Origin of the sequence: Bacillus sp. FJAT-22090, assembly GCF_007676755.1 — a bacterium.
GTDB lineage: Bacteria > Bacillota > Bacilli > Bacillales_A > Planococcaceae > Psychrobacillus.
In genome coordinates, this window is the sequence record NZ_VEBK01000004.1 from 1 (window position 1) to 115,343 (window position 115,343).

The 115,343-nt window shown below is 37.4% G+C and carries 111 protein-coding genes and 1 other annotated feature (1 of these 112 running past the window's edge); of the genes, 38 read left to right on the forward strand and 73 right to left on the reverse strand.

Features of this window, described 5'->3' with window-relative positions; genetic code table 11:
- Nucleotides 1-87: 87 nt before the first annotated feature.
- The 6 genes from FS486_RS07045 to FS486_RS07070 all read right to left on the reverse strand — a co-directional run bounded on the left by FS486_RS07045 (nt 88) and on the right by FS486_RS07070 (nt 7,611).
- Nucleotides 88-1,197 (reverse strand): GNAT family N-acetyltransferase, encoded by a 1,110-nt coding sequence (locus FS486_RS07045; RefSeq protein WP_144510628.1) that lies wholly within the window; start codon nt 1,195-1,197, stop codon nt 88-90.
- 19 nt (nt 1,198-1,216) lie between these two features.
- On the reverse strand, nt 1,217-3,328 hold the full coding sequence (locus FS486_RS07050; RefSeq protein ID WP_144510629.1) for a heavy metal translocating P-type ATPase: 2,112 nt from the start codon (nt 3,326-3,328) through the stop codon (nt 1,217-1,219).
- Entirely contained in the window at nt 3,312-3,686 is a 375-nt protein-coding gene (locus FS486_RS07055) for an ArsR/SmtB family transcription factor (protein WP_144510630.1), read from the reverse strand. Before FS486_RS07055 ends, FS486_RS07050 begins: the two co-directional genes overlap by 17 nt.
- 157 nt (nt 3,687-3,843) lie before the next feature.
- Nucleotides 3,844-6,201, reverse strand: coding sequence for a penicillin acylase family protein (locus tag FS486_RS07060; RefSeq protein ID WP_144510631.1), 2,358 nt, complete (start codon nt 6,199-6,201; stop codon nt 3,844-3,846).
- A 110-nt stretch (nt 6,202-6,311) separates the two neighbouring features.
- Nucleotides 6,312-7,226 carry a UDP-N-acetylmuramate dehydrogenase gene (gene murB, locus FS486_RS07065; RefSeq protein WP_144510632.1) on the reverse strand — a complete coding sequence of 305 codons (915 nt, stop codon included), beginning with the start codon at nt 7,224-7,226 and terminating at the stop codon, nt 6,312-6,314.
- Between the two features lie 79 nt (nt 7,227-7,305).
- A complete protein-coding gene (locus FS486_RS07070; RefSeq protein WP_144510633.1) occupies nt 7,306-7,611 on the reverse strand; it encodes a winged helix-turn-helix transcriptional regulator in 306 nt (101 codons plus the stop codon).
- A gap of 256 nt (nt 7,612-7,867) precedes the next feature.
- Here FS486_RS07070 and FS486_RS07075 point away from each other — a divergent pair, with 256 nt between their 5' ends.
- The 5 genes from FS486_RS07075 (at nt 7,868) to FS486_RS07095 (ending at nt 12,687) form a co-directional block, all read left to right on the forward strand.
- Nucleotides 7,868-8,395 (forward strand): YceI family protein, encoded by a 528-nt coding sequence (locus tag FS486_RS07075; RefSeq protein WP_144510634.1) that lies wholly within the window; start codon nt 7,868-7,870, stop codon nt 8,393-8,395.
- Between the two features lie 201 nt (nt 8,396-8,596).
- Nucleotides 8,597-9,784 carry a hypothetical protein gene (locus FS486_RS07080; protein WP_144510635.1) on the forward strand — a complete coding sequence of 396 codons (1,188 nt, stop codon included), beginning with the start codon at nt 8,597-8,599 and terminating at the stop codon, nt 9,782-9,784.
- A 16-nt stretch (nt 9,785-9,800) separates the two neighbouring features.
- Complete coding sequence (locus FS486_RS07085; protein ID WP_144510636.1) at nt 9,801-11,030, forward strand: Zn-dependent hydrolase; 1,230 nt, start codon at nt 9,801-9,803, stop codon at nt 11,028-11,030.
- A gap of 1 nt (nt 11,031) precedes the next feature.
- Nucleotides 11,032-12,207, forward strand: coding sequence for an amidohydrolase (locus FS486_RS07090; RefSeq protein ID WP_144510637.1), 1,176 nt, complete (start codon nt 11,032-11,034; stop codon nt 12,205-12,207).
- A 183-nt stretch (nt 12,208-12,390) separates the two neighbouring features.
- Complete coding sequence (locus FS486_RS07095; protein WP_144510638.1) at nt 12,391-12,687, forward strand: hypothetical protein; 297 nt, start codon at nt 12,391-12,393, stop codon at nt 12,685-12,687.
- A gap of 475 nt (nt 12,688-13,162) precedes the next feature.
- Here FS486_RS07095 and FS486_RS07100 read toward each other — a convergent pair whose 3' ends face one another.
- From FS486_RS07100 to FS486_RS07115, 4 genes are all read right to left on the reverse strand, one after another.
- On the reverse strand, nt 13,163-14,971 hold the full coding sequence (locus tag FS486_RS07100; protein WP_144510639.1) for an ABC transporter ATP-binding protein: 1,809 nt from the start codon (nt 14,969-14,971) through the stop codon (nt 13,163-13,165).
- Nucleotides 14,968-16,704, reverse strand: coding sequence for an ABC transporter ATP-binding protein (locus FS486_RS07105; protein WP_144510640.1), 1,737 nt, complete (start codon nt 16,702-16,704; stop codon nt 14,968-14,970). Before FS486_RS07105 ends, FS486_RS07100 begins: the two co-directional genes overlap by 4 nt.
- A 13-nt stretch (nt 16,705-16,717) precedes the next feature.
- A complete protein-coding gene (locus tag FS486_RS07110; protein WP_144510641.1) occupies nt 16,718-17,179 on the reverse strand; it encodes a PadR family transcriptional regulator in 462 nt (153 codons plus the stop codon).
- Nucleotides 17,180-17,320: 141 nt separating this feature from the next.
- Nucleotides 17,321-18,856: an FAD-dependent oxidoreductase gene (locus tag FS486_RS07115; RefSeq protein WP_144510642.1), complete on the reverse strand. Its 1,536-nt coding sequence runs from the start codon at nt 18,854-18,856 to the stop codon at nt 17,321-17,323.
- A 99-nt stretch (nt 18,857-18,955) separates the two neighbouring features.
- On the opposite strand from FS486_RS07115, the gene FS486_RS07120 reads away from it, so the two are divergent.
- Complete coding sequence (locus FS486_RS07120; protein WP_144510643.1) at nt 18,956-19,333, forward strand: DUF2500 domain-containing protein; 378 nt, start codon at nt 18,956-18,958, stop codon at nt 19,331-19,333.
- A 41-nt stretch (nt 19,334-19,374) separates the two neighbouring features.
- On the opposite strand, the gene FS486_RS07125 is transcribed toward FS486_RS07120, so the two are convergent.
- The 3 genes from FS486_RS07125 to FS486_RS07135 form a co-directional block, all read right to left on the reverse strand.
- Nucleotides 19,375-20,079 carry a DsbA family oxidoreductase gene (locus FS486_RS07125; RefSeq protein WP_144510644.1) on the reverse strand — a complete coding sequence of 235 codons (705 nt, stop codon included), beginning with the start codon at nt 20,077-20,079 and terminating at the stop codon, nt 19,375-19,377.
- A gap of 106 nt (nt 20,080-20,185) precedes the next feature.
- Complete coding sequence (locus tag FS486_RS07130; RefSeq protein WP_144510645.1) at nt 20,186-21,115, reverse strand: manganese-dependent inorganic pyrophosphatase; 930 nt, start codon at nt 21,113-21,115, stop codon at nt 20,186-20,188.
- A gap of 47 nt (nt 21,116-21,162) precedes the next feature.
- Nucleotides 21,163-21,603, reverse strand: a complete 441-nt coding sequence (locus FS486_RS07135; RefSeq protein WP_144510646.1) for an Rrf2 family transcriptional regulator — start codon at nt 21,601-21,603, stop codon at nt 21,163-21,165.
- A 173-nt stretch (nt 21,604-21,776) separates the two neighbouring features.
- Between FS486_RS07135 and hmpA the strand changes: the two genes are divergently transcribed.
- Nucleotides 21,777-22,964 (forward strand): NO-inducible flavohemoprotein, encoded by a 1,188-nt coding sequence (hmpA, locus tag FS486_RS07140; protein ID WP_144510647.1) that lies wholly within the window; start codon nt 21,777-21,779, stop codon nt 22,962-22,964.
- Between the two features lie 171 nt (nt 22,965-23,135).
- Nucleotides 23,136-23,936, forward strand: a complete 801-nt coding sequence (locus tag FS486_RS07145; RefSeq protein ID WP_144510648.1) for a GNAT family N-acetyltransferase — start codon at nt 23,136-23,138, stop codon at nt 23,934-23,936.
- A 95-nt stretch (nt 23,937-24,031) separates the two neighbouring features.
- Here FS486_RS07145 and FS486_RS07150 read toward each other — a convergent pair whose 3' ends face one another.
- From FS486_RS07150 to FS486_RS07165, 4 genes are all read right to left on the reverse strand, one after another.
- Nucleotides 24,032-24,616, reverse strand: coding sequence for a DNA-3-methyladenine glycosylase (locus FS486_RS07150; protein ID WP_144510649.1), 585 nt, complete (start codon nt 24,614-24,616; stop codon nt 24,032-24,034).
- Nucleotide 24,617: 1 nt separating this feature from the next.
- A complete protein-coding gene (locus FS486_RS07155; protein WP_144510650.1) occupies nt 24,618-25,889 on the reverse strand; it encodes an acetyl-CoA hydrolase/transferase family protein in 1,272 nt (423 codons plus the stop codon).
- 15 nt (nt 25,890-25,904) lie between these two features.
- The gene (locus tag FS486_RS07160) at nt 25,905-26,423 is read right to left on the reverse strand and encodes a P-loop NTPase family protein (protein ID WP_144510651.1); all 519 of its coding nucleotides are present in this window, start codon (nt 26,421-26,423) and stop codon (nt 25,905-25,907) included.
- A 98-nt stretch (nt 26,424-26,521) separates the two neighbouring features.
- On the reverse strand, nt 26,522-27,733 hold the full coding sequence (locus tag FS486_RS07165; RefSeq protein WP_144510652.1) for an MFS transporter: 1,212 nt from the start codon (nt 27,731-27,733) through the stop codon (nt 26,522-26,524).
- Between the two features lie 174 nt (nt 27,734-27,907).
- Here FS486_RS07165 and thrC point away from each other — a divergent pair, with 174 nt between their 5' ends.
- Nucleotides 27,908-28,963 (forward strand): threonine synthase, encoded by a 1,056-nt coding sequence (gene thrC / locus FS486_RS07170; RefSeq protein ID WP_144510653.1) that lies wholly within the window; start codon nt 27,908-27,910, stop codon nt 28,961-28,963.
- The gene (thrB, locus tag FS486_RS07175) at nt 28,960-29,883 is read left to right on the forward strand and encodes a homoserine kinase (protein WP_144510654.1); all 924 of its coding nucleotides are present in this window, start codon (nt 28,960-28,962) and stop codon (nt 29,881-29,883) included. The genes thrC and thrB overlap by 4 nt, the downstream gene beginning before the upstream one ends.
- A 19-nt stretch (nt 29,884-29,902) precedes the next feature.
- Here thrB and zupT read toward each other — a convergent pair whose 3' ends face one another.
- The 9 genes from zupT to FS486_RS07220 all read right to left on the reverse strand — a co-directional run bounded on the left by zupT (nt 29,903) and on the right by FS486_RS07220 (nt 39,522).
- A complete protein-coding gene (gene zupT, locus FS486_RS07180; RefSeq protein ID WP_144510655.1) occupies nt 29,903-30,712 on the reverse strand; it encodes a zinc transporter ZupT in 810 nt (269 codons plus the stop codon).
- A gap of 85 nt (nt 30,713-30,797) precedes the next feature.
- A complete protein-coding gene (locus tag FS486_RS07185) occupies nt 30,798-31,448 on the reverse strand; it encodes a uracil-DNA glycosylase (RefSeq protein ID WP_144510656.1) in 651 nt (216 codons plus the stop codon).
- A 53-nt stretch (nt 31,449-31,501) separates the two neighbouring features.
- On the reverse strand, nt 31,502-32,110 hold the full coding sequence (locus tag FS486_RS07190) for a phosphatase PAP2 family protein (protein WP_144510657.1): 609 nt from the start codon (nt 32,108-32,110) through the stop codon (nt 31,502-31,504).
- A gap of 1,095 nt (nt 32,111-33,205) precedes the next feature.
- On the reverse strand, nt 33,206-34,204 hold the full coding sequence (locus FS486_RS07195; RefSeq protein WP_144510658.1) for a siderophore ABC transporter substrate-binding protein: 999 nt from the start codon (nt 34,202-34,204) through the stop codon (nt 33,206-33,208).
- Between the two features lie 20 nt (nt 34,205-34,224).
- Entirely contained in the window at nt 34,225-34,986 is a 762-nt protein-coding gene (locus FS486_RS07200; RefSeq protein WP_144510659.1) for an iron ABC transporter ATP-binding protein, read from the reverse strand.
- Entirely contained in the window at nt 34,983-35,936 is a 954-nt protein-coding gene (locus FS486_RS07205) for an iron chelate uptake ABC transporter family permease subunit (RefSeq protein ID WP_144510660.1), read from the reverse strand. The genes FS486_RS07200 and FS486_RS07205 overlap by 4 nt, the downstream gene beginning before the upstream one ends.
- Nucleotides 35,926-36,879, reverse strand: a complete 954-nt coding sequence (locus FS486_RS07210) for an ABC transporter permease (RefSeq protein WP_144510661.1) — start codon at nt 36,877-36,879, stop codon at nt 35,926-35,928. Before FS486_RS07210 ends, FS486_RS07205 begins: the two co-directional genes overlap by 11 nt.
- A 241-nt stretch (nt 36,880-37,120) precedes the next feature.
- Nucleotides 37,121-37,966, reverse strand: coding sequence for a DUF6612 family protein (locus FS486_RS07215; RefSeq protein ID WP_144510662.1), 846 nt, complete (start codon nt 37,964-37,966; stop codon nt 37,121-37,123).
- Nucleotides 37,967-38,034: 68 nt separating this feature from the next.
- On the reverse strand, nt 38,035-39,522 hold the full coding sequence (locus FS486_RS07220) for a peptide MFS transporter (protein WP_144510663.1): 1,488 nt from the start codon (nt 39,520-39,522) through the stop codon (nt 38,035-38,037).
- Nucleotides 39,523-39,661: 139 nt separating this feature from the next.
- Between FS486_RS07220 and FS486_RS07225 the strand changes: the two genes are divergently transcribed.
- Nucleotides 39,662-41,380: an ABC transporter ATP-binding protein gene (locus tag FS486_RS07225; RefSeq protein WP_144510664.1), complete on the forward strand. Its 1,719-nt coding sequence runs from the start codon at nt 39,662-39,664 to the stop codon at nt 41,378-41,380.
- Nucleotides 41,381-42,031: 651 nt separating this feature from the next.
- Here the strand turns inward: FS486_RS07225 and hflX are convergent.
- The 3 genes from hflX to FS486_RS07240 form a co-directional block, all read right to left on the reverse strand.
- Nucleotides 42,032-43,300, reverse strand: coding sequence for a GTPase HflX (hflX, locus tag FS486_RS07230; protein ID WP_144510665.1), 1,269 nt, complete (start codon nt 43,298-43,300; stop codon nt 42,032-42,034).
- 15 nt (nt 43,301-43,315) lie between these two features.
- Entirely contained in the window at nt 43,316-44,059 is a 744-nt protein-coding gene (locus FS486_RS07235; RefSeq protein ID WP_144510666.1) for a VOC family protein, read from the reverse strand.
- A 100-nt stretch (nt 44,060-44,159) separates the two neighbouring features.
- Nucleotides 44,160-45,791: an AMP-binding protein gene (locus tag FS486_RS07240; RefSeq protein ID WP_144510667.1), complete on the reverse strand. Its 1,632-nt coding sequence runs from the start codon at nt 45,789-45,791 to the stop codon at nt 44,160-44,162.
- Nucleotides 45,792-46,189: 398 nt separating this feature from the next.
- Between FS486_RS07240 and nhaC the strand changes: the two genes are divergently transcribed.
- From nhaC to FS486_RS07255, 3 genes are all read left to right on the forward strand, one after another.
- Entirely contained in the window at nt 46,190-47,569 is a 1,380-nt protein-coding gene (nhaC, locus tag FS486_RS07245) for a Na+/H+ antiporter NhaC (protein WP_144510668.1), read from the forward strand.
- A 154-nt stretch (nt 47,570-47,723) separates the two neighbouring features.
- Nucleotides 47,724-48,893 carry a class I SAM-dependent methyltransferase gene (locus FS486_RS07250; RefSeq protein WP_144510669.1) on the forward strand — a complete coding sequence of 390 codons (1,170 nt, stop codon included), beginning with the start codon at nt 47,724-47,726 and terminating at the stop codon, nt 48,891-48,893.
- A gap of 1 nt (nt 48,894) precedes the next feature.
- Nucleotides 48,895-49,158: a hypothetical protein gene (locus FS486_RS07255; RefSeq protein ID WP_144510670.1), complete on the forward strand. Its 264-nt coding sequence runs from the start codon at nt 48,895-48,897 to the stop codon at nt 49,156-49,158.
- A 33-nt stretch (nt 49,159-49,191) separates the two neighbouring features.
- Here FS486_RS07255 and FS486_RS07260 read toward each other — a convergent pair whose 3' ends face one another.
- Together FS486_RS07260 and FS486_RS07265 are read right to left on the reverse strand one after the other, a co-directional pair.
- Nucleotides 49,192-50,487 (reverse strand): ABC transporter permease, encoded by a 1,296-nt coding sequence (locus tag FS486_RS07260; RefSeq protein ID WP_144510671.1) that lies wholly within the window; start codon nt 50,485-50,487, stop codon nt 49,192-49,194.
- Entirely contained in the window at nt 50,477-51,175 is a 699-nt protein-coding gene (locus FS486_RS07265; RefSeq protein ID WP_144510672.1) for an ABC transporter ATP-binding protein, read from the reverse strand. Before FS486_RS07265 ends, FS486_RS07260 begins: the two co-directional genes overlap by 11 nt.
- Nucleotides 51,176-51,358: 183 nt before the next feature.
- On the opposite strand from FS486_RS07265, the gene FS486_RS07270 reads away from it, so the two are divergent.
- Complete coding sequence (locus FS486_RS07270) at nt 51,359-51,850, forward strand: RNA polymerase sigma factor SigV (RefSeq protein WP_144510673.1); 492 nt, start codon at nt 51,359-51,361, stop codon at nt 51,848-51,850.
- A 2-nt stretch (nt 51,851-51,852) separates the two neighbouring features.
- Entirely contained in the window at nt 51,853-52,728 is an 876-nt protein-coding gene (rsiV, locus tag FS486_RS07275) for an anti-sigma-V factor RsiV (RefSeq protein ID WP_144510674.1), read from the forward strand.
- Between the two features lie 73 nt (nt 52,729-52,801).
- Here rsiV and FS486_RS07280 read toward each other — a convergent pair whose 3' ends face one another.
- The 5 genes from FS486_RS07280 to FS486_RS07300 form a co-directional block, all read right to left on the reverse strand.
- The gene (locus FS486_RS07280; RefSeq protein WP_144510675.1) at nt 52,802-53,293 is read right to left on the reverse strand and encodes a PCYCGC motif-containing (lipo)protein; all 492 of its coding nucleotides are present in this window, start codon (nt 53,291-53,293) and stop codon (nt 52,802-52,804) included.
- Nucleotides 53,294-53,314: 21 nt separating this feature from the next.
- Nucleotides 53,315-54,691 carry a class II fumarate hydratase gene (gene fumC / locus FS486_RS07285; RefSeq protein WP_144510676.1) on the reverse strand — a complete coding sequence of 459 codons (1,377 nt, stop codon included), beginning with the start codon at nt 54,689-54,691 and terminating at the stop codon, nt 53,315-53,317.
- Between the two features lie 22 nt (nt 54,692-54,713).
- Complete coding sequence (locus tag FS486_RS07290; RefSeq protein ID WP_144510677.1) at nt 54,714-55,646, reverse strand: HD-GYP domain-containing protein; 933 nt, start codon at nt 55,644-55,646, stop codon at nt 54,714-54,716.
- A gap of 192 nt (nt 55,647-55,838) precedes the next feature.
- Nucleotides 55,839-57,377, reverse strand: a complete 1,539-nt coding sequence (locus tag FS486_RS07295) for a flotillin lipid rafts scaffold protein FloT (RefSeq protein ID WP_144510678.1) — start codon at nt 57,375-57,377, stop codon at nt 55,839-55,841.
- 21 nt (nt 57,378-57,398) lie between these two features.
- Nucleotides 57,399-57,908, reverse strand: a complete 510-nt coding sequence (locus tag FS486_RS07300; protein WP_144510679.1) for an NfeD family membrane protein — start codon at nt 57,906-57,908, stop codon at nt 57,399-57,401.
- A 266-nt stretch (nt 57,909-58,174) separates the two neighbouring features.
- On the opposite strand from FS486_RS07300, the gene FS486_RS07305 reads away from it, so the two are divergent.
- Nucleotides 58,175-58,795, forward strand: a complete 621-nt coding sequence (locus FS486_RS07305) for a DUF47 domain-containing protein (protein ID WP_144510680.1) — start codon at nt 58,175-58,177, stop codon at nt 58,793-58,795.
- 12 nt (nt 58,796-58,807) lie between these two features.
- The gene (locus tag FS486_RS07310) at nt 58,808-59,806 is read left to right on the forward strand and encodes an inorganic phosphate transporter (RefSeq protein ID WP_144510681.1); all 999 of its coding nucleotides are present in this window, start codon (nt 58,808-58,810) and stop codon (nt 59,804-59,806) included.
- Between the two features lie 39 nt (nt 59,807-59,845).
- Here the strand turns inward: FS486_RS07310 and FS486_RS07315 are convergent, their stop codons facing one another.
- Complete coding sequence (locus FS486_RS07315) at nt 59,846-60,478, reverse strand: pentapeptide repeat-containing protein (RefSeq protein ID WP_144510682.1); 633 nt, start codon at nt 60,476-60,478, stop codon at nt 59,846-59,848.
- 95 nt (nt 60,479-60,573) lie between these two features.
- Here FS486_RS07315 and FS486_RS07320 point away from each other — a divergent pair, with 95 nt between their 5' ends.
- The gene (locus FS486_RS07320; protein WP_144510683.1) at nt 60,574-62,706 is read left to right on the forward strand and encodes an MMPL family transporter; all 2,133 of its coding nucleotides are present in this window, start codon (nt 60,574-60,576) and stop codon (nt 62,704-62,706) included.
- Nucleotides 62,707-62,853: 147 nt separating this feature from the next.
- On the opposite strand, the gene FS486_RS07325 is transcribed toward FS486_RS07320, so the two are convergent.
- The 8 genes from FS486_RS07325 to FS486_RS07360 form a co-directional block, all read right to left on the reverse strand.
- Nucleotides 62,854-63,459 carry an alpha/beta hydrolase gene (locus FS486_RS07325; protein ID WP_144510684.1) on the reverse strand — a complete coding sequence of 202 codons (606 nt, stop codon included), beginning with the start codon at nt 63,457-63,459 and terminating at the stop codon, nt 62,854-62,856.
- An 81-nt stretch (nt 63,460-63,540) separates the two neighbouring features.
- The gene (locus tag FS486_RS07330; RefSeq protein WP_144510685.1) at nt 63,541-64,557 is read right to left on the reverse strand and encodes a beta-carotene 15,15'-monooxygenase; all 1,017 of its coding nucleotides are present in this window, start codon (nt 64,555-64,557) and stop codon (nt 63,541-63,543) included.
- Between the two features lie 211 nt (nt 64,558-64,768).
- Nucleotides 64,769-65,944, reverse strand: a complete 1,176-nt coding sequence (locus FS486_RS07335; protein ID WP_144510686.1) for an MFS transporter — start codon at nt 65,942-65,944, stop codon at nt 64,769-64,771.
- Between the two features lie 170 nt (nt 65,945-66,114).
- Nucleotides 66,115-66,492, reverse strand: a complete 378-nt coding sequence (locus tag FS486_RS07340) for a DUF3221 domain-containing protein (protein WP_144510687.1) — start codon at nt 66,490-66,492, stop codon at nt 66,115-66,117.
- A 16-nt stretch (nt 66,493-66,508) separates the two neighbouring features.
- The gene (locus FS486_RS07345) at nt 66,509-66,979 is read right to left on the reverse strand and encodes a hypothetical protein (RefSeq protein WP_144510688.1); all 471 of its coding nucleotides are present in this window, start codon (nt 66,977-66,979) and stop codon (nt 66,509-66,511) included.
- Nucleotides 66,980-67,127: 148 nt separating this feature from the next.
- Entirely contained in the window at nt 67,128-68,072 is a 945-nt protein-coding gene (locus FS486_RS07350; RefSeq protein ID WP_144510689.1) for a dipeptidase, read from the reverse strand.
- A 53-nt stretch (nt 68,073-68,125) separates the two neighbouring features.
- Entirely contained in the window at nt 68,126-69,109 is a 984-nt protein-coding gene (locus FS486_RS07355; RefSeq protein WP_144510690.1) for a diaminopimelate dehydrogenase, read from the reverse strand.
- Nucleotides 69,110-69,183: 74 nt separating this feature from the next.
- Nucleotides 69,184-69,684, reverse strand: coding sequence for a DinB family protein (locus FS486_RS07360; protein WP_144510691.1), 501 nt, complete (start codon nt 69,682-69,684; stop codon nt 69,184-69,186).
- Between the two features lie 141 nt (nt 69,685-69,825).
- Between FS486_RS07360 and FS486_RS07365 the strand changes: the two genes are divergently transcribed.
- Nucleotides 69,826-70,200, forward strand: coding sequence for a nucleotide excision repair endonuclease (locus tag FS486_RS07365; protein WP_144510692.1), 375 nt, complete (start codon nt 69,826-69,828; stop codon nt 70,198-70,200).
- Nucleotides 70,201-70,302: 102 nt separating this feature from the next.
- Here the strand turns inward: FS486_RS07365 and FS486_RS07370 are convergent, their stop codons facing one another.
- The 4 genes from FS486_RS07370 to FS486_RS07385 all read right to left on the reverse strand — a co-directional run bounded on the left by FS486_RS07370 (nt 70,303) and on the right by FS486_RS07385 (nt 72,811).
- Nucleotides 70,303-71,295 carry an NAD(P)/FAD-dependent oxidoreductase gene (locus FS486_RS07370; protein WP_144510693.1) on the reverse strand — a complete coding sequence of 331 codons (993 nt, stop codon included), beginning with the start codon at nt 71,293-71,295 and terminating at the stop codon, nt 70,303-70,305.
- A 74-nt stretch (nt 71,296-71,369) separates the two neighbouring features.
- Nucleotides 71,370-71,759, reverse strand: coding sequence for a thiol-disulfide oxidoreductase DCC family protein (locus FS486_RS07375; RefSeq protein ID WP_144510694.1), 390 nt, complete (start codon nt 71,757-71,759; stop codon nt 71,370-71,372).
- A 75-nt stretch (nt 71,760-71,834) separates the two neighbouring features.
- The gene (locus FS486_RS07380) at nt 71,835-72,317 is read right to left on the reverse strand and encodes a TraR/DksA C4-type zinc finger protein (RefSeq protein WP_144510695.1); all 483 of its coding nucleotides are present in this window, start codon (nt 72,315-72,317) and stop codon (nt 71,835-71,837) included.
- A gap of 38 nt (nt 72,318-72,355) precedes the next feature.
- Complete coding sequence (locus FS486_RS07385) at nt 72,356-72,811, reverse strand: DinB family protein (RefSeq protein WP_144510696.1); 456 nt, start codon at nt 72,809-72,811, stop codon at nt 72,356-72,358.
- A 106-nt stretch (nt 72,812-72,917) separates the two neighbouring features.
- On the opposite strand from FS486_RS07385, the gene FS486_RS07390 reads away from it, so the two are divergent.
- Entirely contained in the window at nt 72,918-73,544 is a 627-nt protein-coding gene (locus FS486_RS07390; RefSeq protein ID WP_144510697.1) for a YfbR-like 5'-deoxynucleotidase, read from the forward strand.
- A 112-nt stretch (nt 73,545-73,656) separates the two neighbouring features.
- Nucleotides 73,657-74,301, forward strand: a complete 645-nt coding sequence (locus FS486_RS07395) for a GntR family transcriptional regulator (protein WP_144510698.1) — start codon at nt 73,657-73,659, stop codon at nt 74,299-74,301.
- Between the two features lie 53 nt (nt 74,302-74,354).
- Here FS486_RS07395 and brnQ read toward each other — a convergent pair whose 3' ends face one another.
- A complete protein-coding gene (brnQ, locus tag FS486_RS07400) occupies nt 74,355-75,689 on the reverse strand; it encodes a branched-chain amino acid transport system II carrier protein (protein ID WP_144510699.1) in 1,335 nt (444 codons plus the stop codon).
- Nucleotides 75,690-75,936: 247 nt separating this feature from the next.
- Nucleotides 75,937-76,203, forward strand: a binding site (T-box leader).
- A 60-nt stretch (nt 76,204-76,263) separates the two neighbouring features.
- On the opposite strand from brnQ, the gene FS486_RS07405 reads away from it, so the two are divergent.
- Nucleotides 76,264-77,502 carry an MFS transporter gene (locus FS486_RS07405; protein ID WP_144510700.1) on the forward strand — a complete coding sequence of 413 codons (1,239 nt, stop codon included), beginning with the start codon at nt 76,264-76,266 and terminating at the stop codon, nt 77,500-77,502.
- Nucleotides 77,503-77,541: 39 nt separating this feature from the next.
- On the opposite strand, the gene FS486_RS07410 is transcribed toward FS486_RS07405, so the two are convergent.
- The 7 genes from FS486_RS07410 to FS486_RS07440 are packed head-to-tail and all read right to left on the reverse strand — an operon-like array spanning nt 77,542 to nt 83,304.
- On the reverse strand, nt 77,542-77,901 hold the full coding sequence (locus FS486_RS07410) for a Na+/H+ antiporter subunit G (protein WP_144510701.1): 360 nt from the start codon (nt 77,899-77,901) through the stop codon (nt 77,542-77,544).
- The gene (locus FS486_RS07415) at nt 77,879-78,163 is read right to left on the reverse strand and encodes a Na(+)/H(+) antiporter subunit F1 (RefSeq protein WP_144510702.1); all 285 of its coding nucleotides are present in this window, start codon (nt 78,161-78,163) and stop codon (nt 77,879-77,881) included. Before FS486_RS07415 ends, FS486_RS07410 begins: the two co-directional genes overlap by 23 nt.
- Nucleotides 78,163-78,645, reverse strand: coding sequence for a Na+/H+ antiporter subunit E (locus FS486_RS07420; protein ID WP_144510703.1), 483 nt, complete (start codon nt 78,643-78,645; stop codon nt 78,163-78,165). Before FS486_RS07420 ends, FS486_RS07415 begins: the two co-directional genes overlap by 1 nt.
- Before the next feature lie 18 nt (nt 78,646-78,663).
- Nucleotides 78,664-80,148 (reverse strand): Na+/H+ antiporter subunit D, encoded by a 1,485-nt coding sequence (locus FS486_RS07425; RefSeq protein WP_144510856.1) that lies wholly within the window; start codon nt 80,146-80,148, stop codon nt 78,664-78,666.
- A complete protein-coding gene (locus FS486_RS07430) occupies nt 80,141-80,479 on the reverse strand; it encodes a Na(+)/H(+) antiporter subunit C (RefSeq protein WP_144510704.1) in 339 nt (112 codons plus the stop codon). The genes FS486_RS07425 and FS486_RS07430 overlap by 8 nt, the downstream gene beginning before the upstream one ends.
- A 4-nt stretch (nt 80,480-80,483) precedes the next feature.
- Nucleotides 80,484-80,906: a Na(+)/H(+) antiporter subunit B gene (locus FS486_RS07435; RefSeq protein WP_144510705.1), complete on the reverse strand. Its 423-nt coding sequence runs from the start codon at nt 80,904-80,906 to the stop codon at nt 80,484-80,486.
- Nucleotides 80,893-83,304, reverse strand: coding sequence for a Na+/H+ antiporter subunit A (locus FS486_RS07440; RefSeq protein WP_144510706.1), 2,412 nt, complete (start codon nt 83,302-83,304; stop codon nt 80,893-80,895). Before FS486_RS07440 ends, FS486_RS07435 begins: the two co-directional genes overlap by 14 nt.
- Before the next feature lie 352 nt (nt 83,305-83,656).
- Here FS486_RS07440 and FS486_RS07445 point away from each other — a divergent pair, with 352 nt between their 5' ends.
- Nucleotides 83,657-84,337 carry a universal stress protein gene (locus FS486_RS07445; protein WP_144510707.1) on the forward strand — a complete coding sequence of 227 codons (681 nt, stop codon included), beginning with the start codon at nt 83,657-83,659 and terminating at the stop codon, nt 84,335-84,337.
- A 758-nt stretch (nt 84,338-85,095) separates the two neighbouring features.
- Here FS486_RS07445 and FS486_RS07450 read toward each other — a convergent pair.
- Nucleotides 85,096-86,301, reverse strand: coding sequence for an MFS transporter (locus FS486_RS07450; RefSeq protein WP_144510708.1), 1,206 nt, complete (start codon nt 86,299-86,301; stop codon nt 85,096-85,098).
- A gap of 155 nt (nt 86,302-86,456) precedes the next feature.
- Between FS486_RS07450 and FS486_RS07455 the strand changes: the two genes are divergently transcribed.
- Complete coding sequence (locus FS486_RS07455) at nt 86,457-87,164, forward strand: YetF domain-containing protein (protein WP_144510709.1); 708 nt, start codon at nt 86,457-86,459, stop codon at nt 87,162-87,164.
- 35 nt (nt 87,165-87,199) lie between these two features.
- Here the strand turns inward: FS486_RS07455 and nagZ are convergent, their stop codons facing one another.
- The 3 genes from nagZ to FS486_RS07470 form a co-directional block, all read right to left on the reverse strand.
- A complete protein-coding gene (nagZ, locus tag FS486_RS07460) occupies nt 87,200-88,858 on the reverse strand; it encodes a beta-N-acetylhexosaminidase (RefSeq protein WP_144510710.1) in 1,659 nt (552 codons plus the stop codon).
- A gap of 255 nt (nt 88,859-89,113) precedes the next feature.
- The gene (locus tag FS486_RS07465) at nt 89,114-89,596 is read right to left on the reverse strand and encodes a cupin domain-containing protein (protein WP_144510711.1); all 483 of its coding nucleotides are present in this window, start codon (nt 89,594-89,596) and stop codon (nt 89,114-89,116) included.
- Nucleotides 89,596-90,183 (reverse strand): histidine phosphatase family protein, encoded by a 588-nt coding sequence (locus FS486_RS07470; RefSeq protein WP_144510712.1) that lies wholly within the window; start codon nt 90,181-90,183, stop codon nt 89,596-89,598. The genes FS486_RS07465 and FS486_RS07470 overlap by 1 nt, the downstream gene beginning before the upstream one ends.
- 365 nt (nt 90,184-90,548) lie before the next feature.
- Between FS486_RS07470 and FS486_RS07475 the strand changes: the two genes are divergently transcribed.
- The gene (locus tag FS486_RS07475; RefSeq protein WP_144510713.1) at nt 90,549-91,307 is read left to right on the forward strand and encodes a MerR family transcriptional regulator; all 759 of its coding nucleotides are present in this window, start codon (nt 90,549-90,551) and stop codon (nt 91,305-91,307) included.
- A 502-nt stretch (nt 91,308-91,809) separates the two neighbouring features.
- Here the strand turns inward: FS486_RS07475 and FS486_RS07480 are convergent.
- Genes FS486_RS07480 through FS486_RS07490 form a run of 3 tightly spaced genes read right to left on the reverse strand, consistent with a single transcriptional unit; the run spans nt 91,810 to nt 94,284 of the window.
- On the reverse strand, nt 91,810-93,480 hold the full coding sequence (locus tag FS486_RS07480) for a MutS-related protein (RefSeq protein WP_144510714.1): 1,671 nt from the start codon (nt 93,478-93,480) through the stop codon (nt 91,810-91,812).
- 38 nt (nt 93,481-93,518) lie between these two features.
- Nucleotides 93,519-93,932: an NUDIX hydrolase gene (locus tag FS486_RS07485; protein WP_144510715.1), complete on the reverse strand. Its 414-nt coding sequence runs from the start codon at nt 93,930-93,932 to the stop codon at nt 93,519-93,521.
- Nucleotides 93,933-93,954: 22 nt separating this feature from the next.
- The gene (locus FS486_RS07490; protein WP_144510716.1) at nt 93,955-94,284 is read right to left on the reverse strand and encodes an MGMT family protein; all 330 of its coding nucleotides are present in this window, start codon (nt 94,282-94,284) and stop codon (nt 93,955-93,957) included.
- A 137-nt stretch (nt 94,285-94,421) separates the two neighbouring features.
- Between FS486_RS07490 and FS486_RS07495 the strand changes: the two genes are divergently transcribed.
- Both FS486_RS07495 and FS486_RS07500 read left to right on the forward strand, forming a co-directional pair.
- A complete protein-coding gene (locus tag FS486_RS07495) occupies nt 94,422-94,745 on the forward strand; it encodes a PadR family transcriptional regulator (protein ID WP_144510717.1) in 324 nt (107 codons plus the stop codon).
- Nucleotides 94,738-95,769 carry a DUF4097 family beta strand repeat-containing protein gene (locus tag FS486_RS07500; protein WP_144510718.1) on the forward strand — a complete coding sequence of 344 codons (1,032 nt, stop codon included), beginning with the start codon at nt 94,738-94,740 and terminating at the stop codon, nt 95,767-95,769. Before FS486_RS07495 ends, FS486_RS07500 begins: the two co-directional genes overlap by 8 nt.
- A 108-nt stretch (nt 95,770-95,877) precedes the next feature.
- On the opposite strand, the gene dnaN is transcribed toward FS486_RS07500, so the two are convergent.
- From dnaN to FS486_RS07515, 3 genes are all read right to left on the reverse strand, one after another.
- Nucleotides 95,878-97,014 carry a DNA polymerase III subunit beta gene (gene dnaN / locus FS486_RS07505; RefSeq protein WP_144510719.1) on the reverse strand — a complete coding sequence of 379 codons (1,137 nt, stop codon included), beginning with the start codon at nt 97,012-97,014 and terminating at the stop codon, nt 95,878-95,880.
- A 175-nt stretch (nt 97,015-97,189) separates the two neighbouring features.
- Entirely contained in the window at nt 97,190-97,666 is a 477-nt protein-coding gene (locus tag FS486_RS07510) for a DinB family protein (RefSeq protein ID WP_144510720.1), read from the reverse strand.
- Between the two features lie 57 nt (nt 97,667-97,723).
- Nucleotides 97,724-98,572: a GNAT family N-acetyltransferase gene (locus tag FS486_RS07515; RefSeq protein ID WP_144510721.1), complete on the reverse strand. Its 849-nt coding sequence runs from the start codon at nt 98,570-98,572 to the stop codon at nt 97,724-97,726.
- Between the two features lie 69 nt (nt 98,573-98,641).
- Between FS486_RS07515 and aroD the strand changes: the two genes are divergently transcribed.
- Complete coding sequence (gene aroD, locus FS486_RS07520; protein WP_144510722.1) at nt 98,642-99,394, forward strand: type I 3-dehydroquinate dehydratase; 753 nt, start codon at nt 98,642-98,644, stop codon at nt 99,392-99,394.
- Between the two features lie 37 nt (nt 99,395-99,431).
- Here aroD and FS486_RS07525 read toward each other — a convergent pair whose 3' ends face one another.
- Genes FS486_RS07525 through FS486_RS07535 form a run of 3 tightly spaced genes read right to left on the reverse strand, consistent with a single transcriptional unit; the run spans nt 99,432 to nt 100,945 of the window.
- Nucleotides 99,432-99,893, reverse strand: coding sequence for a GNAT family N-acetyltransferase (locus tag FS486_RS07525; protein WP_144510723.1), 462 nt, complete (start codon nt 99,891-99,893; stop codon nt 99,432-99,434).
- On the reverse strand, nt 99,880-100,386 hold the full coding sequence (locus tag FS486_RS07530; protein ID WP_144510724.1) for a methylated-DNA--[protein]-cysteine S-methyltransferase: 507 nt from the start codon (nt 100,384-100,386) through the stop codon (nt 99,880-99,882). Before FS486_RS07530 ends, FS486_RS07525 begins: the two co-directional genes overlap by 14 nt.
- Nucleotides 100,379-100,945: a bifunctional transcriptional activator/DNA repair enzyme AdaA gene (locus tag FS486_RS07535; protein WP_144510725.1), complete on the reverse strand. Its 567-nt coding sequence runs from the start codon at nt 100,943-100,945 to the stop codon at nt 100,379-100,381. The genes FS486_RS07530 and FS486_RS07535 overlap by 8 nt, the downstream gene beginning before the upstream one ends.
- Nucleotides 100,946-101,063: 118 nt before the next feature.
- Here FS486_RS07535 and FS486_RS07540 point away from each other — a divergent pair, with 118 nt between their 5' ends.
- Entirely contained in the window at nt 101,064-101,966 is a 903-nt protein-coding gene (locus FS486_RS07540; protein WP_144510726.1) for a DNA-3-methyladenine glycosylase family protein, read from the forward strand.
- An 83-nt stretch (nt 101,967-102,049) separates the two neighbouring features.
- On the opposite strand, the gene FS486_RS07545 is transcribed toward FS486_RS07540, so the two are convergent.
- Nucleotides 102,050-103,480, reverse strand: a complete 1,431-nt coding sequence (locus FS486_RS07545; protein WP_144510727.1) for a stalk domain-containing protein — start codon at nt 103,478-103,480, stop codon at nt 102,050-102,052.
- Nucleotides 103,481-103,619: 139 nt separating this feature from the next.
- Here FS486_RS07545 and FS486_RS07550 point away from each other — a divergent pair, with 139 nt between their 5' ends.
- The 3 genes from FS486_RS07550 to asnB all read left to right on the forward strand — a co-directional run bounded on the left by FS486_RS07550 (nt 103,620) and on the right by asnB (nt 107,808).
- A complete protein-coding gene (locus FS486_RS07550) occupies nt 103,620-104,519 on the forward strand; it encodes an ABC transporter ATP-binding protein (RefSeq protein ID WP_144510728.1) in 900 nt (299 codons plus the stop codon).
- Nucleotides 104,512-105,750, forward strand: a complete 1,239-nt coding sequence (locus FS486_RS07555; protein ID WP_144510729.1) for an ABC transporter permease — start codon at nt 104,512-104,514, stop codon at nt 105,748-105,750. Before FS486_RS07550 ends, FS486_RS07555 begins: the two co-directional genes overlap by 8 nt.
- A 213-nt stretch (nt 105,751-105,963) precedes the next feature.
- Nucleotides 105,964-107,808, forward strand: a complete 1,845-nt coding sequence (gene asnB, locus FS486_RS07560) for an asparagine synthase (glutamine-hydrolyzing) (protein WP_144510730.1) — start codon at nt 105,964-105,966, stop codon at nt 107,806-107,808.
- Nucleotides 107,809-107,897: 89 nt separating this feature from the next.
- Here asnB and FS486_RS07565 read toward each other — a convergent pair whose 3' ends face one another.
- Entirely contained in the window at nt 107,898-109,022 is a 1,125-nt protein-coding gene (locus FS486_RS07565; protein WP_144510731.1) for an N-acetyldiaminopimelate deacetylase, read from the reverse strand.
- 11 nt (nt 109,023-109,033) lie between these two features.
- Nucleotides 109,034-109,747, reverse strand: a complete 714-nt coding sequence (dapD, locus tag FS486_RS07570; protein WP_144510732.1) for a 2,3,4,5-tetrahydropyridine-2,6-dicarboxylate N-acetyltransferase — start codon at nt 109,745-109,747, stop codon at nt 109,034-109,036.
- Between the two features lie 302 nt (nt 109,748-110,049).
- Between dapD and FS486_RS07575 the strand changes: the two genes are divergently transcribed.
- From FS486_RS07575 to abc-f, 5 genes are all read left to right on the forward strand, one after another.
- Nucleotides 110,050-111,048 carry a TAXI family TRAP transporter solute-binding subunit gene (locus FS486_RS07575; protein WP_260858056.1) on the forward strand — a complete coding sequence of 333 codons (999 nt, stop codon included), beginning with the start codon at nt 110,050-110,052 and terminating at the stop codon, nt 111,046-111,048.
- Nucleotides 111,049-111,085: 37 nt separating this feature from the next.
- Complete coding sequence (locus FS486_RS07580; RefSeq protein WP_144510733.1) at nt 111,086-113,056, forward strand: TRAP transporter permease; 1,971 nt, start codon at nt 111,086-111,088, stop codon at nt 113,054-113,056.
- A 105-nt stretch (nt 113,057-113,161) separates the two neighbouring features.
- Nucleotides 113,162-113,974, forward strand: coding sequence for an ATP-binding cassette domain-containing protein (locus FS486_RS07585; protein ID WP_144510734.1), 813 nt, complete (start codon nt 113,162-113,164; stop codon nt 113,972-113,974).
- Between the two features lie 2 nt (nt 113,975-113,976).
- A complete protein-coding gene (locus tag FS486_RS07590) occupies nt 113,977-114,681 on the forward strand; it encodes a hypothetical protein (protein ID WP_144510735.1) in 705 nt (234 codons plus the stop codon).
- A 318-nt stretch (nt 114,682-114,999) separates the two neighbouring features.
- Nucleotides 115,000-115,343, forward strand: the beginning of a protein-coding gene (gene abc-f / locus FS486_RS07595) for a ribosomal protection-like ABC-F family protein (RefSeq protein ID WP_144510736.1). The gene runs 1,312 nt beyond the window's last position; 344 of the gene's 1,656 nt are visible here — the first part of the coding sequence; the start codon lies at nt 115,000-115,002; its stop codon lies beyond the right edge, outside the window.

The following is a 115,343-nucleotide window of genomic DNA, read 5'->3' on the forward strand; positions in this document are numbered from 1 at the left end:
TTATTTTAAAACAAAAAAGACTGTAGGCAAACTCGAAATTTCGAGTTTGTCTACAGTCTGAAAGGTGTTGCCTGTTGGCAACACCTTTTAGTTTTTCGTTTTAGCATAAATACAAGTATCTCTTAACGTCTTGCCGTCCGCGGCTAAAGAGTCGTGATGAAGCGTACCTTCTAAAGTATAGGCTAGTCTTGTTGCAACCGAGCGGCTTCTGACATTTTCGCTATCACAACGTATTTCAACTCGATTTGCCTGCAAATCTTCAAACGCAAATTGTGTAATACGCTCCACCGCTTCCGTCATTAACCCTTTTCCCTCGAACTTCGTATCAATCCAGTAGCCAATCTCAAATTTACGGACATTCCAGTCAATGCGGTGTAAACCTGAAGAACCTACAAACTCTCCTGTTTCTTTTAAAAATAAATGAAGCCTTAAATCTTTTCTTGTAATGAAGTCTGCAACTGCTTGGCGTAAATTTGACACTGTTTGTTCTAAGGTTTGTTTCGCTTGGGCCCAAGGCATCCATTCCTTTAAGGCATCATTCGAGGCAGTAATCGCCTTCCAAAGCACTTCCGCATCTTCTACTTTTGGTGCTCGTATGATTAAACGCTCTGTATAGAACTCTTCAGTAAAAGTAAAATCCTCTATATTATTCTCCTTCGGATGAAAATCATCATCCCATTTTACTGGAGTCGCAGTTCCTTTTTTAAAATCTTCTCGCGTCATTCCATACGTCACAGCATCATAATAAGAATCTTCTTTAGGAGAAAACCAGGCTTGTCGAAGTTGGGCTTCTTTTACAAAGCCTGCACGTTCAAATGTCTTTCGCATTGCAAAATTATCTTGTCTCGTATGACCTTCTAAACGAATTTTCGCCTCTGGTAATTGAAAAACATATTCCACTACCATTTTCAATGCCTTTGGACCATATCCTCTGCCTCGTGCACCATCTGCAATTCTCAAGTCAAATAAAGGGATTTCATCCTGTAGATCGTAAATTTTAACGATTCCCACTTGTTCACTTTCTTCATTTTCAACCCAGAAAGTTTTTACTTCGTCTGATTGATACCCGCCCTCTTCAATTGTCTTTTCGATAAGCTCTCTAGCTGGATGAGAATTACCGTGATACGGCCAAGTATTTGTTGTCATAAAGTGGATAAGTTGTTCTTGTTCTTCCATAGTCCATTCAGTAAGCTTCATTTTATTCCCTCCGAACATGTTACATATGCATTTTGCGGCTGAACGATTTTAGTAAACGCAATGAATTTAGCACTACTAGTAATGTCGCCCCCATATCTGCAAAGATTGCTATCCATAAAGTTAACCACCCTGGAATAATGAGTAGTAGCGCAATTATCTTTAGTCCTAAAGCAAACATAATATTTTCTTTAATAATATGCAATGCTTTTCGGCTTAATCTTATTGTATATGGAAGTTTTTCTAAATCATCGGCCATAAGAGCAACATCTGCCGTTTCAAGTGCAGCGTCCGTCCCAGCCCCTCCCATCGCTATTCCAACTGTTGCTGCCGCAAGAGCCGGCGCATCATTCACGCCATCCCCAACCATTGCAACTGCTCCATACTTTTCTTTTAATGCTTTAATAGCTGTTAACTTCTGCTCTGGCATAAGCCCTGCTTCCACGTCTGTCATTCCAAGTTTTGCAGCGATGGCATTTGCAGTGCGGTTATCGTCTCCTGTTAACATTACTGTATGTTTGATACCTGCAGATTTAAGATCTTGGAGCACTTTACTGCTTGTTGAGCGAATTGGGTCTGCTACCGCAATATATCCTTTGTATACTCCATCTTCCAATGCGAGCATTACTGTATTACCTTCTGACTGTAATTGCTCAACCTGTTCAATTACTAAGCTTGGAATTGACGCTTGAGAAAGAATCCACGCCACACTACCTACGGACCATTTTCTTTCTCCGATAATACCTTCTGCCCCTTTGCCTGTAATAGACTGAAAATGATTTACTTCTACCGTACTAATATGATCTTTTGCACCATAATTGACGATTGCCTGTGCTAGCGGATGCTGAGAATATGATTCGATCGACATTATATTTTGGATAAATTCTTTTGTAGATTCAGCTTCCACATGTGTTACTTCTGGATATCCTTTTGTTAATGTTCCAGTTTTATCGAAAGCAATAGCCTTCAATCGCCCAATTTCCTCTAAATGGATGCCACCTTTAATAAGTACACCTTGCTTTGCTGCATTTCCGATTGCAGTGACGATTGCTACCGGTGTAGAAACGACTAATGCACAAGGGCATCCTACTACCAATACGGCAAGCCCTTGGTAAATCCAAGTTTGCCAATCTGCTCCGAATAATGGAGGGACGATTGCTACTAAAAATGCGATTGCAATTATAACTGGTGTATAGTATTTAGCAAACTTATCAACGAATTTTTGGGACGGTGCTTTTTCAGCCTGTGCTTCTTCTACTAGATGAATAATCTTTGCAATTGTAGTATCTTCCACTCGCTTCGTTACTTGAATTTCTAGGAACCCTTCTTCATTTAAAGTACCGGCAAATACATCATCACCAGTCGTTTTAAAGACAGGCACAGCCTCCCCAGTAATCGATGCTTGATTTACCGAAGAAGTACCTTTTAGTACAATTCCGTCCATGGCAATTTTTTGACCTGGTTTTACGACTAGAATGTCATTTACTTGTATAAACTCTGTATCGACTTCGACTAATCGATCATCTCGTCTAATAGTAGCTGTTGGAGGTGCAATATCCATTAATTGACTGATGGATTGACGGGCTTTATTCATCGAATACGCCTCTAACGCCTCACTCACGGCAAATAAGAAAACAACGACTGCCCCTTCACGCCACTCACCTATAATGGCTGCACCAATAATTGCAATTGTCATAAGTGTTTTCATATCAAAATAAAAGCGAGATAGATTCATCAGCCCACTTTTGAACATTTCATATCCACCAATTCCAATAGAAATGACAAATAATCCTATTGCTATTGGATGTGCTTCTTCATATACAAACGAAGCGATAATTCCGATGATTAAAAAGAAGAAGGAAATGAAGGAAACAATGTTTTCTTTGCGTTTGAAAAATGGTACTCTTTCTTCTTTTCGTTGTTTGACAGGAGCCAATTTAATGCCATCAAATGCGCCAGCCTTCTCAATATCTTCTACTGTTACTTCGCCGATTACCGTTACCTTAGATGCTCCGAAGTTCACAATTGCTTCTTCTACATTAGGAAGACTTCTTATATTTTTTTCAAATTTCATTGCACAATTGGCACAAGAAAGGTTTTCTAAGCGGTATTCTTTTTTAACAGCGTTCTCCATCTTTTTCACCCTCTTCCACAGCGTGTTCATACGCGATTTTAACAAGCTCGTTCACATGGTGATCAGCTAATGAGTAATAAACCAATTTTCCTTTTCTACGAGACTTTGCCAGCGATAAATCTCGTAAGAAACGTAAATGATGGGATGCTGTAGCAGTAGATGAACCAATAATTTCACTAACATCACAAACGCATAGCTCTTCTTCTATTGTTAGCGAATACGCAATCTTTAGCCGTGTTTCATCCGCCAAGGCTTTAAATATTTGTGCAACCTTTGTTACATCGGGTAGCTTCTTTTTTACATAAAAAACCACGTCCCTGTTCACTTCCGTTATTTCACACATATCATTCCTCTGCATTTCTCCACCTCATTCAAATATTCGTTTGATTGTTATCCTCATTATATGTTCGAACTATTCAAATATCAACTTCATTCAAATATTAATTTGAATGTTTTTAAAAGCCGCATAAAGAAAAACGACCACTTCAACTTGGAAGTGATCGCTCATTTTGTACCTATTCAGCTTTCAATAGTAATTCATAACCGTTTTCTATTTTTCCATCTATAGTAGTAGTGTGATATTTTCCCTCAGCCCAGTCCAACACCTGATCGTGATACCAGTCAGATTTTATATGACCACTTTGCCCAGGGCCAACGATATGATAGGCCTCATTTAAATTGGCTAAGTCTGCTACAAATCGCCAAGATGCCCCGTGATCCACCCTGCCAGCTTCATCAAATCCTGCCGCTTGAACAGTAATATTGGACCCACCAATCGGTACCGATTTTGGATTTAATAAATATGCTAAAACAGGAGAAGCACTAGATAATGGGTGGTCAAATGTGAGCTGATGATAATCTCCCCATTTCCATTTCTTTTCGTTCGTCCCAAATCCATCTTCTATATCCGCTATAGCCGTTACAAATGAATCATATACCCATTTGTCTACTCCTCCGTACGCTTCTAACCAAGTACTTGTTTCATTTTTATATCCTTTTCTCAAGAATTGATCAGAGATATTCCCTTTGCCAGGAAGCATATCATATACGTCTTTTGGCATTTCTTTTTCTAATAGCGTTCTCGGTAACTGTTTGATCCACTTATGAAATACTAGTGGTGCCGCCTGTTCTTTATCATCCACTTGATTCCAATCGGTTAATAATGCAATCACCTCTTTATATTCGCCGTCATTATCTAACTTTTGAACGGAACCAAGCATATCCTTCAAAAACTCTCTCGCATATAAATTCGTTTGATCCATCTGCAAGTTCATCATGTCTTCTTTCGTTAAATCTGACTTGCTTTCAAGTACTTCTGCAATTCGTTCATATCGGTAGGATTGAGCCCAAAAATCAGTAATATGGTATTTATATGAATCGTCCACTACCTGATTATTTGCAGTAGCTATAAAACCTTCTTTCGGGTTCACAACAGTTGGCAACTCATTGTAAGGTACAAATCCTTCCCACTCATACTGTGTTGAATCCCCGGGAACTGGTAATTGTCCATCGCCCGATTTACGAATCGGTATACGACCATTCGCTTTATATGCGATTGTTCCATCTTTGGCAGCAAACACAAAATTTTGTGCAGGTGCATGAAAATCTGTTAATGCAGTTTCAAATTCATCCCAGTTAGACGATTTGTTCATCTTCATGATGGCCTGTAATTCAAGTGTTGGCTCTAATGCAGTCCACTGCATCGAAAAGAGGGCAGATGCTTCTTCTTCTTTGAACAGAACATCTGAAATAATCGGTCCATGACGAGTGACGACTACCTCAAAAGGGACATCCGCCTGTCCTTTCACTTTAATAGGTGTATTGCGTACTTCTGCTTGCTCCCATTTTCCGTCGTATAAAAATTGTGTTCGATCGTCTGGGTTTGGTGTTTCAATATATAGGTCTTGTACGTCTGGTCCTACATTTGTCACGCCCCAAGCAACGTCTTCGTTATGACCCAAAATAATTCCTGGAATTCCGGCAAAGATGACACCGCTTACGTTTTGTTCCGGCGACTCCAAATGCATTTGATACCAAATAGACGGAGTGCTTAACCCTAAATGTGGATCATCTGCAAGTAAAGGCATTCCACTTTCTGTTTTATCTCCACTTACGACCCAATTATTACTACCATTAAATTCATTTGGTAATACTCCTGCTTCAAAAGAACCACTTACGGTTACGGGGCTATTTAAATTAGCCTCAATGATAGAACGAGATTCTTCTGGATAGGTGATAAATAATTCCCTTGCTTTATCTTCTCCAAATTCAGTTAGTGCCCAGTGCCTAATGGCTAAGGATGACCAGTTACCACCTAAATCATAAGCCATATACTTCCCTATCGTTAACGAATCAATAGGCGTCCACTCTTCCGGCTCATATCCAAGTAGTTTAAATTCATAACTCAACTTCTTTTCTTTTTTAGCTGTTGCGATAAATTCATTGACTCCCTCTGCATACCACTGCAGTACTTGTTTTGCTTCCTCGTTATACCCGTCGTACGATTTTTCGGCTGCATCCCGTAAACTAAAAGTTAAGAAAAACTTATCTGTGTTTACTGCGGCCTCTCCAACAACTTCTGATAACCTACCACTTGCTTGTCTTCTCGCTAAATCCATTTGGAACAACCTATCCTGTGCTTGTACAAATCCTTGCGCACGATATAGATCTGCGTCTGACTGTGCCTTGATATGTGGTACACCCTTATCATCACGAACAACCTTCACTTCAGAATCCAACCCATCTAATGTAAGCTCTCCTTTAATAATTGGCTTTGAATTGGAGAGATACATATTCAATCCAACTACAGCAACAATACATAGCGCAAGCACACTTCCTATTACCCATGCAGCTATTTTCCACCTTTTTCTCATCTACATACCCCCTAGTAATCCTCTACATTATTCGACACTTCTATAAAATCACCTTTAAGTACGCAAAAATGCCTATGAATATATATATTCATAGGCCAGGATTTATATTATTATTTGTTTTCGCCGACTATTTTTACTTCTAATTCAAGTTCGATACCAAAATTTTCTTTTACCGTATTTTTTACCATTTCAATGGTACTAATATAATCGGTAGCCGTTGCGTTGTTTTTATTTACAATAAAACCTGCATGCTTTGTTGAAACTTCCGCTCCTCCAAAACCTTTTCCTTGTAGTCCGCTATCTTGAATAAGTTTTCCTGCGAAATAACCAGGTGGACGTTTGAATACACTACCTGCTGAAGGATATTCGAGTGGCTGTTTGGATTCGCGTTGAAACGTCAAATCTGCAATTTTAGCATCGATTTCTTCCTGTTTTCCAGGAGACAATTCAAACTCAGCAGATAATACATAATATCCTTTTTTGGTAATAATACTTTTGCGGTAGCCTAGTTCGAGCTCATCTTTGGAAAGGATTAGCTTTTCTCCATCTGGCGTAAGAACGGTCGTTTGGACGATCACGTCTTGAATCTCCCCACCATAAGCACCTGCATTCATCGCCATTGCACCCCCAATCGAACCTGGGATCCCACAAGCGAACTCTAAGCCCGACAACGTATGACTTGCAACTGCTCTTGAAACATCGATAATATCTGCTCCACTCTCAGCAATCACTCTGTTTCCGTTTATCGTAATTTTGTTCAACTTTTCCAAACGAAGGACAATACCACGAACTCCCCCATCTCGAACAACCATATTAGAACCATTTCCTAGTAGCAATAATGGGATATGATTTTTATAAGCATACTGAACTGTAAATGCAACTTCGTCTTCTGTTTCTGGTGTCACAAATATATCTGCCACACCACCCATTCTTGTCATTGTATGCACATTCAGTGCCTCATCTATTTTTACATTTTTCGGATCTAGCTTTGTAATTAAATCTTGAAACCATTGTTGTTTAGCCAAAAAGAGACAATCCTTTCTTCATTAACCTTTCATCCTTACATAGTATGCGTTCTTGCACTTAATTTTTCAAGGAAAATTGTTAGAACCATTCTTTCGACCAAGATTCAATTCCATCAATTACGTCTTTTAGCGCATACCCTTTGTCAGTTAAGTTATATTCTACTCGGATCGGAACTTCTGAAAAAACGGTTCTTTCTACTAAGCCTTCTTTTTCTAGCTCTTTTAAACGCTCTGAAAGTAATCGTCCACTTATCGGTAGAGACGACTCAATTTCATTAAATCGTTTCGCTCCATCTATTAGTTGAAAAATAATTAACGCGGTCCATCTTTTTCCAAGCAACTCCATTGCCTTCGCTAAACGTGGACATAATAATGTTTCTTTCATCTGATTCACCTCAATTACGTCCTATTATACGCCTATATTTTTTTTTTGTAAAACAAGGTAATTTAATTACTTGACGTAATCTAGGTATTATTTTAAAGTTAGTTACATAAAGTAACTTCAGAGTTTAAATGTATCTGAATAGGGTAATATAAGTTGCTTGGATTTTCATTTGTTTCGAAATAAAACATCTTGATTTCAAGACAAATATGTTATATACTAAAAAAAAAACAAACATACTTTTAGGAGGAAATTAAAAATGACAAAATTTAATCTTGACGCTGCACATTCTAGTATCGATTTTTCCGTAAAACACATGATGGTTTCAAAAGTAAAAGGTTCTTTCACTAACTTCTCTGCTGACTTAGAAGGGAATGCAGAAGATTTAACAGGTGCAACAATCAGTTTTGACATCGATGTAAACTCGGTTACTACAAATAACGAAGATCGTGATAACCATTTACGTTCTGCTGACTTCTTTGATACAGAAAAATACCCGAATATTAAGTTTGTCGCAACTGACATCAAAAAAACTGATGACGGCGAATATGATGTAACAGGTGATATTACAATTAAAGACGTGACAAAACCAGTTACTTTCAAAGCTGAATACGGCGGAAAAGGTACTAACCCATGGGGTGTTGAAGTTGTAGCATTCTCTGCTGATGCAAAACTTAACCGTAAAGACTTTGGATTAGTATGGAACCAAGCACTAGAAACTGGCGGAGTACTTGTTGGCGAAGACATCAAAATCTCTGTTGAACTTCAACTTAACCCTGCTCAATAATTTAGATTTCTCCAAGCTACTCTGGAATTCCAGAGTAGCTTTTTTATTTGTCAAAGTGTAAAAAACTATTTAGCTATCTATTAAATAAAGAAAACACTTACATTACCAATTAAAAAAACTAATATTTCAGAAATATATCACATATATTATATACGTGTTATTATGTGAACAATTCTATATTATCTGAAAGGAATAAAAATTATGTCACAAATGCTTGCTTTAGTTATTGTAATTGCTATTTTATTCATTGGAGATCTTGTTTCTACACGTACAAAGGCTTGGATTCCTTCCGTTTTTGTATCCGCTGTTTTATTCCTTATTGGATATTGGACGTTCTTTCCAAAAGATATCGTTCCTCTTGCCGGTGTACCACCGGTTGTTGCTACAATGATGATTTACTTGCTTATTACCAACATGGGTACTTTGCTTTCGTTACAACAATTGAAAGAACAATGGAAAACTATATTAATATCTCTTGCTGGAATTTTAGGGATCATTGTAGCTCTCTTTGGAATTGGAACATTATTATTTGATATTGAAACAATTATTGTTGCAATTCCCCCTTTAGTCGGAGGAATAGTATCTGCTCTAATCATGTCAGAGGGAGCTGCTGACGCGGGACTAACAACCCTATCTGTTTTCGCAATCGTTATTTACGTGATGCAAGGCTTTGCTGGGTATCCTTTAACATCTATTGCACTTAAAAAAGAAGGAAAAAGGCTTTTGGAGAAGTATCGGAATGGAGAATTAGTTTTAACGGAACAAGCAAGTTCTACTTCAGATGAGCCAAAAGAAGAGCTGAAAATGTTCCGTAAAATGCCTAAACAATATAATACAGACTATTTTAAGTTTTTCCGTCTAGCTTTCGTAGGCTTCCTTGCTTACCTTGTTTCTACATTATTAGCACCGATCGTAACTGTTAGTCCGTATGTGCTCTGTTTGTTATTTGGTATTATTGCCGGAAGCTTCGGCTTTTTAGAACGTAATGTACTACAAAAAGCAAATGGCTTTGGAATTTGTGTAATGGTTTTAATGTTATTTGTTTTCGATGGTTTAAAAGCTGCAACACCATCCATGATTGTAGAAATTATATATCCATTAGTTGGGACGATTGCTATAGGAGTTATTGGCATGTACCTTTTCTCTCTTATCATCGGTAAAGTCCTTAAGGTGAATAAAAATATGGCATTTGCTGTGTCTTTAACCGCGTTATATGGCTTCCCTGCTGACTTTATAATTACGAATGAAGTGATCAACTCCTTAACACAGGATGAAAGAGAACGACAAGCATTAACAGATCATATGCTTGCCCCAATGCTAGTTGGTGGGTTTATAAGTGTAACAATCGTTTCTGTTATTCTCGCAGGTATATTCGTAGGATTCTTATAAAAATAGGAGTGATAATATGTATGCAAATAAACAAAGAATCGAACAGCATATTGAACGTTTAAGTCAATTTACCGCCACCCCTGAAGTTGGTGTAACTAGACTTACTTATTCGAAAGAGGATTTAGAAGCTAGAAACTATATTAAAGATCGAATGCGTGAATATGGGCTAACTGTTTCGGAAGACGGTTTTGGAAATATTTTTGGGAAGCTTGAAGGATCAATTCCAGACGCGCCTTCTGTTATCGTTGGCTCTCATTTCGATTCTGTTCCGAATGGTGGTGCTTACGATGGTACTGCTGGAGTTGTCATCGGATTAGAAGTAGCTGCTTTATTTCAAGAGAAGAATTGTAAGCCTGCGTATCCACTTGAAGTAATCGCACTTGTTGAAGAAGAAGGATCGCGTTTTGGTGGTGGATTACTTGGCTCTAGAGGAATGATGGGGTTATTGACCGATGAAGACTTTAAAGTTCTTGCGGATAAAGACGGCATATTAGCCGAACAAGCAATGAAAAGCATTGGCTTGGATCCTTCAAAAGAAAAGCTCCGAGATCCTAAGACGATAAAAGCCTTCCTTGAACTTCATATCGAGCAAGGTCCTATTCTAGAAGAAAAGGCTATTCCAATTGGTGTAGTAGAAGCAATTGTCGGGTTAACTCAATTAGAAGTAACGATACAAGGCAAAGCTGGTCATGCTGGAACTACTCCAATGGATCACCGCTCAGACGCTCTTGTTGCAGCAGCCGAAGTGATTGCTGCCTTTCCACAGTTAGCTAAAGATGAAGGTGATGGTACCGTGATTACAACTGGACAGCTACATGTATTTCCTAACGGTGCAAATGTTATTCCAGATAAAGTAGTTTTCTCGGTAGATATACGTTCTGGTAAAGAAGAACATGTGCAAAATGCTGTAAGGAATGTGGAACAGTTGATAGCTTCGAAACAAGCTAATAGCATTCTTACTTCAAGCGAGCGATTACTGTATATTGCACCGAAAGAAATGGACTCAACTATTCGATCGATCTTAAAAGAAACGAGCGACAAATTGAACGTCCCATATTGCGCAATCAATAGCGGGGCTGGTCACGATGCAATGGTTTTCTCTGATTTTACCGCTTGCGGAATGATATTCATTCCAAGTAAAGATGGACTTAGCCATTGCCCGGAAGAATGGTCGGATGCAAATCATTTGGTGAACGGTGCAAACATTTTGTTTCAAACAGCTTTACAACTAACGGAGGGAAACTGATATGATCAATTCAAAAATTAAAGAAGCGATTTCTAATTATAGTGAAGAGTTAACTGCACTACGTCGTAAATTACATAGTGAACCCGAGTTATCATTTGAGGAATTCAAAACGACCGCTTTTGTTTGTGAGTACTTAGACAAGCTAGGCATCCCATATAGAAAAACAGAACCTACTGGCGTTATCGCTGAAATCCAAGCTGTTCCAGGTGGAAAAACTGTTGCACTTCGCGGAGATATGGATGCACTAGCAGTAGACCAACTGAATACACATGTCCCTTATGCATCTAAAACTCCTGGAAAAATGCACGCTTGCGGCCACGATGCACATACTTCCATGCTGCTTATTGCTGCGAAGGCTCTAAATGATGTAAAAGAAGAACTCCCAGGGAATGTTCGATTCTTATTCCAACCAGCAGAAGAAGTTGCAAGAGGTGCTCAAGCACTAGTAGACCAAGGTGCGATGGATGGAGTAGACAATGTATTTGGTATTCACATCTGGTCACAAATGCCAACACATAAAGTTGCTTGCTCGCCAGGGCCTTCCTTCGCCGCTGCTGATATTATTAAAGTGAAATTTAAAGGGAAAGGTGGACATGGAGCGATACCAGAAGCTTGTATCGACGCTGCAATTGTCGCCTCTTCCTTCGTCATGAATGTTCAAACGGTTGTTTCTAGAACGATTGATCCTCAAAGTCCTGCTGTTCTCACTATCGGTAAAATGGTTGTAGGGACTAGATTTAACGTAATCGCAGAAAATGCCGAAATCGAAGGAACAGTTCGTACATTCCATCCCGAAACGAGAGACCATATCGAAAAAAGCATTACGCAATACGCGGAGAATGTGGCAGCTATTTATGGAGCAACTGCAGAAGTGGAATATACCCGAGGTACGGATACCGTAGTTAATGAGGAAGAAAGCGCAAAACTCGTTCAGCAAGTTGCTATGGAAGCATTTGGTTCTAATGTTTTATTTGATGAAAAACCGACAATGGGTGCAGAAGACTTCTCTGCTTACTTAACAAAGGCACCCGGTAGCTTTGCTTTAGTAGGTAGTGGTAATGCAGAAAAAGATACAGAGTGGTCTCACCATCATGGAAACTTTGATATTGACGAAGATGCACTTGTCACCGGAGCAGAGCTATATGCGCAGTATGCATGGGCATACTTGAAGAAGTAAATGGAAACTGTTAGCTCCTCCGAAATTATTCGGGGGGAGCTTTTTTAGTTTTTAAGTGCTTTTCCAACTAAACACTCTAAAATTCCAACTAATTCCTCCAAATCAGAATTATCTTTCACTTTCTGGAACCATTTCTTTCTTTTTTCGTATATACTTAAGAAAATGGCTTTGGAGGGATAATCAATGGAAGAATTATTCGGACTCGGGATTGGCTTAGTGGCTGTCGTAATGATTTTTTCTATACCACTTACTGCAATTTGGACAACCCATTTACGAAAAACGCAAAAGTTTAAAGCCCAAATTGTGAAAGATGAAATTGAGCTAGAAAAACTAAAGTATAATAACTTTTTAATGGAAACAGAAAAAATGCGTTTAGACCTACAACAAAAACAGACAGATTTACTAGAGTCTTCCGCTGACCCACTTATTGTAGATTTACAAAAACGTACACAAACAGAAGAGAAAACTTTTTCTTTCTAAAAACAATCGTGCAGGAGTTCCTCCGCACGATTGTTTTTTTAACGTATATTTATTTGCTCAGATTTTAGCTATTGCTCTTCCCCTCACATCTTTTTCTCCTTGATCCATGAAGAAATTTGATACGTCCCATATAAAAGAACAAATAATAATAGGAAATCTAGAATTATTAATATATTTAGTCCTTCTATTTCTTCTAAATTTCGATATAAGAAGAAAGAAGCAGGAAAGCAATGTAAAGGAATACTAACGGAACAATCCAAATCAGCCTTAACTTTATATTTTTCATACTAATAATCACCTCTGATAGACGGGATAAGAGCTCGTATCATTTTCAGTTCCGCAACTATGTACCACAAATTGTAATATATTATGCTCTTCCAAACATGCTTGAATCTGGAACATATTGCGGAGCTTACAATTATTTCTGGTAAGCAGGCAATACTTCCATTCTTTGGAGTACTGCCTGCTTTTTCATTCAAATATTAAACTGACTTTCATACAATTCGTGATAGAATCCTTTTTGCTTCAATAGTTCTTTATGTGTCCCGGATTCTATTAGTTCTCCTTGATTAATAACTAATATACGATCTGCGTTTTCGATTGTTTTTAAACGGTGGGCAATAACAAAGCTCGTTCTACCCTCCGATAATCGATTGATCCCTTGCTGGATTTCGATTTCTGTCCTCGTATCGATGCTTGAGGTGGCTTCATCTAAAATTAGTATATCGGAATCTGCTAAGATCGCTCGTGCAATTGCTAGCAATTGGCGTTGCCCTTGACTTAGGCTTGAGCCACCAGAAGTAATTTGGGTTTCATACTGTTCTGGCAAATGCTTGATAAAGCCGTGTGCGGAAGCCATTTTGGCAGCGGCAATGACCTCTTCGTCCGTTGCTTCTAATCGACCATAACGGATATTCTCCAAAATCGTTCCAGTAAATAAAAATGTATCTTGAAGTACAATTCCTATTTTTTCTCGGAGCTTACTAATTTGATAGTCTTTAATCGTTCGACCATCGATTTTAATCTCGCCGGAATCGATATCATAAAAACGCATTAACAAATTGATAATCGTTGTTTTCCCTGAACCAGTCGGTCCAACTAATGCGATTTTTTCACCTGCTCTTGCTTGGAAGCTGATGTCTTTCAAAATTGGCTTGCCGTCCTCATAGGAGAAGTTTACATTTGAAAACTCTACATCTCCTTTAAAAGATTCAATGGAAATTGCATTTTTTTCATCCTTCAAATCGACTGGTTCATCCATGATTTCAAATACCCGCTCTGCACCAGCAATAGCAGACTGGAACGTGTTTAGTAGGCTAGATAACTGGTTAATCGGACGGAAAAACTGACGTGAGTACGTGACAAAAGCGGCTATAATTCCAACTGTGGCCATCCCTTGCACCGTCATAAGTGCTCCGACTCCAATGATTAATGCGAGACCTAGGTTATTGATGAAGTTATTAATCGGTCCTAAGAAACCAGATACCGTATCGGCTGCCATGGCTGAATGTCTCAGTCTTTCATTCACCACGGAAAATTTTGTGAACGTTTTTTCTTCTTGCCCGAAAATGGTGATGACTTCGTTTCCCGAAATGGCTTCCTCTATGAAACCGTTCAACTCACCCAAATCACGCTGCCTTTTGATGAAATTACTACTACTGTATGTAATAATCTTTTTCGTTGTAAAAATGATTAAAGGAATTACTAGTAATGAGACGATAGCAAGTACCCAATTGAGCAAAAACATTGCAACAGCAACACCCGAAACCATTAAAATAGAAGAAAATATTTGGATAACACTCTGACTTAGCGCATTATTCAAGCTTTCAATATCATTCGTCACACGGCTCATCAGGTCACCATGTGTCCGTTTATCAAAAAAGCGTAAAGACAATGTTTGAAATTTATTAAATAGATCCTGCCGTAATATACGAATGGTTTGCAAGGATACTCGAACCATCAGAAACGTTTGGAGCCAAGTAAAAATAGATGCAGCGATATAAACAGCAGCAAGTAACACTAAAAATCGAAGTGTTCCATTCATGTCTTTTGGCATGATGTATTGATCAATGATAACACCTATTAAATACGGTACGAGTAAGTTCAAAAGCGTAGAAATGATAACAAAAATAATCGAAGCGATCATCGCTAGCTTTTGTTTCTCCATGTATCGCCATATTCTCTTTATTGTTCCTTTTCGATCTTTTGCTTTTACAACAGGTCCTCCAAATCCTCTCGGGCCACGCGCACGACTGAGAGCATTGGATGTGGAAGCTTTATTCATACGTATACCTCCTTCCCTGTTTGTGTTTCATAAATTCCACGATATACGGAACTGTTTTCTAATAACTCACTATGCGTACCACTCGCTTCAATTGTTCCATCATCGATAACTAAAATCTTATCAGCGTCTATTATCGAAGAAACTTTTGAAGAAATGATGAATACCGTCGTATGTGCATGGTTCTGCTTCAATGCTTGTTGTACCGAAGCTTCCGACAATGCATCAATAGCAGAGGTTGAATCATCTAGCACTAAAATTTTCGGCTTGCGGATAAACGCACGGGTCATCGACAGACGTTGCTTTTGACCACCAGATAAATTCGTTGCTCCCTGCATAAGTTCATGCGAAAATCTATTCTCCAATTTATCGATAAATTCAGTTGCAGCTGCAGACTTAGCCGCTTCTTCCATTTCTATAATCGTTGCTTCTTCTTTTCCGTAACGTAAATTCTCCTCGATTGTTCCTGAAAATAATGTAGCTTTTTGCGGAACAAAACCGATAGATTCTCTTAAGATTCCAAGTGGATAGTCCTTTAAATTAATCCCGTCGATTAGAATCTCGCCTGAGTCTGGATCGTAAAGTCGCGGAATCAGTTTAACAAGCGTTGACTTCCCACTTCCAGTAGAGCCAATAATACCAATGGTTTCTCCCGCTTTCGCTTTAAAGGAAACATTTTTTAATACATACTCACCGTTTTTACTATAACTAAAATTCACGTCTTTAAATTCTACTTCTCCTCTCACTTGAGGGATCAAGGTATGCGTTTTAGGTTCCTGAATATCGATATCTGTATCAAGCACTTGCCTTATTCGATTAGCAGAAGTAAAGGAACGAGTGATTTGCATTAATACATGGCTACTTGTCATCAGCCCATTCATAATAATATTCAAATAGTTGATAAAGGCTAGAATAACACCGACTTGAAGCGTTCCTTCATTTACTTTTATAGCACCCATCCACATACCAGCGACCACCCCAAGATTCACGATAAATAGCATAATAGGCATTAACGTTAGAATGACTTGCTCTGCAGACATATTCCGCTTGGTTAATGTGTCATTCACTTTTTGAAAGGTTTTAATTTCATAGCTTTGTCGATCGAATGCTTTAATTACTCGAATTCCTGCAAAAGTTTCTTGCAGTTTTGTGTTCACTTGGTCCATTGCTCTTTGTACCTTCGCAAAAAGCTGCCCAGATTTAGCAGAAAAGAAATAAATACATACCATTAAAATTGGAATAGCCACTAATAGAACTGGAAATAATTCACGCGCAGTATACCAAACAATCACGACTGCTCCTATAAAAAGTAGCGGTCCACGGACAAAAATACGCAAAGTCATCATCAATGCCTGTTGTACTGCTGTCACGTCATTCGTTACGATCGTGATGAGTTTCCCAGCACCAAATGAATCCGTATTTTTACTAGAAAACTGCTCCGTCTTTTTAAATACATCACGCCGGATATCTGCCGCGAAGTTTACAGCTGCTTTCGTACTGTAAATCGTGCTTCCTGCTCCCCCGATTAGACCGATAAAGGCTGTGAAAAGCATTAACAGTCCAAGCCTAATCACATAAGCATTATCATTATTTGCAATCCCAACATCAATCATATGTTGCATAATAGTTGGTTGGAGTAAATCCATCGCTACTTCTACACACATTAGAAGTGGACCTAGTATTGCAAATAATGTATAAGGCTTTACATATGTCAATAATTTACTTAGGGATTTCATAACATTCCCCTCTCTAGTTGTTTTCTTTCTGTAGACGCTCTGTGATTTCTCTCATAAATTCTATTAATCTCGCTGATTTTTCGGAACTACTTCGGGATTGTTTGATAGCTCGATGGATTTCTATTTCCCATAAATCCATTGCTGCCTTTAGTTGGACAGCCTCCTCTGAATTTTGCCATATCCAACGAGCCTTCCACTCTTCCCAGAAGTCTTCCACTCCGCGATTCCCGAATTCTTTGAGGCGGATTTCCCCTTTGTCCATTAAAAAATAAGTCTTTTTATCGGATGTAGAATCTAGTCCTATCATCTCTTTTTCCGTTAACTCTTGAAGCGCTGGATATATTGTTCCAGCACTCGCTGTATATAGTCCACCGGAACGATTTTCTAATTCCTTCATCATTTGATAACCGTGCATCATCTCTTCTTTTAGCAAATGCAAAATAGCTATTTGTATAAATCCTCTACGTTTTTTCATTTGATCTTCTCCTTTAACTATATCGGTAATTTTAATCGATATAAAAAATAATTGCAAGTACGTGTTTTATGCACAATATTAAACACCCTTACATTCTTTATATAAGGGTGTTTGGTATGTTTCTATACACTTATGGAGAGTTCAATCTCCAATATCTATTTTTTCCAGTGGCTTATACGCAGGTCCTTCGATCACTTCCCCTGTATATGTGTATCTAGATCCATGACACGGGCAATCCCATGAGCTTTCCGCCCCATTGAATACGACATCGCAGCCTAGATGTGTGCATACAGGTTTAACGAGATGTATTTTGCCATAGTTGTCTTTGTAGGCTCCCACTTTTTTACCATCCAGTTTGATGATGTCTCCTGAACCCTCTTGTAAATCTTGAAATACCACATCAATTTTCTCTGTTTTTCCTTTGACTAGCTCTTTTGCCACATTTGTATTAATTTTAGCGAAAGTTTTAATATCTTCTTTTTTCATTTTCGACCTGGTTGGCGAGTAAAGATCCGCAAAGCGATTTTCTTTTTCCAAAACATTATCCACCATAATTTTCGCTGCTACTGTGCTGTTCGTCATTCCCCATTTGGCATACCCTGTGGCAACGAGGACATCTTGAAGCCCTGAGGTCATAATTCCAACATACGGCAGTTGATCAAGTGTAACTAAATCTTGCGCGGACCAACGATAAGCATATTGTTTTACTTTGAATTGTTCTCTTCCAAATGCAGCTAACACTTCGTAGTTCGCTGTTGTATCCCCTTGGAATCTTCCTGTAATATGCCCTTCCCCACCTAACAGTAAATACCTTCTACCATCAGATCCTAGTGCTGTTCGGATAGAACGGGTAGGCTTTTCTACATTGATGTATATCCCTTGTGGATAATTTGGTTCTGCCAGCGCTGCAATTGCATATGATCTTTCCGAATACATACGAGTAAAGTAAAGCCCGTCTTCGTCATTAAAAGGAAAATGACTGCACACTAATATTTTTTTCGCACGTATTTCATGACCATCGACCATTTGTACAGTATTAGTCGAATGAATAGATTTGGCACGGGACCTTTCAAAAAATTGCACTCCATTTGCATTTGCCTTCTCTACCAATCCCAAGGCATATTTTACAGGATGAAATTGTCCTTGGTTTTCGAGTTTAAGTGATTCCTTCACCGTAAATGGAAGCCCAGTTTCTTTTGTTAAAGTCGCACCTTCAATCCCAAGCCTATGATAGGCATCCAGTTCCTTTTGTAATACTTCCACGCCATCATCTGTATCCGTATATAAAAAGGCGTCTACTTTTTCAAAATCACTTTTAATTCCTAATTCTGTTACTGTGTGCTCAATGAAATTCTTAGCCTCATTATTTGCTTCGTAATAAAGTCTTGCCTTTTCCTCCCCGAAAGTTTCGATTAGCTGCTGGTAGATAGGACCATGCTGCACAGTCACTTTCGCTGTTGTAAAGCCAGTTGTACCCTCTAATATTCTACTACCTTCTACAACGACTACATTTCGTCCACTTTGACTTAGCAAATAGGCTGCCGTAATCCCTGTGAGGCCTGCACCAATTATAACGATATCCGTCTCGATGTTTTCGCTTAGTGCTGGGAATATAGGAAAGTCGTTTGAAGCGCGCCAATAAGATTCGGACGCACTTGGCAATATGTTATCTGGCATTGTATTTCCTCCTTTTTCTACTAGTGTCTATCTATAGATGAAACTTTATGCACTAATTTACGTATAAAAGAAAAACAGTTTTTTGTTAGGAGTGTTCACATGGATACGTTCGATCCTTTTTTTGGGGGAATGCCATTACCTTTTGCAATATTTCTCGTTATTTTCTTAATATTCTTTCTATTAATAGCTAGTTTAATTGGTTTCACTATTATAAAAAGCGTTGGCCAATGGAATAAAAACAATCATTCCCCTAAGCTTTCAGTACCCGTTCAAGTAGTAACGAAACGTTCGAATACAAGCGGGGGATCTGGTAACACATCTGCCTCCACATCCTATTATGTAACGTTTCAAGTGGAAAGTGGGGATCGAATGGAGCTTCAGCTGAGTGGGAAGGAATACGGGATGCTCGCAGAGGGTGATCTTGGTATTTTAACTTTTCAAGGTACTCGATTTTTAAGCTTTGAAAGAAGCAATTAAAAAAACGTGTTAGCATCTCGCTACACGTTTTTTCTTTTTTATTAGATAGAGCAATTATCATCCGTACAAATACTTCCATCTTCGTTAAGCATTTGAAGGTTACGTTTTAGCCCTTCTTCTTCGGCAACTTTGTTTAATGCGCTGGCGAACGTTTCCGTAGGCTGTGCTCCAGAAATAGCGTATTTATCATTTAACACAAAAAATGGTACACCACGAACGCCAATCCGCCCCGCTCGTGTGATATCAGCTTGAACCTCAGCTAAATACGCATCTGAATTTAGGACTTTTTCTGCTTCTTCTCTAGATAATCCAAGTGATGCGATTAAATCTAGAAGCACCTCATGTTTTCCAATTTCTTTCGCTTCAATGAAATAAGCATGTAGCAGCAACTCATTTGCTTCTTTTGCCTTTCCCTGTTCAGAAGCCCATTTGACTAAGCGGTGAGCGTCTAGTGTATTAGCTGGTTTCATGTTATCAAAATTATAATCCAGTCCAACTGTTTTCGCTTGCTCTACAACGCCGGCAGTCATTTGTTTTGCAGCTTCTATAGTGGAACCGTATTTCTTAGCAAGCACTTCATACATCGACTTATCGGATGTTTTTGGGGAAATAGGATCTAGCTCAAAGCTTTTGAATTCGATTTCTGTTTGGCTATCTAATCCCACTTGCTGTAATGCTTCTTCTAACCTTCTCTTTCCAATATAACAAAACGGACAAACGAAATCTGACCATACTTCAATTTTCATCTTTATCACCTCTCATTTTATTGTAAAGTTTGTTTCTCTTCATTTCAAAACAACTGCTTGTAAAAAAACTTCCTAACTGTTAAGTCAGGAAGCCAAAGTACATATATTAGTTAGATAATGCTTCAGTCAGTGCCGGAACAACTTGTTTTTTTCGTGATACAACACCTTTTAGTAGGGCTGTATTGTTATCAAATCTCACACCGAATGCCGCTTCTGCTTTTAGTGCGACTTTTCCTAACGCTAACACCACTGAATCGTTATTTAAAATATCTGTTACGACAAAGAAGAATAGATCTAATTCCTTTTCCTGAATTTCACGTGTTATTAGTTCTTCTAATTCCGTTTGTCGTCCCATCACATCGTTTACATCTACTGCATTTACTTGTGCGATGACCACTTTGTATTCACCCATGCCAAATTCTTTCGCATCTAGTGAAAGTAAATCCTCTAAGCTTTTATCACTTAAATCTGCTCCTGCCTTTAGCATAGCTAGTCCATACTCTTCAGCATTTACTCCAGCAATTTTCTCTAACTCACGGGCAGCTGTAATGTCTTCTTCTGTACAAGTTGGTGATTTAAATAATAAGGAATCAGAAATAATCGCGGAAAGCATCAGTCCAGCAATGTTTGTCGGAATCTCAATTCCTTTTTCTTTATAGATTTTATTTAAAATAGTAGCAGTACATCCCACTGGCTCAGCTCGGTAATATAAAGGTTCTGCCGTTTCAAAGTTTGCAATTCGGTGATGGTCGATTACTTCTATTACTTGCACTTCCTCAATACCATCAGCACTTTGCTGTTTTTCATTGTGATCGACTAAAATCACCTTTTTTGCTTCAGTTGAAACATTTTCTATTAATCGTGGTGCTTCGAATCCGAATTTTTCTAAAGCATATTTGGTTTCATTATTCACTTCACCTAAACGGATTGCCTCCGCTTCTAATCCAACAGCATTTTTTAAATGCGCATAAACTATCGCTGATGTAATTGTGTCTGTATCCGGGTTTTTATGTCCAAAAACTAATACTTTTTCCATAAGTAATCCTCCTAATAACGATTTCCGAACTTATTTTAACATATATCCTACTGTTGATTGAAAAGTAAATTTGCTAATTTATGCTTTTCATGCAAAAAGTCTGCGAGCGTATACCCATCCAACACTTTTAAGTATGCAAAAAGGGCTCGATTCAATGCACCTTTCAGCCCACAAACAGGGGTAATTACACATGTATTTATTTTACAATCAAAGCATTCTACTAAATGGAAATCATCTTCTGTATGTCTAACTACTTGTCCTATATTAATATCTTCAGGTTCCATCGCTAAACGGATACCTCCACCTCGCCCTCGGATAGTTTCAATGTATCCGAGTTTCCCTAATTCATGTGTTACTTTCATCAAATGGTTTTTTGAAATACCATATGCATCTGAAATTGCTTGAATTGTGGAAAGCTCTTTTTTTTCTTTTGTTCCCAGGTATATTAACACTCGAAGTGAGAAATCTGTATACATAGTCAATCTCATATTGCCACCGCCATTCTACCCTCTCATTATAACGATTTTGACGAAATCGTGAAAGAAATGTGTCTGATTTATTAAAGCTATCTTAAAGATGTATTTTAAATATTGCTTTAAAGAAATGAGAGGAGTATCGTAATAGTTGTAAATAACAAAACGAAAAAAGGACGTGTAATGATATGTTATCTCAACAAACTATTGATATCGTTAAATCTACAGCTCCAGTTTTAGAAGTACACGGAGTAGCCATTACTACCGCTTTTTATAAAAATATGTTCGAGGCTCATCCTGAACTATTAAATATATTTAACCATGCAAATCAAGCGAAAGGTCGCCAACAAACCGCTTTAGCAAATACTGTATATGCAGCTGCCGTACACATCGACAACCTTGCTGCAATAATACCTGTAGTAAAACAAATCGGACAAAAACACGTAAGTCTTGGTATTAAACCTGAGCATTATCCAATCGTTGGTGAGCATTTACTCGGCGCTATTAAAGAAGTATTAGGGGACGCTGCTACTGACGACATCATTAATGCATGGGCTGAAGCATATGGAGTAATCGCCGATGCATTTATCGGTATCGAAGAAGAGATGTATACAGCTTCTGAAGCAAAACAAGGCGGTTGGAGGTTCTTTAAAGATTTCACTGTTGTTCATAAAGAAAAAGAAAGCGAAAATATTACCTCTTTCTACTTAAAACCAGCAGATGGAAAAGAAGTACCTGCATATGAACCTGGTCAATTCATAACAATTCGCGTAAGTATCCCAGGTGAAAAATATTTACTGAACAGACAATACAGTTTATCGAAAGCTTCAGACACAGAAACATTCCGTATTTCAGTGAAAAAAGAAGATGAAAATGATCCTGCTGGTAAAGTTTCTGTTCACTTACACAATAATGTAAATGTAGGAGATACAGTAGAGCTTAGTGCACCAGCTGGAGACTTTATTTTAGATCCTGAGAAATCAACACCTGTAACATTCATAAGTGGTGGAGTTGGAATCACTCCTATGATGAGTATGTTCGAAACAATTGCGAAAAACCAACCTTCTCGTAAAGTTTCTTTCATTTATAGTGCCCGTAACGAAAACTTACATCCATTCGATAAAGATATTCGTGCTTTAATGGAGCCGATGGAGGATGCACAATATACTTCTCTTTACTCAGACACTGGTGATGGATTTATCACAAAAGACGTTCTAGCAACACATGCAATCCAAAGTGGTGATGTATACATTTGTGGTCCAGTTGGATTTATGGAAGCGATGATCAATTTCTTGTTAGAATTGGGATATGCAAACGAACAGATCCACTATGAATTCTTTGGCCCAGCTATGCAATTAGAATTAGCAAATGCTTAATATATAATGATAAGTGTTACTTCCATTTGAAGTAACACTTTTTTCAAGTAATATAATTTTAGGGATTTTTTGACGTTTGAATATGCTTTAAGCAGTATGCATAAACAAATAGTAGTGCTATAATTAGCCTATAATTTTTTATCAAAGTAGAAATGAGTGAAGGTATTAATAATGACCAGACATTTTGAAAATAAATATATTCCCCTTGCCACCTTTTTTAAGCAATCGACAAATAAAGAAATCACATTGACTTTCAATGAAATAGAAGCAATCATTGGTCAAGGCTTACCTAACGCTGCTTATTTAAGCAGTAGCTGGTGGAAAAAAACAAAACCACCTGCATTACATTATTTAGCTTGGACCGATTATGGATATTCTGTTAAGGATGTTGAATTGGGAAAATCTATTCATTTCCAAAGTGTTGTCCATGAAAAAGATGAAAGAACAGCCGATGAAAATGATCAAAAAGCTATTCTAGTAATCCGGGAAGCAGAATTAGAGGATGCTCGGGCTTTTATTAAATTACAAGAAACTATCTTTTCAGAGACCGACTTTATGTTGTATGGGAAATCGGATATTCAAATGACGGTTCAAGGTATTCGAAAAAACTTTACATCTTGGAAAAATGAAGTGAACTCCATTCTCTTACTGGCAATTATGAATGGCCAGTATGCAGGATATGTCCAGTTTACTGGTGGTCCCGCTCCACGCGCTTTACATAGAGCGTCAGTTGTTATCGGTGTAAAACAAGAGTTTTCTAAAAAAGGTATCGCCTCTTCTCTCATGTATCATGGTGAAAAATGGGCCAAAGAAGTGGGTATATCGAAGCTTGAATTAACGGTTATTAAAGAAAATATCAAGGCGCAAAAATTATATGAGAAACTTGGTTTTGAAAACGAAGGCTCTCGAAAAAACGCCCTTATCATCAATGGTCATTTCGTAGACGAGTTCCACATGGGTAAAATTATATAAACGCAAAAAGATCGACCCTATTCTATTCGGTCGATCTTTTTTTACTCCATGTAATAAAATAGATAATCAGTAGACGGGACGTGCTTTTTTAGCGACTATCTCATTTTCGACACATACGGATTATCCGTTTCCCAAAAACGATAAGGATAGTGTACCGCCTCCCCGCTATTTTCGATACCTATTCTTGGGCCAGTAGAAATAGATGATACTTTCTCGCCTTCCGTCATGTATAAAGGCTTTTCAGTCCAATGTTTTCCATAGGATTCCATTGTGATTCCTAATGCTTTCGTCAGTTTTCCAGGCCCATTCGTCCATTGTTTCATCGGAAGATTCTTTCGAAACTCTTTCATCTGCTCTAAACCTTCTATTGGTTCAACTGCCCGGATAAGTATAGCATTTGGAACTTCAACCGGTGCCGCGACTACATTGATCAATGTATGTGTATGCATTTGATACGTATAAATCAGCCCCGGTTCCCCGAACATTACCTCGGTACGCTTCGTTCTTCTATTACCAAAGCTATGAGCAGCTCTATCATCAGGGCCCATATATGCTTCTGTTTCCACTATTTTACCAACGAGTAGCCCACTACTATGCTCATGGACTATATATTTGCCTAGTAAATCTTTTGCCAAATCTAGTGTCGGTTGATGAAAGAATGCTCGTTCAATTGGTTTCAATTTATATAAACCCCATTTTCTTAGCTTCGAATGTTAATTCGTCTCTAAATTTTGGATGTGCTATCGAAATAAGTTGTTTTGCTCGTTCTGAAATAGACTTACCATACATTTTTGCAACTCCATACTCCGTTACGATTGTATCAATATCATTTTTCGAAGTTGTCACAACGGAACCAGGCGTTAGACTTAATTTAATTCGTGAAATCTCACCATTTTTTGCAGTAGATGTCATACATACAAATCCTTTTCCCTCTTTAGCAAAACGTACACCCCTTGCGAAGTCTGCTTGCCCACCAGTCGATGAATAATATTTTCCAGCGACCGTTTCAGATGCACATTGGCCAAAAAGGTCCACTTCTGTTGTTGCATTGATGGAGACAATACGTTCCTCCTTAGCAATTTCCCGTGGATCGTTGACAATACTTACAGGCAAAAATTCCACTGCAGGGTTATTATTTAAAAAGTTGTATAACTTATTCGAACCATGTGCAAATGTCGCAATAATTTTCCCTTTGTTCGTAAATTTTTGGGTGCCATCGACTGCTCCAGCTTCTACTAAATCGACGATTCCGTCCACAAACATTTCCGTGTGTATACCTAAATGTCGATGATCCTTCAATAAACTTACTACTGCATTCGGAATAGAGCCTATCCCAATCTGCAAAGTGTCCCCATTTTTAATACTTTCCGCCACATAAGTGGCAATCTTCATATCCTTTTCTCCTATAGGCGGTGCAATAGCTTCGAATAATGGTCGATCATTTTCTACGAATCCTGCAATTTGGCTTATATGAATTTGATTTTCACCGAATGTTCTCGGCATATATTTATTCACTTCTAGTATAAACGGCACTTCCCCTATAAATTCACTTACAATATCTGCTTGTGTCCCTAACGAAAAGTAACCGAACTCGTCTATTGGCGAAGCAACTGCCATAATCATGGATAGATTAGTTGATTGCTTTAATATTCTGGGCATCTCATGAAAATTATTCGGAACTAAGTCGACCATTCCTTGATGAAACAGGTTTCGGGTGGCACCACTTAGAAAATAAGACACATGTTTTAGCTTTCCAGGATACGCCCCTTCTAAATAATTCCTTGGATGCAGTGCTAGTAGCTGGTGTATTTTTACATTCATTAAACTATTTGCATTTCCCTCTAAAATATCGAGTAATTTATGTGGTTCTCCATTTGTTAATGGAAGAATGATATCTGCATTTTTTTCGATTAACTCTATTACCTGACTATCCGATAAATACTTATTATTCATGTTGTCTCTCCTACCTTAGGGTGCCGTTTCTAAAAAGCCTTTTACTTCTTGTGGACCTCGTAATATACATATGTCTGCATTCCTTACTTCCCGTAACACTTCTACTATTCCTGGTCGTGCATCCTTTGGAAAACGCCATACCCATTTTGCAAAAGGAAAGTCTATTTTTTCTGCACAGCCTGGGGCCATATCTGGTCTAGTTTTACCTCGGTATATAAATGCTCTTTTAAGAACCCTATACGTACAAAGAATATTTGGGAAATCTAAAAAGATGATTAAATCGGCATATTTGGCTCTTAATTCTAAAGTGGAATCAAAATTTCCATCGATAATCCACTCATCTTTTTCTAGGTGTTTTTTTATCTTTTCATGAAATATCGGCTTTGGAGTGGGAACCCATCCTGCATTCCAAAAAATTGCATCTAAATGTATAAGAGGTAAATTCCATTTTCGTGCAAGTATTCTCGACAATGTTGATTTCCCTGCACCACTCGAACCGATGATTAGTATCCTTTTATGAGAAAGTTTTTCCAAAGTCTACACCCCCTAGTATTGCCATACTTCTATTTTACTATGTTTTATTAAGCAATCAAAATAAAACCCGCTCCCTCAATAGAGAACGGGTTTGCAAATTATTCAAGTTCAGTTTGTTTTGTCTCCGTACCAAGAAATAACACTGATAACACACCAATAACAATGGCAACACAGAATATACCGAAAATATATCCGATTTCATATCCCTTCGTTACAAGCGTACCTACCAGAAGCGGTCCAAGAATACCGCCAATACGCCCAACTGAAGCGGCCATTCCTGATCCAGTTGCTCGGATTACTGTTGGATATTGTTCTGGTGAATATGCGTATAAGGCTCCCCAAGCCCCCAAGTTAAAGAAAGAAAGCAGCATCCCAGAAATGATCAATAACGTAGTCGTCTCCGCAGACCCAAAAACAAATGCACTAACCGCTGTTCCAAGTAGGTAGGTAACCAACACAAACTTACGACCAGCTTTCTCGATCAACCATGCGGCCGAGAAGTATCCAGGTAATTGGGCAAGCGTCATAATCAGAACGTATTCAAAACTTTTAATAAGCGTAAATCCTTTGATAACCATAACGCTCGGTAGCCATAGGAACATACCATAATAAGAAAATACAACCATAAACCATACAATCCAAAGCATAAGTGTACGCTTTGCGTACTTCTTTGTCCAAACTTCTTTCATATTTTGCATAATCGATCTAGACTCAGATTTTTTGGCTGTATACTGAGGGGAATCTGGTAATTTTATACGCAAATAAATTGCATAAAATGCCGGTAAAGCAGTTATAAGCAATGCAACTCTCCACCCATAATGTGGAATGATAAAATATGCAATAAGTGCTGAGACAATCCATCCTGCAGCCCAAAAACTTTCGAGCAATACAACTACACGTCCTCTTTCTTTTGCTTCTACACTTTCTGAAACTAATGTAGAGGCAACTGGCAGCTCACCGCCGAGTCCCATTCCCACAAAAAATCGAAAAAATAAAAATATAGCTAGACTTGTTGTTAGCGCGGATAACCCACTCGCTATCGAAAACATTAATAATGTAAGCATAAATATTTTTTTTCGTCCCACTTTGTCTGCAAAAACTCCGAATACGAGGGCACCTACTGCCATACCAATGGAGTTTACACTACCGATCCATCCCATTGCTTCTGGTGTTAGATTCCATTCTACCGCAAGTGCTGCGATAACAAAGGATAGTATCCCAACATCCATTGCATCGAACATCCATGCAAGGCCGGCAATACCGAGTAATTTATTTTTAGAAATTGGTTTATATTGCTTTACTGAAGTCATTTTTTACTCCTGTCTTTACACATGTAATGTTTTTTATTTACATGATTAGTATACGTATTCTCTGGAAAACTTGCAATAGAAAATTAATCTTGTTTTTTGTACTTCATTAAGGTAAAATGTCCATTATACAAATACACATGTTTTTTTAGAGAGAACAGAGAGGCGGATTACATCATGGCATGGCAAGGGTTAATCGAACAATATAAAGAGTTTCTACCTATTACAGAGAAAACTCCTAAACTATCACTACTTGAGGGAAATACGCCTCTTATTAAACTAAATAATTTATCAAAAGAATTAGGAATTGAACTATACGGTAAAGTAGAAGGGGCAAATCCAACTGGCTCTTTTAAAGATAGAGGAATGGTATTTGCAGTTGCGAAAGCAATAGAAGAAGGTAGTGAATGCGTTATTTGTGCCTCTACTGGAAATACTTCCGCCGCAGCTGCTGCATACGCTGCCCGAGCAGGGATTAAGTCGATCGTTGTTATCCCTAAAGGAAAAGTCGCGCTTGGAAAATTAGCACAAGCCTGCATGTATGGCGCAAAAATTATTGAAATTGACGGCAACTTTGACGATGCCTTACAAATTGTTCGTCGAATCAGCGAAACAACCGCTGTTGCACTCGTTAACTCTGTCAATCCTTATCGATTAGAAGGGCAAAAAACCGCCGCTTTTGAAATTGTAGACGTCTTAGGCTCTTCTCCAGATTACTTATGTATTCCAGTTGGCAACGCTGGGAATATAAGCGCGTATTGGAAAGGGTTCAAAGAGTACAATGAGGTAAAACAAACGGGTTTACCGAAGATTTTTGGATTTGAAGCGGAAGGCTCTGCCGCAATTGTTCAAGGAGCTCCAATTCCTAATCCGGAAACAGTAGCAACAGCTATACGAATCGGGAATCCCGCAAGCTGGAAGTTCGCGGAGGCTGCTCGAGACGAATCTGGTGGTATCATTGATTCTGTGACAGATGAAGAAATTTTAAACGCCTATCAGTTAATAGCTGGCCGCGAAGGAATATTTGTAGAACCTGGGTCTGCAGCATCTTTGGCAGGGGTCATCAAATCTGTGAAAAGTGGGGAGATTTCTTCAGGAAGCGTAGTTGTTACCGTCTTTACTGGAAACGGATTAAAAGACCCTGATACCGCAATGGAAGTTTCTACGGTTGACTTAGTGTCTTTAAAAAATGATGAGGAAGAAATCCGCGGATATATCGAGGGCGTACTATGAATAAGAAATGGTTTATATCGATCCCTGCAAGTACTGCCAACCTAGGACCTGGTTTTGATTCTATTGGGATAGCCTTAGATAAATATTTGGAAATAGAAGTAGAGACTTCCTCTGAGTGGAAGATTGTAAATTTATCAGACAATTTACCTAATGTTTCGAATCCGGCAGATCATTTAATCGTACAAGCTGCAGCTAAAACTGCGGAACTATATAGACGTAGCCTACCTCCATGCCATGTATCCGCAAGAAGTGAGATCCCACTCGCCCGTGGTATGGGTAGTAGTGCATCTGCTATTGTGGCAGGAGTAGAGCTTGCCAACCAAGTATTGGATCTCCAACTAACTGCGCAGGACAAGTTAAAAGTGGCAACCTTGATGGAAGGCCATCCAGATAATGCGGCGGCTTCTATATTTGGCGGCTTCACCATTTCGTCCAGTGGCAGCAGTGGAGAGATTGATGTTTTTCATACGGATCAAATCAATGCGTCCTTTGTTTTATTCATTCCTAATTTTGAGTTAAAAACAGAAGACGCTAGAAATGTACTGCCTGATAGTTATACGCGACAAGCTTCTGCACAAGCAAGTGCGACTGCTAGTTTACTAACTGCAGCTTTTCTTACCGAATCATTTGAACAAGCAGGTACTTATATGGAGCAGGATCTATTTCATGAACCGTACCGCCTTGACCTAATACCTGGGAGCAGAGAAATAAAACATGCTGCTAAAAAAGCGGGAGCCTACGGAACCTGTATAAGTGGAGCAGGTCCTACCCTTCTTTCACTAGTACCAAAAGGGACGGAAGAAGCATTCATCTCTAAACTAAGCGGGGCGTTCCCAAATTTTCAGCTTGTACCAGTAAAGATGAATCGAACAGGAATAAGAGTAAAAAATAAAAACGGCAGTGCGATTTTCTCAAATTGAGAATTGCACTGCCTTTTTTCTATGACATTAATACTAAGCTAAGTGCCATAACTAACATTCCTGCTACAACTCCATACATAGAAGAATGTGTCTCATCATACTTTTTGGCTGCTGGTAACAGTTCATCTAAAGAGATGAAGACCATAATACCTGCGACCGCCGCAAATACAACCCCGAACATCACACCATTTAAAAATGGCATCAAGATTAAATAGGCGACAAACGCACCGACTGGTTCTGCTAATCCCGAAAGAAACGATAATTTAAATGCTTTTTTACGGTTTCCAGTTGCATAATAAATCGGTACGGCAACAGCGATACCTTCTGGAATATTATGAATAGCTACCGCTATCGCAATGGCAACTCCTAAATTTGGATCTTGTAAAGCAGATGCAAATGTGGCAATACCTTCCGGAAAGTTGTGAATTCCAATGGCAAGTGCAGTGAAAACACCCATTTTCATCAACTTTGTATACTCCGCATTATTTGGTTCCGCATCCATATCTTCTACGCTTTTTACTTCATGTGGATTGCCGAGCTTTGGCAATAACCGATCAATTAAAGCAATAAAAATCATACCGCCAAAAAAACCGACAATCGTCATCCAGTATCCATTAGTTAGCCCTAGTTCCGCCGTTAACGAATCTTTTGCTTTCACAAATATTTCTACTAAAGATATATAAATCATCACTCCTGCAGAAAAACCCAATGCGACAGATAAAAACTTTGTATTTGTACGTTTAGTTAACAAAGATAGTAAACTACCTATCCCAGTTGCCAGACCTGCAAACAGCGTAAGCAATAGTGCAAAAACGACATTTCCATCCATTGATCCAACTTCTTTCTAATACTTTGATTTTTATCTATTATACGCAACAAGTTTCCTATGTGCAACATTATTTTACTAAAGAAAGTTACAAATTAGCATTAGCGATATAGACACCAATCTTTAACCAATCCTCTTCTATAAAATCTCGGTTGGAAGGACGATAAAAAACAGCAGCCGGATGGTAAGTGGGAATAATGATATACTTCTCATCAGACCATTTAAAATCATTATATTCAAGTGAGGCCAAATGTCTTACTTCATGTTCAATAACTTGACCATGTAGATTTGAAACCTTCGCGTCTTTCCCTAGCAAACGCTGTAGACCAACATTCCCTAATGTAACAATCACGGTCGGTGCTATATGTTTTAGTTCATAGTCCAGCACTGGGGCATGCGCAATAATTTCTTGTTGAGTAGGTGGACGGTTATACTTTCTTTTTGTCATTTCTCCATTTCGCGCTTTTTTTTCTTTCCACACATATGGCCGACTTCTTACCGCACTCGTCATATATACGTCATCCCTTGTTAACCCTATACTTGCAAGAGATTTTACCAGCTCTTCTCCTGCCCTGCCGATAAACGGAATACCTTTAATCGCTTCATTTTCACCCGGTGCCTCCCCTATTAGCAAAATAGAAGGATTTTTTGGCCCCTGTCCTTTGACAAACCCTTCAACAGGAAACCCTTCTATTCTTTTCATACCAAGGGTAACCAACTCATCAGGTAATTCGAACATCTTGCATGTCCTCCTTTTATAAAAAATCCTTTCCTGTGAAGGAAAGGATTTTATCATGTATTCATTTGAAATCTTCTATTTCGGTACTCATACCATAGTGCAACTATTACAAACCATGTATACCCCGCCATCCATCCTGCAAACACATCTGTTGCATAATGGCGTGATTCAGCAATTCTTGATAGACCAATTAGGATTGCCAGCAAAACAGCCCCTGTCCATATAAGTACACGAACTGTTCTATTTGATTGTTGTTCAGTTAAAAAGTATGCCAGTGTAAACGCATACAATAGTCCGACCATCGCATGTCCAGAAGGGAAACTAAAGCCCCCTATTTGGTCCACAATTTCTGGACGTTCCCTTTGTACCCATTTTTTTAGTAACTGATTAAGGACATTTCCTACACCAACCGTAAACAAACCAAATAGCATTCCACGATAATTTTTCGACCGTATCCATAAGTATGCAAGCAGGATAAGCATAATAATTACAACAAACTCTGTTTCCCCTAAATAATGAAAAGCAGTGATAAACCGATTGCCACCTAATAATTCAGTCATTTTATGGTCAAACTTATTCATTTCATCTCCGGTGAATGTTAAAAACAGCGCTGCAAATCCAAGCAAAGTAACAAGCCCAAGTGGATAAAACCATTTTCTCATTATATCCAACTCCTTCCCAACCTATTCATGACAAAAGTATAAACTACATTTTTGCTATACACAACGGTTAGCAGGATGGGCACAAAATAGCTTGACGTCTCCAATTCAACTAAAAGAGCAATCAACCTCATCGCCTAGCAAGTATCAACTTTGCAAGCGCATAAGAAAAACTCGCCTTATGGAGAGTTGTTTTCGCATAGGGATAGTGCGTCGTAAGGAAGTGTCCGCTAGGATTTCCGCTGCAGGACGGACGCTTTCCGTGGGGTGAGTGATGAGCCTTCACCGCCTGCTTTGGCGTTCGATGTGAAGTCTCCTCTTACTCACTTGATCCCTCCGGAGTCCCCGCCATTTTCGCTCCAATCCATCAAAATAGGCGCTTTTATCTGTATTTATTAGCCATTAAAAGTTAGGAAATGGCTTAGCGAGACCAATTGTCACTTGAAAGCAACCAATTCACTATGCGGAGCAACCAGTTTGAATTTGAAAGCAACCAAATTGGCAACGAGCGCAACCAATTCTTCAAGTAAAGGCTAGCGAACATTGATACCCATACACTTCCCCTATAGTATCCGCTTAATCAACATGAATAAGTCGGTCCATTCAATATTGCGCAACATTTTGAACAGGTGGAACTTTTATGCGCGGATAGCAATAAATTTGTGACACATTACCCCTTTCATGTTGGGAAATCATAATCGGTTTTCTCCCAATAAACTTGCTAATTATGAATTAGTTGCTTTCAACTGCGATTTGGTTACATTAGCGATTTTCTGATAACAGACATTACTTACCTGCATTTTTTGAAAATCCATGTTGAGGAAGCAAGCCGTTGCCACACGATGTGGCGATCTTAGCCTTTGTTCCGCTGTGGGCAAATGAGCCATTCCAACGAATGCGCAAGCGGAAATCCAAGCGGACACCGATTAAGACACACTATCCCTATATTACGCTTACTATAAAAAAGGTTCTCTATTTTATTGTTTTTGAATAAATCAAGTACCAGGAACACTGGGTTCATGGTACATCTATTTTATATAATTTCTTATTCTCCAAAAAAAATCCACGAGGAGAATTTTCCTCGTGGATCTTTGTATATTATTGAACTGCTGCTGTAGCAGCTTCGATTTTCGCTTTTTCAGATTGAATACCGCCACCCGATAAGTACCAAACATCTGGCTCTAGGTAAAATATCTTACCATTTTTAGCTGCATTTGTTTTACTAACGATTTCGTTTTCAATTGCTGCTTTTGTACCTGATTCACCTTCAGATACTGCCGCATCTCTATCTACTACGAATAAGATATCAGGGTTTTTCTCTAATACATATTCAAATGATACACTGCTGCCGTGTGTAGAATCATCTAATCCCTCATCTACAGCTTTAAAACCAAATACATCATGGATTACTCCGAAACGAGAACCTGGACCGTATGCACTTAATTCGCCTTCGTTCCCAAGAACGATTAATGCTTTTTCATCCATATTAGCTGTTTTAGCAGCTAATTCAGCTGTTTTTGTATCAATTTCTTCTAAAGCTGTTGCAACTTCTGCTTCTTTGCCAAAAATCTTCCCTGCTAATTCTGTATTAGCTTTAAAAGAATTAACATAGTCATGATTGTCTAAACCAACGAAAACAGTAGGAGCAATTTTGTTTAATTCTTCAAATGCATCTGCTTGACGTCCAGAGATGAAAATAACATCTGGTTGCATTGCATGGATTGCTTCGAAATCAGGCTCTTTTAAACTACCAATGTTTTGATAAGCATCTTTGTCTGCATACTTGCTTAAATACTCAGGTACATTTTGTTGAACAACGCCAGTTACATCTACACCTAGTGCATCTAAAGTGTCAAGGAATCCAAAGTCAAATACTACAACTTTTTCTGGTTTTTGTTCAAGTGTAACTTCTGCAAGACCATTTGGTTGTGTAATTGTTAATGGGAAAACGGATGCTTCTTCTGCTGCTGGTGTTTCTTCTTTTACTGTTCCAGTATCCGTGGAAGTCTCTTCAGTCGCTTCATCCTTCTTACCGCACGCTGCTAATACTAATAAAAGCAATGCAGCCATAATTGCTAAAAATTTATACTTTTTCATTTCTAAACTACTCCCTTTTCTTATGAATTAAAATATACACAAATGCGACAGCTATTCATTTCTTGGATTGGAATATCCATATCATAAATCTCTTTTAACGCATCCGAATTAATAATTTCATGGGTTGGACCGTCTTTTATCACACGTCCGTTTTTCAACGCAACAATATAATCCGAGTATACAGATGCAAAGTTAATATCGTGTAATACAATCACAACCGTCTTACCAAGGTCTTCTACTAGTTTGCGCAAAATCTTCATAATTTGAACAGAGTGTTTCATGTCCAAATTATTTAAAGGCTCATCCAATAATATATATTCCGTGTCTTGGGCAATAACCATCGCGATGAAGGCACGTTGTCGTTGACCACCGGAAAGCTCATCTAAGTAATCATCTTGAATGTCTGCTAAATTCATATATTCAATTGCTTGATCAATCATTTTCGTATCTTCGGCATTTAGTCGTCCTTTCGAATAAGGAAAACGTCCGAATGATACTAATTCACGTATTGTTAGGCGGACATTCATATAGTTCGATTGCTTTAATATAGAAACGCGTTTGGAGAACTCGTCGGATTTCCATTTACGTACATCTGATTTATCTAGTAAAACCTCACCCGTGTCTGCATCCAATAAACGACTAACCATTGACAATAGCGTTGATTTTCCAGCACCATTGGGACCAATAAACGACGTAATCTTTCCGGATTGTATATTGACACTTACGTTGTCTACTACTGGTTTTTTCCCAAAGTGCTTTGTTATCTCTTTTACTTGGATCATACTGTAGTTCGACTCTCCTTTAATAATAAATAAATGAAGTAAATTCCACCGATAAAGTTAATAATGACGCTTAGGGTAGTATTAAACGTGAAAATCCGTTCAACGACCCACTGTCCCCCTATTAATGCAACTAAACTCATTAAACTAGCACCTACTATTAGAACCGAATGCTTGTATGTCTTAAAAAATTGATAAGATAAGTTTGCTACTATTAATCCAAAAAACGTAATGGGACCAACAAGTGCTGTAGAAGTTGCTATTAAAACTGCTGATATAACAAGCATATTCTTTACAATTTTGTCGTAATTCACACCAAGGTTAATGGCATTGTCTCGGCCTAATGACAATACATCCAACTCTCGAACGGATCGCCATCCATATAAAACAACCAATACAATGATAATCATGGCAAACCATACTAAATCACCATTAACGTTATTAAAGCTAGCAAACATCTTATTTTGCAAGTTTGTAAACTCATTCGGATCAATGAGAACTTGTAGGAAAGTCGTTATACTTCCTAAAAATGTTCCCATGATTATACCAACTAATAATAAGAAATAGATTGGGCGTTTCCCCGCATTAAACAGGAAGCGATAAAGCAGAAGTGCGAACACAACCATCGCGATAATAGAAATAAAGAAATTGTAGTTCTTATTAATAACTAAGATGGACATTGATCCAAAAAAGTAATAAATGAATGTCTGTACTAGCATGTATAGGGAATCTAGTCCCATTACACTCGGTGTTAAAATACGATTATGTGTGATCGTTTGGAAAATTACTGTAGAATACGCAATTGCAACCCCTGTTAGTGCCATCGCTAACACTTTAATAGCACGACGCGGCAGTGCATAATTATAACTTCCATTCAACCCGTGGAATAGATATAGTGCTATACACGCTATACCTACAATAATTAACAACAGCATTTTTGTGCTATTTCGCATATGCTTTCCCCCTAAACAACAAGAATAGGAAGATTGCACTTCCGATAACACCAACAGTCATACTTATCGGTATTTCGTAAGGGAAAATGAGCACCCTACCTAGAACATCGCATATGAGCAAGAAAATAACACCAAGTAATGCTGTATGCGGTAATGTTTTTTCTAAATGATCCCCTTTAAAAATGGATACAATATTTGGGATGATTAATCCTAAAAATGGGATCATACCTACAGTTAAGACGACAGTAGTAGAGATTAATGCTACAAGTACTAGCCCTAAATTCAGCACTCTCTTATAGGAAAGTCCTAAATTTTTAGCAAAGTCCTCACCCATTCCTGCAACCGTAAAACGATTGGCATAGATGTACGCAATGATTAGCACCGGTACACTTATGTAAAGTAACTCATATCTGCCTTTTAGTATTAAAGAGAAGTCTCCCTGCAACCAGACAGTCATATTTTGAATAATATTTGATTTGTAAGCGAAAAATGTTGTGATAGAAGACAAAATATTTCCAAACATCAAACCAACTAACGGAACAAATATCGCATCTTTAAACTTAATACGATTTAATATTTGCATAAATAATAATGTCCCGACCAAGGCAAAACCAAAGGCAAATGTTAGTTTTTCTATGTATGTTGCATTTGTAAAAACCAACATCGATATTAAAATTCCTAGTCTAGTCGCATCAAGCGTACCAGCTGTAGTTGGAGATACAAATTTATTCCGACTCAGACTTTGCATAATTAGACCTGCAATACTCATCCCAGCTCCTGCAAGTATTATGGCAATTAGTCTCGGTACCCGGCTAATCAGAAATATTTGCGTCTCTTCCGAAGTAAAATCCAACAAATCAACTGGTGTTATTCTACTCACACCAACGAAAAGAGATAAAAGAGATAGTGCTACTAGTGCAATTACAAGATATCTTTTTTTCATGTCTATCCTCATCATTCTTTTTGTGAGTTTGCGATATTGAAAATCATTATCATTTACTCACAAGTTTTATTATAGCATCTCGCTTATACAAGTCAACCTTTAAATGAAAATCATTTTCAATTAAAATTATATAGCTTCACGCTATTTTGTTCCTCTCCCATCTTACTATAAAACAAAAGGAATACAAAAAGACTGCTCGCAATTGTCGTTTTTTTGCAACAATTGTTAGCAGTCTTCTGTATTAAATCTCTATAGCATTATCAATTACTTCTTGTGGAATGACAATCTCTTTAACTTCATTGAATTTGGAGAAATCCGACTTAATATCTTGTTTAATCGACATTTTTTCTCCATTGACCTCCATATCCATATCCATTAGAACGTCAACTTTATTTGTTTGGAATGTTTCTTTGTCGATATGGATTAAATAGTTTACGGAGTTAATAACAAAATCCATTTGAATTTCTTCACCCTCGCCAATAGTTTGAAGTACCTCATCTACTTGCGCTTTGACTAGATCTGTGAATTTCTCACCAGAAGCTGAAAGTGTTAGGATATAGTTTTCATTATCTTGTTTGAATGTGAAGTCATCTAAATAATCTTCAATTTGCTTTAACTGCTCAGAAGGATCTGTTTGTCCCATGGAATCCATCAATTGCCCCATCATTTCTTGAGGAAATTTCATCCATTGCCCAGTTGATTCTTCATACATATAAAAAGCATCCTTCGTAATATAGCTTTCCATGTTCATAGCCTCAGCAGGGAGATCCTCTGCAATACCGTTCATAGAAGTTGTGCCTTTTTGATGAATTTGTAATGGCTCTATTACGTATTCCATGTCCATGGATGAACTGACGTCTAGGTCCATTCCTTGATCCGGCATATGCATTTTCTGCTTCATATCTACAACTGCTTGTACGCTTTTAAGCTCTTCTGAAACTGCAATTGACTTTTCATATACTTGTTGAAGTGTTAAATCACTCTTTTTCGCAACTTCTGTATTTTCTACTGGGGCTGCTTTTTCGTCACAGGCTGCGAGTCCTAATGACAAAGCGGCTACTGCTAAAATTGTCGTCCATTTTTTCATATCAACAATCTTCCCTTCATCCTGTAATAATTATTATACGGATAAAGAAACCGAAAGTTTCAAATAATTTATTGCACGCCTCGCATATACTTTTGGATTAACGGGGTCATGAAATATAATAACAAACCTAAAACAAGCGCAATAACACCTATTACCCCGAAGTAAACAACCTCATTTTCAGGTGTATATAATTTTACGACCTGTGCATTTATCGCTTGAGCGGACGCATTTGTCATAAACCATAAACTCATTGTCTGAGCCGCAAAAGCACTTGGTGCAAGCTTCGTAGTAGCAGATAGACCAACTGGAGAAAGAAGTAACTCACCAAGGACTACCAAGAAGAAGCTTAATACAAGCCAAAATGGACTAACAAGTGTTTCCGTTCCATTCATATATGCCGGGATAATCATTACGATAAAAGACATACCTGCAAAGAACAATCCATAGGCAAACTTTCTAGGTGTGGAAGGTTGTCTCTTCCCAAGTTTTAACCACATCCAAGCAAATACAGGTGCAAATGCGATGATGAACAAAGGATTTAATGACTGGAACCATGCAGGTGAAATTTTAAAGGAACCTATCATCAAGTTGACACGTTCATCCGCGTATTGAGCTAATATATTCGACCCTTGTTCTTGAATCGCCCAAAACATCATTGCAGCGACGAATAACGGGATATATGCAAGTAATCTTGATTTTTCATCCGCAGACGTTCGATCACTTCTATACATAACGATAAAATACAATGTAGGTATAACAATACCTAAAATGGAAACAGTCATCGTAAAGACATCAATTGTCATAATCCCTTGTTGAACTAAAATATAACCAACAACTAAGATTAGGACAAATACAAGAGCGATGCGAGTTAATACTTTTTTACGCTCTTCTTTCGACATTGGATTCGGTACATACGATCCAGCTAAACCAAGGAACTTTTTCTTTGTCACTAAAAAAACAATTAACCCAATGGCCATTCCGACCGCTGCCAATCCAAATCCTAAATGGAAGTTATATTCAAGGCCAATCGTTCCAACGATTAAAGGCGAAATGAATGCCCCCATATTAATACCCATATAGAAAACACTAAAACCAGAGTCACGACGAGCATCTTGTTCTGAATATAAATCCCCTACGATAGTGGATATATTAGATTTCAAAAGCCCAGTACCAATGATAATCAGTGCCATTGAAACAAATAAAGTCGTCAGACCACCTGGAAACGCCAATACTATATGTCCAAACATAATTAAAACTCCACCGTAGAATACGGTTTTCGTCGTACCAAATAACCGATCGGCAATCCATCCACCTATTATTCCCGACATATACACAAGGGAACCATAAACTGCCATGATGGAATTCGCCGTTGAACGTTCCAAACCTAATCCACCTTGTGTAACTTCGTAGTACATATAGTAGATTAAGATTGCACGCATACCGTAGTATGAAAAGCGCTCCCAAAATTCTGTGAAAAATAACGACAATAACCCTTTAGGATGTCCGAAAAATCCTTTTTGAGGGACTGATTTAACTATTTCGTCTTTTGAAACCATGTTTTAACCTCTCTTCTTCATAAAAAACAAAGTCTATTATATCTTCCCCTCTTTTTTCTGTCAAAAAACATCTTAATATTTCGACTTCTGAAGTTTTTCGTTATAATAGTCTTTATGACATTGGGAAGGAGTAGATTTTTTGTTAAAAAAGTTTTTTTCATTTTATAAACCGCATAGACGATTGTTCGCTATCGACTTTAGCAGTGCGGTATTCGTTGCGATTTTAGAGCTTGCATTTCCTGTAGCAGTTCAATGGTTTATCGATGTTCTATTGCCGACTGGCGATTGGAATATGATCGTACGAGTGAGTATTTTATTATTACTTGTATATATTTTAAGTACAATCCTCAATTATGTCGTAAGTTATTTAGGACATAAGCTTGGCATTAATATTGAAACGGATATGAGACAGCAGTTATTTAATCATGTCCAAAGACAATCGTTCCGATTCTTTGACAATACAAAAACAGGCCATGTGATGAGTCGTATTACGAATGACTTGTTTGATATCGGTGAGCTAGCCCATCATGGCCCAGAGGATTTATTCATTGCTATTATGACACTTATCGGTGCATTTTTGATCATGTTCAACATCAATCCTGAGCTTGCTATTATTGCAATTATTATGGTTCCTTTCTTAGCAATTGTTGCTACATACGGAAATATTATGATGAATAAGGCTTGGAAAAACATGTATGGTAAAATCGCAGATGTAAATGCGCGAGTTGAAGATAGTGTATCCGGTGTACGTGTCGTGCAATCATTTACAAATGAAAACTTTGAAATTGCTCGTTTTAAACAAGATAATGGACAATTCCGTCTTGCAAAACTAAAAGCCTATAAAGTAATGGCAGGTACACATTCAAGTATTTATATGATGACTCGCTTAGTAACATTAGTAGTGCTTGTTGTAGGAGCATGGTTTACCTATCAAGGAACACTTAAACCAGGAGAGCTTGTAGGTTTTATCCTGTATGTCAATGTGTTGATCAAACCAGTTGATAAGATTACAGCACTTCTTGAGTTGTATCCGAAAGGAATGGCTGGATTTAAACGATTTTTGGATCTTATGGAACAGGAACCTGAGATTGAAGATCAACCAAATGCCTTACAAGTTACTCACTTAAATGGAGATATTGAATTTGAGAACGTCAGCTTCCAGTATGACGAGCATAAATCTGTATTAAATAATATTGATTTAACTATTAAAGCAGGGGAAACAGTTGCCTTTGTCGGTCCATCGGGGGCAGGTAAAACAACAATTTGTTCACTCATCCCGCGTTTTTATGAGGTTAACGAAGGAGCAATTTCGATTGATGGGCTCAATATACAAGATATAACAATGCAATCATTACGTTCACAAATTGGGATTGTACAGCAGGACGTCTTCTTGTTTACCGGTACCATTGAAGAAAATATTGCGTATGGGAAAAAAGATGCCACAGCCGAAGAAATTCGCGATGCTGCGAAAAAAGCACATTTAGAAGATTTTATCGCTGGCCTTCCAGAAGGATTTAATACACAGATCGGGGAAAGAGGACTCAAATTATCCGGTGGACAAAAACAACGTCTTGCAATTGCCCGTATGTTTTTAAAGAATCCTCCCATTTTAATATTGGACGAGGCTACTTCTGCCCTTGATACAGAAACAGAAAAGATTATCCAAAAGTCATTAATGGAACTTGCTGAAAATCGCACTACTCTTATTATTGCACACAGACTTGCTACTATACGCGATGCAGACCGAGTATTAGTTGTAACAGAAAATGGAATTGCAGAAGATGGCTCCTATAATGAACTAGTTGCACTGGATGGCATTTTTGCTAGATTGCATAATATACAGTTTCAAGAAGCTTAATAAATTTGTAATATCAAATAAGAAAAGCACAAGCCCTCTTTTAAATCAAAACCTTTATCTATCGTTTTCGAAATCCTTGGGGAGACTTATGCTATATAATAACCGTTTTTTTTAAGAGCTGTTGATTAAGACTGACGTCATAATCAACAGCTCTTTTCTCGGTAATCCTATGGCAGTTGTCTGTCCGTCGTCCTTCTACAACTTTAGAAACAGGTTTAGTACTGCTCTTTGGAAGAAGAGAAGCGACACTTTCCTGCTCATAGAAGAAGCGACCGAAGATACAATTTCAGTCGCACCTCTCCTTCTCTATTAGGAAAAACTTACTATTCGCTACAATTCCACCAAATACAACAGGTACTTCCACGCAACACACATATGAATGATTGTAGTGAAAAGCGACCACTCCTGCGGAGGCCAACAGGATGTTGGTCACGGAGGCGTTGCCACACGAGGTGGTGCCCTTAGCCTTCGTTCCTTAATAAACACTCTGTTGGTCATCAAATTTTAGACTTTTTAGGTGAAGGTTCATCGCTCCCCCCGCGGAAAGCGTTCGCCTGGAACGGAAATCAACCGTGTGATAGAATCGTTTTTTCACCACAGAAACACTAGATTTATGAAACGAAAAACTAAATACTTCCTTCTGTTTTGCTACTAAACAACTGCGAACTCCTGCAGCCTTTCATAATCTGATTTTTTCAATTCCACTTTGACAAGTGTTCCTTCTTCTTCGTACGAGGTCGATTTAACCGATGCGTGTTCATTCAAATAGGACACGATATCTCCTCGATCAAATGGTATTAACATGTTGCACACTACATAATCCGAAAATATATGTTTTTTAATAATTTCAAGTAGCTCGTCTAGCCCTTCTGCTTCTTTAGCCGAAATCCATATATTATCTCCCGCAACATGTGGATATTTCATATCAGCCAAGTCCGATTTATTGTATACATAAATTGTCGGTACATCCTCTACACCAACAGCAAGCAGAGTTTCATTTGTAACATCCATCATATAGCGATGCTCATCATTCGACACATCCACTACATGTAATAGTAAGCTGGCATCTCGTGCTTCTTCTAAAGTAGAACGAAAGGCTTTTACTAAATGGTGAGGTAGTTTGCTAACAAATCCAACCGTATCTGTTAATAAGAACTCTTTTTGATCTGATAGCTTAATTTGACGGACAGACGTTTCTAACGTTGCAAACAACATATCCTTTTCAAACACTTGCTTTGAGTCGGTCTGTCCAATTTTATGGAGAAGCTGATTCATAATCGTGGATTTCCCTGCGTTTGTATACCCGACCAGTGAAACGACAGGAATGGCATTTTTCTTCCGTTGTTTTCTTTGGGTTTCTCGTTGATCTTTGACTTGCTCAAGATCTCGTTTGAGCTTAGCTATTTGATCTTCAATTTTACGTCTATCAAGTTCTAGCTTTGTTTCCCCAGCACCACGGTTTTTAAAGCCTCCACCAGTGCCTCCTCCTTGTCGACCTAGTGAAGCTCGAAGTCCCACTAATCGAGGCAGCATATATTGAAGCTGTGCCAATTCAACCTGCATTTGTGCTTCATTTGACTTTGCCCGACGAGCAAAAATGTCTAGGATGAGCATTGTTCGATCGATTACTTTGCAATCTAGGTCTCTTTCCAAGTTTCGAATTTGAGATGGAGATAATTCGTCATTAAAAATTACAAGATTTGCTCCAGCCTCCTCGTAAAAATTTTTAATCTCTTCAACTTTTCCTGTACCGACATAATGAGAGGATGTAACTCGTTCTAAGTTTTGAGTAACTTCTCCCACTACGTCTACATCCAAAGCTTCTGCTAAATTATGCAATTCTTCTAACCCATATTCAAAGTGCTCGTCATGCTGTTTTTTTACCGCCACAACGATTGCTTTTTCAATAAATTCTTCCAAAAGTAATTCCTCCTCTTAACGGAATCGATAGTTAGCCTGCTCATAGATTAATGTTCCTTGTTCGGTACATCCATCAATATGTACTACTGCAAGCCTTTCCTTCGTGCCGTTTTCTAGCTTTGTAAAGACTAATTTCGTATTTGTTAATAACAGTATGTGATCGTCTTCTTCTTCTAAGTCAAAGTATTTTTTCCATTTATCCATTACTTCCCGTGGATTATTTACATGAAACTCACATGAAGAAACAGTTAATTGTAAGTTACTTTCTTGAATAGTGCCATCCTCTTGAAGCGTTTGATAACGTTCAACATCATTTTCCTCCCACTCGATAAAAAATGGAGTAGGCAACGCATCACTAGTTTCTTCCTTGACGAATAGCATCTTCCATCTGCGTACGAAGCCGCTTATCGTTTTTCTTTCAGCTTGTAATACTCCAGACGTTTCTATCCCTTTTTCTTCAAGTTGCCTGCATAGTTCGTCAATTGCCGTAGTTCGAATGCAAATCGTTCCAAAGCCTGGTTTTGTTTTCAAATCATCCAGTAATAAATTTATCAAAGGATGATTGGCTTTTTGTGCGATATCCTCATGCTCAAGTGCAAGCCACTCAATATAGCTTGTCCTTGTATATAACAGCGCATTATATGTTCCCCAATGTGTATGCCTGCCTCCAACAACCGCATGGAAACCTTTTTCTTTCCAATCTGACGCAATTTCTTTTGGCGTTTTTGTTACGTGATGAACAATGTGATCTAAATACATATTTACGCCTCTTTTCTACATGCAATGATATAAGGTCAAACAAAAGAGATGTCTTGGAAAAGTTTCATCTCTTTTGTCGATTTCCCGGGAAATATCATTCCTAGATTTCTACTTTTTCTTTCGACATTTCTCTTAAAAGAAATTTTTGGATTTTACCTGAAGCAGTCATAGGATAAGCATCGATAAATTCGATATATTTCGGAATTTTGTGATGTGATATTTTTCCTTTGCAATAATTCTTTAAGGATTCTGAAGTTAGGATCTCGCCAGTTTTTAAAATAATCCAGGCCATGAGTTCCTCCCCGTATTTTGGATCTGGAACACCGACTACTTGAACGTCTTGAATGGACGGGTGCTGGTAAAGAAATTCCTCGACTTCTTTAGGGTAGATATTTTCCCCACCACGGATGACCATATCCTTTATACGCCCTGTAATATCGATATAGCCCTCTTCGTCCATCACGGCAATATCTCCCGTATGTAGCCAGCCATTTGGGTCAATCGCAGATTTTGTCGCTTCCTCGTTTTTATAATACCCCTTCATCACAAGATAACCCCTTGTGCATAATTCTCCAGGGACTCCAGCAGGTGTGTCTTCTCCAGTTAAGGGATCGATAATTTTCACTTCCACTCCTGGATGCGCTTTTCCAACAGAAGATACGCGCTTTTCAATCGCATCATCTGTTTTCGTTTGAGTAATTACTGGAGATGATTCCGTTTGTCCATAAGCAATCGTAATTTCGGATAATCCCATGTCGTCCATTACCTTTTTCATCACTTCAATTGGACAAATGGAACCCGCCATAATTCCAGTGCGTAAAGTTGATAAATCGAATTGTTCAAAATTGGCATGATTTAACTCGGCGATGAACATCGTGGGTACCCCATGCAATGCTGTACATTTCTCGTTTTGAACCATTTGAAGCACTTTTCCTGCTTCAAATTGTTCGATGACAACCATAGTAGTTCCATGTGTTACAGACGCAATCGTGCCCATTACACATCCGAAACAATGAAAGAATGGAACAGGTATACATAAACGATCATGTTCCGTCAGATGGATATAATCCCCAACAAGCTGTCCATTATTAACAACATTTTTATGTGTCAACATAACCCCTTTTGGAAATCCAGTTGTTCCCGAAGTATATTGAATATTAATTACTTCGTCGTTATGTAGATCTTCCAGTGATTTTTGTAGTATTTCATCCGTGACGCTTTGTGCAAATGCCAATAACTCAGACCATGTATAAATTCCCGGATAGTCATTTTCACTCATCACAATAACTCGCTTTAGATGTGGTAGCTTTTCTGATTGGATGGAACCTTTGTCAGCGTTTTCGATTTCTGGGCAAACTGCGCGCACTATATCTAAATAAGAAGTACTTTTATAAGATTCACATAAAATAAGCGTAGTCGCATCTGACTGCTGTAATAAATATTCCAATTCTTTCTCTTGATAGTTCGTATTTACTGTTACAAGTACTGCCCCCATCTTTCCTGTTGCGAACTGACTTAGTAGCCATTCTCTTTTATTATCAGACCAGATAGCGACATGTTCACCTTTTTGAATACCCAAGCCAAGAAATGCTTTAGCAAGCTCGTCCGTTTCTTCATCGAATTCCTTATATGTTTTTCGAATACCATGCTCCGGATACACGTAGGCTTCTGTTTCTGGAAACTTTTTTGCTGCTTCTTTTACAATTTCCCCAACTGTTTTTTCATTTAACAAACAAATCTCCCCTTTTGCATGTTATTTCTTTTCTTATTATTCTATCACAAAATTCCGATAAAAAAGACTTTTCATTTCCTCATTGACAGAATGTAAAAACATGATAGAATCCTAATTACTTCACCGCTTCAAAGCGTTGAACTACGAAAGTATAATATGCGAGTGATTGTCCTAGTAATCTGTGTATTTACAGCAAAAAGAGACTGAACAATTGGTGAAAGTTCAGGTAGATTTGCAGATGAATTACAACAATCCGATAAGCTCGTTTTTAAATGAAGTGGTTGAACTAAATGATTGGTTCAACAAATAGGGTGGTACCGCGGAGTTTTCCTTCGTCCCTAGTTACAGGGATTGGAAGGATTTTTTTCATTCCCAAAAAATTATCGGGAGGTTTTACCATGTTTCGTATTCGCGCGATAATATCGCCTTCTTTTTTAGAGGCGGTACTACTTACTTCGCTAATCGTTATCTCTATGGCGGTTTGTATTATCAAATTTGATGCCGTTCCACATATGCCTATTTTATTGGCAATTCTTTTACTCATTGCTTATGGGTTATTAAAAAAGGTTCCATTCAAACAATTAGAAGAAGGACTCATAGAAGGTTCAAAAGCAGGTCTTGGTGCCATTTTTATCTTTTTCTTTATCGGCATTCTAATTAGTAGTTGGATGATGGGGGGAACCATTCCAACACTTATTTACTTAGGTTTTCAATTTATCTCTCCTCACTTTTTTTATGCAGTTGTGTTTTTAGTTACGTGTATAATCGGTCTGGCAGTCGGAAGTTCTTTGACAACAGTAGCAACAGCAGGAGTTGCATTTATCGGTATGGCAAGTGCTATGGATATCTCTTTAGCTATCACAGCTGGTGCAATTGTTTCAGGTGCTTTTTTTGGAGATAAAATGTCTCCATTATCCGATACAACTAATCTTGCATCTGCTATCGTTCAAGTTGATCTTTTCGAACATATTCGAAATATGGGTTGGACAACGATTCCCGCATTTTTCATTTCGCTCGTAGGATATGGCATCTTATCGCCAAGCAAAGAAATCCAACAGCTCGATCAACTAAATAGTTTTCAAGATGGCCTTTTACAAACTGGGATGATTCATTGGTACACATTACTGCCCCTTGTTTTACTCGTAATACTAGCTATAAAAAAAGTTCCCGCTATTTTATCATTAGCTTTAACTTCTATTTTAGCAATCACCATCTCCTATATCTTTCAACGACTATCGATTGGAGAAGTGCTAAATATTTTATTTAGCGGCTATACATCCAACACTGGTATTGAAGCAGTCGACTCACTACTTTCAAGAGGTGGAATTGACAGCATGATGTTTACAATAGGGCTAGTCATACTTGCATTAAGCATGGGTGGGCTGCTGTTTACACTTGGTATTGTACAAAGCTTATTGATAAAAGTAGAAGACGCTTTAAAAAGTGTTGGTTCGGTTATAACTGCTGCAGCGTTTACTGCAATCGGTGTTAACACGTTAATAGGAGAGCAATACTTATCTATATTATTGACTGGGGAATCATTCCAAGCTCAATTCAAAAAAGTAGGACTTGCCAACAAAAACCTAGCTCGTGTAATGGAAGACGCTGGTACAGTTGTAAATCCATTAGTGCCATGGAGTGTGTGCGGTATTTTCATCACAAATGTGTTAGCTGTTTCAACTATCGACTATTTACCATTCGCGTTTTTCTGCCTACTTAGTCCGATACTTACCATTTTATTTGGAGTGACTGGCAAAACGCTTACTTATACGAAATAGTTTCTTTTATTGGGCATTACAACTAAGTCTGTGATTTTTACAACTAAACCAGTCAAAATTACAACTAAGCCACCTAATTTTACAACTAACCTAAAATATCACCTATGTGTTACACTATTTCCAAGAAGATTACGGAAAAAGAAGGCGATTTTTTATGGAATTTCAAGAAATGAAAGACTATCTAATTGATCAAATTACAAATAAACAGTTAGTTGCTGCCACAATCAGCCAACCACGGGCTAAGTCTAATGAAGTAAAGCGTGTAAAACTAAAACCAATCGAGATAAAAAGTATGTATCATATACAACTTGAATACCAATACGAACGAACTTTAAAGCACGAGAACATAACTTTAGATGAATTTAGCAAAACATTAGATGATCTATTGGAGCAATTTCGACAAATCCATGCAGATTTCATAACGGAAAAAGTACAAGTACAGCTTTCCAAGAAAAATAAAGTAATGTGGAAATCGGAAAAAACAGATTCTGCAAAGCCAGTGAATCTATCCCATAATCGTAAAAAGAATTATCTATTAGCTGAGGACACACCATACCCTTTCCTTATTCGTTTAGGTGTACAAACAGAAGAAGGGAAAGTAAAAAAACAAAAGTACGATAAGTTTAAACAGATCAATCGGTTTGTAGAGTTTATCGACGATGCACTCGCTCACTTACCGAAGGATCGACCAGTTCGTATTCTCGATTTCGGATCAGGTAAATCGTATTTAACATTTGCCCTTTACCATTATTTAAAAGTTGAAAAAGGTCTAGACATTCGAGTTACTGGTTTAGATTTGAAAAAAGAAGTTATTGAGGAATGTACGAAGATCGCTAATGATTTAGGTTATGACCAACTAGAATTTTTAGTAGGAGATATTAATGATTACAACGACGAATCGGCAGTAGATATGGTTGTCACTCTCCACGCGTGTGATGTTGCAACAGATATGGCTTTAGCCCGCGCAGTCAAATGGGGTGCAAGTGTCATTTTAAGCGTTCCTTGCTGCCAACATGAATTGAATAGACAGCTAGATGCATCAGGACTAGACATTATGCTAAAGCATGGTCTTGTGAAAGAACGTTTTGCGGCACTTGCCACAGATTCCATTCGAGCAGAAATTCTAAGCATGGCAGGCTATGAGGCACAGTTAGTCGAATTTATCGATATGGAAAACACTCCGAAGAACATATTGATACGCGCATATAAAACTGGTAAAAAAGTAACTTCTGAACAACTGGAAGGGTATCAACAGTTTAAGCAACTGTTAAACGCTAAGCCGTTTTTGGAGAATGAACTAAAAGATTATTTGTGGAGGTTATAACTTGAAAGATCCTACACTAAAAAAGGTTGCGTATGGATTAGCAATGGCCATTGCGATTATCCTTGTACATTTTATCGATGTTCACATCTATTCAATGCCTGCTATGTTTGCATTGTTTCTAGCAATTTTCATCACGTATTTGGGTATTAAGATTGTTAATAAATCCGCTAGATTTGATAAAAAAATTACGCGAACTACTTATAACCTGTTGAATGTTCTTGTGGTGTTTGTATTATTCATTGCGTATTATACTATCGCACAGTAAAAGGTCGTCCCCTCAATGGAGACGACCTTTGTTTTATAATTCCTGTCTTAATGCTTGAATGACATCTATTTTCGTTGCTTTTCGTGCTGGTCTCCACCCTGAAATCATTGCCACGCTAATGCTTATCACGGATGCAATGACTACAAGCTGCCAAGGGATTAAAGAAAAGGTCATCGATATATCTTCGAACTCATCCTCACCTAAAGCTGCTCCAACTACCATTGGCAATATCCAATTCGCTAGGAAACTCACTGCATATGAAATGATAACAGCAAGCACTGTACCGATAATACCAATCCATGCACTTTCCATCAAAAACAAACGTTGAATTAGTTTAGGACTAGCTCCGATTGCTTTCATCACACCGATCTCACGTGTTCTTTCAGTTACAGCCATCGTCATCGTATTGAAAATACCAATGGACGCAATTAATACTGCAATTGTCCCAACAAAGATAAGTCCGATTTTGAATGCCATGAAAAAGACATCTAACTGCTCTAATTGCTCAGATACGGAATACACACTATAACCCATTGCCTTTAACTCTTCTGTTACTGATTTTACATGCTCTAAGCTAGAGGTATAGATTTTTGAGCTTGAGTAGAATAAGTCAGTATGATCGCCTTCAACATTGATATCATACACTTCCTGAAACTTCTTTTTCCAAGAGTTATCTATTAGCATATTCGTATCGACAAACCAATCCTTTGCAGGTTTCTCCGTTACCCCTACAATTGTAAAATCCCATGTTTCAGGGAACGCTTCATCCAAATCATAAGATTGAAGAGACAAGGTAACTTTTTTCCCAATTACAGATTCTTTATAGCCTCCTATAAGCTCAGCATCCTCTTCTGTATTTTGCTCCATTTCCTTCCGTTCTGCATCCGTCAATAAATTTTCTGCAAACTGGTACCCAACCACTACTTCATTGTCCTTTGTAGGCATACGACCTTCAGATAATTTGAGGTTCGATTTTTCTTCCTCGGCAAAGTTTGTAAGCAGCATTCTCCCTTCCAGCGAGCGATCGCCTAATTGAGAAACAGCTCTTGTATCCATACTTGTTCTTTGCACAATTGCATTTACATAATCAACTGCGCTAATCTTAGATATATCCAGTTCTTCCCCATCATTTGTATACACTTCAACTTCCGTAATGGCTTGGTCTTCCAATATCTCTTTCCGCATTGTATCTTGTATACCAAATCCAATTGAAGCAAGGACGATTAGAAACGCGCAACCCATCGTGGCAGCAAGTACGGTCATAAATACGCGTAATTTATTTTTCTTAATATGCTGGCTGACGAAATCGATCTGGTCTTTAAATAACATAGCCCGTCTCTCCTTTCACTAATTCACCATCACGCATTCTAAATTTTCGATCCGCAATGCTTGCAACTTCCTCATCATGCGTAATAATAACGAACGTTACACCTAATGATTGATTGAGGTCTTGTATTAACAACAAAATATCTTGTTCAGTTTCTGAATCCAAACTACCTGTCGGCTCATCTGCAAATAAAATAGGCGGATTTGTAATCAGTGCTCGAGCAATACTAACACGTTGCTGTTGTCCTCCTGATAATTCATTTGGATAATGATCCGCCACTTCCTCCAACCCTACTTTTTTCAACAATTGTTGCACGCTTGTTTTTCTTTTTTTAGCCGCTATTCCTTTTAGTTTTAAAGGCAGTTCTATGTTTTCAAATGCAGTTAAGCCCGGCATGAGTTGAAAGTTTTGAAAAATAAAGCCAAAATTATTTAAACGAAACTGAGCTCTTTCTGTTTCATTCAAAAAGACAGTCTCTTGTCCATTTACAGTAATGGACCCTTGCTCTGGACTCATAAAACCCGCAATTGTATGAAGGAGTGTGGACTTTCCTGAACCACTCTTTCCTACGATTGCAACAATTTCTCCTTTTTCTACCTCAAAGGATAATCCTTTGAGAACGGGTACCTTCTTTTCTTTTCCTTTTTTCCCTATTAAAAATGTATGATTAACATTCTGCACTTGTATCATTTGTTTTCTCCTTCCGTCTTACTACTTACAACAGTGTACCTATTGTTTCTTAATATTTGGGAAGGATAAACATGAAGAATTTCTTAAGAAATATTTTATACATATTCAAACTTTCCAACACACTTGCCCGTCTAAACATTGAAACGTAATCGCGGGTACGGGAAAAAGGAGTTCATAAACGTCATGACGAAAAAGGAAAAGTTTCAACTAGTTGAAAACTATATAATAGAGCATCAAAACGATTATTATCGCTTAGCATTTAGTTATGTAAAAAACAAAGAAAATGCTTTGGATATTATTCAAGATAGCATTTTTAAAGCGTTAAACTCGATTGATCGCTTAGAGGAAGATCGATATATTAAAACGTGGTTTTATCGAATTGTTGTCAATACATCAATCGATTTCATACGAAAGCATGGACGTATGCAAACAATGGATGATGATATCCTTCATACGTTTTTACCTGAGCAGCATGACTTAGAAAAAGACTATGATTTGTATGAAGCGCTCGACCATTTAAAAGAACCATATAAAACGATTATTGTACTTCGTTATTTCGAGGATCTCAAAATTGATGAGATTGCCGAAATACAGCAGGAAAACACCAATACAATCAAAACTAGGATTTACACAGCACTTCGAAAATTGCGAGTAAACATGGAAGAGAAGGTGTAACTATGAAGAAACTACAAGATGCCAAAAGGAAATACGAAGAAGTCGAAATACCCGAGGAATTAAATAACATAGTGAAAAATTCCATTAAAGAGGCGAAAAGAAACCAGAAAAAACAAAAGCCTGTTAAGCGATGGGGAATTGGTTTAGTTGCTGCAGCAGCATTATTTACTGCGAGTGTGAATGTGAGCCCCGCGCTTGCACAATCTCTTTCAACAGTTCCTTTGCTTGGGTCTATTGTTCAAGTAGTTACTTTCCAGGCTATTGAGCTGGATGAAGATACTTATAACGCAGACCTACAAACTCCCAACGTAACTGGATTGGATAATAAAAAGTTGGAAAACATGCTAAATGAAAAGTATATCGAGGAAAATGAAGCACTATATGAAGGATTCCTAAAAGATATGGAAGAATTAAAGGCTGAAGGAGGAGGTCATCTCGGATTATCCTCCACTTATGAAGTTGTAACCGACACGGATGAGATACTTTCCATTAGTCGCTATGAAGTAAACACAGTAGCCTCTTCTTCTACTACTATGAGAACAGATACAATTGATAAGAAAAACCAAATTTTAATATCATTGCCTAGCTTGTTTAAGGACGATAGCTATATAAAAATAATTTCAGATTATATTACGGAAGAAATGAAAAGACAAATGAAGGAAGATGAAAATATTATTTATTGGGTTGGTGATGATGTGGAAGTAGAGCCTTTTGATAAAATTCGTCCAGATCAAACATTCTCTATAACAGAAGACCATAAACTGACCATTTCTTTTGATAAATATGAAGTAGCACCGGGTTATATGGGTGTCATTACATTTGAGATTCCAACTGAGTTGCTAAACCCGGTGTTAATCAGTGATTATTACATCAAATAATCTCCACCTCCTATTTACGAAGAAAAATAAAACTGTTCCTCTTCACATATTGGTGAAAGGAACAGTTTTTTAATTAAGATGGCATTGGGGTTTTCGTAGGTGCCGCATACCCTTCTTTATAAGCTTCGTCAATCGCTTTTCTAATTTCTTCTAAAGATTTACCTTCTTGAACCATTGAGATGGAAGCTATCGCTGTTTCTACACATGCAGCACATCTTGTGCCATGGTCATCCCAGACTACTTCTCCATTTTCTTTAATCTCATGGACGAAGCAGTTGAAATTATTTAAGTGTCCTGCACTGTCTCCACAACCGCAGTAGCAAGGCATCCATTTTAACACATCATGTGCCTTAGCTGCTGCTTGATAGACTAGTTGCATATCTTCTGACTGATTGTCTAAAAATGCCGGTAACACATCCGCTGATGCAGTCGTTTCTTGTAGATCACCATTAGCTAAATGAGCAATATGTTCTTCGTGTTCTTCGATATCTTCCTTGGCGTTCTTCTGCCCACATGCAGAAAGAACTAATATAGAACTGACTAGCACAAATACTATTTTTTTCATATGTTTGTAGTCCTTTTCCTCTTAAATCATTTTTTCTGGTCGAACAATTTCATCAAATTTCTCTGCAGTTAATAAATCCAATGAAACTGCCGCTTCTTTTAATGTAGTTCCGTTTTTATGTGCATGCTTCGCAATTTTCGCTGCATTTTCATATCCTATATACGGATTTAACGCAGTAACAAGCATTAATGAATTATTTACATGGTGTTGAATTGTATCTAAAATTGGCTCTATTCCTACTGCACAGTTGTCATTAAAGCTAATAATTGCATCACTTAGCAATCTTACAGATTGGAGGAAGTTATGAATAATTACCGGCTTGAAAACATTTAACTGGTAGTTGCCTTGGCTTGCAGCGAAACTAATCGTTGTATCGTTCCCCATTACTTGGGCTACAACCATCGTCATTGCTTCACTTTGAGTTGGATTCACTTTGCCTGGCATAATAGAACTTCCCGGTTCATTTTCCGGAATTGAAATTTCTCCAATACCAGAGCGAGGACCGCTCGCTAATAATCGAACATCATTTGCAATTTTCATCAAGTCAGCGGCAAGCGCCTTTACCGCGCCATGCACATACACAACATCGTCATAGCTTGTTAATGAATGAAATTTATTTTTCGCTGAAGTAAATTTTATACCTAGCGCTTTAGAAATCTCAATCGCTACTAAATCGCCAAATCCTTTTGGTGCATTTAACCCTGTTCCAACTGCCGTTCCACCAATTGCAAGCTCTTTCATATCTTGTATGCTTTGAGAAATCATATGAGATGATTTTTCTAACATGCGATGCCATCCACTAAACTCCTGACCCAGCGAAAGAGGGGTTGCATCTTGCAGATGGGTACGGCCAATTTTTACAATATCCATAAATTGCTCCGATTTTTTTCCGAGCGTTTCTTTTAAAACATCAATTGAAGGAAGAAGCTGCTGCTCTACTGCAAGTACCCCAGCAATATGCAATGCCGTCGGAAAAGTGTCATTGGAACTTTGTGATTTATTTACGTCATCGTTCGGATGAAGACGCTCTTCAATACCTTTTTCTTCAAGCAATTGGTTGCCTCGGTGTGCGATGACTTCATTTACATTCATATTTGATTGTGTACCGCTACCTGTTTGCCATACAACTAACGGGAAATGGGCATCAAGCTTTCCAGCTAGAATTTCATCAGCGGCTGCTGAGATTGCATCTTTTTTGGCATCTGATAAGTTTCCAAGAGAGTGACTTACTATTGCTGCTGATTTTTTTAATAAGGCAAGTCCATGAATAACGCCAATTGGCATTTTTTCCATTCCAATTTTAAAGTTTTCTTTCGATCTTTGTGTTTGTGCTCCCCAAAGACTATCTTGTGGAACTTTAATTTCTCCCATAGAATCATGCTCAATACGATAAGACATTTTACTCGCTCCTTTTAATCAATTATTGCCACTTATTATTATTCTCTTCTAACATTTTTAAAAACTCATCCACAACTTTCGGGTTAAATTGAGTACCTTTTCCGGCCCTGATTTCTTGAATCGCTTGTTCAATTGTCATTGCCCCTCTGTACACTCGATTCGTCGTCATAGCATCAAACGCATCTACTACCGAAACAATGGAAGCCTCCAATGAAATTTCGTTTCCCATTAACCCGTATGGATATCCTTTTCCATCATACCGTTCATGATGCTCTTCTACAATAAAAGCGGCTTTGCGTATTCTTTCTATTTCATGATTTCTCATCATTTCTGCACCCAGTGTAGTATGCATTTTAATTATTTTCCACTCATCCTCTGTCAGTTTACCCTTTTTGTTTAATATCTCTAAGGGAATCGCCAATTTCCCAATATCATGGAAATAGGAGCCTATACTTAAAATAGCTAGATTCTCTGTTGGATTCATTCTTTTCCAAAGTTCAATAGAATAATCACTAATTCGTGCGCAATGATGATATGTGTAACCATCTACTTCTTGAATTTTTCTAGCATCACGTTGAATAATCAAACGTTCTTCAAAGCTTTTTTCAAAAAAAGAAGATGTCATTTCAAACAATATTTCTACTTGTTCCTTTGCATAACAAGTAGAGACAGTATCATACATTTTTGTATCTATCACATCACCTGGATATAAAATATTTTTTTCACCATTTCTATCCACTTCTAACTCCCCACTGAGGATGGTATAACGTTCGACAAATTCTTCATCGTTATTGGGATTATAATAAATCCACGTAATGCTATCCGTGAGCAATGTGTATAAGGAGTACGAAAGGTTTCTTGCGTTGCCAATATAAGTAGTAATAGATTTATCCGTGATTAATCTTGGCAAATGCTTTTTAAGTTTAATATCCTGCACCTGTTTTATTGTCATCATCTCGTTGCCCCCATACGTTTGACAGCATTAAACAATTTTTTTGTATTACGTATAGTATAAAGGAAACAATAAGAAAAAACCCAGAAAAATTTTCTGAGTTTTCTTCTTTTTATAAATACAAACTACCATCTTGTTTTTTTCGTCTATCTAATAGGTAGTTAGCTCTTAAATTGAAACCAGGTAGACAGCCTGTTAAACCAAGCTAGATTCTTCCCCGACTGGTACAGCGGCTCTCTTTACTTCTTCTGTTAATTGCTCAATACTTGGGCGGATGTTTCCTTTGCCTGCATAGTTTTCAAGCATTTCTTTTACATCTATTCCTGAAGACGCTTTTAAGGTTTCTTGAAGGGTAGACATTAAGTTTGTTGCATAGGAAGTCACTTTGTTCGCTCCCCCACCTTCACCACTTCCCGTGTCGACTACTGTAATCTTATCAATATTGGAGAGCGGGCTTGCAATTTGTTTTGCATACTCTGGCAACATACGTACAATCATATCTAAGACTGCAGCTTGACCAAACATATCGAATGCTTCGGCAATTTTACGTTTTGCCTCCGCTTCCGCAAGACCTTTTAGACGAATAATATCGGCCTCAGATTCCCCTTGCGCTCGTTGGGAGTCGGCTTTTGCCAATCCATCTAATCTTACTTTTTCTGCATCCGCTTTTGCTTTTGCTTCGATTCGATATTTTTCTGCGTCCGCTTCCGCAATTTCACGCGATTTGGATGCCGCTGCATTTTGCTCAATTGCATAACGATCAGCGTCTGCTTTTTTCTTTACTTCCGAATCATATTGTTTTTCACGACGTAATATTTCTTTTTCTTCTAGTTCAATTTGTTTTTGACGTTCAATAATCTGAATTTGCATTTCCTGCTCAGTTACTTCTTGTTTAGAACGAGCAGTTTCCAATTCATACGCTTGGTCTGCACGTGCTTTGGCAATGTCTTGTTCACGGCGATATTCCGCGACTTTTAGTTGATTGTCTTTTTCCGCTTCTGCAATCTCAGTAGCACGTTCTATTTCAGCACGTTGCGCATCTTTTGAAGCTTCAGCACGTTTAATACGAGTTTCTTTTTCTGCTTCTGCTGTCGCAATATCCGCATCTCTTTTCACCTGAGCAATTCTCGGTCTACCAAGCGAATCCAAGTAACCATTTTTATCGCGAACATCTTTAATGGTAAATGAGACAATGACTAATCCCATTTTGGCTAAATCCTGTGATGCAACTCGTTGCACCTCTTGTGAGAATTTATCTCTATTTTTATAAATTTCTTCTACTGTCATAGACCCTAATATGGAACGTAAGTGACCTTCTAATACTTCCTTTGCTTCATTTTCACGGTCTTCTTTTGATTTTCCTAAAAACTGTTCTGCCGCAGTTGCAATCTCAGAGATAGAACCGCCAATCTTGATGATTGCCGTTCCGTCCGCCATAACAGGAACCCCTTGCTCCGTATATACTTCAGGTGTAGTAACTTCCAGCTTGCTTGATAATAAACTTAAAGGTTCCCCTTGTTGAAATACCGGATATACAAAAGTACCGCCTCCGCGAATTATTTTAATGCGGTTTCCTGAGTCATCTGTATGCACATTTTTAGTGCCTAAGTAGCTACCTGTTACGATTAAAGCCTCGTCCGGCCCTACTGTTCGGTATTTAGTAATATATACAGCAAGAACAACGAGTAAAACGAACACAACAATTCCAATCACAATTAATAGTCCCATATCCATCCTATCTATTCCCCCTATATATTATTTTAAAGGCTCATATTCTTTAACCAAAAATGTTCCGTCTTCAATGTCGATAATTAACACTTGTTTATTATAGTCAATTTCTTCCTTATCATATCCCACCGCTCTTTTCGAGATAACCCCACTTACCGTTTCAATGACTATTTCTCCGAAACCATCCACAGGGATAGGAACAATCACCCTTCCTATTTGTCCTTGCAATGACTCATTTGTATATGCTGTTGACACCTCTGATGAAGCTAGTGGAACCAGTACAAAGAAATATAACAAAAACGTTAAAATGCTAGAAATGACGAGTGATACGATAATAATTATTTCTTCGCTCCAATTTGTTGACTTCAGCAGTATAAATCCGGTCGCACAGATGAATAATAAGAAAGTAAGTACTGTGGTCGGATTCAAAATTCCACTATCCATCCCATCAATCGCATCGGCAAATAGCACATAAAGAATGGTGATCAACCCGATGCCGATTAATCCATACAAAAAAATTTGCTCTATCTTTCTCACCCCTTTACTTATTTTGGCTATCTACCAATATATACGGAAGAGCTTCCTGAAAGTTTCATATTTTTTATTTTATTTAAATATTAAATATCCTTTCGTCAAAAATCACTCTTTTCTTATTATTTTCACCCTTATTTTAGGAAGTAATGTTACAGCATTGTAAATTTTGCTTGTTCAAAGTAAAAAATGTGTCGATTCTCTTATTTTTTTGGTATGCTATGTGAGGAAAAACATTGAAAAATAATTCTTAAAGTCCAGGAGGCTTTTTTATGATTGGTTCAAAAAAAACAGATCCCTTTTTCGCATCATTATTAAATATCGCTAAAAATGTTCAAGAAGCAGCTCACTACGCCGATGACTTCCGCATTAATACAGTTGCCGATTTGAAGGAGATAAGCGTCCATGTAAAAAATTACGAGACGGCAGGGGATAAATTAATCCATGACTTAATCGTCATGCTGAACAAATCGTTCATGACTCCTATTGAACGAGAAGATATTCTCCAATTATCCGTTAGAATGGATGATATATTAGACGGTATTGATGATTTCACTGCTAATCTAGAAATGTTTTCACTTATCGAAATCGATGAATCTATGCGTACCTTTTTAAGTTATATTGTGAAAAGTACAGATGAAATTGTAAAAGCAATGGAGCTTCTTGCACAGAAGAAGTTACTTAAAATGCATGAGCACGCTATCCTTATTAAAGATTATGAGCGCAAATGTGATGAAATACTTCGATCATCGATTAAGCAACTGTTTTTAAATGAAAAAGATCCAATTCGTATTATTCAATTTAAAGATATATATGAAAAACTAGAAGAAGTCGCAGATTATTGTCAAGACGTAGCCACTACGATCGAAGCAATTATCATGCGAAATGCGTAGGAGTTTTTACTTATGGATTCTATTCTTTTTCTTACAATTCTAGTAGTATTTTTCGCTTTAGCTTTTGACTTTATCAATGGTTTTCATGATACAGCTAACGCAATTGCTACATCTGTTTCAACCAGAGCATTAAAGCCAAGAGTGGCTATCCTAATGGCGGCAGCAATGAACTTTGTCGGGGCATTAACGTTTACTGGGGTTGCTAAAACAATTACAAAAGATATTGTTGACCCTTTTGCCTTGCAAAATGGTTCCCTTATTATTTTAGCTGCTTTGCTTTCAGCTATTATTTGGAACTTAGTTACTTGGTATTTCGGTATTCCTTCTAGTTCATCGCACGCTTTGATCGGCTCCATAGCGGGAGCTGCAATTTCTGCAGCCGGACTAGCTGTTTTAAATTACGGTGGCTTCACCAAAATTATTGAAGCATTGCTCATATCTCCGTTTTTAGCACTAGCCGTTGGGTTTTTAATGATGTCTTTATTTAAAATACTTTTTAAAAGTAAAAGCTTATATGGGACAAACAAAGGCTTTCGTATATTTCAAATTGGTACTGCTGCACTTCAATCCTTCACACACGGGACAAATGATGCACAAAAGGCCATGGGGATTATTACGATGGCTTTGATTGCAGCAGAATTACAAACTTCAGACGACATTCAACTTTGGGTTCGTATTGCTGCTGCAACCGCAATGGGATTAGGTACTTCCATTGGGGGTTATAAGATTATTAAAACAGTTGGTGGTAAAATCATGAAAATCCGCCCTATTAATGGTGCGGCGGCAGACTTATCTTCTGCAATGATTATTTTTGGAGCAACAACTATCCATTTACCGGTTTCAACTACGCATGTTATTTCTTCTGCTATTATGGGAGTTGGAGCTGCGCAACGTGTGAAAAGTGTACATTGGGGCGTTGCCAAAAAGATTGTTATAACATGGATTATTACTTTACCGATCTCTGCGGCTCTTTCTGCCGTCATTTATCAAGTGCTTAACTTAATCTTCTAACAAAAAACCTCGCCCAGTAAATGGCGAGGTTTTTTTATTTTAATCTTTTATAAGTAATCCAAGTGATTTTGCAAAGCCGATTGCTTGCTCTGTAGAAACAGTACAATTATCGAGTTTTTCCATTGAAACAGTGAGTTGCTCGTATGTATTTGTACTTAAATCGACTCCATTTAAATTTGTTTCGGTGAAATTTGCACCATCTAATTCACATTTCTCAAAAACCACTTTATCAAACGCTGCTTCGATAAAATCCGCTCGGTTTAAAGAGGTTTGTTTGAACATCACCTTCTTTAATTTGGAAAAACTCATGCTCAAATAATTCGCAATGGAATCCTCTATTTTTACTTCTGTTAATCTTCCTTGGGAGATATTTGTTCCTAACAGCTTGGAGTTCTTAATCTCTACACGGTGAAAAACCGCATCCCCAAAGTCCACATTAGACAGATCACATTTTTCAAATAGACAATCGACAAATTCTACTTGATGAAATCGAATACCCTCCATAGAAACATTTTGAAAGTGGATTTGGTCAAATATTATTTTATCTTCTTGCTCTTCTTCCAGTTCTAAAAATGACACGACTCCTTCTGATACATAATAATCTTCTAAAAGTGCTTCATTTACATTTAACTCTGGTAAAAAGCTGGGTAATTTGGGTGGTGTAATTTTCAACTTATCTTCCTCCCTCTCATCCTTCATTTTATTAGTATATACTATCTGCTTTCCATTACAATAAAGAAAGGTTTGTAGTGTTAGGAGGAATTTATGTGCATTCATTATCAAATATAGTAACACGTTACTACAAAGTTATACTGATTTCATGGACAGTTCTATTTATCGTTCTAGCTTGTCTTGCTACTCGTTTACCGGGATTATTGGAAGGAGACGGTTTTAGTACAGACGGAGAACATCAACAAGTAATGGAGGAATTGACTAATACATTCGATCTTCCAGCAGAGACATTGTTTCTAGTTTTCGATAATACAACAAATGAAACAATCAAGAACACCCTTTCTGAAATTGAAAGTCTACAAATAGCCGAGACAATCCAATCACCTTTAGATGACTCTTCACTTTATAAAGATCATGTTGCTTATGCAATGCTCCATTTCAGTAGCGATACAAGTGATATGTCTAAAGCTGTCGATACAATTCGTGTCTCCATTAATGATGAAAAGGGAGTTACCCTAACAGGGGGTGCTGCGATTAACAAAGATATTAATGCAGCAAGTCAAAAAGATTTAGCAAGTGCGGAAGCGATTGGATTGCCTATTGCAATTATTGTTTTACTACTTGCTTTTGGTAGTGTAGTGGCAGCTTTTGTTCCACTTATTGTCGGTATTGTAACAGTAGTATCAGCTTTCGGAGTCATGACCTTATTCAGCGAAACGATGAATTTGTCTATTTTCGTGTTGAATATTATTCCAATGCTGGGACTTGCGCTAAGTATCGATTTTGCCCTATTACTTATTAATCGGTATAAAGAAGAACGATTAAAACAATCTATAACGGATGCAGTACAAATATCCATACAAACAGCCGGTCGTTCTATAATATTCTCCGCAGTTTGTGTATTCATCGGTTTAGGGGCTATGCTAGTCATGAAAGTGGAAATATTCCAAAACCTAGCTCTTGGTGGAATGCTCGTTGTCTTTATGGCAGTTTTGGCATCTATCACACTATTACCGTCCATTTTGTTAGTAATGAAAGACCGTATTAATAAATGGACAATTATTCGAGTAAAACCAGGTGCTTCAACTAGATGGCGTAACTTTGCAGCATTTGTAATGAAACGCCCAGTTACGTTAATCATAGTTGCGCTCATTATATTAGGAATTGGAATTATTCCAGTAAAAGATATGAAACTAACGATTCCCCAAGTGGATTCATTGCCACTATCTTATGATTCTCGTCAAGCCTACGAGTTAATGGATAAAGAATTTGGGTTAGGAGAGAAATCAACTGTCTATATGATCGCAAAGCGAAACGGTGGATGGGATAATACAGATGGTTTAACAGAAATGAAAAAAATAGAAGATGAATTGCTAGCCGATAAAAATGTGGAAGCTGTCCAAACCATTTTTACTTCAAGTCAGATTTCGACCATTGAACAGTGGGAGCAAAGCATGCAAGTTCCAGAAGTAAACGCCCGGTTATCTCCTTTGTTAAACTCTTTTGTACAAGAGGAAAAGTTGCTAATCCCCATCACTCTCGACTTAAATGGATCTTCTGATGAAGCTCAAGATTGGGTGCGGGCATGGTCCAAAAAGGATTTAGGTGTCGATATAATACTAGGAGGACAACCGAAGTTCAATCAAGAAATCTTTGATGAAATCTTCAATAAAGTAGGAGTACTCCTTGCAATTATTTTAGGATCTACCTTTATTATCTTGATGATCGCTTTTCGTTCTATATTAATTCCGTTAAAGGCTATTATTATGAATGTCATTGGTCTCTCATCGACATTTGGAATCCTTGTTTATATATTTCAATACGGTCATTTTGGTATAGAGAAAACAACGATAGCCTTAATCATTCCGGTAATTGTGTTTAGTCTGGTGTTTGGATTGAGCATGGACTATGAAGTATTTTTGATCTCCCGCATTCAAGAGGAATATTCGAAAAGCTTGAATAATACAGCAGCTACTATAGATGGGCTCACTTCTACTAGTAAGATTATTACTTCTGCAGCGCTTATTATGATTGTCATTACAGGTGCTTTTGCCTTTACTGATGTGATGCCTGTGAAGCAAATTGGAATTGGCATAGCGATTGCCGTTGCTATTGACGCATCGATTATCCGTCTTTTACTAGTCCCAAGCTTGATGAAGCTGTTTGGTAAATGGAATTGGTGGTTGCCTTTTAGAAAAGGGCCTTATAAAGCTAGTAAATGGCACTAGGATGTTGATTGCATTAGCGATCGCCTGGACCGGAAATCAACCGTATGATAGAATCGTTTTTTCATCGCAGGAAATTATATACTTTATTATCTTAAAAAAGGATGGACTCAACTGGGATAATCAGTGAATTCCATCCTTTTACTCGTATCAAAAGTTCTTGTTATACCACGCTTTTGCAGCCTGTACTTCGTCTTGCGTTAACTGATGGCCATATGAATGCCAATATAGCTCAACTTCTGCTCCAGCTTGTGCTAGTAAATCATGTAACTCCTCTGATTCAGTTACAGGGCACATTTGATCATTTTTTCCTGCACCAATGAATACAGGAGATTTAGGAAATGATGGAATCTCTACTCCCCGTCTTGGAACCATTGGATGATGTAAAATAGCTCCTTTTAAAACATGCTCATATTGGAATAAAAGATTAGCTGCTATATTGGCACCATTAGAATAACCAATAGCTATGACATTATTACGATCGAACTGGTAGTTTTCTGCTGCTTCATCGACGAACTTTTTCAATTCCTCTGTTTGGAAGATTAGATCCTCTATATCGAATACTCCTGCTGCCAAGCGTTTGAAAAAGCGAGGCATTCCATTTTCAGATATGTTCCCTCGAACACTTAATATATTTGCTTTTCCATCAATTTCTTTCCCCAGAGGAACTAAATCATGCTCATTTCCACCTGTACCGTGTAAAAGCAATAATGTAGGACGTGTTAAATCTTCCCCTTTATAAAAAACATGTTTCATGTTAAAACTCCCTTTCATATACCTCGAATTCAAGATAATCATAACTTGAATCTTTTTTTAGGTCAAATGAATAGGATTATACTACTTTGAAAGAAGCTGTTTCAAATTTTGAGGCTCATCTACACGTAAAGCAAATTCTGTGACATATTTTTTCTTTCCCATGAACATTGTTGCTTCTATTGGTTCATAAAGATGGATAATCACTTGCGGCTCTACTTTTTCAAAGTCTTTATACATAAATTGCAATGTATCCTTACTAGGGTATATATTTACCCACTCGACTTCTTTAATTTTAGAAAGCGGTACAATAATACGGGCAGTTAACCCCTGCGTAATATATATATTTCCATTTTTTATTTCTAAGGGATGTAGTCTTGTAATTTGAATTTCCGCCACAAAGAAGAAGACTGTGTATATATTTAAAATAAGTAGAATGAATGATAAAATCAATGACTTTTCGTGGAGCCACCAGTGGAGCCCGATTGTTTCAATAACTATTGCATGTATGAGCATAATATTCATCGCAATTGCACTCGTTTTTTTATGCATTGTCACTACACCGCTGTGTTCGGGTATTTTCTTTTTCCACGTAAAAAATGCATAATAACACATTAAAAACTCCGCCATTAAAATGCGAATAAATATATTTTTGGTCGCAAATTTTTCCACTGCAGGAAGTAGCCCGTAAATTGGGGCTTCGTTCTTTTCTATCATGTGAGTTCGTATTGCAGAAGCTTTTCGAATCACTACAAAAATTAGTGCTAGTTCTGCAAGTATGAGTATTCCCTCGGCAGAGAGACCTACATAAAGTACTTCCTTATAAGGTGCATATAATTCAACTGGTACAAGAATCCTTGCTAAAACTAAGCCTGAAACCATCAGAGCTATTGTCTGTTTAATGGAAATTTTAAATGCAGCATAAACTAGTAATGGGGCGACAATCGTTAAATCAATAAGTGATCCTATTACTGCTCCGTTTGTTAATCGGAGAGCTAAAGAGTTTTGTATCCCAGGTTGATACAGAAGAAAGTTTGTTGTAAGAACGAGAAGAAGAAAAGCTATCGCCAAATTGGCTTTGCGTGTTTTACGGTAAACCATTCATATTCCCCCTTTCATTTATTATATCTTTTCTGTTTTTTAAAGGACCAGCTCAACAATCGAAAAATTAGCACAATTCAATGACAAGGAAGAAAGGAATAAGATACTTGCTATTTCCTTGTAGTTTCATTCCTTATAAATACTCACCATATGGATTGTAGTGAAATGAATAAAAAGCTGCACCGCAATTAAATATACGGAGCAGCTCTTTTTATATTATTACTTTCTTTGTACCCTTCCACATAATAGCTCCAATCATTGTAAGGACTAGGACGATTAATCCTAAAACGAACGGATATATGATGTGGATGTCATAAAGTAACCCCGCAAGTAAGGGGCCCAATACATTTCCTATACTCATATACGCATTATTCATTCCCATAGCAAAACCCTGTTCTTGACCCGCTAGCTTCGATATTAGCGTCGTAAGTACGGGACGTAAAATAGAAGTAGAAAGGAAAATAATCATCGTGATAACGAAGAAAAATGTATAACTAGATATGATAATCGAAAGAAGAAATCCGAAAGCTGCTACACCTAAAAATATTTTCAATACATTTTTTTCACCAAAGCGACGTACAACCCAATCCACTGCAGCCAGTTGAACTATTACACTGACAATCCCAGTAGCTGTTACCATCCAAGCTATATCTTGTGGGGAAGCCCCGAACTCATTGTCCACGAACAGTCCAAGAACTGATTCATATGCCATTAGTCCAAAACTCATTACTAAAGTAATCACAAGTGGGATAAAATATGGTTTCTTGAACGATTGTACAATTTCTTTTACCATTGGCTCTGATTTATTTTCAACAATTTCGCTATTTTCCGGCTTGCTTTCCTTTAAAACAAATAGAGAAAAGATAACTGCTATCACACCTACAATTGCAGAAATTAAAAGTGGCATCTTCAAACCAAAATCTGCTAAGAAACCGCCAATACCAGGTCCGACAACAATTCCAAGCGACATCGAGGCAGATATAAAACTATTTCCTTTTGCTCGTTGCTCCATTGTCGTAATATCTGCCACATAAGCAAAAATAGCGGGTACTAATAATGCCGCACCTATACCACCTATTACACGAGAGACATATAAAACACCTACTGAATCAGAAAAATAAAATACAAACATAGATAAAGCTAGCCCGCTTAAGCCTGCAATAATCATAATTCTTCTTCCGTATTTATCTGCCCACTTCCCGGCAATTGGAGACATGATAAGTTGTGCTCCCGCAAATATCGCAATCATAAGTCCTGCCGCCGTTCCCCCTTGACCAATCGACTTTAAATACGCAGGCAAGATAGGAATTATAATTCCAAAACTACCTATTGCGATGAACATATTTATCATTAATACGAATAATTTCCTTCGTTGATCCTTCGACATAAAATTCCTACTTTCTTTCTATAAATATCAGCATTATTGCAAAAGAATACCATGCTTTCGAAAACTATACAACTTGTCCCTTTATAAGAAACTATTAAAAGTTATTTCTTACACAGCGAATAAAAAAAAGCTGCTCGATAATAATCGTACAGCTTTTTTTTGCTTAGTAACTATTCATTTAACATTTCTAACGTTTTTGCTGAACCTTGTGCTGGATAAGACTCATTCAGCCTTTCGTATCCTATTTTTACTTCATCGTAAAGCTTTATTTGGTTGCGTTGATCCATCGTCAACGAAAACCATGCAGCTTCCTTGCTAGATTCCAAAATGTCTTGAACAGTAAGGCTTTTCGCCTCCTCTACGGATAAGCCACTTACTACTAGAGCTCTTCCATTCTCATCTATGTCTACAATTATGCCTGTCATATAACCAGTTGGCTGAGGCTGTGTTGGATTATTCTCGAAAAACTGCATTATAAAATAAAATGTAGCCCCTATAGCAATTACTACGATCCCTATAATGACTAAAACCGTATATTTCCCCTTCACATGAAGTCCTCCTTACTTAGAAGCTGCTTTTTAAGAAGCCTTCCTCTAAAAGATAGGTTGTTGCTTCTTCATACGAACCAAAACTTTCCTCTAGGTTATATCCATGATAAATATTCCAAAGAGTATCTTCTTGTAACAAAGTTAGTTTAGAGTCTTCTTTATTTTTCCACTCTTCTTCTACTTCTTCATCAAATAATTCTTCTTCCTCTGTCGCTAAATAAGCAATCGATTCTTTAATCATTTTTCTTAACTCATCCGCGGAAGCTTCGCGAATATTCAGCAGTCCTTTATCGTTTGCCTCTTCGTATTGCGGAAGATCTCCTACATAGACAAAACCATTACCATTTGGATGAAGATGGTAAACGACTGTTGTCTTTTCATATAAACTAGCTTCATAATGGTAATTCACTCTTTTTAAAGAAACTTCTTTTCGAGTTAGCTCTGAAAATTCTTGAATAATTGCTTCTTTTTCTTCAAATGTTAGCATGTGATTCCTCTTTCTTTTCTTATCTCATTTTATCTAGTATAGCATACTCTTTACCCTCTTCGCGTCCACCATTCCGCTAAAAGGATAAAACAAATAACTACAGCAATAGCAACTCCAAAAAACCAATCTGGTAAAGCACCCAATTGTTTTATTCCTCCTTACTAATCCCGCTCACAAATCGCCCAAAGTTTTGCGATGTGATTTCCTCCACCTCTTCCGTCGTATAATTTTCCAATAAACATTCCACTAAATTTTGTGTTTTTGAAGCATCTTCTAGCCCAATTACGAATTCATTGATCCCATCAAAATCTGAACCCAATCCTATCAGATGCTGCCCCCCAAGAGAAGCTATATGATTGATATGCTTGATTAAATCTAATATATCAACAGAATTTTTGGAATTGTTAATAAAATGTGGATAATAAACGACATGGATAGGGGAATTTCTTGCGATTAATGCTCTTAGTTGATCATCGGTTAAATTTCTTGCTGAATTACAAATAGTTTTTGCATTGGAATGACTTGCCATCAGCCACTTTGCTTTCTGCAACACGTCCCAAAACGATTTTTCACTTAAATGGGACACGTCGATAATAATATTCTGTTCGTTTAATAACTCCATTACTTCCTCACCAAATGAGGTTAGTCCAGTACCTGACTCTTCTGAAGAACCATCTGCTACGGCATTCGCACCATTCCATGTGGGTCCTACCAATTTTACTCCATGAGACAGTAATAATTTTAGTTTTTCTATATCTCCATCAATCATATCCAAACCTTCGAGGGACAGAACTGCGCCGATTTGACCCTCTTTCAATGTTTCTATCTGGTTCCACTTATAAATGGCTACCACATTTTCATGTTTTCCGACTATTTCTGTATGAAAAAATTCTATTTGGCGAACTGCCTCTAAAAATTGTTTCTCTTTTGGAAACCCTTCTGAAACAAACACCGCAAATACTTGTAGAGCTACCTTGCCCTCTTCTAATCTTTTTTTATTTGCTTGTAATAATGGAGAGTCCTCAAAAGATAATGGTGACTCCGCTTTTGCAAGTTTGTACAGTACGTCACAATGTAAATCATATACTTTCATCTCGTTTTCCCCCAAAAAACCGGTCTCTTCTTGAAGAGATCCGGTTAAATTTTTTATAGTAATTCTGCTCGAAGTTGTTCAGGCAATTTCGGTGATAGCAGTCCAAACGGTATATCAAAAGCAGTTTTTGCTCCGTTTTGACCAGCTTGACCTAACCGGAAAGCGGCTCTTGCGTATGCCACTAGAACACTCGAAGTAAAGTTAGGATTGCTTTCTAGTTTTAAGGAGAACTCCATTAATTGTTTTTCTTGTTGACCACTTTCACCGCTTCGAATAACAAATCCACCATGGGGCATTCCACTATGATTTTGTTCTAATTCTTCTTCCGATATAAAATGTACTGTTGTATCATAATCTGTAAAATAGTTTGGCATGTTGACGATTTGCTGCTCCACTACTTCCTTATTGCTACCTTCCTCCAACACAACAAAGCATTCTCTCGTATGTTTTTCACGTGTCGAAAGCTCTGGATGCTCCCCAGTACGAACTCGTTCCACTGCTTCTTTCACTGGCAATGTATATTGGACCGCATTTTTTACTCCTTCGATTCGACGTACAGCATCCGAGTGCCCTTGGCTTAATCCATCTCCCCAAAATGTATATGTGCTTCCTTTAGGAAGTACAACTTCTCCAAGCAAGCGATTTAACGAAAATAAACCTGGATCCCAGCCAACTGAAATAACGCTAATTTTATTAGAAGACTTCGCCACTTTATCTACTTTATCAAAAAACTCTGGAATTAACGCATGTGTATCAAAGCTATCCACCGTGTGGAAAACCTGCGCAATTTGTGGCGTTTGATCTGGTAAATCTTTCGCAGATCCACCGCATAAAATCATGACGTCAATTTTATCCCTAAAGTTTATTGCCTCTTCTATTAAATACACACCAACCGAGGTATCATTTACTTGAATAGTAGATGGATCTCTTCTTGTAAAGACTGCGACTAACTCCATATCTGGGTTTTGCTTTATCGCAAGTTGAACACCGCGACCTAAATTTCCGTATCCGATAATACCGATTCGAATTTTGCTCATGTAGTTTTCCTCCATTACAATTCACACACTTTTATATAAAAATACATGCATAACATTAATTGGTCAATGAATAATTATTCAGGTGCTTCTCCTGAAAAAGCTAACCATTCCTCTTTTGACGGTCCATACATTCCCGGAACCGTAAGGCCTGCTTGACGCATTAATACAGTTATCTGCCCTCTATGATGAGCTTGATGAAACAATAGAATTTGTAAAACGGTTGCTACGGTCCATACCTCTCCATACATATCCTTTTCCTCTAAAAGTGTTTCATCTGTCCACTGCTCTTTTATTGCTTGAACCATCGCATCACTAGATTTTTTGTAAGCCTCCGCAATTTCTTTTGCTATCTTTGGTTGAGGTGCATCGTGCGGAGTAGAACTAAATTGAAGGCCTGTTTTACCAATCATTTCTTCAATAGTACCAACGAGGTGCCATGCAAGCTTTCCTAGCGTCCTTCCTTCTTCATATACTTTTTGGTTTAAAGATTCATCGGTGAGTGTATTAAATATTTTAAGGGTAGCATCACTTTCATGTTTCCAATTTGTTAAAAAGTCTTGTATTGTTCTTATCATAGAATTACCTCCAAATATGTTATAAGATATATTTCGATATATGAAACGTGGAATCCTGCTTTCAACCAATTTCTTTCCTAATAGATATTACTTACCGATTATGGTAGACTAAAGGACAGACAATAAGAGGACGTGAGCAAATTGATTAAAATCGAATTACCAAAACCTACTGTTACTATCACCCAGCGTGAACAAGTACGCAAAGAAGGTGAATTAGAAATCCCATCAATTTATGGATTTATCGACTTTCACCAAATCCCTCGTGATAAAGGTGGCATCTTTATGTTTTACAACAAAAATGATGAACTTTTATTCGTCGGTAAAGCACGTAAGATTAGACAGCGTATCAAAAAGCATTTTGAAGACAATGTCTCTCCGATGATTAAACATCGGGAAGAAGTATACAAAATTAGCGTATGTATTGTGGATGAAGCAATGGATCGTGAAATTTATGAAACTTATGCGATCAATACACTAAAAGCAAAATACAATATCGATAAAGCATTTTTTAGATAAGCGTCAATATAAAACACAAAGAGAATTTTCTCTTTGTGTTTTTTGGTTGCTTTCATGCTTCAATTGATTTTCATTAGCCATTTACTTAAAATTGTTAGTGGTTTATTTTGCTTCTTCAAATATACTTGTACTGTGAAGTGGTTGTACTCTCGATTTTGGATCGATGAATGCTTTAATATGGCTGACGGCTATCGGGACTTCTCCAAAACCGACTGCAATGAGTTTTACTTTGCCGTTATGTGTACAAACATCACCTGCAGCGTAGATGCCTTGTACATTCGTTTCCATTTTCTCATTTACGACAACTGAGTTTTTTTGCATATCTAGCCCCCAGTTTTTCAGAGGTCCGAGTGATGCTACGTTCCCGTAGTTCACAATCACATGATCTACTGGAATTCGTTGTTCTGTTTTATCTTTTGCCACAATAATCACTTCCGAAATATTTTCGTCATCTCCAACTAATTCTTTTATCCCGAAAGGTGTTTTTACTTGTACTGTTGAATTTTGAAGCTGTTGGACCGTCATTTCATGTGCTGTGAATTGCTCTTTGCGATGACAAATGGTTACGTTTGAAGCAACTTTCTCTAGCATTAAGGACCAGTCGAGGGCGGAATCTCCCCCTCCTAATACTAAAACGTCTTTGTCTTTGAAATCATTAATATCTTTCACTTTATAATGAAGATTTTTCCCTTCATACTCGCTAGCACCAGGAACGCTTAGCTTTCGCGGTTGGAAAGAGCCAATACCAGAAGTAAGCAATATTGTTTTCGAAAAATGCACGGTTTTATCCGTTGTTAATGCAAAATAATTCGGTAGTTTTTCAAGCGCAAGTGCCGTTTCTTCCAAACAGATTGTCGGGTTGCTATAAGCTGCCTGCTCTTCTAAATTCGCCACTAGATCTTTAGCTAAAATTTTGGGAAGTCCTCCAACGTCATATATATATTTATCTGGATAAAGCTCCATTAATTGACCGCCGAGTTGTGGCAAGCTATCAATAATTTTCACTTTTAAATCTCGTAGCCCTGCATAAAAAGAAGCAAATAATCCTGTTGGCCCACCGCCAATAATAATTACATCGTATAATTCTCCATCCATGACTGCCTCACCTCACTACTTATTAGAGAATGAAAATGATTCTCAACTATAGCCTATCATACATTATTCATATGTTACAGAAATCGGTTTCGTATGTCTGGGGTAGGTATCCTACAGTTATCCTTTTTCCCAAACCATTTATATCTATTTTTTGCGATTACTTTGTACATACTATCCCTAAGGGGCTTAGGAATTATTTTGAACAGATAGAAACCTTTCCATCCCCCATTTAATTGTTTACAAATTACAAGTGCCGCGTCGGAGGAATCATATACTGTATTATCCTCAATTACTATAATACTATCCAACTTTTTGGGTATTTGATGGTCTATTTTTAATTTTTCTCCTATATCACTTTGTAATGCCGCAAAGCGGAAATAACCTTTCGGATCTCTTGCGATGATAAACTGAACACTTGCATCACAGAAATTGCATTCCCCATCAAACAATATAATAGCAGTCATTTGAATTCCTCCTTTCTCCAAGTGTATCAGCCAGTAAAGAAAAACCCCAGTACCTAAATGTACTGAGGTTGACCTTTATTGCTTATCAGATGGAGTATCTGAAGAGCCGACTTCTTCTAAAATCTCAAAGCTGTTTTCATAATCCCTAATTCTAGGATCATTATCCACTGGATGATCGGTTGAAGCATTTAAAAGAGACTCTTCCAGTGGTCGAATTTCCTCATTTACTTCCTGTTGAGCATGCTCTACACAGGTTGTTGCTGTAGGAACAGCTTTCAACCTCTCTAACGGGATTTCTTTTCCACACTCGGCACATATGCCATATGTACCTTCATCCATAGCGGTTAGTGCTTCTTTTATATCTGCTATCTCATCTTCATAATGTCTTCGCAAAGCCAATCGAGTGTGTTTATCCGTCAAGTCCGTTGCATTGTCGGCTGGATGATTGTCATAATTGGATAACTCCGTTGTTTCAAATTCTTCGTCATTATCTATACTATGTTCAGCTTCATCTAAACGTCTTAATAGCGTGATTTTCAATTCATCATATTTTGCCATTGGGTCTCCTCCTTCATTGTTATTAGGATTCCCATTTTTCAGCGAAATAAAACCACTTCTATATCTTGATCCAGCAATAATAAATATTGATATAGCTGGGCCCGATGATGGACTAAGTGGGTTACAATTTGGATTAACCATTCCAGCCTACTATATTCACTGCCCCAGTATGTAGTAAATCTTTTTGACCATTGATCTTGCGGAAGCTCTTCAAAAAAGGAGACCAGTTCTTCAATCCCAGTGATAAATTGAATTTTTGCATCTTCTACATTAATAGGCATGTTCGTTTTGTAGTATGTTGCCATTTGTTGCTTTGTATAGCTTTTTTGGATGAGTAAATCTGCTTTAGGAATTTGAGAAAGATGTATACATACTTCCCATACGCTCATTTTTCCTGCGACTGGATACTCTTGTACTATTTTTACGTCAACATGTTGAAACATTTGCTCGATTGTATGGGAAATAAACTTTAACTGGTTTAAAATATCTTTCATCCTAACACCTTCTTTCAGTGATATTTACTTTATTTTATTATTAATTAGCCTTTCATTACATTATTTTTCTCAGTTCCAGTATGATAATTATAAAGGAGTGGTAAGTATGGGAATCCATAAGTTTTTTATGAGCATGAACGATTTGGAAAGAATTATTCGATGCCCAGGACGATTTAAATTTGAAGAACATAATGTGGCTGCGCATTCTTGGAAGGTTTCACAATATGCTATGTTCTTTGCTACAATAGAGGAGAATAACGGAGCGACGATCAACTGGAAATCACTTTACGAGAAAACGATTAATCATGACTTTGCAGAAATTTTCATCGGTGATATCAAAACACCTGTAAAGCACGCTTCTCCTGAATTGAAGCAAATGCTTTCCCATGTAGAAGAAAAAATGATGGAAAAGTTTATTGTTGATGAGATTCCTTCTGAGTTTCAGCCTGTATTTTTTGATCGGATGAAAGAAGGTAAGGATGAAACAATTGAGGGCCGGTTATTAGAACTTGCAGACAAGATGGACCAAGTGTACGAAGCTTTTGCAGAATTACAACGTGGAAATACAGATGCTGAATTTCTAAAGATGTATGAGACTGCATTAAGAAAAATTCTTCATATTCCCCTATCAAAAAGTATTTTATATTTTAAAGAAACAATGCTAAAAGACATTATGGCAGAAGAGTCCGTAATAGATGTAAAATCGATAACATTAAGCATTTTACAGGAATAAATCCAAGCAAACTATTTATCGCAAAAAATAGTAACAACAAAAATGCGATATATTGTATAATATAGTGTATACTATTATTGAACTATTAGGACAATTGAAAGGGGGTTATTTTTTGCCTATACCAATTAACCATGCAAAACCTGTCCGTACAACAGCTAAATTGCATGCTTTTAACCAATTACAGCAATGGATTATTGATGGGACACTTCAACCTTTGGAAAAGTTAAACGATATCGAACTTGCTCAAGCATTAGGGGTCAGTAGAACTCCTATTCGAGAATCTTTACAGCTTTTAGAATCACAAGGCTTTGTATCTATGCAACCAGGAAGAGCTACGCAAGTCACTGAAGTTAAAACGGATGATATTAATAATCTTCTACCTCCGTTGGCTGCCTTGCAAGCGCTTGCAGCAGAACTTGCTGTTCCAAATATAGATGAGGATACGCTTCGACTATTGGAGGAAAAAAATAAGCAGTTTGCCGATGCACTTTATTCAAAAGAATTCACTATTGCATTAAAAGTAGATGAAGAGTTCCATCAGATTATTGTAGATACAGCGAATAATCCATACATACTTTCTATGATAGAAATGCTTCAAGCACATGTGCGGAGATTATTCTATTATGAAAAGATTATATTAAGAGAATACTCCATCGAGCAACATGCGGAAATTATTCGTCTACTGCGAGAAAAAAATTCAACAGAAGTAACCGAAACAATGCGAGCAAACTGGATTTATACGATTGAAGAATTTTAATAAGTATTATGAAAGGGCCTCCTAATCAATCGGATGGCCCTTTCATAATATTTTTATTTAAGTTTTGAAATTACACTAGTTATTAGCGTTACAATCACAAATGGAACAATCCAGCCTAAACCTACATCGTAAAATGGCAAACTATTTTCGTAAAGCGAGACTATTGGTTTTAACCACCCATAATACTCTATTTCTAGAGAACTGCACAAAGCTTTTAAACCATCCACCACACTTATTAAAAAAGTGACGAAAATTACTGAAGCATACACAATTCTTGCATGGTTGAATAGAGGCGAAAGAAACGTAAGCAAAATCAGTACAATGGATAAAGGGTATAATAGCATCAATACTGGGATCGAATATGTAATTATATTCGACAAACCAAAGTTAGCTATAATACAGGTAAACACACTGAAGAATATAACAAATGCTTTATAGCTAATCTTCGGCATTAATGTGTGGAAATACTCCCCACATGCAGTCGTCAATCCAATACTAGTAGTTAAACAAGCCAAGAATATAACAATTGATAAAAGTACAGCTCCAAATGATCCAAAATAATGCTCAGAGGCACTGCTTAAAACTGGGCCTCCATTCTCAAATAAACCAAAAAGGCCTGTACTCGTCGCTCCTAAATAAGCAATTCCAGTATAAATAACACCTAAAAAGAAAATGGCGATCCCGCCTGATTTAGCAGTAGCAGCAATAATTCCTTTTGTTGAAGTCACGCCCATTTGACGAATGGCCGTAATTACTATAATACCGAATACCAAGGAAGCTAACGCGTCCATTGTATTGTATCCTTCTGTAAATCCAGTCATAAATGCTTTGTCAATGTAACTTCCTTGAGGTGCCTCAAATCCCCCCATTGGTTTGATAACTACAAAGAATAGTAAAATAAATAAACCAATGATTATTCCTGGGGACAAATATTTCCCTACATTATCCACAATTTTAGAAGGATTTAGCGAAAATAGTAAGGTAATCCCAAAGAATAAAATCGTAAAGATAAGAAGCCCAATTTGCGCATAATCTGGATTAATGAAAGGCAAAACCCCTACTTCGTATGATACGGCTCCTGTTCTTGGAAGTGCAAAAAATGGCCCAATTGTTAAATACAATAAAGACGTGAATATAACTGCAAATAGCGGATGAACCCGGCTAGACAGCTCCTGTAAGTTTTTACTCCCCGAAAAACCCATTGCTAATGTTCCTAAGAAAGGTAAACCTATCCCTGTTGCTAAAAATCCAAAAACCGCAGGCCATACATTTGTACCCGCATTCTGCCCTAAGCTTGCGGGAAAGATTAAATTCCCTGCTCCAAAAAATAATGCAAATAACATCACCCCGATAACAAGGTGATTGGAAAACGATAATTTCGTATTCATTTTACTTCCTCCTGTGATATAAAAATAATCATTTTTTGTAGTTTGTCGAATTTCCTCTTAGCTGTATGCTACCCAGATGATTTTCCCATACCACTTCTGTATGCAATATATCAGAACTGATAATACTATGGATTCAAGTAGAATGCAATATATTAGACGAAATTAATAGAACATTTATTTTATTGGAACAAAGAAGTGTATATTAATATTTACAACTATCCAAGTGCTATGTTACTATTGATAAAATTTAAATGCGATGAAGAGAAGAGTAAATAGATTCATTCTTTAGCAGAGAGCTCCGGGTGCTGAAAAGGGGCAAGGGATTTTCTATTGAACCAAGCCTCTAAGCATCACAATGGATCCTAACAAGTTATAGGTGATGGTGTGACGGAAGCTCCCGTTAAAGAGCTGAGGTATACGCAATGGATTACATTGTCGTACTGAATGAGATTAATATGGTGACATATTAATAAACTGGGGTGGTACCGCGACTTTCTAAAAACTCGCCCCCAAGACATAAGTCTTGGGGGTGGGTTTTTTTATTTGCATTTTTGTATGAGGAAAGGAGAATTTGATGAGGTATAAAAATTGGCTATTAGATTGGAAGTATCCCTCTATATTATTATTCGGGATAGGAATCTCTAACTTTGGGGCGTGGGTTTATTTAATTGCTCTTAATTTAATCGTATTGGAAATGACCAACTCACCTCTTGCTGTAGCGGGACTATATATCGTTAAACCTCTAGCTACCTTATTTACGAATGTATGGGCTGGTACTGTTATTGACCGCGTAAACAAACGGAATCTTATGGTGTTTCTTGATTTATTTCGAGCAATTTTTATAGGAATCCTACCTTTTGTTACATCTCTATGGATTATATATGCAGTAGTGTTTGTAATTAATATGGCAAGCTCCATGTTCGAACCGACTTCGATGACTTATATAACTAAGTTAATACCAATTGAGCAACGAAAGCGTTTTAACTCTTTAAGGAGCTTAATAGATTCTGGAGCATTCCTCATTGGTCCTGCTATAGCAGGTATTCTATTTTTAATAGGCTCACCAGAACTGGCAATTTACTTGAATGCAATTGCTCTTCTGTTTTCAGGAATCATCACCCTGTTTATGCCTAATCTTGAAAGGAATGACTCCTTTAAACAATCAGATAACTACTTTTCTTGGAGTGTTATAAAAAAAGATTGGCATCTTGTTCTAACTTTTAGTCGTCAAAATACTTATATTATGTTCGTTTACTTTTTATTTAGCTGCGTTATGGTAATGTCTACAGCTATTGACTCTCAAGAAGCTGCATTTGCTAAAGAAGTACTTTTATTATCTAACAGCGAATATGGATTTCTCGTAAGTGTAGCTGGGGCAGGTATTATAGCTGGAGCGTTTCTGAATTCCTTAGTGGTTAAAATATTAAAGATATCATTTCTCATTGGTTTTGGTTCTTTATTTTTTTCAGTAGGTTATATTGTCTATGCCTTTTCAAGTTCTTTTTCGCTAGCAGCTTTTGGATTTTTTATTCTTGCATTCTCTCTTGCTTTTGCCAATACTGGTTTCCATACGTTTTACCAAAACAACATACCTATTAACATGATGGGTAGAGTCGGAAGTGTATACGGACTATTCGAAGCATGTTTAATTATTATAGCAACTATTACAATAGGAGCTGGAGCTCAACTTATTTCGATTCAGCTAGTAGTAATTTCCGGAACATTAGTAATGCTAGCAATCACAATTCTTTTATTACTATTTTGTGTAAGTCCTTCTCGAAACAATTACTATGCAAGCAACAACGTAAAATAAAAATGGCTGCTCTCCACATTTCGTGAGAGCAACCTATTATTATTTTTCTTCTGGGAAAAGGATATCTTTCAGTTCATCATCAGAGGAGTTATCCGTTAGCTTAACGCGCGCACGATAAGCTGCACGTGTAATCAGATGCCCTGCTACTGGAGCTGTCAAGAAAACGAATATAATTCCAAGCAACAACCTTACACTTATAAAGCCTTCGTGCACCCAAAAGTAGACAAATGCACCAGTGAGGGATAATAATACCGCTAATGTTGAACTTTTCGTTGCTGCATGCGATCTTGTATATACATCTGGCAGACGTATGATTCCTAATGCACTAATGACACTCATGGCACTACCGAGCAATATAAGTAAAGCTGCCCCTAACTCAATTGTCTGATTTGCGTTCAATGATGACCCCCCTTTCCACATACTTCGAAATGGCAATCGTACTAATGAATGCAAGTATACCTAAAATTAGTATCGCTTCCAAAAAAGCTTTTGTTTTTAACACGATTGAAATAACGGCTATCATAGAAATTAGATTAACGCCTATCATATCTAAAGCAACGGCACGGTCCGGCATTGATGGTCCTTTAATGATTCGAACAAGGGCAATTGCAATAGAAACAGCAAATAAGGCGAGGGCAGTTAAAAGTATCTTCTCTACCATTACCGCGTCACCTCCATGATTGCTTTTTCAAATTTCGTAATGGATCTCAACACATCAGCTTTTGATTGTTCAATATCCATCGCATGGATATAAAACATATCACCAGCAGGATTCACTTCCATCACGACTGATCCTGGTGTTAGAGTGAGTAACATTGCGAGAGTAGTTATTTCCCAGTCCCCCCGTAGTTCTGTTTTATATGTGAAAATACCTGGTTTTATCTTTAACTTTGGGCTTAATATTTGCTTACTTATCAATATACTAGAAGTCGCTAATTCTGATATGAATATAAAAATGAGCTTAATAATCGAGAATAGCCTTCTTAAATAAAACTGGGTACCGAAAAAACGATGCATTAAGAAGATAATTACGATTCCAACGATGAATCCACCGAAAAAAGTTGTAATTTTTAGTTCGTCCTCATCTTGCAGAAGCATCCATAGAAACGCTATAAATAAATTTAGTAAAAACTGTGCTGGCACTTGTCGTCACCTCTTCCATTATTTATTTCCACCTAATACTGCATCAATATAAACAGAAGGGTTGGATAGCGTATGTGCCGCATTACTTACATATCCCGATATATATTCAGCTCCAAGACCGAGAAAGATGGTGCCTAAACCAAGTATAACGATGGAACCAATCATTCCTTTTTTCAAAGGTACTTCGTCTTCTGGGCTAATAATCGTCTCCCCAAAAATGGTGTTGAGAAAAATGCGAAGAAGTGAATATAACACCACAATGCTCGATACAAATGCAAGGGTCAATAAAATATAAGAACCTGACTCAATTGCACCTTGTCCTACTAAAATCTTCCCAACAAATCCACTAAGTGGTGGAATTCCAGCCAAGGAACAAGTAATAACAAACACCATCCAGCCGAATAACGGATAGTTGCGTATTAGTCCGCTTATTTCGTGAATCTTCGTCTTTCCAGTTAGGGTAATCATCGTGCCTGCTATTAAAAATAGCATTGCCTTCGCAATCATGTCATGGATTACATAGTAGATAGAGCCTTCTAATGATACATGCGTGTCAACTGCCAATCCGACCAATATAAATCCAACAGCGATAACTACATTATAAGAAGCGATTAAACGAACATCTTTATAAGCAATCGCACCAGCGCAACCAATAACTAGCGTCATACCGGCCATGATTCCGATTAATCCATGTGTAATCGAAGGTTCATGGTAGAAAATGAGCGTAAACGTACGAAACAGCGCGTAAATACCTACCTTAGTCAATAATGCGCCAAACAACGCAGCGATTGCGGTTGGTGGTACACTATAGGAACCTGGAAGCCAAAAGAACAATAACAACCCTGCTTTTAAACTAAAAACAATTAAAAACAGAATACTAATCGTTGTGAGTAGCGGCCCTTGACCAGCTTCTGCTACCCTTTCTGATAAATGGGCCATATTTAATGTACCTAACGTGCCATACAAATAAGCAAGTGCAACTAAGAAAAACCAAGAGGAAAGAATATTGATCACAACATATTTAATCGATTCTCTAAGCTGCGCTTTCTGACCTCCTAGCGTTACTAATACATAAGAAGCAAGAAGCATCACTTCGAAGCAGACAAATAGGTTAAATAAGTCACCCGTTAAAAATGAGCCATTTACACCAGCAATTAAAAATAAAACAAACGGATAAAAGAACATTCTTTCATGACTCTCTCCAATCGAAGAAAAAGCATAAATAAGACAAATAGCAGTTACTATATTTGCTGTTAAAACAAATAACATAGCAAAAGAATCTGCCACAAACAAAATACCGAAAGGAGGTTCCCAGCCGCCAAAGTCTAATCGAAGAATACCTTCTGTTTGTACTGTGTTTAAAATATAGAGACTAATACCAGACAAACTGATCATGGTCACTAAACTAATTACACGCTGTACTTTGACGTAAGGTCGAAGAAATACTAGCACAATCCCTACTATAATCGGGACAATTAAAGGCAAAACAATTATATTATTCATCATTCGTTCCTCTCAATGCTTCAAGATCATCCGTGCCAATATCTTGGTATGCGCGGTAGGCCAAAACTAGAACGAACGCTGTAACCGCAAAACTTATAACGATTGCAGTTAAGATTAAAGCTTGTGGAAGCGCATCGGTGTAAGGTGCATCCGCTTCTTTCAACAACGGAACATTTCCTGTTTTCAACCCGCCCAACGTTAAGATGAGCAAGTGTACCGCATGGGAAAGTACCGCAGTTCCCAAAATCACACGGATGATATTACGAGAGAGGATTAAATACGTAGCTACGGCAACTAGTATTCCTATTAACAGTATAATTAACGAATCCATAGTCTTATTCATCCTCACTTATACTTAAAATAATTGTGACAACTACTCCAACTACAGCAAGCGCCACGCCCGCTTCAAAAATAGTTACTGTAGTAAGTTCTGTTTTTCCAAATACCGGTAGGTCAAAATAAGCAAATGTTTGTGACATAAATCGAGCCCCAAATAGCAAAGAGCCTAAACCTGTCCCTGTTGCCAATAGAACACCAAATGCTGCCACAAGCTTAAAATCGAGCGGTAAACTTTTTTGAACTGTTTCTATATCATTCGATAGGTATAAAAGGACAATTGCAGATGCCAATACTAATCCACCTATAAATCCACCACCAGGGGTATTGTGACCTGAAAGGAACAAATACACACCAAAAGTTAAAATGATAAACACAACAATTTTTGTAACTGTGCGTAAGATCACATCATTTATTTTCAATGTTTTCATCCCCCTTTTTCGCCCGTAGCTTAATCATTGTATAAACACCTAAGCCAGCTATAAAGAGAACGACTACCTCTAGCATCGTATCAAACCCACGAAAATCTCCTAAAATAGCATTGACGATATTTGCGCCTCCCGCCAATTCATAAGCATTCTCAAAAAATGTGGAAATCGATTCAAATTGGTCATAATTTAATACCGCAAATGCTACCAATACAACAACTGCACCCGTTCCTATTGAAATTATTCCGTTTGTTATCTTTGTTCGGGAAGTAGTTTTCTCCTTTTTCCAATCAGGCAAATGCGAGAAGGCTAAGAGGAATAATACAGTCGTAATAGATTCCACTACCAACTGGGTTAAAGCTAAATCAGGTGCTCGAAAAATAACGAAAAAGATCGCGATAGAATATCCTAAAACCCCGTTTAACAATGTTGCCGTCATACGAGTCTTCGAAAACAACATCGCCATAGCAGCAATTGCCATCACTCCGACCAAAATAACCTCATAAACTCTTATACGCACATCAGACGTAAAATCAATTGAAAATGCCCCTGAATAAAAGAAAAAACCACCAACCGTTACTATAAAGAATATATAGATATAGACTAAATAATCTTTTAGAAGTCCTGTCATGTACTTGTTCGTCACAATTGTAGATTTACTTTCCGCAAACGATAACAAGTTATTATAGTATGCATTGAATGTATATCTAGTGGATAACAATCCATAAACCGGTTTCCACTTTTTAAGAAGTCGATATAATAATGCTCCGACTAAAACAACACCGATGGTCATAAGTAATTCAGAATTTACCCCATGCCAAGCATGTATAGAAGGAGTAAGAATCCCCGTATCCCCAAATGTAGGGTAGATACTTCCCATAGCAGGCCTTAATAGATAAGTGCCTAAAATATTTGGAAAAAAGAAAATACCTACTACGAATATACTTAAAATCATCGGAGAAATAAGCATTCCTATGGGAGCTTCATGTAGGGGTTTATCCAATTTTTCTGGTTGAACATCCCCAAGAAAAGTTTTAAAAATAATAATCATACAGTAAACAAATGTTAATACACTCGCTATCCACGCGATAATAGGAAAAATGATACCGAATGATTGCAAAGAAAATACCTCTGCATTCATAATTTGAACAGTTGCAGCGAAGAACATTTCCTTACTTAAAAATCCATTAAACAATGGTAATCCTGCCATCGAAAGACTTCCGATAACCCCTACCGTAAATGTTACTGGCATAAAGGTCATTAATCCACCTAAACGACGTATATCTCGAGTACCAAGCTCATGATCGACAATCCCTACGACCATGAATAGTGCTCCTTTAAATGTGGAGTGATTAATCAGATGAAATAAAGCTGCGAAGGTAGCCTGGGTATATATTACGGAATCTTCTGAGTACCCGAACTGCAAAGCAATAGAGCCTAAACCAAGCAGACTCATAATTAAACCAAGCTGACTAACAGTAGAATACGCTAATAATGCCTTTAAATCCGTTTGGCGAACCGCATTAAAAGAGCCCCAAAATAATGTAGTCATTCCGATTCCGCTCACAGCCCAAAACCATATTTGATCTCCCCCGAATACCGGGGTAAAACGAGCAACTAAATAAATCCCTGCTTTCACCATCGTAGCGGAGTGTAAATACGCACTTACAGGGGTCGGTGCTTCCATTGCATCAGGCAACCAAATATGAAAAGGAAACTGAGCGGACTTAGTAAATGCCCCAAGCAATACTAAAACCATCGCAGGTATGAATAACGCATGGTCCGTAAAGTCCCCTATGGTCGCTATAATTTCACGTATACTAAAGGATCCAGTCATCGTATGAAGCATAATGAAACCCACGAGCATCGCAATTCCACCACTTACCGTAATAAGCATTGCTTTTTGTGCACCTAATCTCGAAGCCTTCCGGTGATTCCAAAAAGCAATTAGTAGGAAAGAAGAGACACTTGTCAATTCCCAAAACACGTATAATACCATTAAATTATCAGAAAAAACGACGCCAAGCATGGCTCCCATGAACAATAATAGGTAGCAGTAAAAATGTTGCAGTGATTCTTTAGTGGAAAGATAAAAAATAGAATAGAGAATAACTAAACTACCTACACCAGTAATAAGTAAACCAAATATCATACTTAAACCGTCTAAATACGTAGTGAAGTTAATATTTAATGAGGGAATCCATTCATATGTATGGACATAAGTATTACCACTTGCTAACGAGGGAACCAGCCTAACAAGCATAATAAATAATGTAATAGGTACTAACATGACAAACCAGCCAATGTGTAAAAATTTGAGTCGCCTATAAATGAGTGGTACGAGCGCAGCTATTACAAATGGAATAATAATAGCGAAAGTAACTGAAAACAAATTGTAGCCTCCTATTTCCAAAACATCTTATTTGAGTTTTTAGTTTTGAAAGAATTATTTCATTTGAAATGGATACTTGACTATCCCAGTAACTAGTAGCATAATAGGAATCCATATGAGGTCCTTATGTACATCAGAAGAATTTGGGGTGTTTAACATTGCCTGTTTAAACGGAAAGCACTAATTATGCTTTTCAAGTGGATATATATAATCGAATTTACCGAATATACCAAGTTAAATTATACACGAAAGAACTATATACTGCACTTGATGTGAACGAAGGCAGTTTATTTTTTGAATAGACCCTGCATGTAGATAGATGAAAATTACTAAAATCGAGGTGTAGACAACCGTGAAACATACTAAAGGTCGAATGGATGAAAGTATACTTGTCTGCGTATACTACGGACCAAATGGGGAACGACTTATACGAAGAGGACATAAAATGGCAAGCATGCTGGATTGCCCACTTTATATTCTTACTGTCGACCCACTTCCATATGATGCATTCGATGCGGAAAAGTCTGGATATATTGAGAAATGGAAAGATTTAGCTGAAGAATTAGAAGTTGAAGAATTTATCATTCGCGATAATGACAAACGACCTTCTCCTAGAGTAATTAAAGAAGTTGCTCATCAACTTAATATTACACAAATTATTATTGGACAAACTGCTCAAAGTAGATGGGAAGAAATCACAAAAGGTTCCTTTATGAATGTTCTATTAAGAGAGATTCCTTTCGTTGACTTCCATGTAGTCTCAGTTGAACGTTCTGTAAAAGATGATGTAGAAGGCATGTTTGAAAAAGGGGTTCGCGCCTACTTAGTCGCAGACGGAGACTCGTATAAAGTATCATTCACTTGTGCTAAAAATATGTGTCAAGAAGGCATTTTCTTCAAAGAAATAGGAACTGATTTCGACAATGGGATTTTCAAATTTATGCATAACAACAAAATGCATCAAATTCATATTCAAGATAATTTAGTTCCAGATCCATCTCAAGTACCAGATGGCTGTAGCGTCAAATTATAAAAAGAGAAACTCTTTTGGGGGTTTCTTTTTTTTATTGAAGATTGGGTGGTAGAGGGATACTTTGGGGAATTCGTTGCACTCTTTGGGGGACTCGGCGCCCGTTTTGGGGAACTCATCGCTCTCTTTGGGGGACTCGTTTCTCTTTGGGGAACTCATCGCTCGCTTTGGGGAACTCGTTGCACTCTTTGGAGAACTCGTTGCACTCTTTGGGGGACTCATCGCTCGCTTTGGAGAACTCGTTGCACTCTTTGGGGGACTCGTCTCGCTTTGGGGAACTCGGCGCTCGCTTTGGGGAACTCGTTGCACTCTTTGGAGAACTCGGCGCCCACTTTGGGGGACTCATCGCTCGCTTTGGAGAACTCGTTGCACTCTTTGGGGGACTCGTCTCGCTTTGGGGAACTCGGCGCTCGCTTTGGGGAACTCGTTGCACTCTTTGGAGAACTCGGCGCCCACTTTGGGGAACTCATCGCTCGTTTTGGGGGACTCGTTGCACTCTTTGAGGAACTCATCGCTCGCTTTGGGGAACTCGTCTCGCTTTGGAGAACTCGGCGCTCACTTTGGGGAACTCGTTGCACTCTTTGGAGAACTCGGCGCCCACTTTGGGGGACTCGTCTCTCTTTGGGGGACTCATCGCTCGCTTTGGGGGACTCATCGCTTGCTTTGGAGAACTCGGCGCTCACTTTGGGGAACTCGTCATCCGTTTTGTTAAATTTAAAAAGAGTAACTTTTTTTGAGAAAGTTACTCTTTCCTTCCAAAATTAAACTGTCGCTTTTCGATCCGTTGGCAATGCAAGTGCTACTAGTCCAATGATTGGCAACAAGGAAATGATAATCATCGTCGTGTAAATTCCAACGTGGTCCATTAAAATTCCAATTACTACTGCTCCTAAAGCACCCATTCCGAATGCAAGTCCAACAGTTAAACCTGCCATTGTCCCGATTTTGCTAGGCACAAGCTCTTGCGCGTACACAACCGTCACCGAAAAACTTAGCATGATGAAAAAGCCTATCAATATGAGTAATAAAACAACTGCCCAAATCGGCACATACGGTAGTATTAAACTAAGCGGAATTGGAACAATAACCGAAAGCAAAATTACATTTTTTCTTCCTAATCGATCCGCCCATGGACCCCCAAAAAATGTACCTACTGCTCCTAGTGCCAAGAAGATAAATATAAACAATTGACCCTTTTGGGCAGTAAGACCGTAGTTCTCTACGAGATGAAATAAATAGAAGTTTGTCATATTCGTTACATAAAATGATCTTGCAAAAATAATAAGCATTAGTAATGTTAATGCTATACCTACTTGTTTTCTAGAAAGTGATGGGAGTGATGAAAATAGCTTTCTTTTCTTATTCGACATACTTTCTTCTTCTAATTGTTTCTTATACCACACTGAAATTTTTGTTAGGATGAAAATTCCTATTGCTGCTACCACTAAAAATAGAGCCGCTCCTTTTTGACCAAGTGGTATCAAAATAAAAGAGCTTATGAGCGGTGCAAGAGCCTGTCCCGAGTTCCCCCCCACTTGGTATATCGATTGAGAAAGTCCTCTTTTAGATCCAGCTGCCATAAATGAAACCCGTGACCCTTCTGGATGAAATACCGCAGAACCAAGTCCTAAAAAGATTACTGCCACTAGTATCATCCAATATTCTGGTGCGAAAGCAAGTCCCGCCATCCCAATAAATGAACTAATCATCCCAAGTGGTAACGCATAAGGCATCGGTTTTTTATCACTGATAAACCCTACAACTGGCTGTAATATAGATGCTACTATATTTAGAACAAAAGAAATTAATCCTAATTGTGTAAAAGTTAATCCAATTTCTTTCAGTACCGGAAACATTGCCGGAATTACCGCTTGTAAAGAATCGTTAAATAAATGGCAGAGACCAATAGCAAACATAATTGGATAAACAGGATTCCCTAGCTTATTTGAAGTAGTACTGCTCGGCATTTTTTGTATCCCACTCTTTCTACTCTCGAAATATATTATGGAATATATTATATCGCAAATTTCGACAATATGATTTAGTTTTTTGTTTATGGATAGTTATACTCCCTTAGGAAACACTAATCAAAAGTCATTTATAAAGGAGTTTGAATAGAATTATGGATACATTTTTCGAATTAAACTTTTGGGAAATGCTTATGAGAACTACTATTGCATTTGCCATATTATTATTATTAGCACGAATACTAGGTAAGAAACAGCTTAGCCAATTAACATTTTTCCATTACATTACCGGAATTTCATTCGGTTCTATTGCTGCCGAAATTGCTTCACAACATGAAACACCTTTTCTTGACGGTATTATTTCACTTATTTGGTGGACCCTTTTAACATGGTTATTGAGTTATATTTCCTTGAAATCAACAAAACTACGTGTCCTTGTTGACGGCGAGCCTACCATAATTATTAAGGATGGCGAAATTTCTTTTAAATCATTAAAAAGTTCTCGTTTACATATGGATGATGTGTTAATGATGCTAAGAGAACAATCTATTTTCTCCATACAGGACGTACATTATGCAGTTCTTGAAACAAATGGGGAATTAAGTGTTTATAAGAAAGTTTCTTTACAGGAAGCAACTAAATTAGATGTAAAGGCCGATGTATCACTTCCAGCATTTATGCCTTCGGAAATTATTTCGGATGGAAAGATTGTTAAAAAAAATCTACAAGAGTTAGATTTAACAGAAGATTGGTTAATGAAAAAGCTTCGTAAACATGGAGTTGAATCGGTAGATCAAGTTTTTTATGCCCAGCTTCAGACAAATGGTTCGCTTTACATTAGCTTAAAAGAAAACGGGATTTAAAAAAGACTTCCTTTTACATAGGGAGTCTTTTTTACTTATTTACCTGATAATTTTTCAATCTCTTCATTTAACTTTAGTATATTTGCTTCTTTTACCTTCTCATTGGTTAGTTTATATTTTTCTTTCAATGAGAGAATACGATAGACACTTTCATTTACCCTTTTTTCAGATATTTCACCACTGTTTACTGCATCAACAATCGCATCAATTGCCTTTTTTACGTTTGCGTAATCATGCGCTATTAAAACAATATCATTTCCCGCTTTTACCGCCTCCACGGATGCTTTTGCGATATCGTAATTACCTAATATTGCTTTCATCGTCATATCATCAGTCATGACAACTCCATCAAATTGAAGCTGACCTCGTAATATGTCACTTATAATTTTATGTGACATAGAGGAGGGAAAATTAGGATCAATCTTGGGCAATAATATATGAGCAATCATAATAACATCAGCACCATCTTCAATTGCATCTTTAAATGGAATCAATTCAAGCTTCTGCAGATCTGCTAGGTTTTTCTGGATGATCGGTAGCTCTAGGTGGGAATCCACTGACGTATCTCCGTGTCCTGGAAAATGCTTCACAACAGAAATAACGTGTTGACTCTGAATACCTTTCATCGTTTGTATGCCAAGCTCACTCACTATATCTGCCTTCGTTCCAAAAGAACGATCCCCAATAACCGGATTCTTAGGATTACTATTCACATCAAGTACAGGAGCAAAATCGAGATTAAAACCGTATGCTTTCATTTCTTCTCCTAAATGGGATCCAATATTATAGGATAAAGTAGCATTATTTTTTTCTCCGATTTCTTGATTAGTCGGCAATTGGTTCAAGCCAGGTAGTCTAGAAATTCTACCTCCTTCTTGATCTACACCTAAAAACAGAGGAAATTTTTCATTTTTGCTCTCTTCTTTAATGGTATTTAATAACGTAATTGTTTCGTTTACATTTTTAATATTATTTTTATAAAAGATAATTCCACCTATTTTATCTGTTGAAATTAGTTGTTTCGTCTCTTCCGAAAAACTTGTTCCCTTTACTCCCGCAAAAATCATTTGCCCTATTTTTTCTTCTAGGCTCATATTATCTAGTGTTGTATTTTCTTCTTGATTTGCTTCTTGCACCTCCATAGTAACAGATATATGATCAACCACAGGGTTTGGTTCAAGATCCGTCGGTTTCGGCAAAACCCACTTTAGTTGATAAACTGATGAAACTTCATAAACTAAAATCATTTGATCCACATCAGCATCTTGATAGGAACGCATTGCATCTGCTTCCCCTTTTACTATTTCAATATCCTTCAAATGAATTTGTTGGATAGAAGGTGAACTAGATCTCACATCAATTACCATGTCGGAAAGGTGGCCGATGGTTGCATTTTTAGTTAGGAAATCTTCATATGTAGCTGTCGAAAGTTCACTTTTTTTATCTGGTTTTCCCCAAAGCTCATGTACTTCTTGTATAGTTGTTTCTCCTACAACAAACGGAGCATCTTTAATTTGACCCTTTTCTGCCAATTCAAAAACAAGGGAAACAAGGGATTCCGCCTCAGGAAGTTTATCTTCTTTAGTTGTTTCTGTATCTATACTTTCTTTGTACTCATTTTTATCTTCCGTCACCATCATGACTATGGCGATTATAATGAATAACAAGAAAATAATACCAACTTTTTTAATCATTCAAGAACCCTCCTACTTTTGGCGTCTTTTTCATATTATCATCTTTATCCAAAAAACCTCATACCATAAGTATAAAACTCATATTAGTACTTGGACAGAAATATACATTACGCTTCATGATAAACTAATTGAAGAAAGGAGAAGATAAATAAAAACGCCCTCGAGCAATTCTCGCTGGAGGACGTAAAAATATGTAGCTTGTTTTAGTGTAGAATTTAATGCCCTTCTTACTTGCTAGTTGCTCTAAGCATTATATTACAGTTTTTCATATGCCATCCGACGAATGATTTGTTCATGTTGTGGATATTTTCCTAATAATTCTTCTTGTGTAAAGAGCTCAAAGTCTTCGAAATCAAAACCAGGTGCTACCATACAGCCAACAAGTGAAAACGAACCATTTTCAACAACAGATGATCCAAAGATAGAGTTTTTCGGCACAAGCACTTGCGGGATTTCCCCATTTTCTATATTCAGACCTAGCTTATGCTCAGTAAAATTCCCAGCCTCGTCAATTACAGAAACGACAAGGGAACTTCCTCCATGAAAATACCATAATTCATCGGATTTCAGCCGATGGAAATGTGATATATTCCCTACTTCTATTAAAAAGTAGATACTTGTATATAATTGACGTTCACCTATCGAATCTGCTGAAGCAAAAGTACTTTTATAATATCCACCTTCTGGATGCGGCTCTAGTTCTAAATGTTGTATATAATAGTTTGCATCCTTCTGCATTACACTTCCCTCACTTCTAAATGTTTCATACAATTGAACAAATGACATTGATTTCTGTTCTCTTGTAATTCTATCACTGTTAGCGATGTATTTCCTAAATCACGAGTAAAATCATCATTCGGTACAAGAACATGTAAGATTCTACCGATAAAGCCTCCATGACTAACAACCAATACTCGTTTACCAGCATGTGCAGTTTTCACATCTTCTATGAAAGACATGCCTCGTGAAATAATAACATCTTCTGGTTCAAAGCCCAGCTCCATCTTTCTCCAAGCAAATCCCCATTTTGCAACTCGTTCCGCTTCCGTTGTGCCTTCAATAATCCCCCCACCAATTTCACCTAGACGCTTGTCAATATGAAAGTCGAGTGTTGGTAGCTTTTCCGCAATAATCTCCGCAGTTTTTTTGGCACGAATTAAAGGGCTAGTATAGATTACATCCCAATCCTCATGTTCTAGTCTATCAGCTACACGTTCTGCCATTTGGATACCTTCTTCATCTAATGGCACATCTGTGCTTCCCTGAGCCCGTCCTTCTTTATTCCATGCGGTTACACCATGTCGTACAAACCCAATCGTTGTCATGTAAATATCCCCCTTGCTTTTTTATTACTGCCCATCACTGCTCTTTTATTATAAAGAAACAATTTGAAAATGAACATCACAGAGATAATGAAAAAGCACACCTGAACTGCAACAATTCATACATGCCTTTCTAATCGATCATATATTACGCTTCTTTGATTATTGAAACATTCACTGGTGGTCCATCCCAACCATACTTTTCTTCTAGCTCTTTTATCAATCTCATCATTTATCGCATTTCCCTCTCCTCCCGAAAACATATGGTCCTATAAATCAATTAATAATACTGATTATTCTTTATCAAAATACATCTTGACCTTCACGCAGCGTAAAGGTTTAAGCTATAACTATAAGGAGGTGAAAATATGGAATATACAGTACAAAAACTAAGTCAGCTAGCAGGAATAAGTACTCGAACTCTTCGGTACTACGATGAAATCGGGCTACTCAAACCAGCGCGGATCAATTCATCTGGCTATCGGATTTATGGTTCTGCTGAAGTAGACAGACTCCAACAAATTCTGTTTTATCGTGAGCTTGGGGTGAATTTAGATAGCATTAAAGAAATAACGACTTCTGAGGCATTTGTAGCGTCAACTGCATTAAAGGAACATCGAGAAAAACTGCTCGAAAAGCGAGCACAGTTGGATTTATTAATCGAAAATGTGAATAAATCCATTCAATTAACGGAGAGGAAGATTACAATGACAGATAAAGAGAAATTTGAAGGCTTCAAACAAAAGCTAGTGGATGATAATGAGAACACATACGGAAAAGAAATTCGAGAAAAATATGGAGAGGATGCTGTAAACAAGTCCAATGCTAAGGTAAAAGGAATGACCGAAGCACAGCATGAGGAAGTGACAAAACTAGAGCAACAAGTGTTAGATAATTTAAAAGCAGCAATGGCGACTGGCGATCCAGCAGGAGAACTTGCGCAAAAAACCGCAGATTTACACAAACAATGGCTGAGCTTTTACTGGGATAAATACTCTAAAGAAGCTCATGCAGGTCTTGCACAAATGTATGTGGACGATGAACGCTTTACTGCTTATTACGACAAAATCCAACAAGGTGCGGCCCAGTTTTTAAGAGATGCAGTCCACATTTATACAAAAAACTAGAAGGTTTCATACCTTCTAGTTTTGTAAAGAATTATGGTTTTACTATACGTATATTTTGAGGTTAAATTAATGTGACTATATTCATTTAGTTCTTTTAATAAACCAAAATAATATGGTTAAAAGCAGTAAAAAGACTGGGGTTATACCAACGTATTTCCAAGAATTTAGTGCTCCAGAAAAATAATATGCAATTGGCAAAAATGTAATAGTGCTCAAAAGCATATAAGGCCAAGATAGTTTAAAAACACCCATGAAAAAAGTGAAGATTGATGCCGCCAATGAGAGGTACCAAAATGCCAAAAACATTTCTTCATCCACCTTTCTTATTAACAAAGAAACTAATTGAAAAACTGTAACTTATGTGTCACCGTCATTATATCGTTGAAGGTTCTGTCTATGCTATATAACTGTTCTTGCAAGTTTTACCAAATGGGTATGTTTACAAATATTATGGCCTTCTTATGCGAGACACAATAGATTATTTATTACAAGATGGATTCAATTAAAAGCGTTTCTCATCATTAATTTCTTCCCACTCACGATATTCGACAAAGTTTTCAGCTAGCTCATTTGCTTTTTCGGTAATGCTTTGCGGATATCCAAGCACTTCAAGAAGTTTAATGGCATTTCTTGTATTGGATGGGCCTCGGTGAATGGTGTAGTCGAATCGAACTTCGCCATTTTCAATGGCTTCCCTGAAATGATAATTGGTATACACATGACTTGCTATTTCCGTTAATTCTATATCATGGGATGCAATAACACTCATTCCTGTATTTGAAGAAAGCCATTCCATCATAGCTGCTGATGCTGCAATCCGCTCAACCGTATTTGTTCCTTTTAATATTTCATCAACAAATGATATACATGGTTTTCCTTGTTCTATTAATTGTACAATGCGTTTTAGCGATTTAATCTCTGCGATAAAGTAACTATCACCATTCAATACATTGTCTTGAATCGCCATTGATGTAGCAATATAACTTGGTTTCATCATCCATTTTTCTGCTAATGCCGTGTTAATAGTTTGTGCAAGTATTGCATTAATTGCGATTGCTTTGATATAAGTTGATTTTCCTGAAGCATTTGATCCGGTCACTAAAGTACATTTGCCGAGAGCGGATGTGTTTGTCACAGGATGATCGATAAGTGGATGGGCCATTTTCTCGAATAATAGTTCTTCCTTGCCTACGAATGTAGGAGTGCAGTATGTATTAATCGATTTACGGTAAAATGCGACTGCAATAGCTGCATCAAGTTTACCGATAAGTTGCCATACTTCCCGATACTCCTTTTGATGATGAGAAATCGTTTTTACAATTTTGTTATAAGAGATAAAATCGAGCAAAAACAAAATCCGAATATATTCAAAAATAACATCAAATTCTCCTCCACCTTTGTTGCCGAGTGAAGAAATATTACTAAGAAACAAAATCTTTTTCAACGGTTTCATGTTTTCCCCAAACCTTTTTCTGAACGAATTAAACTCTGGCTGATTAACAGAAGAAAAACGTTTTCCCGTATGAATGATGGAAGCAATATAGGTGATGGATAATAAATCGTACTCCAGCATGCCCTTATTGCGATAGTAAACGATTGTATTGACAAAAAAGGAAGCAATTAAACAAAAAAGCCCCCATTTCAAATTTATAAATAGTAATGCAACTGAAAAAATCGGCAACATAGCGAGGAACGTGAAAAGCAATATATTCTTTACTTTCTTACTACTTCCATCATAAAAAAATGAGGTAGAATTCGAATAATCCTTTTTTCCTAGCCCTGAAAGAAGTAGAAGAATTTTTTCCCTTAAAGCCTGATTATTAGCAACCAGCATGTAAATATTTTCATCTTCCTGTTTATGTTCATGCAATGGCTTGATTTCCCTAAGCTGATTGAATAAATATTCCGAACCAACTGTAGTTTGTGTATAATTAAGCTTTTGAAAAACTTTATTCATAGATAGATCATCCCAAGTAAATTGGTCTACTCCATCACTATTTTTTTTATTTGACCAGTAGGAGGAAATAGATTCAATCGCTTCATTTTGTCTGATAAATTTTCCCGTTTCCCATTCTTCTCGAAATTTTTTAAGTTTTTTCTTGTCTTTCGTCAAGAAATGGTTGACGATTAATAAGAGCGCTACCACTACTAAAATAATTACTAGCTTTGACATTAAATCACCTCGTTACTGTATACGATTATAAGTACCTACTAGTTTCCATTTTTTAAAACTTGCTTAAGTATGTGAATATCATCCGGATATGCCAAAGGAAGTGCCTCAATCTCTTGTAATGATTTCCAAGCGATTTCATGAATGAATTCATCTGGGTCTTGGATAGTTATTTCCCCACTCACTATTTCTACTAAAAAGTATTCTACATAATAGGAAATACCGAACTCGCTAAGGATGCCATTCTTTTCATGTACTTTCTTAATAGGATGCACCGTAAAGCCCGTTTCTTCCGAAAATTCCCTTACGCAACATTGTTCAAATGTTTCCCCTTCTTCCAAGGTCCCTGATGGAACAGTCCATTGTTTTTCTTCACCTGGAGCTGCTTGAAGAACCATTAATATTTCCTTCTTTTCATTTGTACAAATACCTGCTGCACCTTGCCATTTGAACATATTCCATTCCTCTATTCTTTTATCAGATTAAATCTATATCATTCATTTCAGGTATGTATCTTGACTGTTCTAGATCCACAAGCCCATTAGAACGAAAACATACGTCTTCAGCTTCAAGCATTGCTCTTTGAGAATAGGCTGATTCTTCGTCTGGTATAGCTATTTCTCCTTTGATATTCACCACTCGATGCCATGGAAGCTGATGTTTGGCACTCATCGAATGGAGAATACGTACGACCTGTCTTGCCCCTCTTGGACTACCAGCGATCTTTGCAATTTGTCCATACGTCATAACTTTTCCGGTTGGGATAGATTTTATTATTCGAATCACTTGTTCTGTAAAAGGGTTCATCTCATTCATCCTTTCATTATTTCGATTATAACTGATTTAGAATATTTTAATCAGTACCTTGCATAGAATAATACTGTGTGATATATTACTATCAAAGGTACTGTTTATTGATTAGTAGTGAAGGGAGTGAGTAACAGTTGAATATTCAATTTAAAAAAGGCGTTTTGAACCTCTGTGTGCTTGTATTATTGGATAAACAAGATCGATATGGCTACGAGCTTGTACAAAAAATATCGGATCAGATTTCCATCTCCGAAGGATCTGTTTATCCATTGTTAAGACGCTTGACGAAGGAAGGATACTTCACGACGTATTTGCAAGAATCTACGGAAGGTCCTCCGCGTAAATACTACAAACTGACGGAACTTGGAAGAACTTATTTACATGAGCAATTAAAGGAATGGAAAAGCTTTACAAACGGAGTGAATAATCTAATAGAAGAGGGTGTAAAAATTGACTGAACAACAATTTTTAAATGAGCTGGAGCTTGCGTTAACTGGACTACCAACAGATGAACGGAACGATATCCTTTCCGATATAAAAGAATATTTTACGATTGGTCGCGAGGACGGTAAAGCAGATAGCGAAATTGCCGCATCACTTGGTTCTCCAAAAGAAATAGCACATGAATTACTTGAAAACCAAATTCCCGATAAAATTGAAACAAGCAATAAACTGATCAAAGTCCCCCACTCGAATTTTTCTAACGTTATCATGAATATTGACCATGGTTCTCTACATGTTTTTCCATCTGATACAGATGAAACAATGGTGGAATTGATTGGCGAAAGCGACAAACTTGAATTCAGTGCAGATGTTGTAAATGATACATTAAACATTCGATTAAAAACGAAGAAATTTCAATTATTTAGCTTCTTGTTCTTAATTAGAGATCTGAGAGTAAATGTTGCACTTCCTAAAAAACTATATACGACAATTACGATGAAAACAGATAATGGGCGAATTCGTGCGGAAAAACTTCTCGGTAAAGCTATTAAAGCAACTTCTGATAACGGGAGTATTGGTTTAAGAGAATTTGCTACTACGGTTCTGGAAGTAGAAACGGACAATGGGCGTATTGAAATTGACAAAGTGCAAACCGATAAGCTTTCTACTCAGACAGATAACGGAAGAATTGAATTGCGCAATATCGACGCTGAACAGGTTATTACAGAAACAGATAACGGGCGAATTATGATGGATTACGTGAACGGGGATATCATTGGAAAAACTGACAATGGACGAATTACACTTCTGACACCGAGTCTCGATCGTATGATTCAATTAGAAACAGATAACGGTAGTATTGTAGTTGAGACAGAGAACAACCCTACAGACGTATCCATTCATGCAAAAACTGACCAGGGTAGAGTCAATATTTTTGGAGAAAAGAATTCTCGCACTGTATTTGGAAATGGATCGAACACAATTCGACTTTCTTCTGATAATGGGAAAATTACTGTGGGGTATAAAGAGAAAAATTAGAAAAGAACTGCGTATAAGTCAAATTATACGCAGTTCTTTCTGTTAGAAGCATTAATATAAAATGTTAAGGAATCGTCTTTGCAAATAACCCTATCGAAACCATCCATCTTAATAGGTACGAACAGGTACGATTAATTGTAAAATAGTATCATCCATAGCAGACTGCAAAATGAATGGACGCATTGGTCCTATTAATTGAATTTTTATGTCTTGTCCATCTAAGGCTCTTAAAGCATCCATCATATACTTTGCGCTAAATGAAATTTTTAATTGCTCCCCTTCAATTGAATTTGTTTGTATTTCTTCTTCCACTTCTCCTATTTCTGGTGAACTGGATGATATCTCTACGAAATTTCCTTCTAATAAAGATAGTCGAACAATGTTATTGCGCTCTTCACGTGCCAATAAAGAAGCACGGTCAATTGCTTGAAATAATGCTTTTCCATTCATTGTTACAGTAGTTTTAAACTCATTTGGAATTAAGCGAGACGTATCTGGATAATTCCCTTCTAGTAAACGAGAGTAGAGCAATACATCTTCCGTTTTAAATAATACTTGTTGATCCGTTATCGCTATATAAACAGGTTGTGTTGAATCTCCAATAATTTTACTTAAATCATTTAAACTCTTTCCAGGAATAACTATATTATGTTCCCCTTCAATTGGTTGCTCTAACACTATCTTGCGGCGAGCAAGACGGTGACTATCCGTTGCTACACAGGTAAGCTCCCCGTCGTTCACTTTCCATAGAACCCCAGTTAATACAGGGCGATTTTCCGAAGTGGATACGGCAAATACTGTTTCTCGAACGATCGATTTCAATGAATCTGCTTGAACTACAAACTGACGATCTTCTTGGATCTCTGGAAGTAACGGGTATTCAGAAGCATCCAAACCAATTAAATGAAATTTTGACTTCCCTGAACGAATATGCGTATGATTATTCTCTATCACTTCTATTTCCACGTCACTTGTCGGTAATTTTCGTACAATTTCATTAAACATACGAGCTTGTACAACAATCGATCCTTCTTCTATTATGCGAATAACTTGATCTCCATTTTCCTCGGCTTTGATAAATGTCTGAATTGTTATATCAGAATCGCTACCAGTTAGTTTTAATCCTTCTTCGGTGAGTTCTAATTTTATCCCTGTCAAAATGGGAATGGTTGTTTTCGAACTGACCGCTTTCATCACATCATTTAAACCTTCTAATAATCGGTGGCGCATAATTTCGAATTTCATCAATTTCCCCCGCTTTTACAATTATTATTTCTCTTATTTAGTTGTAAAACAAATTATTCAATTAAAATTAATGTAACATTAAGAAAATTTATTTGCACTACGTTTTTATTAAACTATAAAAAGCTCTATCTCTAAAAACTAGTGATAGAGCTTTATTATTCGACTTTAGTATTTTTTATTTTAAGGCAAGGTCTCTGCCAATCAGATTTGCTGAAACAGGCTTTTTACCTATTTCCCTTGCCCAAACAGATAATTGACCAATGTGATGTATTTCATGCGCAATTGCATGCCTCATAATTTCACCCCATGTGTCAGTAACGATTCTTCCATCAGGCATAGTATCTTGAAATAGACGGTTATCCATATTCTCATCCCACGCATACACAAACTGTTCTACTTCTTGTCGAAATTTATCGTTCAACTCTCTTACTTTTTGCAAGCTTTGGTATTCTTGAAAGGCTTCTTGGAAATCTGGCTTACCTTGAAGGACCCTTATCCAGCTCCACTCTACATCAATTATGTGAAAAAGTGTTTGCAAAATCCCCCCTACTCCACCTGTCCTTTCTAACAGAAGATTTTGTTCATCAACTTCCTCACACCACCTAAACCACTCTTCCCTCACTAGCCAGTTATAACGAAAAAACATTTGCATGATAACAGCTCCTTGTTTCTCTATAGTTTACTTAGCAATGATTGGCTTTAAATATTATTATTTCTCAATCCCCAAATGTACTGAATCAATCAATTTCTGATAGCCGATCTCTTGATATATTTTGTTAGAAGTAGGGTTTAGCATATCTGTGTAAAGGACACAGAATTGAAATTCTTTCAGTAACTCCCTGCTCCCCGCTGCTACCATTGTGCGTGCGTATCCTTTTTTCCGTTCTTCTTTTGGTGTAAATACGAGTGAAACGGTTACACCATTTGCTGTAGGTCTTGCTTTCTTCATCATTGATACAATCTTCCCCTCGTTCTCCCAAAGGAAAACTTCCTTTGCATCGAGCATTGCTTTTACACGTTTCTTGATCTCCAAAGGCAATGTTCTAGGAAGTGCTGTGTCTTCTTCGAAAAGGCTATACCATTTTTCGATAAGCACTCCATCTTCGTCCGTTGCATAACGCCATGTCCCTGGACTCATTTCAAGCGATTCAACTACCTTATCTAGACGATATAACCCCTGATCCATTAGAACAGAAAAACGTTGACCTGTTTTTTCTTTCCATTTATCTGCAAACGCATATGCCCATTCCTTTACACTGATGATGGAATGGATAGGAATAGCCCTTTTCACTAACTCATTAATACTTAAAGCAATGCTGTCCTCCATTCTATTTTCTCGCACGAAAATAATATTGAGCGGATGTGGTGGTGTCATTTGGAAAATGGCTAGCAATTCCCCTTCCTCTTCGATTGTTGCCATAAACGGTGTTTCATATTGCCCCTCTATGATTCTATGTAGAACCCCTAAAAACAAACTAAATTTATCCTCGTTTTTTTCTAAAAAAGGTGTCACTATTCGAGCGAAGTCTTGTACGTTTTCATATTGCTGAAAATTCATATTATTGCCCCCTATTTATTCTTTGTATGTTACTATAACTTAAAATACAGTTAGAAGGGAGCCCTTTTTATGAAAATTGTTTCTATTCGGGATATTCATATTGGAGAAGGCATTCCAAAAGTAATTGTTCCACTTATAGGTAAGAACCTAGATGAGCTACTTGCAGAGATGAAAATCATTAAACAAGCAGGACCCGATATAGTGGAGTGGCGTGTTGATGTGCTAGAAGAAGTAGAAAATTTAGAAATTGTGAAAAAGACACTTTCGACTATTCGGAAAACCTTATTTCCTATCCCTCTTTTATTCACATTTAGAAGTTCTCGTGAAGGTGGAAATAAAGAAATTGAGGACACATACTATACAAAACTTTTAAAAGAAGTGATACAAACAAAAGAGATAGATTTAGTAGATGTGGAACTATTTTCTTCCGATGTAATTGAAATTGTCGCGACTGCTAAAACTTATAATGTTTTTGTCGTTATGTCTAATCATGATTTTGAAAAAACACCTGTAAAAGAAGAAATAATTTGGAGATTAAGAAGAATGCAGGAACTTGGTGCACATATTCCTAAAATAGCGGTGATGCCTAAACTTCCGACAGATGTGCTAACACTACTTGATGCAACCTATACGATGCATTCCCTTTATGCAGACCGACCAATTATTACAATGTCGATGACATCAACGGGAGTTATTAGCAGATTAGTTGGAGAGGTTTTTGGGTCCGCTGCAACATTTGGAGCCGGAATGGAAGCATCTGCTCCTGGACAAATACCAGCGAGTAATCTGAAAGAAATCCTAGAAGTTTTACATAACAACTAAAACAATGAAGCTGTCCATAAACTGGATAGCTTCATTTTTACAATTCCTGTTTGAGTCGAATCATATCAACACATGCAATGCCGTTTTCTATAATTTCCTCCTCATAATGAATGGTAAAAAAGTCTTTATCTACACCATAGATGCGAAAACCACATTTTTGATACAAGCCAAGCTGACTAATACTTGAATTGCCAGTTCCTACTTCGATTATTTTAAACTCTTTTTTCCTTGCTTTTTGAATTGCATCTAACACAAGCGTCTTGCCCATTCCTCTCCCTTGATGATGTTCCGCGATAGCTATATTCACAAGTTCTACTGTATCTGGCCTAGTTGGCAGTAAAACATACACGCCAATTGTTTCTCCATTAGTCTCTGCAATATAACATTGTCCCCGTTTTAAATATTGCTTGATGAGTTTTTCGGAAGGATCAGCCAGAAGTAATAATTCCATTGGATATGCTTCTTCTATTCGACTTATTTTCACTTTAGATTTCTCCATTCTCTAATGCTAATAGCCTTTCTTTCATTTCTAACCCCCCACGATAACCTGTTAGCGCTCCATTTTTCGCTACTACACGATGACATGGAACAGTTAAAAGTACTGGGTTTGCACCGATTGCTGCGCCCACTGCACGAACAGCTGCTGGATTGTTGATAAGCTGCGCAATTTGTAGATAGGTTTTCTTCTCACCGTAAGGAATTTTCATAAGGGCATCCCAAATTGCTAATTGAAACTCTGTACCTTTTAATTCCATTGGGATTGTAAATTTCCGAAGTGTACCGTCTAGATATTCCTTTATTTCTTTTGTGTATGGAGCTAGTGCTTCTTTATTTTCTACTATTTCATGTTGAGGGAAACGTTTTTTTATCCATGCTTCCATCTCTTCATAATGCTTATTTTGGGACCCTACATAGCATAAGCCATTTTCCGTTGTTGCTATATGAAGCCTCCATTCGTTATGTAAGAAAAGTGTCCAGTATATTTTATTCATTTGTGTTGTCCTCCTTTTTTCTATACTTACTGGGTGTGTGGCCTGTCTTCTTTTTAAATAATGTGATGAAATATGGAATATTGTGCATTCCTATTGCTGAACCTATTTCTTCCAAGGATTTGTCTGTTTTTATTAGTAATTCTTTTGCTTTTTCTATTCTAATTTGCTGCAAATACTCAACAGGTGAAATTTCTAAAACCTTTTTAAATGTCCTTTGCAAATGATAGGGGCTACCATGGCATATATGTGCAAGATGATTTAGCGTTAAAGGCTCATTTAAGTGCTTGTCCATATACACTTTAATCTGTTGAACCCATTCCTCGTATGGTAATTTTGTACCAGTGGGTTTACAACGTTTACATGGTCTATAACCTGCCCTTATCGCATCATTTGCTTCTAGATAGATTTGTACATGTTCTTTTTTGGGAGGACGCGATTTACAAGAAGGCCTACAAAATATACCTGTCGATTTGACAGCATAAAAAAACAACGTATCAAATCGTTTATCATTTTGTAGAATTGCTACCCACTGCTCGTCGGATATTTTTTCACTGTGCATCCTATCACCTCTGCCTTTATTATACGTTTATCTACTGAACAATTGCAGTTTTCAAGTCGTAATAGCAAGATAACGAAACTTTTTATGCTTATAATGAAATGAAGGGGAGGGTTTAAAAATGACCTGGAAGAAACAAGGAGATCATATTATTTTATCCGTACCATCTGATTTTAGTTTTACACAAAATCTCCACTATTTAAAAAGATCCACGAATGAATGTCTATTCCACATTCAGAATAATAAAGTTAGAAAAGCAATTACTGTAGGTGAATATACAACACTTGTAGAAATTAGCGAACGGGACGACCATACATTGGCGATAAGATTTTTAGTAGATGGACCATGTCCAGAAGAACAAGTCGTTGCTTATATAATCGATTGGTTTGATTTGAAAACAGTAATACAACCATTTTACAATATGGCTAAAAATGATGATGTTCTTCAACAGTCAGTTATTGAATTTTATGGTCTTCGAATTATGGGAATTCCAGATCTATTCGAGGCAATGGCTTGGGGAATTCTTGGACAACAAATTAATCTAACCTATGCATACACGCTCAAGAGACGTCTTGTTGAAAAATTTGGACAATCAATCGAATTCGAAGGTCAGCAGTACTGGGTGTTTCCAAAGCCACATGATATCTCAAAGCTTACCGTAGAAGATTTAGTAGAGTTAAAAATGACAGTAAAGAAATGTGAATACTTAATAGATGTGGCGAGTCAGATTGCCAATGGCTCTCTCACAAAAGAAATGTTGCTAGATACGAATGATATAAAAATAGCAGAAAAAATATTGACGAATATACGAGGAATTGGCCCGTGGACAGCAAATTATGTATTAATGAGATGTGTAAGATTTGCTTCCGCTTTCCCAATCGATGATGTGGGCTTACATAATGCCATAAAGCATGTGATAGGTTCTGAGCAAAAGCCATCCAAGGATAAAATAATCCAACTTTCTCAGCATTGGAAGGGATGGGAGGCATATGCTACTTTCTATTTATGGAGATTTTTATATTGAGAATGAAAGCCCCTTTTGGGTGAAAAGGGGCTTTCTAGGTTTTGGTTGTTATGATCGTTGTTTATATAAAAATAAATGGTTATTTAAGGAAGCAGCACTTCTAAAATATCCTCAGATACATATGTTACATTGTTATGAAGTACTGGTTTTTCTGCAAATTGTCGTAAACTTCGATTGTAGCTATACATTTTTTCATCACGAGTAATGATAAGTGAACTGTTTCCTCGTTTTAAGAAGGTACCATAGTTTTTGGAATACGATAATACTTCAAAGCCCAGTTCTTCTGCAACTTTTCGTAGTGGAATCATTTTCGTTCCATTTTTCATAAAATGGTCTTTTTCAATAATGCGTTGAACTTCCTCCATTTCTGGTGAAAGATTGTTTAGCGCAATAATTTTGGTTGGCGGTGTTTGGGCTGGAATGCTCATCGTTGTTATCGAATAAAATACAACCAATTCTTTGCCGTGAAGGTCAGCCAGTTCAATTTTTTCGCCTTTTTCATTCAGTAAAATTGTTTCTTTTCCAATGTTTAGTTTAAGCTCTTTATCTAAGCTTAGAAATTCATCATCAAATTTAGATACTTTAACAGATCCCATCTGTTCTGTATTGTGCACAATGACTAGCTCTGGTGTGATTCGTGCAGGGTAAATCGCAAGCATCGGCTTGTTTTTCTCATAGTATGCGTCTATGCGCTGCCCTTTTTTGAAAGAATCTTTTTTTACTTCTTTTGTTGTTCCACTATTAAATAACATCGTATTGTTATCGATTATAAAAATGGTCGTAAGCGGTTCCTCTTCTTCCGTTTCTACTGTGAGGGTCACTTTCCCATCTTTTGAAGATACTTCTTTAATTACCCCCGAGTTTTGCATAAAGTTTGTTGAATCTTCCTGTGATTGGTCCCCAATTGCTACAACTTTACTTGGTGATGTTTGTGCAGGAATACTTCTTGTTGAAATAGTATAAAATACAACTAGTTCTTTTCCCTTTAAATCCTCTTGCGTTATTTTTTCACCTTGTTCATTCACCAAAACCGATTCTTTTCCTATATTTAGTTTTAGTTCATTGTCTAAACTAATTAATTCATCGTTGAACTTTCCAACTTTAACGGAACCAATGTTTTTGGAATCATGCACAATGACTAATTCTGGTGAAAATTGGGGTGGGTAAATCATAATCATTGGTTTGTTTTTGTCATAGTATGCATCAATTCGTTGTCCTTTTTTAAATCCTTCTTTTTCTACTGACTCTGTCGTTTCGCTATTGTAAATAAGCGTTTCATTAGTCATTTTTAAAATAGTAACTTGTGGTTCTTTTTCTTCTGATTCAACTATCAATGTCGTTTCGTCATTTTTCGTTTCAATATCTTTGACCACTCCAGAAAGTTTCATGAAATTGGAAGTGTCTTTTTGTTCCACTGACTTCTCGTCTCCACTTTGCGCATTGGCGGCAATCGGCTGATTGTATACAAGCCCTGCCATTAGTAATACAGCTGCAAATAAGCTTAGTTTTTTCATCGTATCTCTCCTTTTTCTTACCGTTCATTGGATTTGACGTCCAACCCAGGAAAACGTTACATAAAAAAATGAAACATTATCCATATTGTTTTCGTACAGAGTAGAGTGAAAAGAAATAATAATAGATGGGAGTATACATATGACATTGTCTATTAATCAAGTGACAAAAAGGTATCAAGACTTTGTAGCAGTTGATAATTTGTCCTTTACGATTGAAAGAGGAGAAATCTTTGGGCTAATCGGCCAAAATGGCGCTGGTAAAACAACAACGTTCCGTATGATTTTAGATCTTCAAGAAACAACAGAAGGAACAATTATGTGGAACGGGAAGCCTATCAATTCGATTAACCGTGATATTTTGGGCTATTTACCTGAGGAGCGAGGTATTTTCCCTGCAATGACAGTGGAGGACCAGCTGTATTTCTTTGGTGAATTACGTGGAAGGCTTAGAAAAGAATTAAAAAAGGAAGTAGATTACTGGATTGATCGTTTCCAATTAGAAGAAAAGCGGAAATCCAAAGCGGAAACTTTATCAAAAGGAAATCAGCAAAAAGTTCAGCTTATAGCAAGTTTTATCCACCAGCCAGAGTTTCTCATTTTAGATGAGCCGTTTAGTGGATTAGATCCGGTTAATATGGACTTATTAAAAAATGCTATTTTGGAGTTAAAGGATAATGGGACGACTATTTTATTTTCTAGTCATCAAATGGATAATGTAGAAGAGCTTTGTGATCATTTATGTTTGTTAAAACGAGGTGTCTCTTTATTTTCAGGTAGTTTATTAGATTTAAAGAAGCAGTATGGGAAAACAAAATTAACAATTCGGACGGAAGTACCATACGAAACACTTGGAAAATTGGATGGTGTGAAGGATATACAGATGGGGAAAGACCAGTACATCTTAACACTAGAAAACGAATCGTATGCACAATCCATTTTCGACTTTGTATCTAATGGAAAATATATCGAGAAATTCAGTTTAGATTATTTGTCGTTAGATGAAATCTTCAAAGACAAGGTTGGTGGTTCGAATGTCTAAGTTTTGGTTACTTGTTAATCAATTATACAAACAAAAGGTAAAAGCCAAATCATTTATTTTTTCTATTATTCTTTATGTCGCTGTAATCAGTGGTGTTATGTTCTGGTCTGATATTAAGGATGCCTTTTTCCAGGATGAACCACTACAAATCGCTATTATTAATGAAACGGATGCAGAGATTGAAGAGATTTTTGAAACCACCAGCGATATAGAATTCTCGTTTCCATCTGCTGAGAAAACCGAAATAGAAAAACAGGTTGTAGATGGTGATTATGCAGCAGTTGTTTTCGTCAAGGACCAAAACAACTCACTGGCGGCAGAAATTGCCACATTTGAACCACTTAACTTCAATGATCAGCTAAGTATCTCTTCAACTTTGCAATATGCAGGTAAAATTTATGAAGTACAACAACTGAACTTAACCGCAGAGCAGGCAGAGAAAATTCTGCAATCGGAAACTACTATTTCCACAAAGAATCTTAATGAACAATCCTCTAGCGGAAAAAGTGAAGATGAAAAAGCTGCAGGAATCGGTGCTTCCTTCCTAGTAGGTTTCTTGATCTACTCATTTGTAATGACATTCTTATCGATGATCACCACAGATGTGGCTTCTGAGAAGGGATCACGGGTTTTAGAAGTATTACTTGCAAGTGTGAAACCATCTACACACTTTATGGCGAAATTGACAGGAACATTTTTACTTGCACTAACTCAAATCGGGGCATTGTTACTTGTTCAAAGCTTGTTGTTTATGTTCATTGATGGTGGATCAAAATGGGATGCCGTAGTCAAGATAGCCAATGAGTTATCATTTGGTTATATTGGATATGCCATAGCATTTTTGTTATTAACCATTATTCTTTATTTAATACTTGGTGCACTACTTGGCTCACTTGTTTCCAAAGTAGAAGAGTCCAGTCAAGCCATGATGCCTGCGATGATGGTTGGGATCATTGGTTTCTATGTGCTAATTTCAGGTATGGCCAGTCCTGATACAATTCTTATCAAAGTATTTTCATACATCCCCTTCACATCCGGGATGGTAATGCCTCTTCGGATTGGAGCAACAGACATTGCTTCATTCGCACCAATTGTATCAATGCTAGTACTAATCGGCACAGTCATTTTAATGTTCTTACTAAGCCTATCTTTCTACAAACGTAGCGTCTTAACTTATAGCTCAGGCGGCATTATCCAAAAAATTAAAACCGTGCTTAAAGTGACAACTTAAGACTAGTTTGCTTGCTCCGGCAACTACTAAATTAGCACTTAACTTCATGGAAACAATCGGGAAGATCGTCTTCCCGATTGTTTTTTTGTTCATTTATTACAGGACTGGTGCTTGGCATCAGTCCTGTAATATTTATCGATGCTTAAGCATAGGTATGCACCAAGATGGTAGTTTCTTGCATAAAATGATTCATGATAGAAAGGATGCGGATATATGTGTGGAATAACAGGGTGGATTCACTTCGCTAAGAATTTACGTAATGAGATGCCTATTGTTGAAAAAATGTCAAAGACATTAAGTAAGCGTGGACCGGATGACCATAACATTTGGAGCACTACTCATGCTCTGCTTGGCCATCGTCGTTTAACGGTAGTCGATCCAATAGGTGGAAAGCAGCCAATGACAAAAAGTCTCCAATCTAACCAATATACACTTTCGTATAATGGAGAGTTATATAATACAGAAGAACTTCGGAAGGAATTATTAAAACGGGGTCATTCTTTTTCGGGACATTCAGATACAGAAGTATTGTTAACCTCTTATATAGAATGGAAAGAAAAATGTATAGATTATTTCAATGGCATTTTTGCTTTTGCCATCTGGGATGAACAAGAACAAAAGGTATTTATCGCGAGAGATCGCCTTGGGGTTAAGCCGTTATTTTATAGTGAAAGAAATGGTGGCTTTCTTTTTGGTTCGGAGTTAAAGGCGCTTCTCGCCCACCCAAATATTCCTGCAAATATAAATCGGGAAGGATTAGCCGAGATAATCGGCTTAGGCCCATCACGTACCCCAGGTTCAGGTGTGTATGAAGGGATCCATGAATTACGTCCTGCCCATGCACTTACTTTTTCTAAAAATGGTCTGCACATTTGGCGCTATTGGAATGTTCAAAGCTCATCTCATACGGACTCTTTGGAAGAAACTGCAGAGAAAGTTCGCTATTTAGTTTCGGATGCCGTAGAAAGACAGCTAGTATCAGATGTGCCTCTTTGCACATTCCTCTCTGGAGGTTTAGATTCAAGCATTATAACGGCAATCGCCTTAGAAGCTTTCGCTCAAAATTCAAAAGGCCCTCTCCACACTTACTCGATCGATTATGAAAATAATAACAAACACTTCAAAGGGAACACCTTTCAACCATCGGATGACCAGCCATGGATTCAAAAAGTATCAAGTAAGCTAAATACCCTTCACCACCATTCAGTTATTAGCCAAGATGAATTAGCCCGCTATTTAACCGAAGCTGTACATGTTCGAGACCTTCCCGGAATGGCTGATATCGACTCTTCTTTACTTTGGTTCTGTAGGCAAATAAAACAAGACTTCACTGTAGGACTGTCAGGAGAATGTGCCGATGAAATTTTCGGGGGCTATCCTTGGTTTCACCAAGTTGCTACCGCCGAAAAAGGATTTCCTTGGATTCGCTCGATCAATGAAAGATTTATGTTACTAAACGATAACTGGCAAAAGAAACTCGCTATTAACGAATACGTTCAACATGCATATGATACAACAATTTCGGAAACTCCCCGATTAGAAGGAGAATCAGAAATCGCTGCAAAACGACGTGAGTTATTCTACTTGAATATGACTTGGTTTATGACGACATTATTGGATCGCAAAGACCGCATGAGTATGGGAGCTAGTTTGGAGGTAAGGGTACCATTTGCGGATCATCGATTAGTTGAGTACGCGTGGAACATTCCGTGGGATTTTAAAATGGTTGGCAATCAAGAAAAAGGAATTTTAAGAAAAGCGTTTCAAGAAAAGCTCCCATATGATGTGCTCTACCGAAAAAAAAGCCCTTATCCTAAAACACATAATCCAGTTTATACAGAGCACATTCAAAACATGTTAAAAGAACAAACCAAAGACAAAAATTCAATTCTTCATGAGCTATTCCATGCTAGACGACTCACCGAACTTATTGAATCCAATGGAGACACCTTTAAAATACCTTGGTTTGGCCAATTAATGTCTGGTCCTCAGCTTCTAGCTTATTTAGCACAAATACACATTTGGTTTAAGGATTATAACGTACAACTTGTAGATTAATAGCTAAGAAACTGATAAATGAGTAAGGATTTATTGCACCATAAAAAAGGAAGGGGTCATCCTCCGTAATCTGATGACTCCTTCTGTTATTACGAGGAAAGTGTCCGAAAATATGATTCAACAAACGGAACAAGATAGTCGATAATTGTTTCATCTGGATTCAATTTTGCATGATGTAGTCCAAAAGAAGAGTCTACTCCAGCCCAAAATAATACTCCTGGAATTTCTTGTAGAAAATAGCCGAAATCTTCTCCAGTCATTGCTGCATCACATACGATTACTTGAGTCGACTTTTCTTGTTTAGCAAATGTTAAAAATTCATGCGTCAACGTTTCATCATTTTTTACTTGATAATATGACGAACCATAATCGATACGAATGTCACAATCAAAAGCTATTTCCGTGGCACGGCAAAATGCCTCCACTTTTTCTTTTATTATCATCATTGTGGCAGCATCCATCGTACGAATGGTTCCTTCTAAACGAGCGTTACCCGAGATAATATTCTGTACAGTACCAGATGACATTTTGCCAATTGTTAAAACTGCTGGTTCCATTGGGTTTACCCCTCTACTCACAATCGTTTGTAACTGTAATAAAAGAGTAGCTGCCGCAATAGACATATCTTTTGCCTGATGCGGGAAAGCAGCGTGACCTTCCTTCCCTTCTAATTCAACAAACAACTCCGAAGTATTGGCAAATAACAAACCTGGACGAGTTGCAATTGTTCCTACGGGATACTCAGGCGCAATATGAAACGCAAATATTTTATCCGGTATGAGTTCTGGATGCTCACTTTTCAGCCACTCCCTCATCGGTAATGCTCCACCAGGGCCTTCTTCCGCGGGCTGAAAAATAATTACTACATGATCATTTATTGGATTTTCCACAAGCTTTCTAAGCAAACCTAATGCCACCGTCATATGTATGTCGTGTCCGCATGCATGCATTCTTCCCTCATGCTCCGATTTGAAAGGAAGGCCAGTTGCTTCAGTTATTGGCAGACCATCCATATCTGTTCGCCATCCAAGGGTCTTCTTAGCTTGCGCTCCCTTCACTTTCACAATAATACCAGTTTTCCACGTAACTATTTCTAACTTTTCTTGTGGAAGTGCATAAATTTGTTCTAATAAATACGAGTGTGTTTTCACTTCTTTAAAACCCAATTCTGGTATACGGTGCAGGTCTCTCCTTATTTCTACTAATGATTTCATGATGCACCTTCTTACAGTTGACGTAGTTCTTGCATAATTTCTGTTTTAGATCGAGTTTGATCATCAATTTCTTTAACTACTTTGGCTGGCGTTCCTGCAACTACTGTATAGGCTGGAACATCCTTTGTCACAACTGCACCTGCTGCCACAACTGCACCTTTTCCAACTCTACATCCTTCTAACACAACAGCATTCGCACCGATCAAAACATCATCCTCTATAATAACAGGAGTTGCAGAAGGAGGTTCAATAACACCTGCAAGTACGGCCCCTGCCCCAATATGACAGTTTTTCCCGACTGTCGCACGTCCACCAAGAATTGCCCCCATGTCAATCATCGAACCTTCACCAATTACAGCTCCAATGTTAATAACGGCTCCTAGCATAATGATTGCATTATCTCCAATACTTACTTGATCACGAATAATGGCACCCGGTTCAATACGTGCATTAATTCCCTTTAAGTCTAATAGTGGGATAGCAGAATTCCTGCTTTCATTTTCCACTACTGCATCTTCGATTAAATCTTCATTGTTATTCAATACGGGCTCAATCTCAGACCATTCCCCAAATAGAACAAGTGAATTTCCTTCTCCGAACACTTTTGTATTTTCACCAAAATAAAGTTGATCGATCCCTTGCCCTTTTATGTACACTTTTACTTGTGTCGATTTTTTTGCATGTTGAATATACGAGATGATTTCATACGCGTCCAATTGTTTCATCCTCCACATACCTCCTCCAAAAATATGTGATAATTGTACAGGAATTTTTATTAAAAATCACGAATTTAAATACATTTTTTGATATTTAATTCAAGAAAAAGTTATTTTTTCATGTAAAAATCGACGTATTTTGTCTAACAATCGGAGAATTCAGAGAAAGCATTGTAAATAACATTAGTAAAAGTATAATAATGTTAATCTTCTATTAGAAACGCAACTACTACAACTCGGAAAACTAATTACCGGCAAATGAAAGCGCTATCAGATGGGAGAAAACAATAACTATTTTTGGGGGGAGAAAGTTGAAGAAGAATTTATTCGGATTTATGACTGTACTTCTCGGCATGATGTTATTAACAACTGCATGTAGTGAAGGCAAGACAAACATTGCTATAGGGCCTCCTGCAAGTGAAACGAATTCTGTTTCCAAAACCATCTTAGGTGCCTATGGTCTTGAAGAAGGGGATTACAAAGAATACCAAGAAGGGTTTGGGGATGCTGCTGATGGTGTACAAGATGGAAACATCGACATTTCAATTGGAATCTTAGGACTTCCGGCTGCAAGTATTGAAAGTTTACAAGCATCAGTTGGAGATGTTGTCATGATAAGCCTGTCTGATGAAGCTATTGCAAAAATAGAAGAAACCAGTGGATACAGACGACATACGATTCCAAAAGACACATACGATTTTCTAGAATCCGATGTCCAAACGGTTACAGCATACGCCATTCTAATGGGTAGCACCGACACAATCGATGATGAACTTGGATATGAACTTGCAAAGACTATGATTGAAAAGGCAAGTGAAAATACACATGCTCAAGCAAAACAAATGATTTTAGAAAATGCACTTCGTGGTTCGGAAAATCTTCCAATTCATCCAGGGGCTAAGCGTTATTATGAAGAACAAGGCATAACTGTAGATAATCCGGTCGCTAAACTTACCGCGGATAAAAGTACCCGTAAAAGTGAACTTATACTAGGTACGGGTAGCCAAGGGGGAACTTACTATCCACTTGGAGGTGAAATGGCAAGCATTTGGAATAAATACATTGAGGGTGTCAACGTGACAAACACAGAAACAGGAGCCTCTGTAGAAAACTTATCGAGTATCCGAGATGGACACATGGATCTAGGAATGAGCGTGCATGTTCCTGCATTACAAGCTGTGAACGGTGAAGCAGCATTTGAAGGGAATGAAGTTCCGAACGCAGCATTTATTGGTCATATTTATCCTGAAGTTATCCAAATTGTTACACGTGAAAGTGTGGGAATTAAGAGCTTCGATGATTTGAAGTAGTATTTAAGATGTCTGATTTTGAAAGAGAGGTGGGCAAATGCGTGATCAGCATACGGTTGATGCACAAGAAATTTTAGAAAAATACGATAAAGAAAATCAATTTCGTACAAAAATCGGAAAATGGGCATGGGTTGTTACTTTTCTAGGTGTTTCACTTACTATATTTCATCTATATACAGCATATTTTGGTACGCTTCCCTCCCAAAAACAAGGAGCCGTTCATTTAGGTACTGCACTAGGGGTTATCTTTCTTTTATACCCAATAAAAAAAGGCATGCAAAAAGTACAGAAAACAGTTCCATGGTATGACATTTTACTTGCCTTTACTTCAATGTATGTAACGTACCATAAAATTTTATTCTTTGATTCAATCCTGCAGAGTAGGATTTCCGGATATAGCCTTCCCGATGTATTCATTTCGATTCTAGGCATAATTCTAGTACTTGAGGCTACAAGGAGAACAGTAGGCTTACCTATAGTTATTGTTGCATTTGTAGCCATCCTATATGCGGTTTTTGGAAATTTTGTTCCTACACAAATCCTATCCCATCCAGGTTTTTCAGTGGATCGAACGGCAACAACTCTTTGGTATAAAGAAAGTGGCGTATTTGGAACACCTGTACAAATCTCAGCGAAGTTTATTTTCCTTTTCCTATTTTTTGGTGTTATGCTCGTACAAACAAATATTGGGAAATTCTTTAATGACCTTGCATTCGCCTTAACTGGACGCTATACAGGAGGAACTGCGAAAACTGCTGTGGTTGCTAGTGCTTTACAAGGAACCGTTTCTGGTAGTTCAGTTGGTAATACTGTTGCAACTGGATCATTTACGATTCCCATGATGAAAAAAGCTGGTTTCAAGCCCGAATTCGCTGGTGCCACCGAAGCAGCTGCTTCAACAGGTGGGCAAATAATGCCACCAATGATGGGAGCAGCTGCATTCATAATGATGGAGTATTTGGGTGTTTCATACGGGGTCATCATGCTGGCGGCAGTCATTCCGGCTATCCTTTATTTCACAGGAATTTTTATCGGAACTCATTTTGAGGCAAAAAAATTAAAAATCTTTGGATTACCAAAGTCTCAATTACCATCCTTCCGAAAACTACTGAAAAGAAACTGGTTTATGCTTCTTCCTCTATTCGTTATTATCGGAACGATTATGTATGGGTTTACACCACAGCGGGCAGCCCTTTTTGGCATTATTACAGCATTTTTGGTTAGCCTTATCCGTAAAGAAACAAGAATGTCATTTAAACAAACAGTAAATGTCCTTGAACAAGGTACGAGAGTTGCACTACCTGTTATAGCAGCGGTAGCAACTGCCGGTGTCATTGCGGGTGTAGTGAGTATGACTGGACTCGGTTCCAAATTTGCAGCTGGAGTTATTGCACTATCCAATGGTTATTTGTTTCTTGCGCTTATCTTCACCATGATCGCTTGCCTCGTCCTAGGAATGGGTTTACCAACAACGGCAAACTACGTTGTTACAGCGACTATTGCAGCACCAGTACTTATTAACGAATTTGGTGTAGCCCCTATAGCAGCGCATATGTTTGTCTTCTATTTCGGAATTGCGGCTGATATTACGCCTCCCGTATGCCTAGCAGCTTACGCTGGGGCTGGCATTGCGGGAGCAAATCCATTTAAGACGGGCATGAATGCAGTAAAACTTGCTATTGCAGCGTTTATCGTTCCGTACATCTTCATTTATAATCCGATCTTAGTGATGGTAGATGTCGAACCATTTATGTTAGTGTTCTCAGTAATAGCTGCTCTAATCGGTATGATTGCTGTTAGTAGCTCCATGATAGGTTACTTTATTCGTAATTCGAAAATTTGGGAACGCTTTGCTCTATTTACAGCAGGTATCATGCTTATTGTACCCGAGCTTATTAGCACCCTTATAGGGGCAGTCCTGATAATAGCAATTTGGTTTATCCAAAAAAAGAGAACAGACGATGAATATAAATTGGAAAGTTCATCAGCAGGACAGCCCACCTATTAATATTAAAACTTACCAATGCCAAGGAATATTTACTTTTCCTTGGCAGTATCATTTGTTTTCCACTCCATAATATGGCAGTATTATTATAAAACAGGTCGTGGTTAAATGGGAAAAGTTATTTTCGAAACGGTAAATTTAAGTAAAGTCATAGAGGGTCATACTATTCTACGAAACGTTTCCTTTCGTTTTGAGGAAAAGTCTGCTATTGCTATTCGAGGACAAAATGGGTCTGGAAAAAGTACATTTATAAAACTCCTAGCTGGGATTTATGAACCTTCGAGCGGCAAAATCAAAAGGAATGCAAATAAGATTGGGTACGTGCCTGAACATTTTCCGGAGAATCTGAGATTTAAACTGAAGGAATACTTATTAATGATTGCCTCCTTTCACGAAATATCCATGAAGAGCATTGAATCGGAGCTTATAGAATACATACGCTTATTTGAAATAGAACCATTTATTAATACACCACTTAAATACTGCTCGAAAGGTACCAAGCAAAAGGTCGGTATCATTCAAGCCCTTCTTATGAAACCAGATGTTTTACTATTAGATGAACCACTAACTGGATTAGATCCTACCTCCCAGCAGCAGTTGATCTACCTATTACAAAAGCTGAAGAAGGAGCTAACCATTATCTTCACCACCCATGAGGACGTGATGGTCGGGACAATAGCAGATCAAGTTTTATACGTAGAATCCGGACAACTCTTATTCGATATAGAACCTAAGCAAACCAAAAAAATAATTAAAGTAGAGTTTCCCAATAAAAAGATCTTTACTGAATTAAATACAATAGATATTCATTATGAAGGTAATATAGCCCTTCTAACAGTCAATACATCTTTAAGCGATGAAATATTACTAAATTTATTAAACAAAAAATGCTCCGTACTAGAAGTAAAGGAAATGAGGTAAATATGACTGGATTTATCCGCTACCAATTTATGAGCTATATTCGTTCTTTCAAAATTATTCCTCCACTAACGCTGTTCGTTATTTGGGTTATTATTTTCTATGCTTATAGAGGATTGCCAATAATAAGCAGTTATGCAGTTACAAGTACTGTTATTTATCTAACGATTACATGGATAGCAATGAACATATTCTCAATGGAGGAAGAAACTGAAAAGCAAATGCTATTTATACAACTTGGCAACAAGAGTCGTTATTTATGGGGTAAATGGACAATTTGCTTTTTGACCTCACTCCTATTAATGTTGTTTGCTATTTCTTATCCCCTTCTCATGAGTAATTTCAAAGGAACGATACAACCAATACAAGTTCTTTTATCCGTGTACTGTCACACCTTTTTATCCGTATTCGGCATACTAGTCGGATCATTTTCCTCCATTACATCATTTACGATGAAGAAGTACACTTGGCTCATAGCAGTACTAGTAATTGTGTTAAGCATTTCTTATGAGGGTATAGTGGAAAAATTACCATTATTAAAATGGGTATTATTCATATTTCCACCCGTAGTAAATGTCATTAAATCAATGGGTGACGATGAAACAGTACATATCGGAACAGACTTTTGGATTATGTTAATATGGACAATTACTTATACCATTATTGGATTCTTTATTATTGGAAAGTTGTTCTTGAGAAAGGAAAGTTAAACTCTTCCTACGAAAAAAGTATAGTGAAGTCAGAATATATGATACAATATAAATATCAATTTTGAGGAGATGATGGGTGGACAATGGATATTTAATCTTATTTCTAAGTTGAAGTTGAATGACGAGAATTCCTCGCATTCTAAATAAAAACTTTACAAAATCGGAAATAGGATTAGTCTGCCCATTTTTCAATTAAATACGAATAGTTCTCTACAATTCTTCTTTTTTGTAGTGTTTTTTCGTATGTATTTTATGGCCAGTAATCCTTCCGATCATTTCGGAGGGATTTTTTTATTCCTCCAAAAAGGAGCGGATTATATGACACTACATGGAAAATTAATAAATATTAGTATCACATTTGGAGATAAGATTATATTGGAACAGGCAAACGCAGATATTCCAATGGGCTCTGTCATTGGCATAGTAGGAGGAAATGGTGAAGGGAAGTCTTCCTTACTTTCTATAGTAGCAAATGAGACTTATCCTTCCAGCGGTCACGTGGAATGGTTTGGGAAACCTCCTTTCGTCAGCTATTTCAAACAAGAGGATGAACAATTTAAGAAAAGGGATTTTGCAGATGATGAATGGACATATTTTAGTAAATGGTCAGTACCACAAGATCGAAAGTATGAATATTTGAGCGGTGGAGAAAAAATGAAAAG

Coding starts and splice junctions, on each gene's coding strand:
- FS486_RS07045 (WP_144510628.1), bottom strand. CDS start 1,197: ATGAAGCTTACTGAATGGACTATGGAAGAACAAGAACAACTTATCCAC.
- FS486_RS07050 (WP_144510629.1), bottom strand. CDS start 3,328: ATGGAGAACGCTGTTAAAAAAGAATACCGCTTAGAAAACCTTTCTTGT.
- FS486_RS07055 (WP_144510630.1), bottom strand. CDS start 3,686: ATGCAGAGGAATGATATGTGTGAAATAACGGAAGTGAACAGGGACGTG.
- FS486_RS07060 (WP_144510631.1), bottom strand. CDS start 6,201: ATGAGAAAAAGGTGGAAAATAGCTGCATGGGTAATAGGAAGTGTGCTT.
- FS486_RS07070 (WP_144510633.1), bottom strand. CDS start 7,611: ATGAAAGAAACATTATTATGTCCACGTTTAGCGAAGGCAATGGAGTTG.
- FS486_RS07075 (WP_144510634.1), top strand. CDS start 7,868: ATGACAAAATTTAATCTTGACGCTGCACATTCTAGTATCGATTTTTCC.
- FS486_RS07080 (WP_144510635.1), top strand. CDS start 8,597: ATGTCACAAATGCTTGCTTTAGTTATTGTAATTGCTATTTTATTCATT.
- FS486_RS07085 (WP_144510636.1), top strand. CDS start 9,801: ATGTATGCAAATAAACAAAGAATCGAACAGCATATTGAACGTTTAAGT.
- FS486_RS07090 (WP_144510637.1), top strand. CDS start 11,032: ATGATCAATTCAAAAATTAAAGAAGCGATTTCTAATTATAGTGAAGAG.
- FS486_RS07095 (WP_144510638.1), top strand. CDS start 12,391: ATGGAAGAATTATTCGGACTCGGGATTGGCTTAGTGGCTGTCGTAATG.
- FS486_RS07100 (WP_144510639.1), bottom strand. CDS start 14,971: ATGAATAAAGCTTCCACATCCAATGCTCTCAGTCGTGCGCGTGGCCCG.
- FS486_RS07105 (WP_144510640.1), bottom strand. CDS start 16,704: ATGAAATCCCTAAGTAAATTATTGACATATGTAAAGCCTTATACATTA.
- FS486_RS07110 (WP_144510641.1), bottom strand. CDS start 17,179: ATGAAAAAACGTAGAGGATTTATACAAATAGCTATTTTGCATTTGCTA.
- FS486_RS07115 (WP_144510642.1), bottom strand. CDS start 18,856: ATGCCAGATAACATATTGCCAAGTGCGTCCGAATCTTATTGGCGCGCT.
- FS486_RS07120 (WP_144510643.1), top strand. CDS start 18,956: ATGGATACGTTCGATCCTTTTTTTGGGGGAATGCCATTACCTTTTGCA.
- FS486_RS07125 (WP_144510644.1), bottom strand. CDS start 20,079: ATGAAAATTGAAGTATGGTCAGATTTCGTTTGTCCGTTTTGTTATATT.
- FS486_RS07130 (WP_144510645.1), bottom strand. CDS start 21,115: ATGGAAAAAGTATTAGTTTTTGGACATAAAAACCCGGATACAGACACA.
- FS486_RS07135 (WP_144510646.1), bottom strand. CDS start 21,603: ATGAGATTGACTATGTATACAGATTTCTCACTTCGAGTGTTAATATAC.
- hmpA (WP_144510647.1), top strand. CDS start 21,777: ATGTTATCTCAACAAACTATTGATATCGTTAAATCTACAGCTCCAGTT.
- FS486_RS07145 (WP_144510648.1), top strand. CDS start 23,136: ATGACCAGACATTTTGAAAATAAATATATTCCCCTTGCCACCTTTTTT.
- FS486_RS07155 (WP_144510650.1), bottom strand. CDS start 25,889: ATGAATAATAAGTATTTATCGGATAGTCAGGTAATAGAGTTAATCGAA.
- FS486_RS07165 (WP_144510652.1), bottom strand. CDS start 27,733: ATGACTTCAGTAAAGCAATATAAACCAATTTCTAAAAATAAATTACTC.
- thrC (WP_144510653.1), top strand. CDS start 27,908: ATGGCATGGCAAGGGTTAATCGAACAATATAAAGAGTTTCTACCTATT.
- thrB (WP_144510654.1), top strand. CDS start 28,960: ATGAATAAGAAATGGTTTATATCGATCCCTGCAAGTACTGCCAACCTA.
- zupT (WP_144510655.1), bottom strand. CDS start 30,712: ATGGATGGAAATGTCGTTTTTGCACTATTGCTTACGCTGTTTGCAGGT.
- FS486_RS07185 (WP_144510656.1), bottom strand. CDS start 31,448: ATGTTCGAATTACCTGATGAGTTGGTTACCCTTGGTATGAAAAGAATA.
- FS486_RS07190 (WP_144510657.1), bottom strand. CDS start 32,110: ATGAGAAAATGGTTTTATCCACTTGGGCTTGTTACTTTGCTTGGATTT.
- FS486_RS07195 (WP_144510658.1), bottom strand. CDS start 34,204: ATGAAAAAGTATAAATTTTTAGCAATTATGGCTGCATTGCTTTTATTA.
- FS486_RS07200 (WP_144510659.1), bottom strand. CDS start 34,986: ATGATCCAAGTAAAAGAGATAACAAAGCACTTTGGGAAAAAACCAGTA.
- FS486_RS07205 (WP_144510660.1), bottom strand. CDS start 35,936: ATGCGAAATAGCACAAAAATGCTGTTGTTAATTATTGTAGGTATAGCG.
- FS486_RS07210 (WP_144510661.1), bottom strand. CDS start 36,879: ATGAAAAAAAGATATCTTGTAATTGCACTAGTAGCACTATCTCTTTTA.
- FS486_RS07215 (WP_144510662.1), bottom strand. CDS start 37,966: ATGAAAAAATGGACGACAATTTTAGCAGTAGCCGCTTTGTCATTAGGA.
- FS486_RS07220 (WP_144510663.1), bottom strand. CDS start 39,522: ATGGTTTCAAAAGACGAAATAGTTAAATCAGTCCCTCAAAAAGGATTT.
- FS486_RS07235 (WP_144510666.1), bottom strand. CDS start 44,059: ATGTATTTAGATCACATTGTTCATCACGTAACAAAAACGCCAAAAGAA.
- nhaC (WP_144510668.1), top strand. CDS start 46,190: ATGTTTCGTATTCGCGCGATAATATCGCCTTCTTTTTTAGAGGCGGTA.
- FS486_RS07250 (WP_144510669.1), top strand. CDS start 47,724: ATGGAATTTCAAGAAATGAAAGACTATCTAATTGATCAAATTACAAAT.
- FS486_RS07260 (WP_144510671.1), bottom strand. CDS start 50,487: ATGTTATTTAAAGACCAGATCGATTTCGTCAGCCAGCATATTAAGAAA.
- FS486_RS07265 (WP_144510672.1), bottom strand. CDS start 51,175: ATGATACAAGTGCAGAATGTTAATCATACATTTTTAATAGGGAAAAAA.
- FS486_RS07270 (WP_144510673.1), top strand. CDS start 51,359: ATGACGAAAAAGGAAAAGTTTCAACTAGTTGAAAACTATATAATAGAG.
- rsiV (WP_144510674.1), top strand. CDS start 51,853: ATGAAGAAACTACAAGATGCCAAAAGGAAATACGAAGAAGTCGAAATA.
- FS486_RS07280 (WP_144510675.1), bottom strand. CDS start 53,293: ATGAAAAAAATAGTATTTGTGCTAGTCAGTTCTATATTAGTTCTTTCT.
- fumC (WP_144510676.1), bottom strand. CDS start 54,691: ATGTCTTATCGTATTGAGCATGATTCTATGGGAGAAATTAAAGTTCCA.
- FS486_RS07290 (WP_144510677.1), bottom strand. CDS start 55,646: ATGATGACAATAAAACAGGTGCAGGATATTAAACTTAAAAAGCATTTG.
- FS486_RS07295 (WP_144510678.1), bottom strand. CDS start 57,377: ATGGATATGGGACTATTAATTGTGATTGGAATTGTTGTGTTCGTTTTA.
- FS486_RS07305 (WP_144510680.1), top strand. CDS start 58,175: ATGATTGGTTCAAAAAAAACAGATCCCTTTTTCGCATCATTATTAAAT.
- FS486_RS07310 (WP_144510681.1), top strand. CDS start 58,808: ATGGATTCTATTCTTTTTCTTACAATTCTAGTAGTATTTTTCGCTTTA.
- FS486_RS07325 (WP_144510684.1), bottom strand. CDS start 63,459: ATGAAACATGTTTTTTATAAAGGGGAAGATTTAACACGTCCTACATTA.
- FS486_RS07330 (WP_144510685.1), bottom strand. CDS start 64,557: ATGGTTTACCGTAAAACACGCAAAGCCAATTTGGCGATAGCTTTTCTT.
- FS486_RS07335 (WP_144510686.1), bottom strand. CDS start 65,944: ATGTCGAAGGATCAACGAAGGAAATTATTCGTATTAATGATAAATATG.
- FS486_RS07345 (WP_144510688.1), bottom strand. CDS start 66,979: ATGCTAACATTTGAAGAAAAAGAAGCAATTATTCAAGAATTTTCAGAG.
- FS486_RS07350 (WP_144510689.1), bottom strand. CDS start 68,072: ATGAAAGTATATGATTTACATTGTGACGTACTGTACAAACTTGCAAAA.
- FS486_RS07355 (WP_144510690.1), bottom strand. CDS start 69,109: ATGAGCAAAATTCGAATCGGTATTATCGGATACGGAAATTTAGGTCGC.
- FS486_RS07360 (WP_144510691.1), bottom strand. CDS start 69,684: ATGATAAGAACAATACAAGACTTTTTAACAAATTGGAAACATGAAAGT.
- FS486_RS07370 (WP_144510693.1), bottom strand. CDS start 71,295: ATGGATGGAGAATTATACGATGTAATTATTATTGGCGGTGGGCCAACA.
- FS486_RS07375 (WP_144510694.1), bottom strand. CDS start 71,759: ATGACTGCTATTATATTGTTTGATGGGGAATGCAATTTCTGTGATGCA.
- FS486_RS07380 (WP_144510695.1), bottom strand. CDS start 72,317: ATGGCAAAATATGATGAATTGAAAATCACGCTATTAAGACGTTTAGAT.
- FS486_RS07385 (WP_144510696.1), bottom strand. CDS start 72,811: ATGAAAGATATTTTAAACCAGTTAAAGTTTATTTCCCATACAATCGAG.
- FS486_RS07390 (WP_144510697.1), top strand. CDS start 72,918: ATGGGAATCCATAAGTTTTTTATGAGCATGAACGATTTGGAAAGAATT.
- brnQ (WP_144510699.1), bottom strand. CDS start 75,689: ATGAATACGAAATTATCGTTTTCCAATCACCTTGTTATCGGGGTGATG.
- FS486_RS07405 (WP_144510700.1), top strand. CDS start 76,264: ATGAGGTATAAAAATTGGCTATTAGATTGGAAGTATCCCTCTATATTA.
- FS486_RS07415 (WP_144510702.1), bottom strand. CDS start 78,163: ATGGTAGAGAAGATACTTTTAACTGCCCTCGCCTTATTTGCTGTTTCT.
- FS486_RS07425 (WP_144510856.1), bottom strand. CDS start 80,148: ATGAATAATATAATTGTTTTGCCTTTAATTGTCCCGATTATAGTAGGG.
- FS486_RS07430 (WP_144510704.1), bottom strand. CDS start 80,479: ATGGATTCGTTAATTATACTGTTAATAGGAATACTAGTTGCCGTAGCT.
- FS486_RS07450 (WP_144510708.1), bottom strand. CDS start 86,301: ATGCCGAGCAGTACTACTTCAAATAAGCTAGGGAATCCTGTTTATCCA.
- FS486_RS07455 (WP_144510709.1), top strand. CDS start 86,457: ATGGATACATTTTTCGAATTAAACTTTTGGGAAATGCTTATGAGAACT.
- nagZ (WP_144510710.1), bottom strand. CDS start 88,858: ATGATTAAAAAAGTTGGTATTATTTTCTTGTTATTCATTATAATCGCC.
- FS486_RS07465 (WP_144510711.1), bottom strand. CDS start 89,596: ATGCAGAAGGATGCAAACTATTATATACAACATTTAGAACTAGAGCCG.
- FS486_RS07470 (WP_144510712.1), bottom strand. CDS start 90,183: ATGACAACGATTGGGTTTGTACGACATGGTGTAACCGCATGGAATAAA.
- FS486_RS07475 (WP_144510713.1), top strand. CDS start 90,549: ATGGAATATACAGTACAAAAACTAAGTCAGCTAGCAGGAATAAGTACT.
- FS486_RS07480 (WP_144510714.1), bottom strand. CDS start 93,480: ATGTCAAAGCTAGTAATTATTTTAGTAGTGGTAGCGCTCTTATTAATC.
- FS486_RS07485 (WP_144510715.1), bottom strand. CDS start 93,932: ATGTTCAAATGGCAAGGTGCAGCAGGTATTTGTACAAATGAAAAGAAG.
- FS486_RS07490 (WP_144510716.1), bottom strand. CDS start 94,284: ATGAACCCTTTTACAGAACAAGTGATTCGAATAATAAAATCTATCCCA.
- dnaN (WP_144510719.1), bottom strand. CDS start 97,014: ATGAAATTCGAAATTATGCGCCACCGATTATTAGAAGGTTTAAATGAT.
- FS486_RS07510 (WP_144510720.1), bottom strand. CDS start 97,666: ATGCAAATGTTTTTTCGTTATAACTGGCTAGTGAGGGAAGAGTGGTTT.
- FS486_RS07515 (WP_144510721.1), bottom strand. CDS start 98,572: ATGAATTTTCAGCAATATGAAAACGTACAAGACTTCGCTCGAATAGTG.
- aroD (WP_144510722.1), top strand. CDS start 98,642: ATGAAAATTGTTTCTATTCGGGATATTCATATTGGAGAAGGCATTCCA.
- FS486_RS07525 (WP_144510723.1), bottom strand. CDS start 99,893: ATGGAGAAATCTAAAGTGAAAATAAGTCGAATAGAAGAAGCATATCCA.
- FS486_RS07530 (WP_144510724.1), bottom strand. CDS start 100,386: ATGAATAAAATATACTGGACACTTTTCTTACATAACGAATGGAGGCTT.
- FS486_RS07535 (WP_144510725.1), bottom strand. CDS start 100,945: ATGCACAGTGAAAAAATATCCGACGAGCAGTGGGTAGCAATTCTACAA.
- FS486_RS07540 (WP_144510726.1), top strand. CDS start 101,064: ATGACCTGGAAGAAACAAGGAGATCATATTATTTTATCCGTACCATCT.
- FS486_RS07545 (WP_144510727.1), bottom strand. CDS start 103,480: ATGAAAAAACTAAGCTTATTTGCAGCTGTATTACTAATGGCAGGGCTT.
- FS486_RS07550 (WP_144510728.1), top strand. CDS start 103,620: ATGACATTGTCTATTAATCAAGTGACAAAAAGGTATCAAGACTTTGTA.
- FS486_RS07555 (WP_144510729.1), top strand. CDS start 104,512: ATGTCTAAGTTTTGGTTACTTGTTAATCAATTATACAAACAAAAGGTA.
- asnB (WP_144510730.1), top strand. CDS start 105,964: ATGTGTGGAATAACAGGGTGGATTCACTTCGCTAAGAATTTACGTAAT.
- FS486_RS07565 (WP_144510731.1), bottom strand. CDS start 109,022: ATGAAATCATTAGTAGAAATAAGGAGAGACCTGCACCGTATACCAGAA.
- dapD (WP_144510732.1), bottom strand. CDS start 109,747: ATGAAACAATTGGACGCGTATGAAATCATCTCGTATATTCAACATGCA.
- FS486_RS07580 (WP_144510733.1), top strand. CDS start 111,086: ATGCGTGATCAGCATACGGTTGATGCACAAGAAATTTTAGAAAAATAC.
- FS486_RS07585 (WP_144510734.1), top strand. CDS start 113,162: ATGGGAAAAGTTATTTTCGAAACGGTAAATTTAAGTAAAGTCATAGAG.
- FS486_RS07590 (WP_144510735.1), top strand. CDS start 113,977: ATGACTGGATTTATCCGCTACCAATTTATGAGCTATATTCGTTCTTTC.